The organism is Streptomyces sp. NPDC059247 (assembly GCF_042754005.1).
In the GTDB taxonomy this organism is placed as follows: Bacteria; Actinomycetota; Actinomycetes; order Streptomycetales; family Streptomycetaceae; genus Streptomyces.
Map to the genome: position 1 here is coordinate 229,218 of NZ_JBHYZW010000006.1, position 114,088 is coordinate 343,305.

A 114,088-nucleotide genomic window follows, 5' to 3' on the forward strand; every position below is an offset into this window, starting at 1 on the left:
AGGGACACCCGGTGGACAACCTGATCGTGTACGCCAAGCTCTGACCGGGGGCCGTCCGGTCACCACGTGACCGCCGCCCCGGCACATCCCGTCCCGTCCGCCACCTGGAAGGGACGTCGGACGCCCCCGGAACGACGAAGATCCCGCCCGATCTTGCGATCGGACGGGATCTCGTCACGTTCCCGAGAGCTACTCGCGAACTGTCGTTTGTGGACCTGTGGGGATTTGAACCCCAGACCCCCTCGATGCGAACGAGGTGCGCTACCAGACTGCGCCACAGGCCCTTGCGACGTGTGAAACATTAGCACCCCGACCGGCCGAGACAGAAATCAGTGCCTCCGCAGGTCAGCCGGGGGCTCACTCGTTGGCCGCGCGGGGCCTCTCGTCGTCGTCCGCGTACTGGTCGAAGAGCGGGGTCCGGCCGTGGTCGTGGCCCCGGGGGGCGCGGCGGCGGGGGGCCGGGGGCGCGGCGGGGGCCGGGTCGGCCACCGCGGAGGAGCGGGCGGCGCTCCAGGTCTCCGGGTCCGTGATGTCGATGCCGCCGGAGGCGCGGGGCGCGACCGGGGCGGTGACGTAGGTGGGCAGCGGGACGGGGACGGGGTCCCAGCTGTCGCCGCGGGCCGGGCGGCGTTCGCGCTGCTGGTCGACCCACTCGGCGTGGTCGGTCTGCTCGACGAGGGCCCGCCGGTCCGCCTCCTGCGGGGAGGGCCCGGCGGAGGGTTCGGGGGTCGGTTCGGGGGTGGGCGCCGGGCGCCTGCTCTCCCGCAGCCGGGCGGCGGCGGCCTCGGCGCGCCGCCGGTCCATGACGTACACGAAGCGGCGGCGTTCCTGGACGCGCAGATGCACGATGTACGCGCTGAGGAGCAGCGCGGGCACGGCCGGCGCCCACAGGAAGGCGACGCCGCCGACGACGGTGACGACCGCGCCGAGGGTGAAGGCCGCGAAGAGCAGCGTGGTGGTGCGCCGTCGGCGGGCGAGGACCTCGCCCCGGCGGGCGCGCTCGGCGGCGCCCGGGGCGGGGCGGCCGGGGGCGGGCTGCGGTGCCGGTGCGGGTTCGGGCTCCGGGAGTTCCAGGCGCGCTTCCGTTCTGGCCGCGGGCGCGGAGAACGCCCGGACGTCGGCCGAGCCGAGGGGCTCGGTCGCCGCGTCCGGGTCCACGTCGGGCGCCGGGCCTTCCACCGTACGGTCCCGCTGCTTCAGCTCCTTGGCGTAACGGCGCTCCATGCCCGCCCGTCCGGAAAGCAGCCGGATGGCGGTGCTGAAGCGTTCGGTGGGACGGGCTTCGTTCAGCTCGTCCTGCCTGCGGAGCCACATCGGCACCAAGTAGGCGGCCCAGGCCCCGACGATGACTGCGTAGATGAGGCCGCTGCTGCTCACGCCTCACACGGTAGAGGGGTTCGCGGGGGGGCATCGGCCAATTGGGCCGGTGTGTCGCACGATCTCGCTGATATCACTGAAGTTTTTTGTGATTTTTCGGATCGGCTGCCCCTCAACTACCGATTGAATTCGAACACTTATTTTATTCTTGCGCGGTGCCAGCGCCGGAGCAGTCCGTCCGGCACCTCTTCCGCCGTGAGCGCGAAGACCAGATGGTCCCGCCAGGCCCCGTCGATGTGCAGGTAGCGGGGCCGCAGCCCCTCCTCGCGGAAGCCCAGTTTCTCCACGACCCGGCGCGAAGGCCCGTTCTCCGGGCGGATGCACACCTCCATGCGGTGCAGACCGACCGTGCGGAAGCAGTGGTCGACCGCGAGGGCGACCGCCGTCGGCATCACCCCGCGCCCGGCGACCTCACCGTCCACCCAGTAGCCCACGTGCCCCGAGCACATCGAACCCCAGGTGATCCCGGCGACCGTCAACTGGCCGACGAGCCGTCCCCGGTACTCGATGACGAACGGCAGCATCCGGCCCGCGTTCGCCTCCGACCGCAGATGGCGCACCATCTGGCGGTACGTGGGCCGCTGCGCGGCCGGTCCGTCCGGCGGGGGCGGCGGAACCGTCGCCTCCCAGGGCCGCAGCCAGTCGCGGTTGCGCCGGTTCACCTCGCGCCAGGCCGTGTGGTCGCGCAGCCTGATCGGGCGGAGCAGGACCTCCCCGTCGACGAGGACGACCGGCCAGGACGGGATCACGACGGTCCCGGGTGGTCGCCGCCGCGGATCTGGTCGACGGCGTGCCGCAGCAGCGGCTCCAGGACGGCGAGCCCGTCCCGCACCCCGCCCGGCGAACCCGGCAGGTTCACGACCAGGGTGCCGCCCGCGACCCCCGCCAGCCCCCGGGAGAGCGCCGCCGTGGGCACCTTCTCCCGGCCGTACGCGCGGATCGCCTCGGGGATGCCCGGGATCTCCCGGTCCAGGACCCGGCGGGTCGCCTCGGGCGTCCCGTCGGTGGGCGAGATGCCCGTACCGCCGGTGGTGACGATCACGTCGTACCCGGCGGCGACGCCCGCCCGCAGCGCCGTCTCGACCGGCGCCCCGTCCGGGACGACCTCGGGGCCGTCCACGGCGAAACCGGCCCGGACCAGGCCCTCGGCGACCAGCGGGCCGCCCCGGTCCTCGTAGACCCCGGCCGCCGCCCGGTTCGAGGCGGTGACGACCAGCGCGGAGTACGGAGCGGGCGGGGCCCCTCCGGATGCCGCGGACACGGGCTCCCCGCCACCCGTACCCGCGCCCCGTTCGTGTGCGTGGTCGTGGGTGCCCGACACCCGGCCCGCGCGGGTCACGACGCGCCCCGGGTCCAGTGGCCCGACGCGCCGCCGGTCTTCTCCTCCACCCGCACGTCGGAGATGACCGCGCCCTTGTCGACCGCCTTCACCATGTCGACGACCGTGAGCGCCGCCACCGTCACCGCCGTCAGGGCCTCCATCTCGACCCCGGTGCGGTCCGTGGTCCGCACCGTCGCCAGGATCTCCACGGCCTCGTCGGTGACCGCCAGGTCCAGCGTCACGCCCGACAGGGCCAGCGGGTGGCAGAGCGGAATGAGGTCCGGGGTCTTCTTGGCGCCCATGATCCCGGCGATCCGGGCCGTCGCCAGCGCGTCGCCCTTCGGGACGCCCTCGCCGCGCAGCAGCCCGACCACGCGCGGCGAGACGAGGACCCGCCCGCTGGCACGCGCGGTGCGGGACGTGACGTCCTTCGCCGATACGTCGACCATGCGGGCCGCGCCCGCCTCGTCGATGTGGGTGAGACCTTGCTGCGTGCTCATGCCCGTGACACTCCCGGTCGCTGTGTGGGACGACACCGTACCCCCACCCTCGCCCCGTCAGCCGAGGAGGACCACCTCCAGCTCGGTGCCCGGTTCCACGCTCCGCGTCTCCTCCGGGACCACCAGCAGGCAGTCCGCGTGCGCGAGGGCCGCGACCAGATGGGAACCCGCACCGCCCACCGGAGTGACGGTGCCCGCCTCCGGGTCGTACGTCCCCCGGAGGAACTGGCGGCGCCCGGCCGGTGACGACAGCGGCCCGTCGGCGACGAGCCTCGCCCGCTCCCGGGGCCGGTGCAGCTCCGCCAGGCCCATCATGGCGCGGATCGCGGGCCGCACGAACAGCTCGAAGGACACGTACGAGGAGACCGGATTGCCCGGCAGCGCCAGCAGCGGGATCTGCTCGGCGCCGATCGCGCCGAAGCCCTGCGGTTTGCCCGGCTGCATGGCCAGCCTGCGGAAGTCGACCTGCCCGTCGGCGCTCAGCGCCTCCTTCACCACGTCGTACGCGCCGACGCTCACCCCGCCCGTGGTCACGATCAGATCGGCCCGGATCAGCTGGTCCTCGACGGTGGCCCGCAGCGACTCGGCGTCGTCGGCGACGGCCCCCACCCGGTAGGCGAGGGCTCCCGCGTCCCGCGCGGCGGCGGCCAGCGCGAAGCTGTTGGAGTCGTGGATCTGGCCCTCGCCCAGCGCCTCCCCCGGCTGGACCAGTTCGCTGCCGGTGGACATGACGACCACCCGGGGGCGGGGCCGCACCCGGACGGCGCCGCGCCCGATCGCGGCCAGCAGCCCGATCTGCGGCGGCCCCAGGACGGTGCCCGCCGCCAGGGCCAGCTCCCCGGCCCGGACGTCGCTGCCGCGCGCCCGGACATGGGCCCGGTCCTCGACCGGACGGTGCACCCGGACCTCGCCCGCCGCACCCCCCGGCGAGGTGCTGGCGGCGCTCATCCCGGTGGCGGCGCCCCCGCCCGTACCGCCGTCGGTCCACTCGACGGGGACGACGGCCCCGGCGCCGGGCGGCAGCGGGGCACCGGTCATGATCCGGGCGGCCTGCCCCGGGCCGACCTCCGGCAGGCCCCCGGCGCCCGCGGCGACGTCCCCGACGACCGTGAGGACCGCGGGGAACTCCTCGGTGGCCCCCGCGACATCGGCGACCCGGACCGCGTACCCGTCCATGGAGCTGTTGTCGAAGGGCGGCAGCGCGACCGGCACCGTCACGTCCTCGACGAGGACACAGCCCTGCGCGTCGAGGAGCTGGAGCTCGATGGGTTCGAGCGGGCCGACGGCCGCGAGGATGTCCGCCAGGTGCTCGTCCACCGTCCACAGACCGCGCTCCGGACCCGCGCAGACGTCCGCGGGGCCCGTCTCGTGCCCGAGGTCGTGCCCGCCCCCACCACCGTCCCCGGACCTTCCGGGACCGTCGTGGCCGGGCCGCTCCCCGTGCTCGCCGTGGGACTCCGACGGTGCCGTGCTGCTGCTCAAGGCGCTACATCTCCTCGTTGACGTATCTCCGGAGCCAGCTCCGGAAGTCCGGTCCCAGATCTTCACGTTCACACGCGAGTCTGACAATGGCACGCAGATAGTCGCCCCGGTCGCCGGTGTCGTAGCGGCGCCCCTTGAACACCACCCCGTGCACCGGCCCGCCGATCTTCTCGTCGGAGGCCAGTTTCTGCAGGGCGTCCGTCAGCTGGATCTCCCCGCCGCGCCCCGGCTCGGTCTCCCGCAGCGTCCGGAAGACGGCCGGATCGAGCACATAGCGGCCGATGATCGCGTAGTTGCTGGGCGCCTCGCCCGCGTCCGGCTTCTCGACCAGATCGGTCACCTTCACGACGTCCCCGTCGACGGTCCCCTCGACCGCCGCGCAGCCGTACAGATGGATCTGCGAGGGATCGACCTCCATGAGGGCGATCACACTGCCGCCCTCCCGCTCCTGCACCTCGACCATCCGCGCGAGCAGCGGATCGCGCGGATCGATCAGGTCGTCGCCGAGGAGGACCGCGAACGGCTGGTCGCCGACGTGCGGCGCGGCGCACAGCACGGCGTGCCCGAGGCCGCGCGGGGCGCCCTGGCGCACGTAGTGCATGGTGGCGAGGTCGCTGGACTCCTGGACCTTGGAGAGCCGTTCGCCGTCGCCCTTCCGGCTCAGGGCCTCTTCCAGCTCGTAGTTCCGGTCGAAGTGGTCCTCCAGGGGACGCTTGTTCCGGCCGGTGATCATCAGTACGTCGGAGAGCCCGGCGGCGACCGCCTCCTCGACGACGTACTGGATGGCCGGCTTGTCGACGACCGGCAGCATCTCCTTCGGCGTCGCCTTGGTCGCCGGGAGGAAGCGGGTGCCGAGACCGGCGGCCGGGATGACAGCCTTGCTGATCCGGCCGAGCCTGGGGAGCGACAGATTCATGCGGAGCACCTTAGCCGTTCGGAATGAGAGAAAGATGTGGCTCCGATTAACTTCCTCCGCATAAAGACCCTTACAAGACTTTCGAGAATGCGCAAGGGACCGCCATGACAGCAGAATTCTCCGAAAAGGCCGTGCTGCGCCGTCGACTTCTGGCCGCCCGCGCCGAGCGGGACACCGGGTCCCTGGCGGACGCGGCCGAGGCCCTCGCCCGCCGGGGGGTCGAACTGGCCGAATTCTCCGGGGCGTCCACGGTCGCCGCCTATGTGTCGGTGGGCCGCGAACCGGGCACGCGCGCGCTGCTCGACGCGCTCCGCGCGCGCGGGGCGCGGGTCCTGCTCCCCGTCCTGCTCCCCGACAACGACCTGGACTGGGCCGCGTACGAGGGTCCCGAGGGGCTGGTGAGGGCGGGCCGGGGACTGCTCGAACCGGCCGGTCCCCGGCTCGGCCCCGACGCGGTGTGCGCCGCCGACGCGGTCCTGCTGCCGGGTCTCGCGGTCGACGGGCGGGGGATGCGGCTCGGCCGGGGCGGCGGCTCGTACGACCGGGTGCTCGCCCGGCTGGCGCGCGCGGGCGCGGACCCGGCCCTGGTGGTGCTCCTGTACGCGGACGAGGTGGTCGCCCGGGTCCCGGAGGAACCGCACGACCACCCCGTGCACGCGGTGGTGACCCCGGCGGGGGTCACCCGTTTCCGTGGGCCCGCTACGGCTTGAGCAGCAGCGTGTCCCTGGTCGTCGCCTCGACAGCCGCCTTCCCGAACGCCCAGTCGTACAGCTCGCCGCGCGCCCAGGCGTCCGTCTGGTCGGTGTAGTGGGAGCTGAAGGCGTGGCCCGAGGCGCCGGTCAGGTTGATCCACCGGGACTTGTCCCAGTCGCCGACGTTGACGACCATCCGCATCGACGGCACCCAGATGACCTCGTAGCCTCCGGCCGCGTTCCAGCCGGTGGCGTCGACGGCCGCCTCGCCGCCGCCCAGGTTCCACGGGCCGCGGTTGAGGAGCCGCTGCACCACGTCGGGTCCCGCGGTGCCGAGGGTCTGGTTCCGCAGGGTCAGCTGGTGCAGCCGGCCCCAGCTCCAGGTGGAGATGTCCTTGCCGAGCTTGGCGGTCAGCTCCCAGCGCGCGTCCTTCATGGCGCGGGCGAGAAGCTGGTCACGGGTCTCGGTGGCCTGGTCGGTGCGGTTGCCGGGGGTGACCCACCACTCGCTCTTCTCCTGCTTGAGGAGCGGGCGGACCACCTCGTACCAGCGGTCGCCGCCGTCGGGCTGGGCCGAGTCCGGGTCGCGCTGGCCGCATTCCCGTACGAGCTTGTTCTGCTCGTCGACCGGGCCGGTGGCGTCGGCCGGGCGGACGTTGATGCAGTCGCCCTCGGGGCGCAGTTCCTTGGGCAGCTTCTCGCCGAAGGCGAGCTTCAGGACGTTGCGCCAGACCGCGTTGAAGTAGGCGGCGGCGGCCGAGTCGGGTTCCTGGGTGTAGTCCCAGCCCTCCAGGAGCTTCTGCGCCTCGCGGACGTACGGGTCGGAGATGTCGACCTTCAGCAGGAGCGGGTTCAGCAGGGTCGCGATCTCGCTGCGGTTGTCGGTCTGCATGGTCCGCATGTCGTCCGGCGAGATCTTCCCGCCGTCCTTGGTCTTCGACTCGATGAGGTCGTTGATCCGCTGGCTGCGCGAGCCGTAGCCCCAGTCCTTGGTGAGCAGCTCGGGGTAGGTCCTGTGGTCGATCACGGCCTGGTTGGCGGTGACGATGTAGCCGCGCGGCGGGTTGTACTCGTAGGGCAGCCGGTCGAAGGGGACGTAGCCCTTCCAGCGGTACGAGGAGTCCCAGCCGGGTGCCGGGAGGGTGCCGTCGCCCTTGCCGCGCTGCGGGATCTTGCCGGGCGACTGGTAGCCGATGTTGCCCTCGGTGTCGGCGTAGATCAGGTTCTGGGACGGGACCTCGAAGTTCTTGGCGGCGGCCCGGAACTCGTCGAAGTCCTTCGCGCGGTCGAGGGCGAAGATCGCGTCCATCGACTTCCCGGGCTGGAGCGCGGTCCACTGGAGGGAGACGCCGTAGCCGGTGCCCCGGTCGGGGGCGGCGTTGCCGACGGGGGCCTTCTGGCCGACCTTCTCCAGTTCGGCGGAGCGGTCGGAGACGAGCGGGCCGTGGCCGGTGGAGCGGACGGTGATCCTGCGGTCGGCGCCGCCCGCGACCTTGATGACCTCTTCGCGGGTGGTGAAGGGCTTGACCTTGCCGTCGACGAGGTAGCCGTCGGGGCCGATCCGCTCCAGGTAGAGGTCGGTGACGTCGGCGCCGAGGTTGGTGAGGCCCCAGGCGATCTTGTCGTTGTGGCCGATGATCACACCGGGCATTCCGGAGAAGGTGTACCCGGCGACGTCGTAGCGGCAGGTGGCCGAGACCGAGCGGCAGTGCAGGCCCATCTGGTACCAGAGGGACGGGAGCTGCGGAGCGAGGTGCGGGTCGTTGGCGAGCAGCGGCTTGCCGGAGGTCGTGTACTTGCCGCCGACGACCCAGGAGTTCGAGCCGATGCCGTTGCCGTTCGGGCCGAGCAGGGCGGGGACCCCGTCGAGGACCTCGGAGAGCGCGCTGAGCTGGGTCTGCGGGCCGGAGCTGTCGGAGCTGCCGTTCGCACTGTCCGAACCGTCGGGGCCGGTGCCCGGGGTGTCGCCGGTGGTCGTCCCGTCGCCCTCGTCCGCCTTGCCCTTCGGGTCGAACTTCCCGGTCTCCCCGTCGACCGCTCCCCCGCCGACGATCGGCTGGTGCAGCGCGTACGGGTACTCCGGGTACAGCTGCTTGATCTGGCTCGCGCTCAGCCTGCTCGTCATCAGCGAGCGGTCGATCTCGTCCTGCATGTTGCCGCGCAGGTCCCAGGCCATCGCCTTGAGCCAGGCCACCGAGTCCACCGGCGTCCACGGCTCGATCGCGTAGTCGTTGGTGAGGGCCAGGGCCGCGTACTCCATCGAGATCGCGGCCGGGTCCCGGTCCTTCAGATAGGCGTTGACGCCCTCCGCGTACGCCTGGAGGTACTTCTTCGTCTCCTGCGACAGGACCGTGTCGTACTCCTGCTGCGCGACCCGGCGCCAGCCGAGCGTGCGCAGGAAGGAGTCCGTCTCGACCTGGCTCTCGCCGAACATCTCCGAGAGGCGGCCCGCGGTCACGTGCCGCCGGACGTCCATCTCGTAGAAACGGTCCTGCGCCTGGACGTAGCCCTGGGCGCGGAACAGGTCCGTCTCGGTGTCCGCGTAGATCTGCGGGACGCCGTTCGCGTCCCTCTTGACCTCGACCTCGCCCGCGAGCCCGTCGAGCCGGATCTCGCCCGTGGTCTGCGGGAACGAGGCCCGGACGGTGCTCACTCCCCAGTACCCGCCCCATCCGACGCCCGCGACCAGGGCGAGGACCAGGACGAGGAGGATCAGGCGGGCGCGCCGCCCTTTCTTCTTGGCGGGGGGCGCGGTCGTGTTGGAGGGCATCGCTGTCCTTCGAGGGGCAGGGTGGTCCTGGAGTACGGGAGCCACCTTAGGCGCAGCGTCCGGGCCGCCCGGACGCGGAGTCGGCAAGAAGACCGCACGGATGAGCGAGGAGCCGCGAAGAAGGCGTCAAGAAAACGTTAAAGATTAGGTAAGGTAACGAAGTACCTGCCGCTGGAGGAACGATCCAGCTGCGTGTGAGGGGAAGGAACGGCCACTGACTGTCCACCAGCTCAACGAACTCCTGCTCATCAGCTCCCTCGTGCTGCTGATCGCGGTCGCGGCCGTACGGATCTCGTCCCGGAGCGGGCTCCCCAGCCTGCTGCTCTACCTCGGCATCGGCATCGCCATGGGCCAGGACGGCATCGGCAACGTCGCCTTCGACAACGCCGAGCTCACGCAGGTCATCGGTTACGCGGCCCTCGTCGTGATCCTCGCCGAGGGCGGCCTCGGCACGAAGTGGAAGGAGATCCGGCCGGCGCTGCCCGCCGCGGTCGTCCTCTCCACCGTCGGCGTCGCCGTGAGCGTGGGCATCACGGCCGCCGCCGCCCACTACCTCGTCGGTCTCGACTGGCGGCAGGCCCTCATCATCGGCGCCGTCGTCTCCTCCACCGACGCCGCCGCCGTCTTCTCCGTGCTCCGCAGGGTGCCCCTGCCGTCCCGGGTCACCGGCGTCCTGGAGGCCGAGTCCGGCTTCAACGACGCCCCCGTCGTCATCCTCGTCGTCGCCTTCTGCACCGCGGGACCCGTCGACCACTGGTACGTCCTGGTCGGGACGATAGCCCTGGAGCTCGCGATCGGTGTCGCCGTCGGCCTCGCCGTCGGCTTCCTCGGCGCCTACGGGCTCCGCCACGTCGCCCTGCCCGCCTCCGGCCTCTACCCGATCGCCGTCATGGCCATCGCCGTCGTCGCGTACGCCGCCGGTGCCATGGCCCACGGCTCCGGCTTCCTCGCCGTCTACCTCGCCTCGATGGTCCTCGGCAACGCCAAACTGCCCCACGCGCCCGCCAACCGGGGCTTCGCCGAGGGACTGGGCTGGATCGCCCAGATCGGCATGTTCGTCCTGCTCGGCCTGCTCGTCACCCCGCACGAACTGGTCCACGACTTCTGGCCCGCCGTCGTCATCGGCCTGGTCCTGACCGTCGTCGCCCGGCCCATGGAAGTCCTGGTCAGCCTGCTGCCCTTCCGCATCCCCTGGCAGGAGCAGGCCCTCATGTCCTGGGCCGGTCTGCGCGGAGCCGTGCCCATCATCCTCGCCACCATCCCGATGGTCTCCGGCATCGAGGGCAGCGAACGCATCTTCAACATCGTCTTCGTCCTCGTCGTCGTCTACACCCTCGTCCAGGGCCCGACCCTGCCCTGGCTCGCCAAGGCCCTCAAGCTCGGCGACTCCGGCGAGGCGGCCGACCTCGGCGTCGAATCCGCGCCCCTGGAACGGCTCCGCGGCCACCTGCTGTCCGTCGCCGTCCCCGAGCACTCCCGGATGCACGGCGTCGAGGTCGCCGAACTCCGCCTCCCGGCCGGAGCCGCCGTCACCCTCGTCGTACGCGAGGACGCCAGCTTCGTCCCCGGGCCCGACACCGTCCTGCGGCACGGCGACGAACTCCTCGTCGTCGCGACCGACCCCGTACGGGACGCCACCGAACGGCGGCTCCGCGCGGTCGGCCAGGGCGGCAAGCTCGCCGGATGGCTCGGCACCGGCGGCGCCACCGCCGCCTCCACCCCCACCGGCACCGCCCTCCGCTTCCAGCGCTCCGGACGGCATCACGGAGGAACATCCGATTAGGCCGCCCCTCCCGGATCCCGCCGAGCGTCACGCACCGGGAGGGGTCCTGGAGGGACGGCCGGTCCGGACCGGAAAGCGACGGCCCCGTCACAGGCGGGAAGACGGCCCCATCACAGGCGTGAATCCGGGGCAGGGAGCGTTTCCCAGGCAGGGAACGCTCCCTCCCTGTATCATGAAGGCACACTTGATCGAACCAACTCTGCCTGACGCAGAGCTGGCGCGACCGTATGGCGGCCGTGACGCCCCTCCCCACCGGAGGCCGGCCCGGTATCTACCGCAGTTCCGCGCATGAGGACAGCTCTCGGCGACACCCGCACCACCGTGCACGGGACGCGCTACCAGGCGGCAGAAAGGCAAGGACCGTGGCGTCCACGGTCGACACGGAGAAGCGTCCCGGTTACGGGCAGTTGCTGCGCACCCCCGGAGCACTCTCCTTCCTCCTGCCCGGCTTCGCCGCCCGGCAGCCCTTCGCGATGCTGACCATCGGCATCGTCCTGCTCGTCCAGCACACCACCGGCTCCTTCGGCAGCGCGGGCGCCGTCGCCGCCGCCACCGGTGTCTCGATGGCCCTCTTCGCCCCGCAGAGCGGCAAGCTCGCCGACCGCTTCGGCCAGCGCGCCGTCCTGCTCCCCGGCGTCCTCGTCCACACCGCGTCCGTCTCCCTGCTGGTGGTCCTCGCCCTCAACGGCGCCCCCCTGTGGGCCCTGTTCCTCGCGGCCGTCCCCGCCGGTGCCTCCGTGCCCCAGGTCGGCCCCATGGTCCGGGCCCGCTGGGCCGCCAAGCTCGACGGCACCCCGCTGATGCCGACGGCCGCCGCCTTCGAATCCGTCACCGACGAGTTCACCTTCGTGGTCGGCCCCGTCCTCGCCACCGCCCTGTGCACCGGGATCCACCCCGCCGCCGGACTGATCGCCGAAGCGGGCCTCACCCTCGTCGGCGGACTCTTCTTCGCCGCCCAGCGCGCCACCCAGCCCCCCTTCGGCGCCGCGGCGGCCGCCAGCACCGAACCCCACCGCTCGGCGCTCTCCGTCCCCGGCGTCCGCGTCCTGATCGTCGCCTTCCTCGGCATCGGCGCCGTCTTCGGCGGGATGCAGGTCTCCCTCACCGCCTTCACCGAGGAGATCGGCAACCCCGGCGCCAACGGCCTCCTCTACGGGGTCTTCGCCGCAGGCAACATGCTCGCGGGCATCGCCATGGGCGCCGTCGCCTGGAAGTCCGGCCCCCTCCGCCGCCTCCTCGTCGGCTACACGGGCCTCACCGTCGCCGCCTCCCTGCTGTGGACCGCCCACTCGGTGCTGCTCCTGGGCGCCCTGGGCCTGGTCGTGGGCCTCTTCATCGCCCCCGCCCTGATCACCGGCTACACCATCGTCGAGACCCTCATCCCCGCGTCCGCCCGCACCGAGGCCTTCACCTGGCTCACCGGCGCCGTCGCACTCGGTCAGGCCGCCGCCGTCACCGTCGCCGGACGCCTCGCCGACACCCAGGGCGCCAGCACCGGATTCCTGGTCCCGCTGGCGGGCACCGCACTGGCCCTGATCACCCTGCTCGCCCTGCGGTCCCGGCTCAAGCCGCGCGAGACGAGCCGGGTCACGGCACGTGGTGTCGGTCACCGCGTGCCGGTGGCGGTGGACTGATCCCGCGGAATACGTCACTATGGAACGTCGTTAGCACTCGATGAGTGTGAGTGCCAGGAGGAAGACAAGTGCCGACCTACCAGTACCAGTGCACCGAGTGCGGCGAGGGCCTCGAGGCGGTGCAGAAGTTCACCGATGACGCGCTGACCGAGTGCCCCCGGTGCGAGGGACGCCTGAAGAAGGTGTTCTCGGCCGTCGGCATCGTCTTCAAGGGATCCGGCTTCTACCGGAACGACAGCCGAGGCTCGTCGTCCAGCAGCTCCCCCGGCGCGTCGAAGTCCTCGACCTCGTCGACGTCCAACGGGTCCACCGCGTCCTCGGGGTCCTCCGGATCCGGCTCGGACGCGAAGCCCGCCGCATCGGCTGCCTCGACGTCGTCGTCGTCATCCTCGGCGTCCTCGTCGTCGTCGAGCACCGGAAGCTCCACCTCGGCCGCCTGACGCCCGTACGCATCACCCGGAGGCCCCGTCGACACCCGACGGGGCCTCCGGCATGTGCGGGAGAGGGGAACGGGGCCTCGACGGGGTCTCCGGCATGTGCGGCGGGGGACGCGGACGGCCCCGCCCCGAAACCCCGTAAGGCACTGGACCCCACCGGAGAGTGACCGGGTTGTCCACAGCCACGGGGTGATCCACAGGCCCCGGCACGACACCGCCCCGAACGGGACAGTGGGAACCGACTCACCCCCGACCAGGACGGCACCCCCGATGACGAACCCGAACCACACCCCCGGACACCCCGGACACCTCGGACACCTCGGACACCCGACGTACGAGAACGGGACCCGACCGCCCCAGCACCGGATGTACGAAGACGGGACCCGGGACCCCGAGCGGCAGACCCACGAGCGCCCCCGGAGCGGCCCGTACTGTACGGACAGCGGGACCCGGCACCCCTGGGACGAGACGCCCGGCCCCTCACCCGTCCCCGAGCCGTACGCGGTCCCCGCCTTCGAACCCGTCCACGTACGAAACGCACGGCACCGGCTGCGCAGGGCCCTGCGACGGGCCCGCCACGCCCCCGCCGCCCTCCTCGCCCTGACCGCCGCCGCCCTCCTCGTCACCGACGGCCGCACCGCGCCCCCGCCCCACGAGACCCCGACGGCCACCGTGGCCGCCCGCGCCCGACCACCCGCCGCCGCGCCCCCCGTGTCCGTCCCCGTACGGATCGCCGACGCCGCGACCGCACGACTGCTGCGCCCCGGCGACCGGATCGACGTCATCGCCGCGCCCCACCCGGCACTCGGCGGCGGAACACCGGCACGGATGGTCGCCCGGGGCGTCCGCGTGGCCGAGGTGCCGCCCCCGGATGCGACCGGCCCGGACGCGGGGGCCCTCGTCGTCCTGTCCGTGCCCCGGCCGACGGCGGCGGAACTCGCGGGCGCCGGTACCGCCTCCCAACTGGCGGTGATCCTGTGGTGATTCACACCGATCGGCCGTCAAGTCACCCTTCCGTGTGTACGGATTGGACGCCTCTACGCCGTTCGCGGCCTAATGGCTCCGCACACAGCACACGCGACGAAAGGCACCTCGGTGGCCCAGAAGAAGGAAAGTCTCATGGGAGGCTTCAAGGCGTTCCTGATGCGGGGCAACGTGATCGACCTGGCCGTGGCCGTCGTCATCGGCGCCGCGTTCACCAACGTCGTGAACTCGGTGGTCAAGGGCCTCATCAACCCGGTCGTCGGCGCCTTCGGCACCAAGGACCTGGAAAGCTACGCGAGCTGCATCAAGGACCCCTGCACCGTGGGGGCCAACGGCGAGATGGAGGGCATCCAGCTCCAGTGGGGCCTGGTGCTCAGCGCCGTCCTCAGCTTCCTGATCACCGCGGCCGTCGTCTACTTCCTGATGGTCCTGCCGATGGCGAAGGTCCTCGCGAAGCGCGCGGCGGCCGACAGGGCGAAGGAGGGCGTCGCGGAGACCATGGAGATCAGCGAGCTGGAGGTGCTCAAGGAGATCCGCGACCACCTGGTCGCCCAGCGCGGCCCCGTCACGGGCGGCGGCGCCGGCACCGGTACGGGCTCCGGCGGCGGTACGGGCTCGGGGACGCACCCCGCCTCCTGACCGGCGGCACCCGCCGGGATCAGAGGTGGTGCGGCGGCTTCTCGTCGAGGAAGCGCGCGAGGTCGGCGGCACTGTCGCCGCCGGCCGGAGGCCGCTCGCCCCAGCCACGGTCCGTGTCGTCCGCGGACTGCTGGTCCAGCGGATCGTCGAAGACGAACGCCGGCTTCGGGCCGGTCCCGGGACGGGAGGCCTCGCCGGACCGCTTCGGGTCTCGCGGTCCGTGGGCGGGGGCGGTACTCATGCCTTCAGGGTACGCCCGAGGGGCCGCGCCCCGGCCGACGCGTCGGGCCCGGCCGTCCCCCGCCCCGACCCGCACCACCTCCGGCCGCCGCGCCCGCGCCCGGCCCCCGCGCACCGCTCAGCGGTCCTCGGGGTCGAGGAGCCAGAGGACCAGCACCACCACGAACGACAGGACGAGGAAACCCGCGCCCCACCACGCGGTGCCGGTGTCGCCGGTCATCCACTCGTCCACCACGATCGTCAGGCCCCAGAGCTGGCCGACGACCACCGTCAGAGCCAGCGCCAGCCGGGCCGACAGCTTCGACGACCGCTCCGGCTCCTGCTCCGTACCGGCCCCCGGCCCCGGTCCGGTGCGGGTGATCCGGGGATCGCCGTACCCACTGGTGGGCCGGATCTGCGGATACCGCTCGCGCACGGGCCGGTTCAACCGCGGCTGAACGCTGCCGGGGGTGTAGGCGGGGAGGGGAGGGAGGGGGGCGGGAGGGGAGGGGGAGGGGGGAGCCCCCCAGGCACCTGCTCCAGCCGCCCCGGGGGCCCCAGACGTCCCAGCCGCCCCGCTCCCGCCCGGCACCCCTCCCCCGCCGCCGTCCTCCCCGCCTCCGCCGCCTCCGTCGACCCTGCCGACCCCGCCGCCCCCGCCGTCCGCGGTTCCGGGCACGGCCCCGGCCCCGGCCCCGGCGGGTGGTGGTTGTGGGGCTTCCGGGTCTCGGGGGAACGGGCTGTCGGTCATGTGCGCTCGTTCCTCTCGGGGTCCGGGGAGGTGCGGCAGAGGCGGAGGGCGTCGCCCTGTTCGCGGCAGAGGCCCTCTCGGGCGGTCTCGCCGGAGCGGGCGGTGCCGATCGCCCAGACGCTGCCGTCGGCCTGTTCCACGAGGAGCACCTTGGGGAGGGCGCGGGGCGGTGGGCCCGCGGTGACCCCTCCCGTACGGGCGTCGAAGACTCCTTCGTGGCAGGGGCAGTACAGCTCGCCCTCGCTGCCGCGTTCCTTGCGCCACAGGACGGCGCAGGCGAGGTGGGTGCAGACGGCGGAGTAGCCGGCGAGGGTGCCGTCGTCCAGGCGGACGGCGACGGCGCGGTCCTCGGCTCCGGGGTAGCGGAAGGCGAGGGATTCGCCGGGGAGGATGCGGTCGGCGATCCGCCGGGGTTCGGGGGCGCCTTCGCTGTCGCCGTGGCGGTGGAGGATGCCGGAGGCGACGGCGACGCCGCCGACGGCGAGGCCGCCGGAGACGGTGGCGACGATCCGCAGGTAGTCGCGGCGGGTGGTGAGGGAGTCGGCGGCGATCCGGTCGCGGAGTGCTTCCCTGGCGGCGTCGGAGTGGGGGTCGGTGTGGGGGCCGGTGTGGGGGCCGGGGGCGGGTGGCTGGGGGTCGGTGACGCTCATCGGGGGCCCTCCGGTCGTGCGGTGCCGCCCTGGCGCGAGGTGCCGTCGCTCACGTCCACTCCGTTGATCTCGACGACGGGCAGGCCGCCGGGGACGGGCCACCGGACCTTGTCGGCGGGGACGACCATGGCCACGCCGGTGGTGACGGTGCTGGTGCCGAAGGTGAAGGAGTCGGCGACCTGGACGCCGGGGCGTTCGTTGCGGAGTTCGTCGAGGGTGCCGTAGAAGAGGGCGCCGGTGGGGCAGACGGTGGCGCACATGGGGGCCAGTCCGTAGGCGGTGCGGTCGTAGCAGAGGTTGCACTTCATCTGGAGCTTGGCCTTGAGGTCGATCTTGGGTACGCCGAAGGGGCAGGCGTTGACGCAGTTGGCGCAGCCGATGCAGCGGGTGGTGTCGGCCTGCTGCACGACGCCGTCGGCGGTGACGAGGATGGCGTCGGCGGGGCAGACCTCGGCGCAGGGGGCGACGGGGTCCTCGCAGTGCATACAGACGGTGGGGAGGGAGGCGACGGAGTGGCCTTCGTCGGGGTAGTCGAGGTGGATCATGGATTTGCCGCGGTGGGAGTCGCATTCGCGGCAGGCGGAGACACACGCCTGGCAGCCGATGCAACGGCCGGGGTCGATGAAGATCGTGCGGCCCATCATGGGCGGTCAGCTCCTCTCCCCGGTGCCGCGGCCCTGGGGTGCGGTGGGGGGCAGCGGGTCGGCGCGGGAGACCTGGGTCTCGGGGTAGGCGTGGTGGCCGGGCGCGGTGGGTGGGGCGGGGACTTCGTCGATCGCCGGGGCGGCTTCGATGCGGGCGGCGCAGACCTTGTACTCGGGGATCTTGGAGCGGGGGTCGAGGGCGTCGATGGTGAGGGCGTTGGCCGAGGTGGGGACGGGCCAGTGGTAGGGGATGAAGACGGTGTCGGGGCGGATGGCCTCGGTGACGAGGGCGGGGAAGACCTCGCTGCCCCGGCGGGTGACGACGCGGACGGGGTCGCCGTTGCGGAAGCCGTGGGAGGGGTGGACCTCGACCCAGGGGCGGGGGGTCTGTTCGACGAGGGCGCCGAGGCGGCGGGTCTGGTTGCCGGAGAGGAAGTGGGCGACGGTGCGGCCGGTGGTGAGGGAGAGGGGGAACTCCTCGCTGTACGGGTCCATCGGCGGGTGCCATTCGACGACCTGGAGGTGGATCTTGCCGTCGGGGTGGTAGCTGCGGCCGTCCTCGAAGAGGCGGGGGGTGCCGGGGTGTTCGGTGGTGGGGCAGGGCCAGGCGATGCCGCCGGTCTCGTCGAGGCGTTCGTAGGTGATGCCGTAGTAGTCGTTGACGGTTCCGGCGGAGGCGATGCGGAGTTCCTCGAAGACGGAGCGTGAGTCGGGGAACCGGAATTTGTCGCCCGCGCCGAGCCGTCGGGCGAGTTCGACCATGACCCAGGTGTCGGTGCGGACGCCCGCGGGGGGTTCCTGGGCCTTGTTGTGTTTGACGACGCGGGCTTCGGCGTTGGCCATGACGCCTTCGTCCTCGGCCCAGACGGTGACGGGGAAGACGACGTGGGCGTTGGCGGCGGTCTCGGAGAGGAAGAAGTCGAACTGGGCGTGGAATTCGAGGGTGTCGTAGCCGCTCTTGACGGTGGCGTAGTGGGGGAGGGAGACGAAGGGGTTGTTGCAGATGCCGACGAGGCCTCGGATCTCCTTGCGTTGCATCTGCCAGACCATTTCCATCATGGAGGTTCCGGCAGGGGGGAGTTCGGTTTCGTCGATGCCCCAGATCTCGCAGATCTGACGGCGGTGTTCGGGGTCGGTGATGGATCGTCCGCCGGGGAGGAGGTCGGATTTCTGGCCGTGTTCGCGGCCTCCCTGGCCGTTTCCCTGGCCGGTGATGGTGCCGTATCCGGCGCCGGGTCTGCCGATGTTCCCGGTGGCGACGCACAGGTTGATGATGCTGAGGCAGTTCTCGACGCCCTGGGAGTGGTGTTCGACGCCCCGGGCGTGCCAGGCCATGGCGTTGTCGGCGCCCGCGAACATGCGGGCGACCTGGACGATCTGGGCTTCGGGGACTCCGCAGATCCGGGCGGCGCGGGCGGGCGGGTAGTCGGCGACGGTGTTCTTGACGTCGTCCCAGCCGGTGGTGTGGGCGGCGAGGTAGGTCTCGTCGGTGAGTCCTTCGGCGACGACGACGTGGAGGACGGCGTTGAAGAAGGCGGAGTCGGTGCCGGGTTTGAGGGCGACGTGGACGTCGGCGGTGCGGGCGACGGCGGTTTCGCGGGGGTCGATGACGATGAGGGTGGCGCCCCGGTCGCGGGCTCCCCAGAGGTACTGGGTCATGACGGGGAAGCATTCGCCGACGTTGGACCCGGCGATGAGGAGGCAGTCGGTGAGGAGGATGTCGGAGAAGGGGTTGCCCGCGCGGTCGATGCCGAAGGCGAGTTTGTTGGCGCCCGCGGCGGAGACCATGCAGAGGCGTCCGTTGTAGTCGACGTGCCGGGATTTCAGGGCGACGCGGGCGAATTTGCCGACGAGGTAGGTCTTCTCGGTGAAGAGGCTGGCGCCGCCGAGGAGGCCGAAGGCGTCGTTTCCGTGGGCGGATTGGATGCGGCGGATCTCGGCGGCGGTGTGGTCGAGGGCCTCGTCCCAGCTGACTTCGCGGAATTCCTCGTCGCGGTCGCGGCGCATGAGGGGGGCGGTGAGCCGGTCGGGGTGGTTGACCTGCTGGTAGGCGTTGATGCCTTTGGGACAGAGGCGCATACGGTTGATGTCGTGGTTGCGGGGTTCGACGCCGAAGACCTTGCCGTGGCGGTCGACGCGGAGGTACATGCCGCATTGGACGCCGCAGAAGCAGCAGTGGGTGGGGACGAGGGTCTCGCCGTTCTGGTCGGCGTGCCAGCGGTCGGCGGGGATGCCTCCGGCGTCGCGGAAGTCGCGGGTGCCGGGTGGGGCGAGGGAGGGGTCGAGGGGGATCTTCGGTGCGGGGCGGGTCGCCGGACTCCCGGGGGGCGGGGACGCCGGGTCGGCGGGTGCGGGGGACGCCGGGTCGGTCGCGGTCACTGGAAGCCCTTCTTCACGTGGTCGAGGTAGGCGTTGCCGCGCAGGACCCGCTTGCAGCGGGGGCAGTACTCGGTCCACTGGTCGAAGCCGAGGTCGAGGTCGCGCATGGTGCCCCGGAGGTTCTCGACGTAGGGGGCGGTGTCGATGGGCTCGTGGCAGCGGCGGCAGGCGAGGACGTCCTCGTCCCGGCGGGAGGTGTACTTGAAGAGCTGCATACCGACGGCGGCGGGCCGCTGGACGATGTGGAAGAACTTCCCGAAGGGGATGTAGATGAGGGTGAAGACGACCGAGACCATGTGGAGGACGGCCAGGAACTCGTAGCCGCCGCCGTGCAGGAAGACCGACGAGAAGGTCAGCAGGAGCCCGGTGACGGAGACGACGATCAGGGCGATGAGCGGGACGAGGTCGTAGGCGAAGCGCTGGCCGGTGATGGCCCCGCGGTCCTTCATGCGGCGCCGGAGGAAGTAGGCGGTGCCCGCGATGACGAGGACGGCGGCGATGTCGAGGCCGTGGAACATGAGCCAGCCGACGGGGCTGAGGGCGTCGAAGCCGAGGATCTTGAAGCCCCAGATCCGCATCTCGTAGCCGGGGCCCGAGCCGGTGGCGGAGGTGAAGGTGAACCAGCCCCAGGTGAGCGGGAAGGTGATGGCGGCGGCGAGCAGACAGCCCCAGAAGATGAGTTGGTGGGCGGCCCAGCGGGCGTGTGAGCGGGCGCCGAGGAATTTCTGGAAGCCGAGGTAGGTGGCGATCATCCGGGGCAGGGCGGTGGGTGCCTTGCGGAAGTTCGCGGTGGAGAAGAAGGAGCGCCAGCCCTGCCGGAAGAGGCGCCGGGCGCCGGGGGCGGAGATCCAGACGGTGTAGCGGTGGGCGATGCCGAAGGCGAGGAAGACGGTGGCGACGGCGTAGGGCAGGAGGGCCGAGTCGAAGTCGCGGAGCAGACGGCTGCCGAGGACGATCGCGATGATCAGCAGGACGGAGACGGCGGTTCCGGCGAGGGTGGCGCGGCGGCGTACGGCGGCGGGGCTCCGTGGCGGGGGTCCGGCGGGGTCCGGGTGGCCGGGCTGCCCGGGGTGTCCCGGGTGGGCGGGGGCTCCGGGACCGGGGTCGCCCGGTGGGGGTGTCGGCTCGGCGGTCTGCGGGGGCTCGGTCACGCGGCCACGGTAAGACCGCTTATTGCGTTCTGCCCTGTTTTGCGGGGTGGTGGGGTGAGGGCTTCGCCCGGACGGCGTTCGAGCCGCGTTCGGGCGGGGCGGGCGCGGAGGCGGGACGGCGGGAATGCCGGGGGGCGGGCGGGCGCGGGGCGGCCGGGACACCGGGGTACGTCACGCCGGGCGGCGGCACGGGCACCGGGGCACGTCACCCGGGCGGGCGGGACGGTGGCACGGACACCGGGGTACGTCACCCGGGCGGGCGGGGCGGCGGCACGGACGCCGGAGTAGGTCACGCCGGGCGGGCCGGGCAGCGGGCCCCGGTGCTCCCGGGCGGTTGCTCCGGCCGGGCCCGGAGTCGGCGGCGCCCCGGCGGGCCCGACCGTGGCAGCCGCCCGTGACGGGCCCGGCGGGGCAGGCGCGGCGGGGCGGCTCGCCCGGCGCGGGCCCGGTCCTCGGCGGGTCAGATCGCGTTCAGGCCGTGGGCGAGGAAGATCTCGCGGACCTCGGCGACCCGCTCGGGGGTCGGGGACGGGGTGTCGTGCAGGGTGAACGGCTTGGCGAGTGCTTGCCACTTCGCTTCGCCGAGCTTGTGGAAGGGCAGGATGTCGACGCGGGAGACGTTGCCGAGCCCCCCGGCGAAGGCGGCGACTCCCTCGACGTTGGCGGGGTCGTCGGTGAGTCCGGGGACCAGCACGAAGCGGACGTGGACCTCCTGGCCGAGGTCGGCGAGCCGCCTGGCGAAGTCCAGGGTGGGGCGCAGCGGCCTGCCGGTGACCTTCTTGTAGGTGTCCGGGTCCCAGGACTTGATGTCGAGCAGGACCAGGTCGGTGTCGCGCAGCAGGGCGTCGGTGGCGCGGACTCCCAGGAAGCCCGAGGTGTCGAGCGCGGTGTGCAGACCGAGCTCGTGCTTGAGGCGGTGGAGGAGTTCGCCGGTGAAGACGGGCTGGAGGAGGGGTTCTCCTCCGGAGACGGTGGCGCCGCCGCCCGAGGCGGAGATGAAGCGGACGTACTTGCCCGCTTCGGCGATCACGGCGTCGGCGGAGGTGCGCTTGCCGTTGCGCATCTTCCAGGTATCGGGGTTGTGGCAGTAGAGGCAGGTGAGGGGGCAGCCCGAGAGGAAGGTGACGAAGCGGGTGCCGGGGCCGTCGACGCCGGTGGAGAGGTCCCAGGAGTGGACCGAGCCTTCGGAGGGCCGCTGGGTGGCCGCGGCGGCCGGGGTGGCGGGCAGGACCGGGACGTCGGGTCCGAGGAGTACGGCCATGGCAGGGCCTCCGGAAGGAAGGGGCGCGGGATGCGGGGATCGTGGGGACGGTGGGGATGCGCGCGGCTCCGGGGCCCGGGTGAGGGGTGAGGGACCGGGCCCCGGGGCCGCGCGGGTCAGTGGCTCAGAGCGAGCCGTGGAAGGTGCGGTTCAGGACGTCGAGCTGCTGCTCACGGGTGAGCCGGACGAAGTTGACCGCGTATCCGGAGACCCGGATGGTCAGCTGCGGGTAGTTCTCGGGGTGCTCCATGGCGTCCATGAGGACGTCGCGGTTCAGGACGTTGACGTTCATGTGGAAGCCGTCGCTGGCCATGTAGCCGTCGAGGACGCCCGCGAGGTTCTTGATCCGCTCCTCGGGGGTGCGGCCGAGACCGTCGGGGGTGACGGTGTTGGTCAGTGAGATGCCGTCCTCGGCGTCCTCGTAGGGGAGCTTGGCGACGGAGAGGGCCGAGGCCACGTAGCCGTGGGTGTCGCGGCCGTTCATCGGGTTGGCGCCCGGCGAGAAGGGCTCTCCGGCGCGGCGCCCGTCGGGGGTGTTGCCGGTCTTCTTGCCGTAGACGACGTTGGAGGTGATGGTCAGGACGGACTGGGTGTGCTCGGCCTGGCGGTAGGTGGGGTGCTTGCGGATCTTCCGCATGAACTCCTCGACGAGCGAGACCGCGATCTCGTCGACGCGCTCGTCGTTGTTGCCGTAGGCGGGGTAGTCGCCCTCGATGACGTAGTCGGTGGCGAGACCGGTCTCGTCGCGGACCGGGACGACCTTGGCGTACTTGATGGCGGCGAGGGAGTCGGCGGCGACCGAGAGGCCGGCGATGCCGCAGGCCATGGTGCGGCGCACGTCGCGGTCGTGGAGCGCCATCTCGATGCGCTCGTACGCGTACTTGTCGTGCATGTAGTGGATGACGTTCAGGGCGTGGACGTAGACGCTCGCGAGCCATTCCATCTGCTCGTCGAACTTCGCCATGACCTCGTCGTAGTCGAGGACCTCGGAGGTCAGGGCTCCGGTGGAGGGGCCGACCTGGTCGCCGGACTTCTCGTCGCGACCGCCGTTGATCGCGTAGAGGAGGGTCTTGGCGAGGTTGACGCGGGCGCCGAAGAACTGCATCTGCTTGCCGACGGGCATCGCGGAGACGCAGCAGGCGATGGCGGTGTCGTCGCCGAAGCGGGGGCGCATCAGCTCGTCCGACTCGTACTGGACGGAGGAGGTGTCGATGGAGACCTTGGCGCAGAACTCCTTGAAGCCCTGGGGCAGCTGCGGCGACCAGAAGACGGTCATGTTCGGCTCGGGGGCCGGGCCGAGGTTGTAGAGGGTCTGGAGGTAGCGGAAGGAGGTCTTGGTGACCAGGGGGCGGCCGTCCTCGCCCATGCCCGCGATGGACTCGGTGACCCAGGTGGGGTCGCCGGAGAACAGCTCGTCGTACTCGGGGGTGCGCAGGAAGCGGACGATGCGGAGCTTGATGATGAAGTCGTCGATGATCTCCTGGGCCTGCTCCTCGGTGAGGAGACCGGCTTCGAGGTCGCGCTGGAGGTAGACGTCGACGAAGGTGGAGGTGCGGCCGAGGGACATCGCGGCGCCGTTCTGCTCCTTCACGGCGGCGAGGTAGGCGAAGTAGAGCCACTGGACGGCTTCGCGGCCGGTGGTGGCGGGGCCGGAGATGTCGTGACCGTAGGAGGCGGCCATGGCCTTGAGTTCGCCGAGGGCGCGGATCTGCTCGGAGAGTTCCTCGCGGAGCCGGATGGTCTCCTCGAGGCTGCGGTTCCCGGCGGGGAGGGCGTTGAGCTCCTCCTTCTCCTCCTTCTTCACCGCGATGAGGTGGTCGACGCCGTAGAGGGCGACACGGCGGTAGTCGCCGATGATGCGGCCTCGGCCGTAGGCGTCGGGGAGCCCGGTGACGATGCCCGCCTTGCGGGCGGCGCGGATCTCGGGGGTGTACGCGTCGAAGACTCCGGCGTTGTGGGTCTTGCGGTACTCGGTGAAGACCTTCTCCAGGTCCTCGGAGACCGGGTAGCCGTAGGTCTCCAGGGCACCGGCGACCATGCGCCAGCCGCCGTAGGGCATGATCGCGCGCTTGAGCGGGGCGTCGGTCTGGAGGCCGACGATGAGGTCCTTGTCGCGGTCGATCCAGCCGGGGGCGTGGGCGGTGATGGTGGCGGGGACGTCGTATGAGACGTCGTAGACGCCCTTGGCGCGTTCCTCGGGGAACTTGTCGGTGATGGCCTTCCACACGGCGGTGGTCCGCTCGGTGGGTCCGGCGAGGAAGGAGTCGTCGCCCTCGTACGGCGTGTAGTTCTGCTGGATGAAGTCCCGGACGTCGATGGCGTCGCGCCACAGTCCGCCCTTGAAGCCCTTCCAGGCCCGCTCGTTCACCGTTGCCTCAGCAGGAGTCGCAGTCACTGCCCGCACCGCCTTCTTCGATTCATTCGATCGCGTCGTTGCTTGCTTCCATTGCACTCCTTTTGATCGATCATCGCGGTCGGCAATGGTCATCTCCCGGTGGCCTTAGGTCCCTTTCCCGGGATGCGGAAAGACCCCGCCGGAGCGGGGTCTTTCGCGGGGTCCCGACGGGCCGGACGCGGCCGGGGGTCGGTCGGGATCAGCCCCGGTCAGCCGGGGTCGGTCGGGATCAGCGCCGGTCGGCCGGGGTCGACTGTGGTCAGCCCGGTCAGCTCGGCGCCTCGGCGTTCTTACGGGCGTAGAACCACCAGGTCACGCCCACGCAGCTGAGGTAGAAGGCGACGAAGCCCCACATCGCGCTGGTCACGGCCATCGAGCCGAACAGGGCGGGGATGAAGAAGAAGCCGTAGGCGGCGATGGCGGAGGTGAATCCGGTGACGGCGCCGGACTCCATCTCGGCCCGCTTCAGCGCCGCAGTGTACTCCGGGGTGCCTTCGGTGAGGCCCTTGAGGTGGGTGCCCCGGAAGATGACGGGGATCTGCCGGAAGGTGGAGCCGTTGCCGATGCCGGAGAAGAAGAACGCGGCGAGGAAGCAGAGGAAGAAGCCGTAGAAGGAGCCGCCGTCCCCGCCGGAGGGCAGGAAGCGGATCACGCCGATGATCGACAGGGCCATGCCCACGAAGGACAGGACGGTGACGCGGGCGCCGCCCAGACGGTCGGCGACCCAGCCGCCGCCCCAGCGGGCCAGCGCGCCCACGGCGGGGCCCATCCAGGCGTAGGTGGCGACGGAGTAGTCGGGGAACGTGGTCTTGATCAGCATCGGCAGGGCGGCGGCGAACCCGATGAAGGAGCCGAAGGTGCCGACGTACAGCCAGGTCATCAGCCAGTTGTGCTTGCGCTTGAAGATGACCTTCTGGCGGCTGAAGGGGGTGGAGGCCACCTTGAGGTCGTTCTGCCCGAACCAGGCGACGGCGGCGAGGACGATCAGGACCGGCACCCAGAGGAAGGCGGCGTTCTGCAGGTGGACGGGGGTGCCGTCGGCCCTGTGCTGGGCGGAGCCGATCGCGATGGCCGACCAGGTGATGACGATCGGGGTGAGGAGCTGGACGACGGAGACGCCGAGATTGCCGAGTCCGCCGTTGACTCCGGTCGCGCCGCCCTTCTTCTCCTTGGGGAAGAAGAAGCCGATGTTGGCGAGGGAGGAGGCGAAGTTGGCGCCGCCGATGCCGCAGAGGGCGGCGATGCCGACCATCACGCCGTACGGGGTCGCCGGGTCCTGGATGGCGATCCCGAGCCAGATCAGCGGCACGATCAGGACGATCGTCGACAGGGCCGTGAACCGGCGCTGGCCGACCATCGGGCCGAGGAACGTGTAGAAGATCCGGGCCGTGCCGCCGGTCAGCCCCGGAACGGCCGTCAGCCAGAACAGCTGGGAGGTCGAGAAGCCGAAGCCGACGTCCTTCAGGTTGGTCGCCGTGACCGACCACACCTGCCAGACGACGAAGGCCACCAGGAGGGCCGGGACGGCGATCCACAGGTTGCGGGTGGCGACCCGGCGGCCGGTCGACTTCCAGAAGAGCTCGTTCTCGGGCTCCCATTCGGTGATCGTCCGGCCGGGCCGGTACTGCTCCGGGTCGTACGAGGCGGGCGGCCCGCCCGTCGTTCTGCTGTCCTGGACTACGGACCCCATGGCGCTTCCCTGACTTCCCTGACGTTTCGAGAGCTGACGTGCCCTTCCAGGCTGCGCCGCGCGTCGGGAGCTCCGTGAGTGCCGATGGTCGCGGTCCGGGCGGCCCTAGGTCCCGCCTCGGACGGGCCGTCCGCACCCGGCAGGACCGGCCCTCCCCGTGCAGGCCCCACTCGCCCCGCCGGACCTCCCCGTTCAGACCCCACTCGCCCCACCCGCCCCGCCAGACCTCCCCGTTCACCCCGTCCGGACCGCTCCCTGCGGGTCCAGCGGCAGTACCGGGAGCGACACCTCCGGGTCGTCGAGGCAGGCACCGGTCCGCAGGTCGAACTCCTGCTTGTACAGCGGGGACGCCACCACCGGCACCCCGTCCCGGCTGCCCATGATCCCGTCCGCGATGACGTCGGCGCCCGAGAACGGGTCCCGGTTGCCCACCGCGTACACCGTGCCGTCGCCGTCCCGGAACAGCGCCGCCTCCGTGCCGTCCGCGAGGACCGCGGCCCGGCCCCGGCCCGGCTCCAGGAACTCCACCCCGCCCGTGTGCGGCTCGAAGCGGGCCAGCGCCGCCGGGTCGTCGAGGACGGCCCGCCACTCGTCGCGGTAGGCGGCGACGTGCCGCTCCATCTGCGCCTCCAGCTCGGCGTGGATCCCCAGCGAGTCCTCGATCAGGACCTCCCTGAGGTGCGCGGTGCCGCCGATCCGCTCCAGCCACGCCGAGGTCCGCTCCAGGCGCTCCCCGGTCCGGATGTAGTACATGAGGAAGCGGTCGACCAGGGCGAGGAGTCCGGCGGCCGTCAGGTCGGAGGCGAGCAGGTCGGCGTGGCGGGGCTCGGTGCCGCCGTTGCCGCCGACGTACAGGTTCCAGCCGCTCGCGGTGGCGATGACGCCGATGTCCTTGCCCCGGGCCTCGGCGCACTCGCGCAGACAGCCCGAGACCCCGCCCTTGAACTTGTGCGGGGCGCGCAGGCCCCGGTAGCGCAGCTCCAGGTCGATGGCCAGCCGCACCGAGTCGCCCTGGCCGAAGCGGCAGAAGCGGGAGCCGACGCAGGACTTGACCGTGCGCAGCGACTTCCCGTACGCCTGGCCCGATTCGAGTCCGGCGGCGATGAGCCTGCGCCAGATGGTGGGGAGTTCCTCCTTGCGGGCGCCGAACAGGTCGATCCGCTGACCGCCGGTGATCTTGGTGTAGAGGCCGTGGTCGCGGGCGACCTCGCCGATGGCGATGAGCTGGTCGGCGGTGATCTCGCCGCCGGGGACGCGCGGGACGACCGAGTAGGTGCCGTCCTTCTGGAGGTTGGCGAGGAAGAGGTCGTTGGAGTCCTGGAGGGCGGCCTGTTCGCCGTCCAGGACGTGGCCGAGGCCGAGTTCGGGGGCGAGGGTGCCCAGGACGTTGGCGACGACCGGCTTGCAGACGGCGCAGCCCGCGCCGCCGGAGCCGTACCGCTCCATGAGCGCGGTGAAGGACCGGACGCGTCCGGTGCGGACCTTCTCGTACAGCTCGGGGCGGGACAGTCCGGGGAAGTGCTCGCACAGGCCCGCGCGGCGGGCGACCCCGGCGGCGTCGAGGACGGCCTGGAGGGTGTTGACGCAGCCGCCGCAGCCCGTGCCCGCCTTGGTGGAGCGCTTGACGCCGCCGATGTCGGTCAGGCCGTGTTCGGCGACCGCCCCGGCCACCGCGCCCTTGGTGACGTTGTGGCAGGAGCAGACGACGGCGTCGTCGGGGAGGGCGTCCGCGCCGGGCGGGCGGGCCCCGGCGGCGGAGGCGGGCAGCAGGAACGCCTCGGGCGGGCCGGGCAGCGGCCGTCCGGCGTGCGGCTTGAGGGAGCCGTACGCGTCGGCGTCGCCGACCAGGATGCCGCCGAGGAGCTGTCCGTCGGGGCCGAGGAGCAGCTTCTTGTAGACGCCCTCGCGGCCGTCGGAGAAGACGATCTCGGTGGCTTGCGGGCCGTCCGCGAACGGGTCTCCGAACGAGGCGACGTCCGCGCCGAGCAGCTTCAGCTTGGTGGAGGTGTCGGCGCCGGTGAAGACGGTGGTGCCGGGGCCCGCGAGCTGGTCGGCGACCGTCTCGGCCATCTGGTAGCCGGGGGCGACCAGTCCGTAGACGCGTCCGTCGGTGGTCTGGGCGCACTCGCCGATCGCGTACACGCGGGGGTCGGTGGTGCGGCAGTGTTCGTCGACGGCGACCCCGCCCCGGTCCCCGACCGCGAGTCCGGCCTCGCGGGCGAGCCGGTCGCGGGGCCGGACCCCGGCGGAGAAGACGACGACGTCGGCGGGGAGCCGTTCGCCGTTCGACAGTTTCAGCCTGCGGGCCGTGCCGTCGGCGTCCAGCTCGACCTCGGCGGCGCCGACGCCGGTGTGCACGGCGACGCCCATCGACTCGATGGTGGCGCGCAGGGCTGCCGCGCCGCCGTCGTCGACCTGGAGCGGCATCAGCCGGGGCGCGAACTCGACGACGTGGGTGGCGAGGCCGAGGGTGCGGAGCGCTCCGGCGGCCTCCAGGCCGAGGAGTCCGCCGCCGATGACGACTCCGGTGCGGGCCTGTTCGGCGTAGGAGGTGAGGGCGTCGACGTCGTAGAGGGTGCGGTAGGTGAAGCAGCCGGGGGCGTCGGCGCCGGGGATGGGCGGGACGAAGGGGTACGAGCCGGTGGCCAGTACCAGGGTGTCGTACGGGACGACCGTGCCGGAGGTGGCGGTGACCGTGCGGGCGGTGGTGTCGATGTGCTCGGCGGGGTCGCCGAGCCGGAGGTCGATGCCGTGCCCGGCGAGGAACTCGGGTGTGGAGAGGCCGAGTTGGTTGGGGTCGGTGCCGGTGAAGACGGAGGAGAGGTGGACCCGGTCGTAGGCGGGGACGTCTTCCTCGGCGAGCACCGTGACCCGCCAGCCGGGGCCCTCGGGGTCGTCCGGGTCGGCGAGCGCCCCGCGTTCGGCGAGCGCTTCCAGGAGCCGGTGGCCGACCATGCCGTGGCCGATGAGGACGAGGTTCTGGGTCCGCTGCGTGGCCATGGCGGTCTCCGTGGGGGTCGCGTACGAGTACCGGGGTGCTTCCGGCACTTCCCTTCCGACCGTAGGGGCGCGGGGTGGCCGGGTCGGGGGCGTGAAGGGCCCGAGGATCAGGGACTTGTGGCCCTGGGGGCGGGGCCGAACGGCGCGGGTGGGGGGCGGGCGGCCGGGTCTAGCGTGAGCGGGTGGGGGCCGTGGCGGCGTACGACACCGCCGCGCGGCCCCCGGACGGTGGTGTCGTACGCCGTCGTACGGTCCTGGACAGCCCGTACGACGGCGACGGACGACCCGTACGGGGTCCCCCGGAGTCCCTGGCCGCCCCTGGACCGGCCTGGACCGGCCTGGACCGGCCACGCCCTGGACGTCCCTGGACACCCGTGGACGCCCCGGACGGGACCCTCGAAGGACCGCCCGTACGGGTTCCCCCCGAAGGGACCGCCCGTACGGGACCCCGGCAGGGGCCCCGGTGGTCCGTGCGGCTGTGCGGCCCGCACGGGCCCGTAGGGGCCCCCTTCGGGGTGTACGGGAACGGGCCCCGCCCCCGAGGGGTCGCCCCCGACCGGTCTCCCCCGGACGAAGCCCGGCCGGGCCCCACGGGGAACCGGCCGGCCTCGGCCAGGGCCGCTCCGGGGGCTCGGCGGGACGCGGGACCGGACCCCGTGGGGGGTCCGGGGATCGACGGGTGCCGACAGGTCCCCGGGCAATCGGCAGGGGCGGGCTGGAGGTTGGGATGAAGCGGAACCTGGTTCTGGCCGTGCACGGCAGCGCGGTCCCCGAGGCGGCCACGACCGTCGGGCGGCTCGCCGACGCGGTCCGCCCGCTGACCGGCGCGCCGGTCACCGTCGGGTACCTCGACCACCGGAAGCCGTCGCTGCCGTACGTCCTCGCGGACCGGCCCGGCGCGGTCGTCGTCCCGCTGCTCCTCGGCGACGGCTACCACCGGACGGTCGACATCCCCTCCGTGGCCCGGTACTTCGACTGCGCGGTGACCCGGGGGCTGGCCGGGGAGCACGGGGTGGCCCTCGCGCTGTACGACCGGCTGCGGGCCGCCGAGCGGGCGGCGGGCGGCCCGGCGGACGCGGTCGTGGTCGCCGGGGCGGGCTCGTCCCGGCCGGGCGGCGACGACGGGACCCTGGCGGCGGTACGGCAGTTGCGGCGGCTGCTGCCGGTGCCGGTGACCGTCGCGTACTGCTCGGCGAGCGCGCCGGACCCCGTGGAGGAGGTGGCCCGGCTGCACGCGGCCGGTTTCCGGCGGGTCGCGTTCGCGGCCCATCTGCTCGCCCCGGGCCGCTTCACCCGCGCGCTGGCCGGGGTCCCGGGCGCCTGGGCGGTGTCGGAACCCCTCGCGGACCACGCGCGCGTGGCGGGGCTGGTGGCGGCGAGGTACGCGGAGGCGGACGGGCGCGCGGAGGCGGCCGTCGCTCCCGCACCGGGAGCGACGCGAACGACGACGAGCGGACGCCCGGGAGCGCGGGCCGCCTGAGACCGCCCGGGCGGGGCGGGCGCCGGGAGCCCCGTCCGACGCGCGACGCCACGGACCGGACCGACGGGCGGGAGCCCGTACGGGATCGGTGAGCGCCCCCGGAGACCGCACGGAACCGGCGCGGGCTGGGACCCGTACGGGATCGGCGGACACCGGAGGCCCCGCGGAATCGCCCGGCGGCGGGAGCCCGTACGGGACCGGCAAGCGTCTGGAGGCCGTACCGGATCGGCTCCTCCCCTCCCCCGGCCCCTACGGGATCACCCGGCCCCGGGACCCCCTACGGGTCTCCGGGCCCGGGCCTCGCCCCGCCCCGGGGCCTCCCCTCCCCGCCCGTCCGGAAGCACCCGGTGGGCGGGCGCGTGGCACGGGGAGGGGAGGGGGTGGCTCTGCTGTGCTGGGGCGATGACACAACCGTTCCTGCCGCTGACCGCGCGTTCCCGCGCGGAGTCGCACCGGGCCTCCACCCCGCTCGAACTCTTCTTCGACCTGTGTTTCGTGGTCGCCGTCTCCCAGGCGGGCTCCGAACTCGTGCACGCGGTCGCCGGGGGGCACGCCGGACAGGGCGTCCTCAACTACGCGATGATCTTCTTCGCGGTGTGGTGGGCCTGGATGAACTTCACCTGGTTCGCCTCGGCGTACGACAACGACGACGTGCTGTACCGCGTCGTCACCCTGCTCCAGATCGCCGGGGTGCTCGTCCTCGCCGCCGGGGTGCCGCGCGCCTTCGAGGACCACGACTTCCTCGTCGTCTACCTCGGCTACGTCGTCATGCGGCTCGCGCTCGCCTCGCAGTGGCTGCGGGCCGCCCACCACGCGGTGGACCCGGCCGAGCGGACGATGTGCCTGCGGTACGCGGCCGGGGTCGCCCTCGTCCAGACGGGCTGGATCGGCCTGCTCCTGGTGCCGGAGCAGGCCCGGGGGTGGGTCTTCCTCGTCATGGCGGTGGCCGAGATGTCGGTGCCGCCGTTCGCGGAGAGGGCCGCGCCGAGCACCTGGCACCCGCACCACATCGCCGAGCGGTACGGCCTGTTCACCATCATCGTGCTCGGCGAGACGGTCGCCGCGGCGACGGTCGCGGTGCAGACCGGGGTCGTCGAGCACGACGCCCTCGGCGAGGTCCTGCCGATCGCGCTGGGCGGTCTGCTGCTCGTCTTCGCGGCCTGGTGGATCTACTTCGTGGTGCCCGCGCACACCCGGCTGACCTCCAGCCGGGAGGGCTTCCTGTGGGGGTACGGCCACTACGTGATCTTCGCGTCGGCCGCCGCCGTGGGCGCGGGCCTGGAGATCGCCGTCGAGCACGTCGTGGGCAAGGCGCACCTGTCCCCGACGGCCGCCGCGGCCTCGGTGACGGTCCCCGCGGCCCTGTACCTGCTGTCCGTGTGGCTGCTCCACGCGCGCCACTTCAAGGTGGGGACCGCCCAGCGGCTCGTGCTGCCGGTGGCCGCGCTCGCGGTGCTGCTGTGCTCCTTCGCGGGCCGCTGGGCGGTGCTCGCGGCCGGTCTCGTCGCGGCGGCCACGGTCGCGGTCGGCACGACGCTCGCGGCGCGCGGCCCGGCGGGGACCGGACCGGCGGCGCGCGGTCCGGCGGGGAGCGGGGCCGCGGGGACCGGGCCCGCGGGGTCCGGCTGACGCCCCGGCGACGGGCGGGCGGGCGTGGTAGGCAGGGGACATGACACCACCCGAGCGGACGTGGGAGCAGGACGGGATCACCGATGTGGCCGGGGTGCGCGTGGGGCACGCGCGCGTGGCCGGGCCGGGCGCGCTCAGCGGCACCACGGTGGTGCTGGCGCCGGTGGGCGGGGCGGTGGCCGCCGTGGACGTGCGGGGCGGCGGTCCGGGGACGCGGGAGACGGACGCGCTCGACCCGAGGAACGTCGTCCAGCGGATCGACGCGGTCGTCCTGACCGGCGGCAGCGCGTACGGACTGGAGGCCGCCGCCGGGGTGATGGCCTGGCTGGAGGAGCGGCACCGGGGCGTCCGGGTGGGGCCCGATCCGGCCCATGTGGTGCCGGTGGTGCCCGCCGCCTGCGTCTTCGACCTGGGCCGGGGCGGCGACTTCCGGGCCCGGCCGGACGCCGCCACCGGTCGTGCGGCGGTGGCGGCGGCCGACGCGAGCGGTGACCGCGCGCGCGTGGAGACGGGCGCGGTCGGCGCGGGCACCGGCGCGGTGGTGGGCGGGCTGCGCGGCGGGGTGGGCTCCGCGAGCGCCGTCCTGGAGTCGGGGATCACGGTCGGCGCGCTGGTCGTGGTGAACGCGGTGGGTTCCGCCGTGGACCCGGCCACCGGTGTCCTGTACGGGAGTCATCACACGGGCGGGCGGCCGGTCTTCCCGGACGCGCGGGTGCACGGGGCGGCCGTGCGGCGGCTCGCCGAGGCGCGGGCGGCGTCCGTGCCGCCGCCGCTGAACACCACGCTCGCGGTCGTCGCGACGGACGCGGTCCTCACCCGCGCGCAGGCGCAGAAGCTCGCGGGGACGGCGCACGACGGCATCGCGCGCGCCCTGCGTCCGGTGCATCTGATGAACGACGGGGACACCGTCTTCACGCTCGCCACCGGGGTGCGGGAACTCCCGGTGGAGCCGGGGCCGCTGGCGCTGAACGAGATCCTCGCGGCGGGCGCCGATCTGGTGACCCGGGCGATCGTCCGTGCGGTGCTCGCGGCCCCCGGCGGCAGGCGGGGACCGGGGGGCGACTTCCCCTCGTACAGCGAGCTGTACGGGTCGGAAGTTGCCATGGATTCGCCTGAAAACAAAGGAAGTTGAAAGAAAGGGAAAGGAAGAAGAAAAGGAACGGACGGGACAGGGCGGGAACTTCTGCCGCACGCCCTTCGTTTTCCGGAACCCCGGACATGATGTCAGAACCAGGGACTACGTTTAGCAAGCACCGAGTGACATGCGGCGACGGCCTGGAGACCCTCTTGAACGATCCGCAGGATCCTCACGATCCGTACGAGACGACCGAGACGCACCTTGAGCGACTTCTCGGCCGGGCGCTCAACTCCTTCGATCTGCCCGACTCGACCGTCGAGCGCCTCAGCACGGCGCTCGCGCACTCCAGCGCGCTGCACTCCTCGCACCACAGCGCGTCGCTGCACCGTTCCACCTACCGTCACACCTATCTGCTCGGCGACGGCAGCGCCCTCACCCTCTGGGAGCTCACGCACAACGCCGGGCGGGACGGCACCGAGCACTACGAGCTGTACGCGGAGGAGGCCGAGGCGCGGCTCGCGGCCTCGCGCCTGCCGACCGGGCCGCTGCCCGGCTGGAGCGCGGAGCGTGCCGACGGCCGCGCCCCCGAGGAGGACGAGGACCTGGAGCTGCTGAGCGGTCTGCTCACCCGGCCGATACCGGCCCAGCCCAGGATGTACGTGCCGGACAACTCCGCCGACCACGCCCGGCGCGTCCTGCGCCGCGCGGAGAACACGGACCGGCCGGGCGAGCGGACGGCCCGTCGGCTCCGCTCCGCCTTCGCCCACCACATCACCCAGGCCTTCGGGCGGCACTGCCCGCTGGAGGGCGGCCGGGCCGCCGGATTCACCCTCTACGAGCACCAGTTCCTGCTGCTCGACGGCAGCGAGGTCAGCCTCTGGGAGGTCGAGCACACGGCGACACCGGACGGCCGCCACATGTGCGAGGTGTACGAGGACGAGCGCGCGGCCCGGGAGGCGATGGAGTCCCGCTCCCGCGTCGTCTGACCGACGCGCGAGGCACCGGCTCGTCGGACCGGCGCACGAGGGACCGGCGCGTGCCCCCGGGCACGCCACCGGTCCGGCCGACGCGCGAGGGGCGGTGCGCCCACGGCTTCCGCCGGGTGCGCACCGCCCCTCGCGCCGGGGTGCCGGGCTCAGTGGGCGAGCGCCGGTTCCTTCTCCACCGGGGCGGGGACGGCGGTGTCCTGGTCCTCCCCGCCGCCCTCCAGGTGCTGCTTGGGCTTCGCCGGGAGGGCGAACATCACCAGGAAGATCACCGCGAGGACGCCGGCCGCCCAGCCCAGCGAGTTCTGGAAGGCGTCGGTGAAGGCGGCGCCGACCTCACCGGGGACCCGGGCGAGGCGCTCGTCGTCGATGGTGCCGAAGAAGACCACGGAGACCAGGCCGAGGCCCAGCGCGTTGCCCATCTGGCCGGTCGTGTTGATCAGGCCCGAGGCCGAACCCGCGTGCTCCTTCGGGACCTCCGAGAGGACCGCGTCGGTCAGCGGCGCCACGATCAGACCCATGCCGAGACCCATGACGATCAGCGGCACGAGCATCTGCCAGGGGTGGATCTCCGTCCCGTACCGGCCGGCCACGAAGAAGTAGCAGAGGACGCCCGCGATCATCGTCAGGGCGCCCGCCTGGAGCACCTTCCGGCCGAAGCGCGGCACCAGCTTCTGCACCGAGATCCCGGCCGCCACCGACACGGCGATCGAGAACGGCACGCCCGTCAGACCCGCCCGCAGCGCGCTCCAGCCGAGGCCGATCTGCATGTAGAGCGTCCACACCAGGAAGAAGATGCCGAGGACCACACCGAAGGTCAGCTGCACGGCGATGCCCGCGGCGAAGCTCTTCACCCGGAACAGCGACAGCTCCACCAGCGGCGACCCGTCCTTGCGGGTCTTGTACCGCTCGTACGAGACGAGGGCGCCGAACACCACCAGGCTGCCCGCCATCATCAGATGGCCCCACAGCGGCCAGTCCAGCTCACGGCCGCGCGTCAGCGGGTAGACCAGCATCAGCAGCGCGGCGGTCACCAGGACCACGCCCACCAGGTCGAGCTTGAGGGCCTTCGGCGCCTTCGACTCGGTGATGTACTTCCAGCCCAGGAGCAGACCGGCGATGCCGACCGGCAGGTTGATCAGGAAGATCGGACGCCACTCCAGGCCCGCGATGTTCCACTGGGTGAGCAGCGCGCCCAGCAGCGGTCCGGAGACCGCGCCCAGACCGACGATCGCGCCGAACATGCCGAAGACCTTGCCGCGCTCGTGCGCGGGGAAGGTGACGTGGACGATCGACAGGACCTGCGGCACCATCATCGCCGCCGCCACGCCCTGGAGGAGACGGGAGGCGACCAGCATCTCCGGGTTCGAGGCGAAGCCGCAGAGCGCGGAGGCGAGCGTGAAGCCCGCCGTGCCGAGGAGGAAGAGACGCTTGCGGCCGTAGATGTCGCCGAGCCTGCCGCCGGTGATCAGCCCGGCGGCGAACGCGAGCGCGTACCCGGCGGTGATCCACTGGATGGCCCCGAAGTCGGCCCCGAGGTCCCGCTCGATGCTGGGGATCGCGATGTTGACGATCGTGGCGTCGACCAGGTCCATGAAGGCGGCCGTCATGACGATGGCCAGGGCGATCCAGCGCCGCTTGTCGCCCTGGTCGGTGTGCGCGGGCACCGCTTCGGTGTCCGTGGGGGGCGCGTCCAGGACGGCGTCGTGTGAACTCATATGAAGAAGATAAGACCCATCTAGGTCAGTACATGTCCTAGATGGGCCGCATCCTGGGGAGCATGACGGACACTCCGGCACGACTCCTGAATCTGCTCTCGCTCCTCCAGACCCCGCGCGAGTGGCCCGGAAGCGAACTCGCCGAACGGCTCGCGGTCTCCCCCCGCACCATCCGCCGTGACGTCGACCGGCTCCGTGACCTGGGCTATCCCGTGGAGGCGACGCTGGGCGCGGTCGGCGGCTACCGGCTCGTCGCCGGTACGGCCATGCCCCCGCTGCTGCTCGACGACGAGGAGGCGGTCGCCATCGCGGTCGGCCTGCGCGCCGGGGCCGGACACGCGATCGAGGGCGTCGAGGAGGCCTCCGTACGAGCCCTGGCCAAGCTGGAACAGGTCCTTCCGGCACGGCTGAGGCACCGGGTCTCCACCCTCCAGAACGCCACGATCCCGCTCACCCGGGGCGACGGGGCGACGGTCGCGCCCGCCACCCTCACGACGCTCGCGGCGGCGGTCACGGGCCGCGAGAAGCTGCGGTTCGGCTACCGGGCGGGGGACGGCGCGGAGACGAAACGCCTGGTCGAGCCGTACCGGCTGGTGTCCACCGGGCACCGCTGGTACCTCGTCGCCTACGACCTGGGGCGGGACGACTGGCGCACCTTCCGGGTGGACCGGGTGAGCGATCCGCTGGCCACCGGCGCCCGGTTCAGCCCGCGCGAGCTTCCGGCGGGCGACGCGGCGCAGCTCCTGGCCCGCTCGATGTCCCGGGCGCAGCCCGAGCTGGAGCTGGACATCGCCTTCGAGGCTCCGGCCGGGTCCGTGGCGGCCCGGCTGCCCTCGCACCTGGCGCCGGAGCCGACGGGCCCGTCGTCCTGCCGGCTGCGCGCCCGGTCGGCGGACTCGGTGGAGTGGCTGGCGCTCCGGCTGGCCCTCGTGGACGCCGCCTTCACGGTCCACGGCCCGCCCGCGCTGCACGCCCACATGGCGGACCTCGCGGGACGCCTGACGGCGGCGACCCGGGGCTAGGGGCGCGTCCGTCCGGTGCCGGGCCCGTCCGTCCGGTGCCGGTCGGCGGCCCGGGAAAGCACGTAGGGGCCCCGTCCTCCCTGGGGAGGGCCGGGGCCCCTACGGGCCGTGCGGGTCACGCCACCGCGTCGAAGCCGGTGTCGTGGGCCATCTTCTTGAGCTCCAGCAGGGCGTGCTTCTCGATCTGGCGGATGCGCTCGCGGGTCAGTCCGTGCTGCTTGCCGACCTCGGTCAGCGTCCGCTCGCGCCCGTCCTCGATCCCGTACCGCATCCGGATGATGGACGCCGTCCGGTGGTCGAGCTTGTCGATGAGGTCGTCGAGCTCCTCGCTGCGCAGCAGCGTGAGCACCGACTGCTCCGGCGAGACCGCCGAGGTGTCCTCCAGGAGGTCACCGAACTGCGTCTCGCCCTGGTCGTCCACCGCCATGTTCAGCGAGACCGGGTCCCGCGCCCAGTCCAGGACGTCGACGACCCGCTCGGGCGTCGAGTCCAGTTCGGCGGCGACCTCGGCGGGCTCCGGCTCCCGGCCGTTCTCCCGGTTGAACTCGCGCTGCACCCGGCGGATGCGGCCCAGCTCCTCCACCAGGTGGACGGGGAGCCGGATCGTGCGGGACTGGTCGGCGATGGAACGGGTGATGGCCTGGCGGATCCACCACGTGGCGTACGTGGAGAACTTGAAGCCCTTCGCGTAGTCGAACTTCTCGACCGCGCGCACCAGGCCCGCGTTCCCCTCCTGGATCAGGTCGAGCAGCGGCAGCCCGCTGCGCGGGTATCGCCGGGCGACCGCGACCACGAGCCGCAGGTTCGACTTGATGAAGAGTTCCTTGGCACGCTCGCCCTCGGCCACCAGGGCTTCGAGCTCCTCGCGGCTCGCGCCACCCGCCTCGCTCTCGATCTCGCCCTCGAGTATCCGCCGGGCGTACACCCCGGCCTCGATGGCCTGGGAGAGCTCGACCTCCTTGGCGGCGTCGAGCAGGGGGGTGCGCGCGATCTCGTCGAGGTACATGCCGACCAGGTCGCGGTCGGCGATCTCCCCGCCCACGGCGCGAACGCTGCTGGCCCGTGCGGCTCCGCTCGTGGCGGAGGTCTGACGACGGGCGACGGCACGGGTTGCCATGCGTGCTCCCTTGCTGAGTAGGTCGCGACACCCTTTCGGGTGCCCTGCATCCGACGGAAACAACGACTGGAATCAGGACAGAATTCCCACCCGGCACATGGATTTTCGCGATCATGCAGTATCCTGCGCGGCCGGACGACCCCATGGACATGCTGCGGGAACCCGCTGAGGCGCAGGTCAGACCCGGCACGGAGGGCGATCCGGCGCCGCTCGCGGGGCACTCGACCACACCGTCGGTGAGACCGCGATCACATGCGGCGCCACCCTTCAAGACGCGGGGACGCCCCACCGGGTTGCCCACGGACCGACCCGGACCTTTCCGGGCCTTCCCGGACCGCCCCGAGCCCCTCACTGGACCTCGCCCGGCCTCGCCTCCGGCCCTCCCCGGCCCTCCCCGGCCGCCTCCGACCGCCTCAGGGCCGAGGCGGCTCGGCCTCGCGGACTAGGTCCCGCGACCGTTCCGCCCGCCCCCTCCCCGGCCTTAGCGTCCTCGGCATGAGCGACCGCACCGGAACCCTCGACGAAGCCCTCGAACGCCTCCACACCACCGGCCCGGAGCGGGACGGCTGGCTCAGCAACCACGCCCCGATGGCCGTCGAGGCGCTGGTGCGCCACGGTCAGGCGGCGACCGTGCACCGCTGGCTGGACCACTACACCGACAGGCTGGAGGAGTCGCCCCCGCCGACCCGTACCCTCACCGCCGCCGACACGGCCGGGGCGCTCGGCGACCCGGCCCGGATCACCGACTGGACCCTCTTCTTCGGCCGGGAGCTCGAAGCCCGCCCCTGGCGGGAGGTCCTCGCCGAGTGGTGGCCCCGGCTGCTGCCCGGGATCGCGGCCGGGGCGACCCACCCGGTGATCCGTACGGGGCACGCCGTGCGCACCCTCCTGGAGTCCGGCGAGACGGGGACGACCGCGCCGCGCCTGGCCGAGCTGGCGCACGCCCTCGGCTACTGGGCGGCCCGCCACCAGCCGCTGCCCGCGCTGGCCCCCCTGCCGGTGGCGCCGTCGGCGGCGGCGGCGCTGGACGCCGTACCCCTGGTCCCGGAGCAGGACGGGGGGATCAGGGCGCGGCTGGCGCAGCTGACGGCGTTCCCGGTCTGGGGCACGGCCCCGGACCCGGACACGGCGAAGGAGCGGCTGGTGGAGCTGGTGACGGCGGCCACCCACCGGTACGCGACCCATGGACACGGCGAGCCGGTGATGCTGGTGCACGCGGCGACCGCGCCGAACGCGGTCCTGCGCGCCCTGCCCGCGCTCCCCCGCGAGCTGTGGGCGCCGAGCCTGGCGGCGGCGTGGACGGCGGCGGCGGCGGTGACCGCCGCGTACGGCCCGGCGGAGGGCGTGGCGTGCGCACCGGTCTCCCTGGCCCCGGAGGAGGTCTTCGCGCGGGCGGCGGCGCACGGCGACGACCACACGATCAAGTTCACCGACACGGCCCTCGACGTGGGCGGTCCGCCGGCGCTCGCCGCCGCCGTCCGCTCGATCGAGCTGAACCCGCCGGTCCTCTGACCCGCGCCGGGGCCCGGAGCCGCACCGAAGCCCGCACCGGGCGGGGGCCGTCGCTGGGGCCGTACGGATCCCCCGGCGGGGCTCAGCCGAACTGCACCGAGCGCTTGGCCAGGCCCATCCAGAAGCCGTCGATCACCGACCGCCCGGCGTCGAGGTCACCGGCGGCGTCGGCCGCGCCCATCGTGACGAAGAGCGGGGCGAAGTGCTCCGTGCGCGGATGGGCGAGGCGTCCGGCGGGCGCCTTGTGCTCGAAGTCGAGGAGCGCGTCGACGTCCCGGGCGGCGAGGGCCTCGTGGCCCCAGGCGTCGAACTCGGCGGACCAGCCGGGGACGCCGCCGCCGGTGTGCCGGAGGGCGGCGAGGTTGTGGGTGAAGAAGCCGCTGCCGACGATCAGGACGCCCTCGTCGCGGAGCGGGGCGAGCCTGCGCCCGATCTCCAGGAGGCGGCGCGGGTCGAGGGTGGGCAGGGAGATCTGGAGCACGGGGACGTCGGCGTCCGGGAACATCTCGACGAGCGGTACGTACGCGCCGTGGTCGAGGCCCCGGTCGGGGATGTCCTGGACAGGGGTGCCGGGGCCCCGGAGCAGCCTCCGGACGGACTCGGCCAGCTCCGGCGCGCCGGGGGCTCCGTAGCGGACGCGGTAGTAGTGCTCGGGGAAGCCCCAGAAGTCGTACACCAGGGGCACGGTCTCGGTCGCGCCGAGCGCGAGCGGGGCCTCCTCCCAGTGGGCGGAGACCATGAGGATCGCGCGGGGGCGCGGGAGGTTCCCGGCCCAGGCGGCGAGTTCGCCGGGCCAGACGGGGTCGTCGGCGAGCGGTGGGGCGCCGTGGGACAGGTAGAGCGCGGGCATCCGGTCGGTCGTGGTGTCCATGGCGGCGACCCCCTTCAGGGTTCTTGAAACTTCAAGTGTCACGAGGAGCGTAGACCCAAATAGTTCAACTTTCAAGGATGAGTCGTACGATGGGACCCATGGGAGACACCACCGAACCACGCTGGCTCACCGCCGAGGAGCAGCACGTCTGGCGCGCCTATCTGCACGCCACCACGCTCTTCGAGGACCACCTCGACCGCCAGTTGCAGCGCGACGCCGGAATGCCGCACGTCTACTACGGGCTGCTCGTCCAGCTCTCCCAGGCACCCCGGCGGCGGATGCGGATGACCGAGCTGGCCAGGGGCGCCAAGATCACCCGCTCCCGGCTCTCCCACGCGGTCGCCCGCCTGGAGAGGAACGGCTGGGTGCGGCGGGAGAGCTGCCCCTCCGACAAGCGCGGGCAGTTCGCCCGGCTGACGGACGAGGGGACGGAGGTCCTGCGCAGGACCGCGCCCGGCCATGTGACCGCCGTCCGCCAGGCCCTCTTCGACCGGCTCTCCGCCGAACAGGTGACGCAGCTCGGCACGATCATGAGGGTGATGGCCGAGGGCCTGGAACCCCAGGACCCGGACGCGGACCTGCCCTGGCTCCGCTGACGCCGGAACCAGGGCAGGCTTTCGAGAGGAACGGGGCAGGAGCCCCGGGGGCCGTTCAGTGCGCGATGACCGGGACCCTCACCTCGGCGTCCGCGTCCGTGCCCGAACCGGCGACCGCTCCGGCGCCCGTGCCCGGCTTCCCCGTGGTGATCAGGGCGAAGGCGATGGCCGCCGCCGCGACCAGGATGCCGACGGCCCACCAGATGGCGGCCGTGTAGCCCTCGACCATGCCCTGGAGCTGGAGCAGCTTCTGCCCCGCCGGGGTGGTCGCGCCCGCCGCGTGGTCCGTGAGGTACGCGGTGGTCGCCGAGGCGGCGATCGTGTTCAGCAGGGCCGTACCGATGGCGCCGCCGACCTGCTGCGAGGTGTTGACCATCGCGGAGGCCACTCCGGCGTCCCTGGGGTCCACGCCCAGCGTCGCAAGCGACATCGCGGGCATGAACGCCGTACCCATGCCCAGACCGAGGAGCAGCTGCGCGGGCAGGATCAGACCGGCGTACGAGGTCCCGGTCTCCAGCTGCGTCAGGAGCAGCATCCCGACGGCGGCGGTCAGGAAGCCGGGGGCCATCAGCAGACGCGGCGGGACGCGGGTCATCAGACGCGTGCCGATCTGCGTGGAGCCGACGATCATGCCCGCGATCATCGGGAGGAACGCGAAGCCCGTCCGGACCGGCGAGTACCCCTTCACGATCTGGAGGTAGTACGTCAGGAAGAGGAACAGGCCGAACATGCCGATGACCGCGAGGCCCAGCGACAGGTAGACACCGCCCCGGTTGCGGTCGGTGAGGACGCGCAGCGGCAGCAGCGGGGACTTCACCTTCGCCTCGGTGAGCACGAAGGCGAGGAGCAGCACGGCGGAGCCGACGAACAGGCCGACCGTGCCCGCGTCGCTCCAGCCCTCGGACTCGGCGCGGGTGAAGCCGTAGACGAGCGCGACCAGGCCCAGGGTGGACAGGATGACGCCGGGGACGTCGAGCGCGGCGCGGTTGCGGGCGCCCGTGGGCTCACGGACGACGAGGTACGCGCCGACGGCGGCGACGATCGCGAACGGGATGTTGACGAAGAAGGTCCAGCGCCAGTTCAGGTACTCGGTGAGGAAGCCGCCGAGGATCAGGCCCACGGCGCCGCCGCCGCCCGCGATCGCGCCGTAGATGCCGAAGGCCTTGGCGCGCTCCTTGGCGTCGGTGAAGGTCACGGCGAGCAGCGAGAGCGCGGCGGGCGCGAGGAGCGCGCCGAAGGCGCCCTGGAGCGCGCGGGCGCCGAGCATCGCGGCTTCGCCGGTCGCGGCTCCGCCGAGGGCGGAGGCGACGGCGAAGCCGATCAGGCCGACGACGAAGGTGCGCTTGCGGCCCCAGATGTCGGCGATGCGTCCGCCGAAGAGGAGGAGGCCGCCGAAGGCGAGGGCGTAGGCGGTGATGACCCACTGCCGGTTGCCGTCCGATATCCCCAGGTCCTGCTGGGCGGAGGGCAGGGCGATGTTCACGATCGTCGCGTCGAGGACGACCATCAGCTGGGCGAGGGCGATGAAGACGAGGGCTTTCCAGCGCCCGGGGTCGGGGCGGGTCCCGGCGCTCTCGCTCCCGGGTATCTCGCTCTCCGGGTTCTTCGCGGTGTTCTCGGGGATTTTCGGCATGGGTGGAGCCACCTCTTGGCGCGTACTGGCAGAAAAGGGACGTGAAGGGTGTCGGGTGTGGGGGCCTCTCGAAGCGTCAGGCCCCGGCGGTCACGGTGTGCGCGGCGGGCAGGAGTCGCGTCTCAGGTCCTCCAGGGTCGCGGCCGTTCCGGGCAGTTCGGAGCGCGCGGGCGCCTCCAGACCGTCGAGGAACAGCTGGAGGTGACGGTGGACGTACTGCTGGAAGTGGGTGGTGCAGGCGGTTCCGGGCAGGGGGCGGGTCAGCTGGGACACCGCCACCATCAGGTCGCCGACACCGACGTCGGCGCGGAGGCGGCCCGCTCGGCGCGCCCGGTCGACGAGGCCCTGGACGGCCTCCTCCAGCCGTTCGCGCTCCTCGGTGAGTTCGGGGTGGTCGCGGTCGAAGGCGCCGTCGAGCATCGGGCACAGGGCCCCGACGCGCTCCTCGGCGGCGGCGTGGGTGAAGCGGCGGAGGGCGGCGAAGGTGTCGGTCTCCTCCTCGGCGGCCCGTTCGGCGAGTTCGGTGACCCGCGCGAGGAGCGAGAGGACGACCTCGCGGATCAGGTCGGAGCGCTCGGGGAAGTTCCGGTAGAGCGTGGCGTTGCCGACCCCGGCCCGGCGCGCGACCTCGTCGTACGGCACCTGGGGCCCGAACTCGACGAACATCTCGCGGGCCGCCGTCACGAGCCGCTCACGGTTGCGCAGCGCGTCGGCGCGGGGGCGGGGGGCGCGGCGGGCGGACGGGGCGCCGCCGGACCCGGCGGGCGCGGGCGCGGTGTCCACGGACCCGGCCCTCACGGGCCCGGCGTCTGCGAGTCCGGCGTCCGCGGGCACGGTGCCTACGGGCGCGGCGGCCTCGGGCCCGGCACCTGCGGGCGCGATATCGGCGGGGCTGGTCACGCCACGACCTCCTGGGATCACTGAGGGACGCCCGCTCACGGCGGACCTCCCGTCACGGGGGGGGCGTCCGGCCGTCGGGAGACGACGGCAGGGCGCCGGGGTCGTCCGGCCACGAGGAGGGCGACCGGACATCGGGGCATCCGGCCACCGGAAGGGCGACCGGACATCGAGGACGACCGGCCACCACGGGCGACCGGACTTCGGGCATCCGGCCACCGGGAGGGCGACCGGACTTCGAGGGGCTCCCGCCCCCGGGCCCCTCGCGGGAGCATCCGGGGAAGGACTCCCCACTTCGTTCGACACAGGGCTAAACGGGGAAGAGGTCCCCGCTTATTTCCCGTACGGAAAGTGATCCGGGTCACTTTCACCCCTCCGCCCGGAATACCCACGATCGGCCCTTCCGGCGCGCGCTCCGGAACCACCCGTCACAGGCTGATCGCACAGCGCGGCCCCGGACGCACCGGCCGGGACCGTGCCGCCGACCTGCCCCGACCGGAGAGGCGCCCGTATGCAGCACCCCCGCCGACGGATACGCAGACCCGTCGCCCTGGCCGCGACCACGGCGCTCTCCCTCACCCTGCTCGTCTCCGCGAGCACCACCCTCCCCGGGCCCGCCCCCGCCTCGGCGGGCCCCGTGGCCGCCGCCCCGGACGGCGCCCAGCTGGGACCGTGCCGGATCGCCACCACGATGGGCGTGCAGATGTCGGAGGGGCTGCCCACCGCCCCCGGATACGTCCGCTCCACCGGCCAGGTCAGGGCCCTCAACCTGATGGTCGACTTCCCCGACGCCCCCGGCGACGGCACCGCGATGGGCCGCTACCGCGAGTTCTTCCCGCAGACCGCGGACTGGTTCCGCACCAGCTCCTACGGACGGCTGCACTACCGCGCCGAGGCGCCGATACCCGACTGGCTGCGGATGCCGAAGGCGTTCTCCGCGTACGGGATCGAGCGCGGCTCACCGTACGAACCGGGCTACCGCGCCCTCGTCGAGGACCTCGTGAAGGCGGCCGACCCCCGGGTCGACTTCAGCGCGTACGACCTGGTCAACGTCCTGGTCACGCCGAACGCCGGGCCCTCCGCCCTGGACACCGTCCTGTCCGTGACCTTCTCCGGGAACGACGACGCCCCCTACGCGGACGGCGTACCGCTCGCCAACACGTCCTTCGTCTACAGCCGCCAGGACGACGGCTCCGGCAGCTTCGCCGAGACCGGCTACCGGGTCCTGCCGCACGAGAACGGGCACGTCTTCGGACTGCCCGACCTCTACACCTCGGACGGCGGCGGCACCGTTGGGCACTGGGACATCATGTCCGAGGACTGGGGGGCCAACAACGACCTGCTCGGCTGGCACAAGTGGAAGCTGGGCTGGCTCGACAACGACCAGGTCGGCTGCGCCTCCCGCCCCGGCTCCACCGAGTGGACCCTCACCCCGCTGCCCGTCACCGGCGGCCCCAAGCTGGTGTTCGTCCCCCTCTCCGGCACCTCGGGGTACGCGGTCGAGGTCCGCGCCAAGGGCGGCAACGACGAGGCGGTCTGCAAGGACGGAGTCCTCGTCTACCGGGTCGAGTCCGACGTCGACACCGGCCACGGCCCGGTGTCCGTCGCCGACAGCGAGCACGCCAGCGGCGGCTGCACCCGCCGGGCCAACGTCCACGCCGAACTCTCCGACGCCCCGTACCACCCGGGAGAGACGTTCACGGACCGCGCGAACGGCGTCCGGATCACCGTCCTCGACACGGACACGACCGGCGGATACCGGGTCCGGGTGACCCGCGACTGAGGAGTGCCCCTGCGGCTGGAGGGTGCCTTGTGGCTGGAAGGGTGCCTTGTGGCTCAGGCACCGGCCCAGGAACGGCCCTGTGGCTCCGGCCCTGGCCCAGGCCCCGGCCCCGGAACGGCCCTGTGGCTCAGGCACCGGCCGCGGCCCCGGCCCCGGAACGGCCCTGCGGCTCCGGCCCAGGCCCAGGCCCAGGAACGGCCCTACGGCTCAGACACCGACCCCCGGGTCGGCCAGCCCCTCCCGCAGCCGCCTCTTCAGGACCTTGCCGGCCGGGTTGCGGGGCAGTTCGGCGTCCCGTACGACCACCCGGGCGGGCACCTTGAAGGAGGCCAGGCGCGCGCCCACGTGGGCGCGCAGCTCCTCGGGGCCGGAGGCGGCGCCGGGCCGCAGCCGGACGACGGCGGCGACCTCCTCGCCCAGGAGGGGGTGCGGGACGCCGAGGACGGCGGCGTCGAGGACGTCGGGATGCTCCTGGAGGACCCGCTCGACCTCGACGCAGTACACGTTCTCGCCGCCCCGGACCACCATGTCGGTGAGCCGGTCGACGATCCGGACCCGCCCCTCCGGGTCCACCCGGGCGAGGTCCCCCGTACGGAACCAGCCGTCCCCGGTGAACGCGGCGCGGGTCGCCGCCTCGTCGCCCCAGTACCCCCGGACCAGCGACTGGCCGCGCAGCAGCAGCTCCCCCACGCCCTCCGCGTCGGGCCGGTCGATCCGGGCCTCGGTGGCGGGCGAGGGGCGGCCGACGCTGTCCGGGTGGGCGCGGTACTCGGCGCCGACGTTCGACAGGACGCCGCCGCAGGTCTCGGTGAGCCCGTAGCCGTTGCGGGGCTCGACGCGCTCCCCGTATCCGGCGACGAGTCCGGCGACGATCCCCGGCGGGGCGGTGGCGCCACCGGTGCTGAGCAGGGTGAGGCTCGCCAGGTCGTCCCCGGCGGCGCGGGCCGCCGCGAGCAGTTGGAGCGCGGTCGTCGGCACGCCCGCGTAGTGGGTGACGCGGTGCTCGCGGATCAGCTCCAGGGCCCGCTCCGCGTCCCAGCCGCGCATCGTGACGAGGGTTCCCCCGGCCGCCATCACCCCGTAGAAGGAGGTGAACGCGGCCACGTGGAAGAAGGGGAAGGTGGTCAGCGACACCGGCGCGGGCCCGGTCCCCGGCACGTCCCCCCGGGCGAGGGCCGCGGCGGCGGCGAAGTAACGGGAGTTCACGGCCGCCCCCGCTTGCGCGAGATGGGTGGCGACGGCGCCCTTGGGCCGCCCGGTGGTGCCGGAGGTGTAGACGAGGGTGGCGTCCCACTCGGGCAGCACCTCGACGGCGGGCGGCCCGAGGAAGGGGTCGAGATCGGGGACGTACGCCGTGAAGCCGTCCACCGCCGGGCCGCCGAAGACGATCCCCGGCACCCCGCGCGGCCCCGCCCAGCCCCGCAGCCGCCCGGCCCGCTCCGCGTCGGCGAGGAGCAGCCGGGGCGCGCAGTCGTCGAGGGCGTACGCGCACTCGTCCTCGGTCCACCAGGTGTTGAGGGGTACGGCGACGAGCCCGGCGAGCTGTGCGGCCCAGAAGGCGGTCTGCCAGTCGGCCCCGTTCCGCAGGGCGACGACGACCCGGTCCCCGGGCCGCAGCCCGTACTCCCCGACGAACCGCCGGGCGAGCCCACAGGCCCCGTCGAAGAACTCCCGGTAGGTCACGCCCCCGCCCTCGGACACGAGGAACACCCGCTCGCCGTACCCCCAGGTGGCCTCCACGAACTCCCGCAACGTCCGAGGCCCGGAGACGTACCGCCCCTCGCCGACGGCGAAGGGCGCACCGGGGACGACGAGCCGGGGATCGGCCACGGGACCGGCCGGGTGACCGGCCCGGGGATCGGCCAGGGCATCGGCCAGGGCATCGGCCCCATGATCGGCCAGGGAGCCGCCCGGGTGATCGCCCCCGGGGCCACCCCGCCGGTCACCGGCCCCGGCCCCGGCCGCGCCCCCCGCCCCGGAACCAGGCCCGGTCCCCGCCCCTGCCCCGCGCGTGTCCACCGCTGAACCTCCTGAGCGTCCGAGTGACGACGGGCGGGAAGCACGACCCGCCACGGCCACGGGCCCGGAGCATAACGCGATGCCCGGCCGCTGCCACCGTCGGCGGAACACCCGGCTCGGCTGTACGCGAAGAACGTCTTCCGGCCTCGGACCCCCGGCCCCTCAAGGTTCCGCCGCTTCCTTCACGACCATGACGGCCCCATGGCCGATCACCAGGTACGGCGCTATGGTCACCCCGATCCGGACCGATCGCAGGGGAGACGATGACGAGACCGTGGGAAGCCGATCCGACTACGACATTCAAACGGCGTCTGGGCAAGTCGCCACAGGAACTCGGCATCACGACCGACACCCCTGACTGCCCCGACCTCTGGGAACTGGAGAACGGAGACGTGGCCGTCATCGGCCGTGACCTCACGAAGGCCTTGGGCGGACGGTTGCCGACAGGAGTCTCCATCGGACCGGGCGAACGGCTCGTGGTCATCCCGAGGAACATGCTGATCGCGGCGAAACAGGACATCCCGAACACCTGATCCCGCCCGCAAAACCCGTCCGAGCCCCTGGGGTGCCCCCGACCCCACAGGCCTCCCCGCATCCGATGAAGCGTCCTCCATCGCTGGACAGCGCGAGCGGGGAAGGACTCTGCCGCCGCTGCCCCCGGCTCCACCGCCAGACGCTTCGACCGACGAAGGCACCAGCTCAGACCGGATACCCGCCACCCCAGCACACCCACCCCGAACCGAGGCGACCTCGGCAACCCCCATCCGCTAGGCTGTCAGCGGTCAGTCCCGCCTTCGTAGCTCAGGGGATAGAGCACCGCTCTCCTAAAGCGGGTGTCGCAGGTTCGAATCCTGCCGGGGGCACAGCAAAGCAGCAGGTCAGAGGCCTTTCTGCCCATCGGGCAGAAGGGCCTCGTGTGTGCAGCACGGCGCCGGGGCAGGCCGGACCCGCGTCTCAAGGCATCCACGACGCGCGTCGGCTCATGTCGACAATGCCCTCGACGTACCGGGCGGGCTCGTTTTCAGGCGGCGTGCGGAGTGAAGGTGACACGGGAGCCACCCTCGTCGATGGCCAGGTTCAGGGTGCCGTCCAGTGCCTTGGCCAGGCGTCGCAGCAGCGGGAGGGTAGGCACGGTGTCGCCGCCCTCCATCCGGGACACCTGAGGCTGCGTCATCCCGGCCCGCTCGGCCAGTTCGGCCTGAGACAGCCCGAGCTCGATCCGACGGTCGTAGACCGCCTGCCCGAGATCGCCGGCCAGCCGCGCGTCGACGTACTCCTGGTCGTACTCCACCGCCTCACCCGCAAGCTGCCGGGCCCGGCGTGTCCTCCACGTGCTGTGGTTCATCAGCTCTCCTTGCGGCGATCGTAGATGTGCTCAGCATGGCCGTGCTCGGTCTCGCAGACCTTCTGGGCCTGATGCGCACGCTCGACTTCCGCCACCTCACGCATCCTCGTCTTACGGAACACCGTCAGCAGAACGATCCGCTGCCCGGGGGCGAGCCAGTAGGGGATGCGCACGGCCTCACCGTCCAGCTCGAACCGCAGCTCACGTAGCTTGCCACCCAGGTGACGCGAGTACGGCTCGCCAAGCGTGGTCGGCTCGTCCAAGAGGCGGTCCGTCTTGTCCTCCACTCGCCAGTAGAGGCGGAAGGGAAGTAACTCCAGCCAATCCCGCACCTCGGGTTCGATCTCGATCTCCCACCGCCCCGTCATGCAATCAACGGTATATACCTCCAATTGCATGGCGCAAGTCTCTGGCGACGACCCACGCCTGTGGCAAGAGGTGCTCCTCAGCGGTCGGCCCGGAACGGATTCAGCACGCATGAGGCCGGGAAACCCTGGGAACACGCGAGGACCTCCGAGACACGTTTCACCAGGTCAACCGCAGTCATGGCAGTGTTTCCGCAGGTCACAAACGTGATCAGGGAGAACTCCTCAAGCGGGTGGCGCAGGTTCGAATCCTGCCGGGGGCACAGGAAGTAAGGGCCGGTCTCAGGAGGGTGCTCCTGGGGCCGGCCCTTACTTGTGGGCGTGGTCCGGGTCTCGCATGTTGCGTGAAAGCTGTTCGGTGGTGAGGGTCTCGGCGTGGACCCCCAGCGGACGCGGTATCTGATCAGGGTGTTGCTCGACGCCGGAGTGGATATCGGCGGCCGGGACGACGCTGCCATGGATCTGTATGAAAGCGATGACCCGCAGGCCCGTGAGGCTCTTCTCGTGGTGGCGAGCGATGTCCTGACCCCGTGCATGGTTCTCGCCAGTGCGGGGGAATCCCTCGGGCAGATCGCCATGAGGACCGGGCTCTTCCTGTCCGGACAGGAACGCGCGGGGCTCGTGGGCGACGCCCGGCACGGGTACGACGCCGCTTCGGGGTCCGTACCGGACGGCCACGGCGTCCGGTGACCGAGGTCGGTGACCGAGGCCGGTGACAAAGGTCGACCCGACAGGCGGGCGGGCCGCCGGGCGGGTGCCCGGGAGTCCCCGCCCGCTGAGCCCCGCCCGCTGAGCCCCGCCTGCCGGGCACCCGCACGCAGGGCATCCGCCCGCCGAGCCCCCGCACGCAGGGCACCCGCCCACGTCCTGCTCGACCGTCCCCGGTGAGCGTGGGCTCAGCGGAGTTCCTCCGGGCAGGCTGTGCCTCGGGAGAGTTTGTACGGGGCCGCCAGGCGGTACGTGCCTGCCTTCGGGGCGATCAGTTCGGTCCATTCGTCGCCCTCGGCGTCCGGTTCCGCCTTGAAGAGGCAGCCGTTCTCGTTGGCGAAGGTCTTGGGGAGTTCCGTGTCGGACTCCTCGCGGGCGAGCTTCGACGCCTCCGTCTCCTGCGGGGGCTCGATCTTGCCGCCGTTCTCGTCCATCAGCGCCAGCCACGGCGAGTGCGGGACCCGGATGAGGATGCGGCCGGGGCGCTCGACGCGGATCACGACCTCGTTCTCCTCCGCGCTCACCACCTCGGCCGGCGGGTCCGCGAGGGGCGTCGGGTCCTCGACCTCGTACAGGCGCCAGTTCTCGTCCGACCACACCCGCTTCAGATACGGCAGCCCCGCGCCGACCAGTTCCGCCTCCTGCTCGGCGCCCGAGTCCGGCGCGCCCGTCGGCAGCACCACGTAGTGCACGGCCCAGCGGGCGAGCCACTCCTCGTAGTTCACCGCGTTCAGGGTGTCGTCGTAGAAGAGCGGGTTGCGCTCCATGTCCGCCTGCCGGTTCCAGCCGCGCGCCAGGTTGATGTACGGGCTCAGCGCCGAGGACTCGCGGTGGCTGGACGCCGGGACGACCTCGACCCGCGCCCTGCCCGCGTCCCGTACCTGGAGCTGGTTGACCAGCGGCGCCAGCTCCCTCGCCCAGGAGGCGTCCGGGGCGGTGCGGATCACGTCGTCGACGCCCTTGAAGCCGATCCAGAAGTTCAGCCCCGCGAACGCCAGGATCAGCGCGTACCAGCGACGGGAGCGCGGCACCGTGTACGGCAGCGCGGCGAGCAGCAGCACCCCCGCGAACAGCATCGGGAGCCGCGAGATGTTGGAGCCGATCTGCGAGTCGATCAGCCAGGTCAGCAGCGTTCCGACGGTGTAGACGGCCGCCCCGGTGCGGACCGTCCGCCAGTCCTTCGGGACCAGGACGAACACCAGCACCCCGAAGAGCAGCGGCAGCGCCGTCGATCCGAAGGCCATCGGCTGCGTGCCGGAGAAGGGGAACAGCCAGGACGACAGGGCGACGACCACGACCGGGGCGAGACCGAGGGCGTACGCCCCCGGGCGCCGCCCGTTGAGGAACAGCGCCGCCGCCGCCACCCCGAGGAACAGGCCCGCGACCGGGCTGCACGCCGTCGCCAGGGCCGCGAGCGGCGCCGCGACCGCCGCCTTCGCCCAGCGCCTGCGGCGCCAGCGGTGCGGCCAGCAGAAGACCGCCGCCACCGCGCCCAGCGCGAACATCATGCCGAGGCCGAACGTCACCCGGCCCGACAGCGCGTTGCAGAGGAACGCGAACACCGCCGCCACCGAGCAGGCCAGCGGATTGCGGACCGCCCTCACCCGCACCAGGATCAGCGCGGTGAGCGCCGCCGACAGCGTCCCGGCGATCATCATCGTGCTGCGCACGCCGAGCACCGACATCAGATACGGCGACACCACGCTGTACGAGACCGGGTGCATCCCCCCGTACCAGGCCAGGTTGTACGCCGAGTCCGGGTGCCGGCCGACGAACTCGGCCCACGCGTCCTGGGCGGCCAGGTCGCCGCCGCTGTTCGCGCAGAAGAAGAACCACAGGAGGTGGGCGACGGCCGCGAGCGCGGTGGCCGCCAGGACCGTGTAGCGGCGCTTGCGCTGGGGGGCCTGCCGCTCCAGGGTCGCCGGAGGGGCCTCGGGAGCGGGCCGCTGCGCCGGAAGCACTATTCGCGGGAGCGAATCATCGGACACGTCGGTTCCTTCGGACGCCCCCGGGACACCGGACCCGGCGGCCCCGGACCGGCCCGTTCCACCGGGTCCGCCGGACCCTTCGCCTGCGGACGCCGGAGCGTCGGGATCGACGGTGGAAGCCACGCGGTCGGCGCGTGTCGGCTCGGCGGTGGTCAACTGCGGCCCTTTCCCGTGCTGCCCGTCTCGCTGCGCGCGGGAAGTACCACGCGTCCCTCTCGTCCCCCGCACGACGCTAACAGCTGGGCGCCCCGGGGACCCGGGGCGCCCGGCCAAGCGGGTGGGGCCGGGGTCGCGCCCCGGCCGGGTCCCCTCAGCCCACGCGCGTGAGCTTCTTGTCGAAGCCCGGCTCCACCAGGTCCGTGCGGAGGGCCACCGGGGAGCTGACCCGGCCCGCGCCGGTGCCGATCGACACCTGACCGACGATGTCGCCCGCCTTGCCCGCGTGGGGCACCGCACGGCCGCCGTCGGTCAGCTCCAGCTCGACCTTCAGGCCCGGCCAGCCGACCGCCTTCAGTTCCTTGGTCGCCACCACGGGCGTCCGGCCGCCGAGTCCGTCGTCGACGTACCCCAGGACCTGGTCCTCGCGGATCACGACGGCCGAGGTGACGTCCTTCTGCGCCCGCTTGATCAGCTTGAGGCTGTTGTCGATGGCGAGCTGGAGCTTGTCGTTCAGGACCTTGGCGTCCTTCGCTCCCATCACGATGCCGAGGATCCGCCGGTTCTTGCCGTCGACGACGGTGTTCGCCGACCACAGCAGATTGCCGCCGGCCGGGGTGGAGGAGCCGGTCTTGATGCCGCTCACCCCCGGCTCCAGAAGGATGTTGTTGTTGTTCTCGATCCGGCCCGGGATGCCGTCGACCGTCACGTTCGGCATGTTCACGATCTCCCGGAACACGTCGTACTGCATGACCGCCCTGGCCAGCTTCAGCTGGTCCTCCGGCGTCGACACCGTGCTGTCGAGGAGACCCGAGGGGTCCGTGTACGTCGACCGGGTCATCCCCAGGTCCTTCGCGGCGGCGTTCATCTTCGCCACGAACGCGGCCTCCGAACCGGCGTCCCAGCGCGCGAGCAGCCGGGCCACGTTGTTCGCGGAGGGGATCATCAGGAGCTCCAGCAGCTCCCGCTCCGTGTACTTCTGGCCCTCCTGGACCGCCGCCGTCGACTCGTGCTCGGCGTTCGCCTGATCGGCGGCCTTCTTGTCGATCGGGATCTCGGGGCCCTTCTGCTTCCCCTTGATCGGGTGGTCGCGGAGGATCACGTACGCCGTCATCGTCTTCGTGACGCTGGCGATCGGGGCGGGCTTCTGCGGCCCCCACGTGCCCATCGAGCCGACGCCCTCGACCTCGACGGCGCCCTGTCCCTCATCGGGCCACGGCATCTTCAGCTCGCCGCCCGCGAAGGTGAACGTCGGGTCCGCCGTGAGCTTCAGAGCGGGGTCGGGCAGCGGGCGGACCATCTGTGCGATCGCGAAGACGATCAGGAGCAGCAGGACGAGCGGGGTCCAGATCCGCAGTCGGCGGATCGTCGTCCGCATCGGGGTCGGCGGCGGGGGCGGGGTGTTCGTCAGCTCGGCGAGCAGGTCGAGCGGGGGCAGCGGGGGCAAGGGCTGCTGCCGCGTCCGCTCCGGCTCGGTGAGCCCGGCGGCACCCGCCACCGGCGGACGACCGGCCGCCGGAGCCTGACCCGGGGCCGGGGTCTCGCCCGGGGTCCGCGCCGGGTCCTCCGTACGGCCCGGCGCGGCCTGGTCCGGGGACGGCTGCGGTCGGGCCGGGGCGGGCGCGGTGGCCGCCGCGCGGGACTCCCGCTCCTTCGCGGCCTCCTTCTCCGCCTTCTGCTCGGCCGGGATGTCGGCGCGCAGCGGCAGGAAGGTGCTGGTGCGCTCGTTGTCCGAGTCCCCGGCCAGGGACGGCGGGAGCTTCAGCGCGGTCGTCGGCTGGTCCAGGGGCGGGCGGACGGCCTTGAACATGGTCGTGGGCTGGTCGACGGGGTCGTCGTCCCGGGAGGTCCCGGAGCCGGGCCGGGAGGCCTCGGTGCTCGAACCGGGGGCCGGAGCACCGGTGTCAGGGCCGGAAGCGTCCGGGGTCGACCGGGAGGTCCCGGTGTCCCCGTCGGTGTCCCCGTCGGCACGGGAAGCGTCGCCGCCTGTCCCGGGGCCCTCGGTGTCGGCCCCGGCGTCGGTGTCGGACTCGGCCGCCCCGGTCTCGGTCCCGGCCACGACCGCCCCGGGCTTCCTCTTGAGCGTGGTCGTCGGCTGGTCCACCGGATCGCCGCCGGTCGCCCGGTCCCGCGCGCCCTCGGCGCCGCTCGCGGCCGTACCCGAGTCGGAGCCGAAGTCGGAGTCGGCATCGGCGTCGGGCCGTCCCTCCGTCGTCGACTTCCGCGCGGCGAACCAGGACTCCGTGGCGGACTTCGCCTCCACGGGCTCCTCGTCCCCCTCGTCGTCGCCCGTCTCGTCGTCGGGGTCGGACCCGGCGTCGGACTCGTCGCCGTCCTCGGACGCGGACTCCTCCTCCGGCTCGTCGTCACCGTCCCGCCCGGCCACGGGGACGGAGTCCGGCTCGGACTCGTCGGCCCCGTCCCGCTCGGCCCCGTCGCTCTCAGCCCCGTCGCTCTCGGTCACGGCCTCCGGGCCCGAGTCGTTCCCCGCCCGCGAGTCGGCCCCGGGGCCGGAGCCGGCGTCCGGGGCGCCCTCCGACGCGGAAGGCCCTTCCTGGTCCTCCTCCGTGGCGACCCACGCCGCCACGGCCGCCTTCAGCCGCCCGCCCTCCGGCTCGGCGTCCGCAGACCCGTCGGTGTCCCATCCGGCGCTCTGCGGCCCGGTGGTGGCCTCCGGCCCGACGACGGTCTCCGGTCCGGTGGTGGTCTCCCGTTCCGTCGTCTCCGGTCCGGCCGCCGTGTCGTCCTCCGGCGCGCGCGGCGCCAGCTTCTTGAGCACGGCCGTCCGCTCGTCCACCCGGACCGCGCCCGAGGACGCCGACGACGGCGTGGAGTCCGGATCGGCGGGCGCCGCAACCGAAGCCGACGACGAGGCGTCTGACTCCCGGAGCGCGGAGAGCCGGGGATCCCGGCCGCCGCCCCCCGAGGTCGTCGTCTCCTGCGACGACCGCTGCTGCTCCGCCATGTCGGGGGACTCGCCCGCCACCGTGCCTCCTTCAGCGTCATGCATACGTTCGAACCATGTACCGGTCCGTGTACCAGTGTCCTGTGTGGACCCCTTGGCCCCCGCGCTAGACGAGAACGACATACCTACTGGTTCCCGGATGAAGCACCCAGGCGCTCTCGACAGATGAATGTGAGAGGGGTCACCCTGTCATTCATCCACGCGGGGAGGCATGGATGGGCAGGAGCCGCAGAACCATTCCGGAGGAGCTTCTGCTGCTCGCTCTGGACCCGGCCACGGGTACCACAGCGCAGCCGCAGTCGCTCGACCTGGGCCTGGCCGGCGCACAGCTAGTGGAGCTGGCGCTGGCAGGCCGGATAGCCCCAGACGGGGATCGTATCGCCGTGGTGATGCCACGGCCGACCGGAGATCCGACCTTGGACTCCGCACTGGAACTGCTGCGCAGACGCGGCAGTCCGGTTCGGGCCGTCCACTGGATCGGCGGACCCCGACTGGGGCTCCGTCAGACGTATCTCTCGCATCTGGAGCGATGCGGCATGGTTCATGCCGTGGAGGGCCAGATGTGCGGGGTGTTGCCGACGACTCGCTACCAGGCGACGGAGACGGCGATCAGTCGGGAGATCCGTTCCCGGCTGGACAGTGCGATCCGCACCGGCGTACCGCCGGACCCGCGGACCGCGGCGCTCGCCGCGCTGGCCCATGCGGTCGGTCTCGGCAAGCACCTCTACCCCGGCAACGAAGGCAGGTCGTCGCGGTCCCGGCTGCGCGATCTGATCCGGCACGACCCGATGGGCGGCCTCGTGGCGCACGCCGTGATGGACGTCCAGAACGGCGCGGCGGCACAGCCGCGCCGGAGCGCCCCGGGTGTCCCGGCGCAGCCGCACGGCGGCATGGTCCGCGCGGCGGCGCTCTAGCACTCGGCGGTACTCGGCGGTATCCAGCAGTACCCGGCGAGCGGGCACACGCTCGCCCAGGCACCCCACCGGGAGCCGCACGAGGTGCGGGGCGGTCACGACGACCGCCCCGCACACGCGCGTTCCCGGGCCCGCGTTGTGCTCGTTTTCCAGCGCGCACCGGGACTTTGGTGGCAGTCTGCCAAGCGGTAGATACTCACAGCTACGCAGCAGACAGCCGGAGGTGCAGTTTCCGTGGCGTCCAATGTCAACCCCACCGTCAGGCGACGCCGATTGGGCCAGGAGCTGCGACGGCTCCGGGAAGCGAAGAACATGACGGCCGAGCAGGTCGCCGAGCGTCTCCTCGTCTCCCAGTCGAAGATCAGCAGGCTGGAGAACGGCCGCCGTTCCATCAGCCAGCGCGATGTGCGCGACCTCTGCGGGGTGTACGAGGTCGAGGACGAGCGCATGGTCGACTCGCTGATGCAGATGGCCAAGGACTCGCGCCAGCAGGGCTGGTGGCACGCCTTCGGCGACATCCCGTACAGCGTCTACATCGGTCTGGAGACGGACGCGGAGAGCCTGCGGATGTACGAGCCGCAGATCATTCCGGGGCTGTTGCAGACCCACGCGTACGCGGAGGCGGTGATCTCCGGGGCGCTGCCTGAGTCGACGCCCGCGGAGATCGAGAAGCGCGTCACGGTCCGCACCCGGCGGCAGGAGCGCGTCCGGGACGCGGAGCGGCCGTTGCGGCTCTGGGCGGTCATCGACGAGGGCGCGCTGCACCGGATCGTCGGTAACAGACAGTTGATGGTGGAGCAGTTGGAGCATCTGCTCGAACAGTCGCAGCTGCCGCACGTGACCGTGCAGGTGCTGCCTTTCGAGATGGGCGCGCACCCGGGCATCAGCGGGCAGTACTCGATCCTGGAGTTCCCGGACACCTCCGATTCGAGCGTGGTCTACATCGAGGGGGTGACGAGCGACCTGTATCTGGAGAAGACGCAGGACGTCGGCAAGTACAGCGTCATGTACGAGCATCTGCGGGCGCAGGCGCTGAACGTCGAGCAGACCCGGGAGTTCATCTCGGAGATGGCCAAGAAGCACGCCAGGGGCTGAGGCCGGGGCGTGGTCCGGGAGGGCCCGGGGAGGGGGCTGAGGAGGGGTCCGGGGAGGGGCCCGGGGAGATCCCTGGGAGGGCCTCGGAAGGCCGTCGGGAGGACCGTCGGGCGGGCCTGAACACCCTTTCCCGCACGCCGGGCAGGGGAGCGTACACCCTTTGATCGTTGCCGGGGAAGCCTGGTTGGAATATGCCACTCGGACGTGTGAACGCCGGTCACGCCGGACGGGGCCGGCGAGTAGCTTCGATCACGCCGGCAAGAACGTTGGCGCGACACCTCACTGGCAGAACCGGAGCTGAGCAGCATGGCGATTATTCAGGGTGGTACGGACGCCTGGACGAAGTCCTCCTACTCCGGGGGGAACGGGGCCTGCGTCGAAGTGAAGTCCCCGGTCATGGCCGCGATCGCGGTGCGGGACTCGAAGGCCCCCGAGGGTCCGTCCCTCTCCTTCGGGCCCGGATCGTGGAACTCCTTCGTCGGCGAGGTGAGCAACGGGGCCCTCTGAGCCCCGCGCCGCCTCCGCCGCACCAGCGGTACGCAAGAGCCCTCTCGTCCGGTCCGCCGTCCTGGCCGAGGGGGCTTCGGCCTTTTCCGGGGCCGCGCGGCCCCGGGCGCGGCGCGGACCGTACCGGGGACCGGGCCCGTCCGCGTACCGCCGGGGACTCACCTCAGCTCGTCCACGTACCGGTCCGTGCCCGGGACCGTGGGGACGAAGGGGGCCACCAGTTCCACCCGGGCGGTGGGGGTGCCCAGGGTCTCCAGGTCCGTGAAGTGGGGCCGCCAGCAGGTGCGGGGGTCCTCCTCCAGGAACCACAGCAGGGTGAGGCGGGTGTCGACGGCCTCGACCTGCTTCACGTACGTCATGCGGTCGCCGGGCAGCGGGGTCGGGCGGAAGACGGTGACCATCGCCGCCGGTGAGCCCGCGAGGCGGCGGGGCAGTTCGTGGTGGCGCAGGTGGTCGAGGAGGGCCGCCCGTTCCCCGGGGCCCTCGGCGTCGACGACCTGGAGGATCAGCCCCGCGTACGGGTGGTCGAGGGCGTGGAGGTCGCGCGGACCCGCCGCGCCGTCGCGGTAGACGGTCGCCTCGTGGTCCTGGAACGCGGTGAAGACATGGGTCCTTTCCCGGTGGACGCGGGCGTCCCGGTTGAGCCGCTTGTTGATGCCGACGGTCCACTTCATGTGGTCGTCGTAGCGGCCCTCGGTGATCCAGTACGTGGAGAGGTAGCAGCCCGCGGTGACCGGCCGGGCGACGGCGGAGTCCGCCGGGACCCGCAGTTCCTGGAGCGCCCGGGTGGCGACCCAGCGGCGGCCCGCGTACATCCAGGGCATGGCCATGGCGCCCGCGTAGTAGTGGTCGTCCTCGTACCAGCGGTTGTACGCGTACTCGTGGCCCGGATGCGGCTCGACCATGGTGATCAGCGCGTGCCCCGGCCGCACCCCGTACGGGCCCACGGCGGCCAGTTCCGCGTACGTCTCGCTGCGGGTCTCCTCGCTCACGCTCGTATCCCTTCCCAAGTCGGTGACGGAGACCTACTCTGACGGACCGTCAGATCAATGGCCAGGGGCGAGAGGGGTCGGGATGCTGCTCCGGGGGAAGACGGTCGTCGTGTCGGGGGTCGGCGCGGGACTCGGCCACCGCGTCGCCGAGACGGTCGTCGGGGACGGCGGGAACGCGGTCCTCGGCGCCCGCACCGGCGCCAACCTCGTCAGGTCCGCCGCCGCGATCGACCCGGCGGGGCACCGGACCGCGCACCGGGTCACCGACATCACCGACGAGAAGCAGTGCGAGGCGCTGGCCGCCCTCGCCGTCGAGCGCTTCGGCGGGATCGACGCGGTCGTCCACGTCGCCGCCTGGGACTCGTACTTCGGCGGCCTGGAGGACGCCGACTTCGCCACCTGGCAGGGCGTCCTGGACGTCAACCTCCTCGGCACCCTGCGGATGACCCGGGCCTGCCTCCCGGCGCTGAAGGAGCGCGGCGGCTCGGTCGTCCTGATCGGCACCCAGTCGGCCGTGGCCGCGCCCACCCAGGTGCGGCAGGCGGCGTACGCGGCCTCCAAGGGCGCGCTGACCTCGGCCATGTACTCGCTCGCTCACGAGCTGGGGCCGCACCGCGTCCGGGTCAACACCGTGCTCCCGGGGTGGATGTGGGGGCCGCCGGTCGAGGCGTACGTACGGTTCACCGCGCACACCGAGGGGGTGCCGGAGGAGGAGGTCCTCGGACGCCTCACCGAACGGATGGCCCTGCCCGAGCTCGCGACCGACGCGGACGTGGCCGACACCGTCGCCTTCCTCGCCTCGGACCGCTCCCGCTCTATCACCGGCCAGTCCCTGCTGGTCAACGCGGGAGAGCTGATGCGGTGATCCCTCCCGGGACCGGGGCCGGGAGCAGGGGCCGGGGCCTTCCGGGCCTTCACGGTCCGGCCGGACCGCTTCCCCGTCAGGCTCTCGGGTAGCGGGCCAGCCAGCCCGGGGAGGCGTCCGTCGGGCCGTGGAGGGCCGGGCCCTGGGTCATCTCCATCGCGAAGTCGTCCGCGAGTTCCAGGACCGTCGGGCGGCCCTCCAGCTCCGCGAGCCAGGCCGGGGGGAGGGCCGTCTCGCCGTGCAGGGCGCCGAGCAGCGCACCCGTGAGCGCCCCGGTGGCCGCCGACGGGCCGTCGTGGTTCACCGCGAGCCGCAGCCCGTGCCGTACGTCCTCGCCGACCAGCGCGCAGTACACGGCCGCCGCCAGCTGTCCCTCCGCCCGGTCCTCGGCCGCGCCGAGCGCGGTCACCCGGTCCGGGTCCGGCGCCCCCTCCCGTACGGCCGCCAGGGCGCGGTCGAGCGCCTCGCCGACCGGCTCGCGGCCGGGGCGGGCCGCCAGCTGTTCCAGGGCCCGTCCGACGGACGCCTCGACGGTGCCGCCCCGGGCGAGCCCGTGCACGATGACGGCGAAGGCGCCCGCGGCCAGTCCGGCGGCGGGGGCGCCGTGGCTCTGCGCCGCGCACTCCACGGCGAGCTGGCAGACGAGCTGCGGTTCCCAGCCGACGAGCAGGCCGAAGGGGGCGGAGCGGACCAGGGCGCCGGAGTCGGCGGCGGCCGGGTTCTTGGGCTTGTCGAGGGTGCCGAGGACCTCGTCGCCGAAGCCGGTCAGGCAGGCGCGGGGCGGGTTGCGGCGGGTGTAGAGCCACTCCTCGCGGGCCAGCCAGCCGTTGTCCTCCCGCCGTTCGTCGGGGCCCCAGTCGCGCTGGGTGGCGGCCCAGCGCAGATGGGCCCGGTGGACGTCGGTGGGCGGATGCCAGGCGCCGGTGTCGCGGCGGACCTGGGCGCGGATGAGGCCGTCGACGGTGAACAGGCCCATCTGGGTGGCGGCGGTGACCGCGCCCCGGCGGCCGTGCGCGGGGGCGGGCTCGGTGAGCCCCTCGGGGCCGTGGGCCTCGCGGAGTTCGGCGAGCGTACGGCCCTCGGCGCCCGCGCCCAGGGCGTCGCCGAGGGCGCCGCCGAGCAGACAGCCCCGGACGCGGGCGCGGAAGTCCTGTTGTTCGGCGCGGCCCCACACGGCCGCGGCTGTCGTGGCCACGACGCGCCCCCTCCCCCGTAGACCGGTCTGCGCAGCACTGTAATGGACCGGGTACGTCCGCTCGGGGGCCGGAACGTTATGTGATCCGACGCCCTTCCAGCCGCTTTTGACCGTAGTTGGCCGGGGGAAGGCGAAAGGCCGGGGCACCCGTGTGGGGGTGCCCCGGCCGTCCTTCAGCGGTCCTCCGCCGTCCCTCAGCGGTCCTCCGGAGGTTCTTCCCTGGTCCTCAGGGAATCCCGGGGGATCCCCGGGGATCCTTCGGCGGACCGTCAGCGGCGGACCTGGTAGGCCCTCGTCACCGTCTGGTCGACGGAGTTGCCGTCGGCGTCGGTGGCGGTGACCCGCAGCGAGACGAAGCCCGCGGCGGACGGGTTGTCGATCCGGCCGTTCAGCGCGCCGTCCAGGCGGACCTGGCGCCAGGAGGCGCCGTCGTCGTACGAGGCCCACAGCTTCACCCCGGTGATCTTCGGGCCGGTCAGGCCCTTGGGGTGCCGCACGCCGAGGCCCACGGACGTCCGGGACTTCGTCCGGGCGCTGTTGGCCAGATCGGTGCCCAGGCGGTAGTCGACCGACAGGACGGGCAGCACCGTCCGGCCCGCACCGGCCTCGGAGCGGAAGCGCCAGTCGGTGCGGACCCCGGTGGAGGTCGTCCAGCCCGGCTCGGCGCGCCGCACGTCGGTGACCACGCGGTACTCGGCGCGCTGCGGGACCACCGGGAAGGCGACGGAGGCGGAGGGGGCGGTGCCGAGGAGGGTGCCGTCCCGGTAGACCGTGGTCAGCTCCTTGTCGGCGCCGCCGCGCAGGGCGGTCCACCGGCCGGAGCCGCTGTCGAGGAGACCGACGGCCCCGACCCCGGCGAGAGCGCCGTCACGGACGGCCGCGTTGTCCAGTCCGTCCGGCAGCGCGGTGCGGACCACGGCCTTGTTCCAGTCGCGGCGCACCTTCTGGCCGGGGGCCAGCGTGGTGGCGGTCGTGACCTGCCAGGCGCTGCCCGCCTCCCACACGGGGCCGAGCTTGACGGCTTCGGCGGTGCTCACGCCCGGGGTGACGTACTCGGTCAGGGTCCGCTGGAGCGTCACCCGGCCGTAGAGGTAGTTCGCCACCGGCTGCATCGGGGAGCGGGTCAGCCTGCTGTACCCGGCCTCGGCCCCGGCGGTCGCGCCGTGGAACCGGGTGTCGACCGTGGCGAGTTCCCCGGCCCGGACGCGGTAGCGCTGGTCGGCGGGGACCCTGCCGTCGGTGTACTTGACGAGGTCGTAGGCGTACGGGCTGACCGCCGTGCCGGAGAACGCGATCCGGGCGCCGGACAGGGACATCAGCCGGTCGCCCTCGGCGCCGGAGACCGTCATCGCGGGGATGCGGGTCTCCTGCTGGCGCCAGTGGCTCGCCAGCCAGTTGCCGGGGGTGTCGTTGGCGACGATCACGGCGACCGCTCCGGCGTCGGCGGCGGCGTCGATCTGCGCGTTCGTCGTGGTCTTCGCGTCGTCCCGCCGCACCAGCGCGACCTTGCCCCGGACGTCCTCGCCGGGCCGGGCGACCCGCAGGACCCGGGTGCCGTCGAAGCGGGCGGAGCCGACCCAGCCCTGGAAGTAGGAGGCGTCGAGGGCGCGACCGCCGTGGCCGAGGAGCCGGGCCGAGAGCGCGGGGGCGGAGAGCGTCCAGCCGACGCGCGACTCGAAGAGGTGGTCCCCGGTGGACTCCGACGGCACGGAGTACACCGCCGTCTCACCGCCCAGCCAGGTCTCGCGGTCGTGGACCACGCCCGTGGTGGCGCGGGCGAAGACGCCGACCCTGACCCGGTTGGCCTCGGACGGCAGCGGGGTGGTCATGGTGACCCGGCCCGCCTTGGAGCCGTCGAAGACGAGGGTCCGGTCGGAGTCGATCAGGGCGCCGGGCCGGGCCGCGTAGGTGTACTCGTGGAGCCTGCTCCAGTCGGGGCTGTAGTGGAACACCTCCGCGGTGAAGGAGTGCTCGCCGCGCGGGACCCGGATCACGACGGTCCCGTCCTCGCCGACCGGATACGTCTCCGGGAGCTGCACCTTGTCCAGGGTGGTGTCGGTGACCGCCGCGACGCCCTTGGTGGGCTTGCCGTCGCGGTCGAGGACCTTCAGCGTGACGTCGAAGCGCCGCACGTCCCGGCCGAAGCCGACCGCGGTGACGGCCGTGGTCCCGTCGGCGGCGCGGGCGGTGACGTGGGCGCCGTGCGAACCGGTCGTGACGCCCGCGCTGTCGAGGGTGACGGCGACCTCGGCGGTGCCGTGCGCCGGTACGGTCACCGAGTCGGCGCCGAGGGCGAGGACCCCGGCGGGGAGCCGCTCGCCCGCGTCGCCGAGGGTGAGCGCCAGCGTGACGGGGGCGTCGCCGTCGTTGACGTACTGGATCTTCTTCTCGACCGGGGCGGATTCGTCCCAGCCGCGCAGGCCGAAGTCGACGGTGCCGCTGGCGGAGACCGGCTGGCGGACCGCGCGCGCCACGTCGACGCGTCCGGCGCCCTGGGCGTACACGGAGGTGTCGGCGGTGGTCTTCGCGGTGCTGACGAGCTGGTTCTTCAGCTGTGCGGGCGACCAGTCGGGGTGGCGCTGGGCGAGGATCGCGGCGGCGCCCGCCACGTGCGGGGTGGCCATGGAGGTGCCGCTGGCGCTGGTGTAGAGGTCGCCGGCGGGGGTGCCCATCGTGGTGCCGGCCGCGCGGGCCGCGACGATCCGGACGCCGGGGGCGGTGATCTCCGGCTTGAGGCCGCCGTCACCGCGCGGGCCCCGGCTGGAGAAGCTCGCGACGGCGTCGGCGGAGTCGACCGCGCCGACGGTCAGGGCCGCGGCGGCGGCGCCGGGCGAGCCGACCGTCTTCGCGCCGGGGCCGCTGTTGCCCGCGGCGACGGTGAACAGGACGCCGGTGCTGGCGGTGAGCTGGTTGACCGCGAGCGACATGGGGTCGGTGCCGTCGGCGCCCTCCTGGCCGCCGAGGCTCATGGACACGACCTTGGCGCCGGAGTGCGCGGCCCAGTCCATGCCCTCGATGATGCCGGACTCCGAGCCGGAGCCGGTGTCGCTGAGGACCTTGCCCACCAGCAGCTTCGCGCCGGGGGCCACGCCCTTGTAGGCGCCTCCGGAGCCCGCGCCGCTGCCGAGGATCGTGGAGGCGACGTGGGTGCCGTGGCCGTGGCCGTCGCGGGCGGTCTCGCCGGGGACGAAGCTGCGGCTCTCGACGAGGCGGTCGGCGAGGTCGGGGTGGGTGGCGTCGACGCCGGTGTCGAGCACGGCGACCTTGACGCCGGTGCCGTCGTATCCGGCGGCCCACGCCTCGGGGGCGCCGGTCTGCGGGACGCTCCTGTCGAGGAGGGCGCTGACCTTGCCGTCGAGCCAGAGGCGCTGGATGCCGCCGGAGAGCCGGGCCCGGGGGGTGCCCGCGCGGGCGCTGTCGTCGTCGACGGCCTCCCAGAACGTGTCGCCCTTCGCCTTGTCGGCGCTGACGGCCGCGCCGCGCACACCGGGGAGCTGGCGGGTGAGGCGGGCGCCGCCGGGGGTGGGGGCGGTGGTGGAGTCGTAGCGCACGATCAGCGGGGTGGCCGTGCGGTGGGCGTCGTCGAAGCCCTGGGCGACGAGCTGGGTGACGTTGAACAGGCGCTTGTCGACCCGGCCGTTGTGGATCAGCGGCTCGACGTCCCGGGGTATCACGTAGACGTCGGTGCCGACGGTGTAGGTGCGCATCCCGGTGGCGCCGGACCGGTACGGGGTGACGTTGACGGCCACGGTCTTCCCGGCCCGGGTGGCGACGGTCACCTTGTCGCCTGTCACCAGGGTGACTGTCGCGGTGCGGACAGCGTCCCGGGGCGCGGCGGTCACCGCGTCCTCCCCGGCCGCCGGGAGGGGGGCGGCACCGTACGCGAAGCCTCCGGCGGCCATGGTGGCCGCCAGGGCGAAGCTGAGCAGTGCGGTTCTCCGTCTGCGTCGCATGGTGGGGCGCTCCTTCCGCCGGCGGGGGGTCCGTGTCCGGCGGAACCAAGAGTCAACAGAAAGGATCACCTCCGCTACGGTCCGCGACTGACGAAGAGGCGACATGTCCACCCGCCGCCACTTTGCGCCGATCACCGCCCGGGGATGGGGCCCGTGTGGTAATGCGGACTCTCGTTTCCTATGGGGTTGGTGTGGTTTGATCACGCCCTGTGCGGGAGCGGTCGCGTCGGCCGGGGTGGGGGAAGACGTCGTGGGAGAAGGGCACATGCTGGAGGCGGCGGGGGTCGGCGCCACGGAGGAACGCGTCTACCGCTTCCTCGTCGGGGCGCGGGAGTCCGACGCCGCCGGGATCGCCGCGCGGCTCGGCCTCGACGTGGCGCGGGTCCACTGGCTGCTGGCGTCGCTCCATGACAAGGGTCTGGTGGGGCGGGTCGCCGACTCTCCCGAGGGCGGCCCCGAGCGGTACGTGCCGGTGGCGCCCGACGCGGCGCTGCGCCCGCTGCTGCTGCGCGGGCACGAGGCCCTGGAGTGGGCGCGGCGGGGCGTGGAGCAGCTCGCCGAGGAGTACCGGGCGGGGGGCCGTCGGCACGACGCCGGGCAGCTCGTCGAGGTGATCACCGGGGCGGGGGTGATCCGGCAGCGGCTGCGGCACATGGCGTACGGGGCGAGCGAGATGCGCTGGCTCTGCAAGGCGCGGCCGGTGGCGCTGGCGGCGGCGGAGAACGACGAGGAGTGGGAGCTGCTCGCCCGGGGGGTGCGGTACAAGACGATCTACGAGCGCGAACTGCTCGAAGTGCCCGGCATGGTGGACAACGTCGCCCGGAGCATCCGCGCGGGCGAGCAGGCGCGGGCGGCCGTCGGATCGTTGCCGGTCCGGCTGGTGATAGCGGACAGCTCGATGGCCATCTGCCCCCTGGTGTACGAGAGCCGGGGCGAGGGGGACGGTGCGGAGGGGGCCGGGGGCCCGGCCGGGCGGGGAGGCGAGCCGACCGCCGCCGTGGTCCACAGCAGCAGTCTGCTGGACGCGCTGATCGCCCTGTTCGAGAGCCAGTGGGCGGCGGCGTCCCCGCTGCACGTCACGGACTCCGGCGAGCTGGCCGACCTCGGCGACAGCCCGCGCCCTGCGGTCCAGCTCGCCGACGACGAGCGGTATCTGCTGTCGCTGATCGTCGCCGGGGTCGCGGACAAGGCCATCGCCTCCCAGCTGTGGGTCAGCCAGCGCACGGTCCAGCGCCGCGTCCAGGCCCTGATGCACCGCGCCGGGGCCCTGACCAGGACCCAGCTGGTGTGGCAGGCGGCGCAGCGGGGCTGGCTGGGCTGAGCCTTCCCGGCGGGGCGGCGGGGCGGGAGGCGGCCCGGTCCTCTGCGGCCGACCCGGTCCGCGCCGGGCGGTACGGCGGCGGGCGGTACGGGTCCGCGCCGGGCCGCCCGGCCGGGCCTCCGCGCGTCGGCCGCCCGGCCGGTTCCGTCAGGCCGCGCCCTCCGGCGGGAGGACCGGGAGGAGTTCGGGAAGGTGGCCGTCGGAGGCCCGGGCGGCGCGCTGCCGTTCCTCCGGCACCTCGCCGTACAGGGTCGTACGGGGCTTCGCCGGGCGGCCGGCCGCCTCCGCGATGGCCTCCAGGTCACGGATCGAGCGGTACGAGCCGTAACTCGATCCGGCCATCCGGGAGATGGTCTCCTCCATCAGGGTGCCGCCGAGGTCGTTCGCACCCGAGCGGAGCATCTCGGCGGCGCCCTCCGCGCCCAGTTTCACCCAGCTGGTCTGGATGTTGGGGATGTGCGGGTGGAGGAGGAGGCGGGCCATCGCGGTGACCGCGCGGTTGTCGCGGACGGTCGGGCCGGGGCGGGCGATGCCCGCGAGGTAGACGGGGGCGTTGGTGTGGATGAAGGGGAGGGTCACGAACTCGGTGAAGCCGCCGGTCTCCTGCTGGACGCGGGAGAGGGTGCGGAAGTGGCCGAGCCAGTGCCGGGGCTGGTCCACGTGCCCGTACATCATGGTCGAGCTCGACCGCAGGCCCAGTTCGTGGGCGGTGGTGACGACCTCGATCCAGGTGGCGGTGGGCAGTTTGCCCTTGGTGAGGACCCAGCGGACCTCGTCGTCGAGGATCTCGGCGGCGGTGCCGGGGATCGAGTCGAGTCCGGCCTCCTTGGCGGCGGTGAGCCATTCCCGGATCGAGAGGCCGGTGCGGGTGGCGCCGTTGACGACCTCCATCGGGGAGAAGGCGTGCACGTGCATCCCGGGGACGCGCTCCTTCACCGCGCGGGCGATGTCGAAGTAGGCGCTGCCTGGCAGGTCGGGGTGGATGCCGCCCTGCATACAGACCTCGACGGCGCCGACGTCCCACGCCTGCTGGGCGCGGTCCGCGAGCTGGTCGAGGGAGAGGGTGTACGCGTCGGCGTCGGTGCGGCGCTGGGCGAAGGCGCAGAACCGGCAGCCGGTGTAGCAGACGTTGGTGAAGTTGATGTTCCGGGTGACGACATAGGTGACCTCGTCGCCGGAGACGGACCTGCGGACGTCGTCGGCGATCCGGGTGAGCGCGTCGAGCGCGGGCCCGTCGGCGTGCAGCAGGGCCAGGGCCTGGGCGTCGGTGAGCCTCGTCGGGTCGTCGGCGGCGACGGCGAGGGCCTCGCGGACGTCGGCGTCGACGCGTTCGGGGACCATCCCGGGGGCGGCGGCCTCGCGGAGCGACTCCCAGTCTCCGTACACCTCGTCGAAGTCGTCGCGCCGGTCGTGGGTGCGGCCGGTGGTGTCGATGGTGCGGTGCAGATCGGTGCGGCCGGTGCCGGTGAAGGTCTCGTCGGGCTCCTGCCAGGGCAGGCCCCTGACGGGCGCGTCGGGGTTCGCGAGGCCGGTGGCGGGGTCGGCGAGGGCGCGGACGTGCGGGACGATCCTGGGGTCGAGCCAGGGTTCGCCCCGGGTGATGAACTCCGGGTAGACGCAGAGGCGTTCGCGCAGCTCGAACCCGGCCGCGCGGGAGCGGGCGGCCAGTTCGTCGATCCGGGGCCAGGGCCGCTCGGGGTTGACGTGGTCGATGGTGAGCGGGGAGACCCCGCCCCAGTCGTCGACGCCCGCCGCGATCAGCCGCTCGTACTCCGCGTCGACGAGGTTCGGCGGGGCCTGGAGGCAGGCGGCGGGGCCCATGATGTGCCGGGCCACGGCGACGGTGGCGACGAGGTCGTCGAGTGCGGCGTCCGGCATTCCGCGCATGGCCGTGTCCGGCTTGGCGCGGAAGTTCTGGATGATCAGTTCCTGGATCGAGTGGTAGGCGCGGGAGATCCGGCGGAGCGCGAACAGGGACTCGGCGCGCTCCTCCAGGGTCTCGCCGATGCCGAGCAGCAGCCCGGAGGTGAAGGGGACGGACGACCGTCCGGCGTCCTCCAGGACGCGGAGGCGGACGGCGGGTTCCTTGTCGGGGGACCCGTGGTGGGGGCCGCCGGGCTCGGACCAGAGGCGGGTGGCGGTGGTCTCCAGCATCATACCCATCGAGGGGGCGACGGGCTTGAGGCGCTGGAAGTCGGTCCAGGACAGGACCCCGGGGTTGAGGTGCGGGAGGAGACCGGTCTCCTCCAGGATGCGGATCGCCATGGCCCGTACGTACGCGACGGTGTCGTCGTAGCCGTGCGCGTCGAGCCATTCGCGGGCCTCGGGCCAGCGGTCCTCGGGCTTGTCGCCGAGGGTGATCAGGGCTTCCTTGCAGCCGAGTTCGGCACCGCGCCGGGCGATGTCGAGGACCTCGTCCGGGGACATGAACATGCCGTGCCCGGCCCGGCGGAGCTTGCCGGGGACGGTGACGAAGGTGCAGTAGTGGCACTTGTCGCGGCAGAGACGGGTGAGGGGTATGAAGACGCTCTTCGAGTACGTGATGATCCCGGGGCGTCCGGCCGCCGCGAGACCGGCGTCGCGGACCCGTCCCGCGGAGGCGACGAGATCGGCCAGGTCGTCACCGCGCGCCCGCAGCAGCACGGCGGCCTCGCCGACGTCGAGCGCGACCCCGTCCCTGGCCCTGCGCAGGGCACGTCGCATGGCGTTCGCGGTGGGCCGGACTTCCTGGTGATCCGTCATGAACCGAGCATACGAGCGCCCCGCACCCCGGCGCTCCGTCTCCCCACGGGGAGAGTCACTCCGTGTCCTCGGGGTGCCTGGGCGCGGCGTACACCAGGTGCACCGTACGGCGGGGACGGCGGGGAACGTCGACGAGGCGCCGGACCCGGCCTCCGACGGTCGCCTTCGGCCGGCGGGTGGTGCCCGGGCGGGTGTCAGAGGAAGGGGGTGTACGCGTCCAGCGTTCGCAGCACCTCCTCCTCCGGGGCCGACGGGAGCTGGAGGACGACCTCCTCGCAGCCGAGGTCCGTGTAGTGGGCGAGCTTGCCGGGGGTGGGCAGGACCGCGTACGGGACGATGTGGAGGGCCTCCGGGTCGCGGCCCGCCCGCTCCCAGGTCTCGCGGAGCGCCGGGAGCGCCTCCGTCAGCCCCCCGCCGCCGATCGGCAGCCAGCCGTCGGCCCAGTCGGCGGTCGCGGCGAACAGCTTGGGGCCGCCCGCCCCGCCCACGAGGACCCGGAGGGCGCCCCCGGCGGGCTTGGGCCAGGCCCCGGAGGCGCGTACGGAGTCCCCGTGCTTCCCCTCGTACGCGGTGGGCTCCGGCGCCCACAGGGCCCGCATCAGATGGACCCGGTCGGCGACCAGGTCCCGCCGGGTGGCCCAGTCCACCCCGTGGTCGGCGGCCTCCTCGCGGTTCCAGCCGAAGCCGACGCCGAGGGTGAAGCGCCCGCCGGAGAGGTGGTGGAGGGTGGCGGCCTGCTTGGCCAGGGCGATCGGGTCGTGCTGGGCGACCAGCGTGACGCCGGTGCCGAGGTGGAGGCGCTCGGTGACGGCGGCGGCCTGGGCGAGGGCCACGAAGGGGTCGAGGGTGCGGGCGTACTCCCGGGGCAGTTCCCCGCCCATCGGGTAGGGCGTGGTCCGTTCGACGGGGATGTGGGTGTGCTCGGGCAGGTAGAGCCCGCCGAAGCCGCGCTCCTCCAGCGCGCGGGCGAGCCGCAGGGGGGTGATGGTCTCGTCGGTCAGGAAGATCGTGGTCGAGATCCGCATGGGGGCACGGTAGGGCGTACGGGCCGGATTTCCGAGGGTCCGGACACCCTCGGACACCCCGGACATGACCAAGGAGCCAAGAGGTCGAGTGACCAGGAGGCCAAGGGGCTAGGAGGCTAGGGGGCCGAGGGGCCGAGGGGCCGAGGGGCCAGGGGCCAGGGGCCAGGGGGCCAAGGGGCCAGGGGGCCAAGGGGCCAGGGGGCCAAGGGGCCAAGAAGCCGAGAGACCGAAGGGGCCGAGGAGCCGAGGGTGTCCGGTCGTAACCGGAGCTGGTTCCTCCGCGTTGGTGCGGGCATGAAGAAGATCCTGACCGCCGTCGCCCTGACCTGTTTCGCCGCGAGTGGCGGCGCCCTCGCCGCCGGGACCGCCGCCGCCGCCGACACCGGGGGCGTGAACCTGCCCTCCGTGGTGCCGCTCAGCGGGGTCCTGAACCAGAAGGCCAAGCCCGCCGCCTCGCCCGACCTGCCGCCCGCGAACACGCTGGTGGAGAGCCTGCTCCCCCGCCGCTGACCTCCGCCGACCGACCACCCGACCGATCACCCGGCCGGAGAGACGGCCGGGAACGGGGACGAAAACGGGGACGAAGGTGACGGGACCCCCCACGGGCCCGCCACCTTCGTGTCCCCGGGACGGCCCGGGGGCCGTCAGGAAGCCGTCAGTCGGCGATCACCAGCGACGGCGTCTCCTTCGTCAGGACCTCGCCCCGGAAGAAGGCGGGACTCCTGCGCCGCATCACCAGCATGATCACCACGCCGAGCAGCAGCAGTCCGACGCCGATCACGAAGACCGAGCCGACGCCGAGGACGGCGGAGCCGGAGCCGTACGCCGGGTCCCACATGTCGTAGAGCGTCTTGCCGAAGACGGCGGTCAGCATCGTCCCGCCCAGCAGCGGCATCAGGCCCTTGAAGGCGAAGTCCCGGCCGGAGCGGAACAGCTCGCCGCGGAAGTACCAGACGCAGGCGAAGGCCGTCAGCGCGTAGTAGAAGCAGATCATCAGGCCGAGCGCGTAGATCGTGTCCACCAGGACGTGCTCGCTGACCAGGGTCATCACCGTGTAGAAGACGCCGGTGGCGACACCCGCGACGACGGTCGCCTTGCCGGGGGTCTTGAAGACCGGGTGGACCTTGGTGAAGGACTTCGGCAGGGCCTCGTACGTGGACATCGCGAGGACCGTGCGGGCGACCGGGATGAACGTGGTCTGGAGGCTGGCCGCCGCGGAGGCGAGGACCGCGACGAAGAGCAGGACGCCGAGCGTGGGGCCCATGATCGGGCCCGCGAGGGCGGCGAAGACGTTGTCGGAGGTCTCCGGGTTGGCGAGGCCGAGGCCGTTCTCGCCGGAGCCGACGACCATCTGGGCGGCGATGCCGGTGGCCAGGTAGGAGCCGACCAGGACGACCATCGCGATGAGCGCGGCGCGGCCGGGGGTCCTGGCGCTGCCGGTGGTCTCCTCGTTGGTCGCCATGCAGGCGTCCCAGCCCCAGTACATGAAGATCGAGAGCGAGAGGCCCGCGGTGAAGGCGGCGAAGGACTGGACCGCGAAGGGGTTCATCCAGGACCAGGAGAAGTCCACCGAGGTCTCGAAGGACCCGGCCTTCGACAGGGCCATGCCCACGAAGACGGCGAGGACGACGAGCTGGAGGCCGACGAGGGTGTACTGGACGCCCTTGGTGGCGGTCATGCCCCGGTAGCTGATCGCGGTGGCGGCGGCGATGAGCGCCAGACAGGTGAGGATGTGGACGGCCTTGTTGTCGTCCAGGGCGGCGACGGAGGCGTTGCCGCTGATCTCGCCCGCGAGGAGCCAGAAGTAGGAGGTCGCCACCCCGGCCAGGTTGGAGAGCACGATGATCGTCGCGATCACGAGGCCCCAGCCGCACATCCAGCCGATCTTGGGGCCGAAGGCCTTCACGGTCCAGGTGAAGGAGGTGCCGCAGTCGGGCATGACCCGGTTGAGCTCCCGGTACGCGAAGGCGACGAGGAGCATCGGGAGGAAGCCCGCGAGGAAGACCGCGGGCATCTGCAGTCCGACCTCGCCCGCGGTCGAGCCGAGGGTGGAGGTCAGGCAGTAGACGGGGGCGACGGTCGAGATGCCGATGACGGCACTGCCGAGGAGGCCGACGGAGTTTCCGCCGAGGCCCTTGGTGCGCACGCCGTTGGTGTCGCCAGGGGCATTGACGCCCCTTACCGTGTCTCCGGCCGGGGGCCGGGCTTCCACCTGAGTCATGAACAGGACGTTAAATGATGCGGTTTCCACATCCGGAAGATCTAAATCCGCTCATCTGATCGATCATCGCCTTGCAATGCGGGGGTCGAATCAGACACCCGCCAATGATTGAGAGATCAACAGCCATCACATACCGACCAACTGGTAGGTCGGTCGGCCCGTGTCCGATATGCGGGAACCGCAGCCCTGCCCGGAATGTCCGGTTTCAAAATTTCCCGAGGAATTTTCCGAAGGCTCCCCCGGAGGCCGCCCGTACCGGTCCGCGTCCGGGCCAGGGCCGGAGGTCCTCGGGGCCCGGGACCTCCGGCCCCGAGGACCTCGGGGCCGGGGAGCGCCGGGAGTGCCGGGGCTCCCCGGGGCTTCCGGGGCGCCGGGAGTACCGGGGCCGGGAAGCCCCCGGACCCGGGACCCGGGCCGTCCGGACCGCCCCGGCTCATCCCGGCCACACCACCGCCTGGAGTTCGCTGTACGCGTGCAGCGCGTACGAGCCCACGTCCCGGCCGACCCCGCTCTTCTTGAACCCGCCGAACGGCGCCTCCATGTTCCGGCCGATCGTGTTCACGCCCACCCCGCCCGCCCGCAGCCGGGCCGCGATCCGGAAGGCGCGGGCCACGTCGCCGGACCACACGTAGTCGATCAGGCCGTAGTCGCTGTCGTTGGCGAGGGCGATCCCCTCCTCCTCGTCGTCGAAGGGCACCACCACGACGACCGGCCCGAAGATCTCCTCCCGCACCACCCGCATCCCGGGGGTGCAGTCGGCCAGCAGCGTCGGCGCCACGTAGAAGCCCTTCGGGAGGTCCGGCCGCTCGCCGCCCGCGACGATCCGCGCCCCCTCCTTCCGGCCCAGCTCCACGTACGCCTCCACCCGGTCGCGGTGGGCCGCCGAGATGACCGGGCCGACGACCGTGCCCCGCTCCGCCGGGTCCCCCACCCGCAGGTGCCGGAGGTAGCCGGTGAGCTTCTCCACCAGCCGCTCGTAGATCCCGCGCTGGGCGAGGACCCGGGTGGGGGCGGTGCAGATCTGCCCGCTGTAGAAGGAGAACGTCGTCCCGATCCCCATGACCGCCGAGTCCAGGTCGGCGTCGTCGAGGACCAGCGCCGCGCCCTTGCCGCCCAGCTCCATCAGCTGCCGCTTCAGCTCCCGGCCGCAGACCTCGCCGATCGCCTGCCCGACCTCCGTGGAGCCGGTGAAGGACACCATGTCGACGTCCGGGGAGTCCACGGCCGCCCGCCCGGACTCCGCCGAGGAGCCGGTCACCACGTTGACGACACCCGGCGGGACCCCGGCCTCGTCGAGCGCGCGGGCCATCGCGTACACCGACAGCGGGTCCTGCGGGGCGGGCTTCACCAGGACCGTGTTGCCCATCGCCAGCGCCGGGGCGACCTTGCCCGCCGGATTGGCCCAGGGGTTGTTGTACGAGGTGATGCAGCTGACCACGCCGACCGGGCGGCGCACCGCGACCGCGCCGAACACCCCGGCCCGGCCCATCGGCCCCGCCTCGTTGATCTGCGGGGGCAGCGGCTGTTCCACGGGTTCCAGGGCGCCCCGCGCGTACCGCCGGAAGCGGGCCGCGCCCACCGCGACCTGCATCCCGCGCGCGGTGCCGGTCGTGGCGCCCGTCTCGGCGCGGGCCAGCAGGGTGTTCTCCTCCGCGTCCCTGGCCATCAGACCGGCGGCCCGGTCGAGGATCGCCGCCCGCTCCTCCGGCCTGGTGCGCGACCAGGAGGCGAAGGCCGCGCGGGCCGCGGCGGCGGCCTCGTGGACCTGGGCCCTGGACGCCTCGGGAGCGAGCCCGACGACCTCCTCGGTGGCCGGGTTCACCACCTCGTAGTGGCCGAGGGCGGGCTCGACCCACTCGCCGCCCACGAAGAGCCGCTCGGTACGGGTCATCGGGTGCTCACCGTCCTCGTGTCGCGGCCCGAGCGCAGCACCCTGCCGGGGATCGCGCCGGTCACCTCGTCGTCCCGTACCGTCTCCACGCCGTTGACCCGCACCGAGACGATGCCCACCGCGCGCGAGTCGAGGCGGGGGCTGTCCCCGGGCAGGTCGTGCACCAGGGTCGCCGGGCCCGCGTCGATCCGCTCCGGGTCGAAGAGGACCAGGTCGGCGTGGAAGCCCTCGGTGATCCGGCCCCGTTCGCGGAGTCCGAAGAGCCGGGCCGGGTCGTCGGTCAGCATCCGTACCGCGCTCTCCAGGGGGACGAGCTTCCGGCCGCGCAGGCAGTCGCCGAGGAAGCGGGTGGTGTAGGGGGCGCCGCACATCCGGTCCAGATGGGCGCCCGCGTCGGAGCCGCCGAGCAGGACGTCCTCGTGTTCCCAGGTCGCGCGGCGCAGCTCCCAGGAGGCCGGGTCGTTGTCCGGGGGCATCGGCCACAGGACGGTCCTGAGGTCGTCGTTGGCGCAGATCTCGACGAGGCACTGGAAGGGGTCCTGGCCGCGCGCGGCGGCGATGTCCTTCACGACCCGGCCGGTGAGCCCCTCGTTCTCCTTGCTGTACGTGTCCCCGACGACGTACCGGCCGAAGTCCGCGAGCCGCCGGAAGACGCCCGCCTCCCGGGAGTCGGCGCGCCGCAGCAGTTCGGCGCGGACGGCGGGGTCGCGGAGCCCGGCGATCCGTTCGGGGACGGGCAGGGCGAGGACCTCGCCCCAGCCGGGGATGAGGTTGAGCGCGCAGAAGGTGCCGAGGGACATGTTCATGGGGGTGAGGATCGGCATGGTGAGGGCGACGATCCGGCCGCCGGACTCCCGGGCCCGTCCGGAGGCGGTGAGCTGGCGCGGGACGCGTTCGGGGACGGCGGCGTCGATGGTGAGGACGTTCCAGTTGAGGGGGCGTCCGGCGGCGGCCGTCATGGCGACGAACAGGTCGATCTCGGCGTCGGAGAACTGGTCGAGGCAGCCCGCGAGGATGGCCTCCAGCTGGGTGCCCTCGTGTTCGCCGACCGCGCGGGAGAGGGCGATCAGCTCGTCGGGGGCCGCGTGCCGGGAGGCGACGGGGGCGCCGTCGCCGTCGGAGTGGGTGGCGGACTGGGTGGTGGAGAGCCCCCAGGCGCCCGCCGCCATGGCCTCCTTGAGGAGGGCGACCATCCGGTCGAGCTGTTCGGGGGTGGGGGTCCCGCCGACGGCGTCGGCGCCCATCACGTACCGGCGCAGCGCGCAGTGGCCGACCATGAAGCCCGCGTTGACGGCGATCCGGCCGTCCAGGGCGTCCAGGTACTCCGCGAAGGACGACCAGCTCCAGTCGACGCCCTCCTCCAGGGCCTTCAGGGCCATGCCCTCCACCTTGGACATCATCCGGCGGGTGTAGTCGGCGTCCTCGGGCCGGTCCGGGTGGAGCGGGGCGAGGGTGAAGCCGCAGTTGCCGCCCGCGACGGTGGTGACGCCGTGGTTCATGGAGGGGGTGGCGTAGGGGTCCCAGAACAGCTGGGCGTCGTAGTGGGTGTGCGGGTCGACGAAGCCGGGGGTGAGGACGAGTCCGGTGGCGTCCTCGGTGGTGCGGGCCTCCTCGCGGACGGCGCCGGGCTCGGCGACGACGGCGATCCGGCCGTCGCGCAGCCCGATGTCGGCGGCGAAGGCGGGGGCGCCGGTGCCGTCCACGACGGTGGCGCCCGTGATGAGGTGGTCGAGCATGTCGGTCCCTCTCCGCTCGGGGTCTCTCCCGGTCCCGGCGAGGGCGGGCCCCGCGCCGGGTGCGCGCGCCGGGCCGGGCGGGCCGGGACGCGGGCGTGCCCCGGCCGCGGGCCGCCGCGGTCGGGGCGCTGTGGGCGGCGGTCCGGGAAGACGCCGCCCACGCGTGGGTGCGTTACGCGCCCGCCGCCTGCCGGAAGCGGGTGGTGCGGTGGACCGGGTCGGTGTCGATCTCCGGGATGACGTGCTCGCCGATCAGCTTGATCGAGTTCATGGTGTCCTCGTACGAGATCCCGATGGGGAGCCCGAAGGAGAGCTGGTCGGCGCCGGCCCGTTCCCAGCGCCTGCACTGGGCGAGGACCTCCGAGGGGTCGCCGCAGATCATCAGTTCCTCCTGGATGAGGAGTTCGATGATCTCGGCGGAGTACTCGGGGAGCAGCTCGGGCCACTCGGGGACGCCCTCGGGGCGGGGGAAGGTGTCGTGGTAGCGGAAGAGCAGCGACTGGAGGTAGTTGAGTCCGCCGCCGACGGCGATCTCGACGGCCTTGTCGTGGGTCTCGGCGCAGATCGCGGTGGAGGTGACCATGACGTTGTCGTTGACGAAGTCGCCGACCGCCTTGGCCTCCTTGATGGCGGTCTTGTAGGAGTCGACGACCCACTCCATGTCGGAGACCTTCTGCACGCTGAAGCCGAGGACGCCGAGGCCCTTGTGTCCGGCCATGGCGTACGAGGAGGGGGACCCGGCCGCGTACCACATGGCGGGGTGGGACTTCCCGTACGGCTTGGGGAGGATCTTGCGGGGCGGCAGGGACCAGTGTTTGCCCTGGAAGCCCTGGTACTCGTCCTGGAGCCACATCTTGGGGAACTCGGCGATGGTCTCCTCCCAGAGTTCCTTGGTGTGGTTCATGTCGGTGATGCCCGGCATGAACCCGAGGATCTCGTGGGAGCCCGCGCCCCGGCCGGAGCCGAACTCGAACCGGCCGCCGGAGAGGTGGTCGAGCATGGCGACCTTCTCGGCGACCTTCACGGGGTGGTTGACGGGGGCGAGGGGGTTGAAGATGCCGGATCCGAGGTGGATGCGGTCGGTGGCGTGGGCGAGGTAGCCCAGGTAGACGTCGTTGGCGGAGAGGTGGGAGTACTCCTCCAGGAAGTGGTGCTCCGAGGCCCAGGCGTACTTGAAGCCGGACCGGTCCGCCTGGATGACGTACTCGGTCTCCTCCATGAGCGCCTTGTGCTCGGCTTCGGGATCGGTCTCGGCGCGCTTGCCCACGTATCCCTGTACGAAGATCCCGAATTCCAAGGGGGTTCACCGTCCTCGTCGTCTCCAATGATTCTGACGCTCCGTCAGATTCATGATGTGCCCGACTGTCGCACCACGGGGTGGGACCGTCAATACCTGACGACCCGTCAGAACAGACTGACCCCGGCCAGCCAGCCGCCGTCGATCACGAAGGGCTGGCCGGTGATGTAAGCGGAGTCCTCCCCGGTCAGGAAGAGCGCCAGGGCCGCGACCTCCTCCGGGCGCCCGATCCGCCCCAGCGGCACGAGCTTGCGGTACAGCTCCGCCGTGGCCGCCGGGTCCGCGCCCTCCGGGTTGCTCATGGCGGTGTCGATCGCCCCCGGGCAGACCGCGTTCACCCGGATGCCCTTCGGGGCCAGCTCCAGGGCCGCGACCCGGGTCAGCCCGAGGACGGCGTGCTTGGACGCCGCGTAGGCGCCGACCCCGGCCATGCCGGTGAGCCCCGTGTACGAGGCGGTGTTGACGATCGTGCCGCCGCCCGCCGCCGCGATCTCGGGGGCGACCGCGCGGATGCCCAGGAAGCAGCCCTTCTGGTTGACCGAGACGATCGCGTCGAACTCTTCGAGGGGGGTCGAGAGCAGTTCGTTGAAGCGGAGGATGCCCGCGTTGTTGACCAGCCCGTCGATCCCGCCGAACCGCTCCCTCGCCACGGCGACCGCCGCCGCCCAGTCCTCCTCGCGGGTCACGTCCAGCCGGACGTAGAGCGCCCGCTCCTTCCCCAGTTCCCCGGCCAGCGCCTCCCCCGGCCCGTCGAGGACGTCCGCGAGCACCACCCGCGCGCCCTCCGCCGCGAACAGCCGCGCCTCCTGCTCGCCCTGCCCGCGCGCCGCCCCGGTGACCAGGACGACCCGTCCGTCGAGCTTGCCCATGCCCGCCACGCTCCTCATCGGTTCAGTGCAGAAGGGGGGCGACCTCCGTGCCGAAGGCCGCCATCTGGTCGGTGAGTTCGGTACGGCTCCGGGACCGGAACCGGACCTGGATCTGGTCCACCCCCATCTCCCCGTACGCGCGCAGGGAGGCGGCCAGCTCCTCCGGCGGGCCGCTCAGGGTGCGGCGGCCGACCCGCCAGGCGGGCGTGCCGACGTAGAGGGGTTCCGTGATGGCGCCGACCGTCAGGGGTTCGGTGATCCCCGCGTCGGCGCGCAGCCGGAGCAGGGTGGTGATCTGTCCGGCGAGCCGGTCGCGCGGGTCGCCCTGCGGCAGCCAGCCGTCGCCCTTGAGCGCGGCGCGGCGCACGGCCGCCGGGGAGGAGCCGCCCACCCAGAGCGGGACCCGCTCCTGCGCGGGCCGGGGCCGCTGGCCCAGCTCCTTGAAGGAGAACAGCTCGCCCGTGTGCTCCGGGTACTCCTCGGGCCCGAGGGCGGCGCGCAGCGCGTCGACGGTCTCGTCGAGGACGGCGCCCCGGCGGGCGAAGTCCACGCCCAGGGCGTCGAACTCCTCCCGGACGTGCCCGGCGCCGACCCCGAGGACGAGCCGTCCGCCGGAGAGGTGGTCGAGGGTGGCGTACGCCTTGGCCGTGACGAGCGGGTGGCGCAGTCCGACGACGGCGACGTGCGAGAGCAGCCGGACCCGCTCGGTGGCGGCGGCGAGGAAGGAGAGCGTGGCGACCGGGTCGTACCAGACGGTGCTCATGGTGTCGGCGAGGCGGCGCGGGACGCCGACGTGGTCGCAGCTCGCGAGGTAGTCGAAGCCGTGGGCCTCGGCGGCGCGGGCGACGGCGAGCAGATCGGCGGGCCCGGCGACCGCCTCCCAGGGCTCGGCGTAGAGGGCGGACTGCGACTGTACGGGCAGCTGCATCCCGTAGACCACCATGGGAACCCCCTCGGAGCCGTGCGTGTCTGACGGCTCGTCATATGGACGAGCGGGACCATGCTTGTATCTGACGGTCCATCAGGCAAGGCTCGTGCGGGAGGAGTTCGGACGAGTTGGGGACGGGCGGGCCGGGGCGGGCCCCTCCCACCGGGGCGGGTGCGGCCACCCGGGGCCTGGTCCCGGCCCATCGGGGCGGGTGCGGCCCACCGGGACCGGGTGCGGGCCCACCGGGGCGGGTGCGGCCCACCGGGGCGGGTACGGTCAGCCGATCGGCTGGCCGGGGGCTGACACGTACGCCAGCCCCGCGACCTCTGCGGTCCTGAACGGGGCCTTCCCGTCGCCGGTGCTCCGGTAGGGCCGGTTGCCCCGCGGGCCGAACGCCAGCGGGTCGGGCCGTCCGTCGCGGTTCGCGTCGCCGACCGCCCCGACGCCGTCGTAGACGTTCCAGCCGGGGCCGATCAGCGCCCGCTTCTGGCCATCCTGGAGCCAGCCGTCCACGGCGAACGATTGTACGAAGAAGGGGCATCTGGCACCAAACTCGGTAGCTACCGTGCTAAACGGTCACTTTCGGGTTCCCCAGAGCACCGCCCCGGCCCCGGCCAGGGTGCGGTCCGGCCGTGACCGGGGGTCGGGAGGGGCGGCGAGACCTGGCGTCCGGGCCGGTGTCCGGGCCGGTGTCCCAGCCGGTGCCGGGCGTCCACCGGCACCCGTCCGGCGCCACGCGCCGGGTGCCGCGCGCCCCTTGCCACCGGCCCGGCGACGCGCGCCCGATGCCACCCGCCCGGTGCCGCGCGCCGACGCCCCGCCCCGCCCCGGGCGCGGGCCGCGGCCCCGCTCCCCCGGCCCCCCGGGCCTCACGCCCCCGGCCAGAGTCCCTCCGGGGTCAGACCGAGGAGGTCGATGGCGTTGCCCCGGACGATCCGCTCCACCACGTCCCCGGGCAGATGGCCCATCTGCGCCTCGCCGACCTCGCGCGACTTGGGCCAGGTGGAGTCCGAGTGCGGGTAGTCCGTCTCGTAGAGCACGTTCCCCGCGCCGATCGCGTCGAGGTTCCGCAGCCCGAAGGCGTCGTCGAAGAAGCAGCCGTAGACGTGCCCGGCGAACAGCTCGGACGGCGGGCGCAGCACCTTGTCGGCGACCCCGCCCCAGCCCCGGTTCTCCTCCCAGACGACGTCGGCGCGCTCCAGGATGTACGGGATCCAGCCGATCTGCCCCTCCGCGTACATGATCCGCAGGTTCGGGAAGCGCTCGAACTTGCCGCTCATCAGCCAGTCGACCATCGAGAAGCAGCAGTTGGCGAAGGTGATGGTGGAGCCGACGGCGGGCGGGGCGTCGGCGGAGGTGGACGGCATCCGGCTGGAGGAGCCGATGTGCATGGCGATGACCGTGCCGGTCTCGTCGCAGGCGCGGAGGAAGGGGTCCCAGTGGTCCGTGTGGACCGAGGGGAGTCCGAGGTGCGGGGGGATCTCGGAGAAGGCCACGGCCCGCACCCCGCGCGCGGCGTTGCGGCGCACCTCGGCGGCGGCCAGTTCGGGGTCCCAGAGCGGGATGAGGGTGAGCGGGATGAGCCGCCCCCGGGCCTCGGGCCCGCACCACTCCTCCACCATCCAGTCGTTGTAGGCGCGGACGCAGAGCAGCCCGAGGTCTCGGTCGGACGCCTCGGTGAAGGTCTGTCCGCAGAAACGGGGGAAGGTGGGGAAGCAGAGCGCGGACTGGACATGGTTGACGTCCATGTCGGCGAGGCGCTCGGGCACGGAGTGGGAGCCGGGCCGCATCTGCTCGTACGTGATGACTTCGAGGCGGATCTCGTCGCGGTCGTAGCCGACGGCGGTGTCGAGCCGGGTGAGGGGCCGGTGCAGGTCCTCGTAGACCCACCAGTCGCCGATCGGCCCGTCGTCCCCCCTGGCCCCCATGACCGGGGCGAACTTGCCGCCGAGGAAGGTCATCTCCTTCAGCGGGGCACGCACGATCCGGGGTCCGGTGTCGTGGTAGCGGGACGGGAGCCGGTCCCGCCAGACGTGCGGGGGCTCCACGGTGTGGTCGTCCACCGAGATGATCTTCGGGAAGGTCTCCATGCGCTTCACGGTAGCGCCGATCTGACGGGCCGTCAGCTAGTGTGCGGCAGATCGGGACGGACGGAGGGCGCCCCGGCGGCCCGCCGGCGAGCCCTCCGGAGGCCCGATCGAGGCCCCGGTGAGACCGACCCGATGCTGACGGACCCCCTCCGGACAAGGCAGACTGTGCGGGGCGAGACCAGCGGTTGCGGTACGGCAGGGGGAGCGATGGACCGTGAGAACGGGCCGCGGGTTCCGGTGCAGCGGGCTCCGAGGACGAGCGCGGCGGCCGACGCGGGTACGGCCACGGACACGGCCGGAACCACGGACGCGACGACGACCGGGGGTCCGATGACGGACCAGGACACCAGTACGGACATGACCATCGACGGGGACACGGTCTCCGGCGGCTCCGAGGCGAGCCCCGCGACCGGTGCGGACGGCGGCGCGGGCTCGGCCGGTGGGGACGGCGGGGCCGGTGCGGACCGCCGCACGGGCACGGACGGCGGGGCCCGGACCGGCGGCGACGCGCGTACGGAGCCCGGCGCCGGGGCGGACCCGGACACCCGGACCGACGCCGGAGCCGACGCGTCCACGGACACGGGGACCATGGGCACGGGAGCCGACGCGTCCACGGACCCCGGGACCACGGACACGGGGACCACGGACCCCGGGACCACCCGCACCGGGGCCGACGCGGCCACGGACACCGGGGCCGTCGCCGGAGCCCGGAGCCGTCCGGGGGGCGGGAGCGGCTCCCCCGGGGCCCTGAGGTTCGCCGTGCTCGGGCCCGTCCGCGCCCAGCGCGGGGACGAGCCCGTGCCCACCGGCTCCCCGCAGCAGCGCGCCCTGCTCGCCGCCCTGCTGCTGCGCGGCGGACGCACCGCCACCGCCGCCGAGCTGATCGACGCGCTCTGGGGCGAGGAGTCCCCCTCCCAGGCCCTCGCGGCCGTCCGGACGTACGCCTCCCGGCTCCGCAAGGCCCTCGGCCCCGAGGTCCTGGTCAGCGAGTCCGGCGGCTACGCCCTGCGCACCTCCGCCGACGCCCTCGACGTCACCACCGCCGAGGAACTCGCCGCCGAGGCCGAGAAGCTGCGCACCGCGGGGGACCGGGCGGGCGCCCGGGACCGGCTCGCCGCCGCCCTCGGCCTCTGGTACGGCGAAGCGCTGGCCTCCGTACCGGGGCCGTACGCCGAGACCCAGCGGGCCCGCCTGGAGGAGTGGCGGCTGAGCCTGCTTGAGACCCGGCTCGACGTCGACCTGGAGATCGGCGCGCACGCCGAGGCCGTGTCCGAGCTGACCGCGCTCACCGCCGGGCACCCGCTGCGCGAACGGCTCCGCGAACTGCTGATGCTGGCCCTGTACCGCAGCGGACGGCAGGCCGAGGCGCTCGCCGTCTACGCCGACACCCGGCGCCTCCTCGCCGACGAGCTCGGCGTCGACCCCACCCCCGAACTCTCCCGGCTCCAGCAGCGCATCCTCCAGGCCGACGCCGAACTGGCCCGCCCGGTCGAGGAGCCCGCCCCGGCGGCGGCGCCCGTCGCGCGGCCCGCGCAGCTCCCGGCGACCGTCCCCGACTTCACCGGCCGCGCCTCCTTCGTACGGGAACTCGGCGCCCGGCTCGCCACCGCCGAGGGCCACGTCATGGCCGTGTCGGCGCTCGCGGGCATCGGCGGCGTCGGCAAGACGACCCTGGCCGTGCACGTCGCGCACGAGGCCAGGCCGCACTTCCCGGACGGGCAGCTGTACGTGGACCTCCAGGGCGCGGGCTCGGGCGCGGCGGCGCCGGAGACCGTCCTCGGCTCGTTCCTGCGCGCGCTCGGCCTCCCCGACCAGGCCATCCCCGACTCGCTCGACGACCGGGCGGCGCTCTACCGCTCGACGCTGGACGGACGCCGGGTCCTGGTCCTCCTGGACAACGCCAGGGACGCGGCGCAGATCCGCCCGCTGCTGCCCGGCACGGCGGGCTGCGCGGCCCTGGTGACCAGCCGCATCCGGATGGTGGACCTGGCGGGCGCGCATCTGGTGGACCTGGACGTGATGTCGCCGGAGGAGGCCCTCCAGCTGTTCACCCGGATCGTCGGCGAGGAGCGGGTCCAGTCCGAGCGGGAGGCGGCCCTCGACGTGGTCGGCGCCTGCGGGTTCCTGCCGCTGGCCATCCGGATCGCGGCCTCGCGGCTCGCGGCCCGCCGGACGTGGACGGTGTCCGTGCTCGCGGCCAAGCTGGCGGACGAGCGGCGGCGGCTCGACGAACTCCAGGCGGGCGACCTGGCGGTGAAGGCCACCTTCGAGCTGGGGTACGGCCAGCTGGAGCCCGCCCAGGCCCGCGCGTTCCGGCTGCTCGGTCTCGCGGACGGCCCGGACATCTCGCTCCCGGCGGCGGCGGCCGTCCTCGACCTGCCGCTGTGGGACACCGAGGACCTCCTGGAGGCCCTCGTCGACACGTCCCTGGTGGAGTCGGCGGCGCCCGGCCGGTACCGGTACCACGACCTGGTCCGGCTCTACGCGCGCGCGTGCGCCGACCGCGACGAGCAGCCCCCGTCGGAGAAGGCGGCGGCGCTCTCCCGGCTGCTGGACTTCTACCTGTCGACGGCGGCCCGGGTGTACGCGATCGAGCGCCCCGGCGACCGGCTCGTCGACCACCTGGAGCCCGCCGTCCACGAGGGGCTCACCTTCACCGACCGGCACGCGGCGCAGGACTGGCTGTACGCGGAGGCCAACTGCCTGCTGGCCTGCGTCCGCCAGTCCGCGGCGGCGCCGGACACCGTGCGGCGGGCCGTGGACCTGCTGTGGGCGGCGCTCGACCTGGGCGAGTCGGGGGCGAACTCCCGGGAGTTCGAGGCGACGGGTGCCGTGGTGCGCGACGCAGCCCGCGCCCTCGGGGACGACCGGGCGGCGGGCCGCGCGTTCATGGTCCTGGCCGGGGTCCACCACACGGCGGGCCGCTTCAAGGAGGCCGACGCCGACGCCGAACTGGCCCTGCCGCACGCCGACCGGGCCGGGGACCCGGTGCCCGCCTGCTGGTCGGCGAACGCGCGCGGGATCATCGCGCTCTACCAGAGCCGCTTCGCGGAGGGCGAGCAGTACTTCACGGAGGCGATCGAACGGTTCCGGGGCATCGGGGACCAGCCGGGCGAGGCGAGCGCGCTGTGCAACCTCTCCCGCATCCACCTGGCCACAGGGCGCACGTCGAGCGCCATAGCGCTGGCCCGGCAGGGCACCGCGATCTACGACGCCATGGGGCACGCGCTGCGCGGGGCCAACGGGCGGTACGCGCTGGGGCTCGCCCTCACCCAGGACAACCAGCTGGCCGCCGCGGGCGAGCAGCTCCGGGAGGCGCTGGCCGTCTTCGCCGACAGCAGGCAGCGGCTGTGGGAGGGGATGACCCTCTTCCGGCTCTCGGAGGTGGACCTCGCCGCGCAGCGGCACGCCCCGGCGGCGGCCAACGCCGAGATGGCGCTCACGGTGCTGCGCGGCATCGGCGGCGAATGGCGGCGCGGGAACGTCCTCACGGTGCTCGGGCGCGCGCTCTTCGGCATCGGGCAGAGCGGCCGGGCGCTGGTCTGCTGGCGGGAGGCGCTCGGCATCTTCGACGAACTCGGCGCACCGGAGGCGGCGGAGGTCCGAACCCTCCTGTCCCCGGCGAACGCCGCGTAGCGCGCGGGGCGCGCGGGCGGACGGGACCGGGCCGGGTCGGACCCGACCCGGGTCGGGCCGCGCCGGGCCGACCGTCCGGACCGGGCCGGACTACCGGACGCCGGACGGTCCGGCCGGGTTCCAGACCAGCACCGGCGGGGGCGGCGGGAAGAGCAGGAGCGGGAGCGGCGGCCACTCCTCGGGAGGCGGCCACTCCTCGGACGACGACTCGGGCGGCGGCTGCTCCAGCGACGAGAAGAATAACGACGACTACGGGGGCTCCGGCCCGCGCACCACGGCGCCTACCCCCACCCCGTCCCGCGCGACGGCCGAGGTCGTGGACTGCGTGGACCCCGAGCGGAGGAAGGGCAAGGCTCCGGACCGACCGGGCACGGCTGGGCTGGGCTGGGCTGGGCTGGGCTGGGCCTAACCGAGTTGGGCCGACCGGCCGGACGCGGCTCGGACCGGACCGACTGGACGCCGGGCGGTCTGGGCGCCGGGCCGGAGCGTCCAGGCCAGGGTGACCGAGCCGGGGTGGGCCGCCCGCAGCCTCGGTCGTAGCCGGGCCGACCGGCACGGCGCTGGACAGTCAGGTCGGCGCTGGACGGCGGGTCGGCCCGGCGTCCGGTCGGTCCGGCCCGTGGCGGCCTGGTCACTCCGGTCCGGTCACCCGGCCCGGTCCGTCTGTCCGGTCCGTGGCGGGCCCGCACACGAGCCCGTTCTCGCCTTCCGGCGGGTCGGATCCGAGCCTCCCGTACGATCCCGTGGGTCGTTCCGGCGGGCCCCCGGAGGGGGCGTTCCCGTGGGTCCGGGGAGGGGCTCCCCGTACAGGCACGGGAAGGTCCGCGCACGGGCACCGGCGGCGCACGCTCGTGCGGGCACCGGGCCCGTCCGGGCGCCGGGCCGCCCGTCTCCGGGTGGCCTCCGTCCGCTTGGCCTGTGCGTTCATCGTTCGTTTATCGCCACCCGGCATGATTCTGCCCATGACGATCCGCCGCGTCGGGGGGCAGACGGGTCGCCGATGAGGGCCGGAGCACCCGCGTACTAGGGTGATCGGCTCCCGGAGATTCGTCCGGCCGTCCAACGGGGGAACAGCCGGACGAATCTCCTCATCTCTCGGACATCACAAGCAGGAGTTGACGAGCATGACCGACCCGATCACGCAGGACCCGATCATCGCCACCAAGGACATGCACGCCACCTCCGAGCCCGCGCTCGACGCGATCACCGAGAAGATCACCGGTTCGGACGAGCACGCGATCACCACCAAGGACATGCACGCGACCTCCGAGCCCGCGCTCGACGCGATAGCCGAGAAGGTGACCGGCCCGGGCGGCGACGACCACGCCGTCAAGCCGCTCAACTAGACCATTCCCGACGGGGAATGGCCCCGGCGGCGACTTCGGGGGAGCTGCCGGGGCCGACCATGGAGGTCCGGTCGACGGGGGAGCACACGGGCCCGGGGGACGCCCGGGACGGAACCAGGGGGGATCCGTCCGGGCAGGGCCCGTGCGCAACGCGATCGGACCACCGCACAGGAGGGGCCGGGCATCAGCCCGGCCCCTCCGGCGTGCGCCCCGGACTCCGGCCCGCCCCTTCCGCGCGCGCTCCCGGGTCCCGCCCGGTCCGTCAGGAACGGCCCCGGCCGCGCAGTTCGCCCTTGAGGACCTTGCCGCCGGCGTTCCTCGGGAGTTCGGGGAGGAACTCGACCTCCCTGGGGACCTTGTAGTTCGCCATCTCGCGGCGGGCCCAGGCGATCAGGTCGTCGGCGGTGACCCGGGCGCCGGGGCGGCGGACCGCGTAGGCCTTGCCGACCTCGCCGAGCCTCGGGTCGGGGACGCCGACGACGGCGACGTCCGCGATGTCCGGATGGAGGCCGAGGAGCTGTTCGATCTCGGCCGGATAGGCGTTGAACCCGCCGACGATGTACATGTCCTTGAGGCGGTCGGTGATCCGCAGGTTGCCCGCCTCGTCGAGGACCCCGACGTCCCCGGTCCGCAGCCAGCCCTCCGCGTCGACCGCCGCCGCCGTCGCCTCCTCGTCCTCGAAGTAGCCGCGCATCACGTGGTGGCCCCTGACGAGGATCTCGCCGGTCTCGGAGAGCCGCAGTTCGGTGCCGGGGATGGGACGGCCCGAGGTGGTGGCGACGGTCTCGTCGGGGTCGTCGCGGCGGCACATGGTGACGATGCCGCTGGCCTCGGAGAGGCCGTACGCGGTGAGGACCGTGGAGATGCCCAGCTCGGACCGGAGCCGTTCGACGAGGAGGAGCGGGACGACGGCGGCGCCGGTGACGACGAGCCGGAGCGACGACAGGTCGTGGGCGGCGCGGGCCGGGTGGTCCAGGAGGGACTGGTGCAGGGTGGGCGGGCCCGGCAGGACGGTGACGCGTTCGGTGGCGATGTGGGCGAGGACCGTGTCGACGGTGAAGACGGGCTGCGGGACGATCACCGCGCCCCGCATCAGACAGGCGAGGATGCCCGCCTTGTAGCCGAAGGTGTGAAAGAAGGGGTTGACCACGAGGTAGCGGTCGCCCTCGCGGAGTCCGGCGAGTTCGGACCAGATCGCGTAGCAGCGCAGGCTCTGGGCGTGGCTGATGACCGCGCCCTTGGGGCGGCCGGTGGTGCCGGAGGTGTAGATGATGTCGGAGGGGGCCTGCGGGTCGATCGCGGCGATCCGTTCGTGGACCCGGGCGGCCGGGACGGCGTCGCCCTCGGCGAGGAACTCCTTCCAGGTGGTCCACTCCTCGGGCGCGCTGTCGCCGAGGACGACGACCCGCTCCAGATCGGGCAGGTCGACGCCGGAGCGGCGCAGCGAGGCCACGTAGGAGGTGCCGAGGAAGGTGCCGGTGACGAAGAGCAGCCGGGCCCGCGAGCGCTGGAGGACGGAGGCGGCCTCGGCGCCCTTGAAGCGGGTGTTGAGGGGGACGAGGACGGCTCCGGCGGTGACCGCGCCGAGTGCGGAGACGATCCAGTCCAGGGTGTTGGGGGCCCAGACCGCGACCCGGTCCCCGGCGCGTATGCCGGTGGCGAGGCAGGCGGCGGCGGCCCGTTCGACGCGTTCGCCCAGCTCGGCGTAGCTGACGCGGACGCGTCCTTCGACGACGGCCTCCCGGGTCCCGTACCGCTCCGCCGCCGCCCGGACGAGTCCGGGGATCGTGCCCCACTCCAGATCTCCGCGCATCTCCACCTCCACCGTTCCCATGAGCACCGTTCCCGTCAGCGCTTCCCTGTGAGCTGACTGTTCGTCAGATTAGTTGTAACCTGACGCGCTGTCAGCAGCACTGCCACATGGGGAGGTTGCCTTGCTCAAGGACGCCACGGCCATCGTCGGGATCGGACAGACCGCCTTCGCGAAACAGCTTCCCGAGACGGAACGGGCCCTCGCCTGCCGGGCGATCCTCGCGGCCCTCGACGACGCCGGGATCGATCCCTCCGAGGTGGACGCCTTCGCCTCGTACACGATGGAGGAGACCGACGAGGTGGACGTCGCCAAGTCCATCGGCGCCGGGGACGTCACCTTCTTCTCCAAGGTCGGCTACGGCGGCGGCGGTTCCTGCGCCACCGTCGGCCACCTCGCCGCCGCCGTCGCCTCCGGGCAGGCGAGCGTCGGCGTGGCCTGGCGGTCCCGGAAGCGGGGCAGCGGACCCCGCCCCTGGAAGAACACCGCCGTCCAGCTCCCCACCCCCGGCCAGTGGACCCGCCCCTTCGGGCTGCTCCGCCCCGCCGACGAGATCGGGATGCTCGCCCGCCGCTACATGCACGAGTACGGCGCCACCCGCGACCACCTCTTCAACGTGGCCCTGGCCTGCCGCAACCGCGCCAACCAGAACCCCGACGCGATCATGTACGAACGGCCGCTCACCCGGGAGATGTACATGACCTCCCGCTGGATCAGCGAGCCCCTCTGTCTCTTCGACAACTGCCTGGAGACCGACGGCGCCCTCGCCTGCGTGGTCGTCAGCGCCGAACGGGCCCGCGACTGCCGCCAGAAGCCGGTGTACGTCCACTCCGCCGCGCAGGGCCTGCCCGCCCAGCACCACGGCATGGTCAACTACTGGAACGACGACCCGCTCTCCGGACCCGCCTGGACCGCCGCCCGGCACCTGTGGAAGAACGCCGACTTCGGCCCCCAGGACGTGGACGTCGCCCAGATCTACGACGCCTTCACCCCCCTCGTCCCGCTCTCCCTGGAGGGCTACGGCTTCTGCGGGCGCGGCGAGGGGGCGGCCTTCACCGAGGGCGGCGCCCTGGAGATCGGCGGCCGGCTCCCCGTGAACACCGGCGGCGGCGGCCTCTCCGAGGCGTACGTGCACGGCTTCAACCTCATCAACGAGGGCGTGAAGCAGCTCAGGGGCGTCTCCACCGCCCAGGTCCCGGACGCCGCCACCTGCCTGGTCACGGCGGGCGAGGGCGTCCCCACATCGGCGATCCTGCTGAGGAGCTGAGAGAAGATGCTGACACCTGTCGTCGACGAGGACGGCGCCCCCTTCTGGGAGTACGCCGCCCGGGGCGAACTGCGAATCCAGTCCTGCGCCGACTGCGGCGAGCTGCGCTTCCCGCCCCGCCCCTGCTGCCCGCACTGCCGGTCCTTCGCGAGCGAGTGGCGGCTGATGTCCGGACGCGGCCGGATCTGGTCGTACGTGCTGCCGCACCCGCCCCTGCTGCCCGAGTACGCGGCCCAGGCCCCGTACAACGCGGTCCTCGTGGAGCTGGCCGACGCCCCCCGCGTCCGGCTCGTCGGGAACGTGGTCGCCGCCCCCGACGCCCCGCTGAACTCGGTCGACCCGGCGCGGCTGCGCATCGGCGCGCCCGTCCGGGTGGCCTTCACCCCGCTCGACGGGCTCGCCGTCCCCCGCTGGCTCCTGGAGCGCGGATGAGCGTCCGCGTCGAGCGGGACGAGCGGACCGGGGTCGCGGTCGTCACCCTCGACCGGCCGGACCGGCACAACGCGATCACCCTGGGGATGGCCCGTGAACTCGCCGCCGTCTGGCGGGCGTTCCGGTACGAGGACGAGGTCCGCGCGATCGTCGTCACCGGGGCCGGCGGGCGGGCCTTCAGCACCGGCGTCGACCGTACGGACGCCGGGAACGTGCCCCAGCCCTCCTCCCCGTACACGATCGACGACCCCCTCCTCACGATCGGGCCCAAGGCGAACGACCTGTGGAAGCCGGTGGTCGCCGCCGTCGAGGGGATGGCCTGCGGCGGGGCCTTCTACCTGCTCGGCGAGGCGGAGTTCCTGATCGCCGGGGAGGACGCGTCCTTCTTCGACCCGCACACCACCTACGGGATGGTCAGCGCCTTCGAGACCGTCCACATGGCGCTGCGGATGCCGCACGGGGAAGCCGCCCGGATGGCCCTGATGGGCGGCGCGGAACGGATCTCGGCCCGGCGGGCGTACGAGACCGGGCTCGTCTCCGAACTGACCCCGCCCGGCGGGGCGCTCGACGCCGCCCGCCGGGCCGCCGCCGTCATCGCCGCCCATCCGACGGAGGCCGTCCAGGGCACGGTGCGGGCCCTGTGGTCCGTCCAGGAGGGCGCCAGGTCCCGGGCCCTGGCGCACGCCCCGCACCTGGTCTCCCTGGGGAACCTGCCCCCGCGACGGCAGGCGGAGCTGTTCGGCCGCAGGACGGAGGGACACCGGCTCCGGTGACGGGAGCGGGTCGGCCGCTGGTGGGGCGGTGAGCCGGGTGGGGCAGGTGGGGCCCGTGAGCCGGGTGGGCTCGGTCAGCCCTGTGAGCCGGGTGGGCCCGGTGGAGCCCGTGGGCCCGGTCCGGCCGGGTCCTCCGGCCCCGCCCCCGCCCCGGCGGGGGCCCGTTCCTAGCGCTCCACCCGTACGTCGTACACCCAGCAGTTCTCCACCCGGTCGACGGCCCCCGGGTTCCGCATCGGGACCTCGAAGCGCTTCTTCCGGCCGCCCTCCACCGTGACGAGCGTCTCCACCGAGTCCACCGCCGAGCCCGAGGCGCCCTTGAACTCCAGGGTCACCCGGAAGGTCTCGGTGTCCCCCTCCTTCGAGGTGATCTCCAGGGTCGCCGTGGTGTCAGCCCGCCGGGCGGGCTTCCCCTTGCCCTTCCTCCGCTCGGGGTCCACGCAGTCCACGACCACGACCTCGGCCGTCGCGCGGGACGGGGTGGGGGTCGGCGCCGTGGTGCGCGGGCCGGAGCCCCCGTAGTCGTCGTTGCTCTTCTCGTCGCTGGAGCAGCCGCCGCCCGAGTCGTCGTCCGAGGAGTGACCGCCTCCCGACGAGTGGCCGCCGCCCCCGCTCCTGCTCTTCCCGCCGCCCCCGCCGGTGCTGGTCTGGAACCCGGTCAGCGCGAGCACCACCACCGTGAGCGTCGCCGCGAGCTTCAGCCGTGTGCGTACCATTTCCCGCTCCCCCGTTGCCTGTCGTGTCCGCGCCACCCTAGGGGACGGGCCGCGTGGCGGGCCTCACCCACCCGGCGTAGCGTCGGGAGCGAGAGCCGTCCCCCCGAAGGAGGCCGCCACGATGATCCGCAACGTCATCGGCTCGGTCCTGGCTCTCGCCGGAGCGACGGCCGCCGTCTGGAGCCCCTTCCGTGCCTGGTACGACGGCCGTCACGGGCGTGACTACGCGATCGGCGACCTGTTCGGCGGCATCACCGACGGCAGGCCCGACGTGCTCGCCTCGATCCTGCTGCCGTTCCTCTTCGCCGCCCTGCTCACCCTGTTCGGCGTGGTCCTGCGCTCCCGGGCGCTGGTGGCCGTCGCCGGGCTCGTCGTCCTCGGCTTCACGGTCCTGTGGATGGTGCGGGTCGGACAGGCCGAGGGCAGCCTGGTGATCTCGGGCGACGGACGGGGACTCGGCGACGGCGTGGCGAACGCCCTCGGCGGCGGGGTCCTGCTGCTGCTGGGCGCGCTCGTGATGTCGGGCCGGTCCCGCCGCCGCACCGCCCCGCGCCGGAAGTCCCCGCCGGAGCGGCCCGCGCCGTCCGCCGGACCGCCGCCGGACGCCACCGCCGGGACGCCGGACGAGCACCCCACGGCCTCGACGCCGTACGCGGCGACCCGCACCTTCGACGTACCGCCGCCGGAGCCCGCGCGCGAGGACCCGCCCCCGAGGACCTGACCCCTGGGGGCCGCTCCCCGGACGGCGGGTCCGTGGATCTCTTCCTGCGGGCGGGTCCGCAGACCGCTCCGCCCCTACCGCGCGCCGGGTCCCCGGCCCGTGGCCGTTCCCTTGACCGCGTCGAGCGCGTACACGCAGCGGTCCTTGCTGCACGCGTAGACGACCCCGCCCCTGGCCACCGGCGAGCCGGTGATCTCGCCGCCGGTCGCCAGCTTCCAGCGCAACTGCCCGCCGCTCGCGTCCAGGGTGTAGAGGACGTGGTCGGCGGAGCCGAAGTGCACCCGGCCGTCGGCGACGACCGGCGAGCCGACCAGTTCGCCGCCCGCCGCGAACCGCCAGCGGGGCGTGCCGGTGACCGCGTCGAGCGTGTAGAGCGCGCTGCCGCTGCCGACGTGCACATTGCCGTCGGCGACGAGCACCGGTTCGGCCGACTGGCGCGGCTCGGTCGCGATCCGCCAGCGGTCCTGGCCGGTGGCGGCGTCGATCGCGTACACCGTGCCGAGGTGGTCGGAGAGGTACACCCCGCCGCCGGTGACCGCCGGTCCCGGCGCGAAGGCCGGTGGCGAGAGGAAGACGGCGGGCGCCTCGAAGTGCCAGCGGACGTGACCGGAGGCGATGTCGATCGCCAGGACCCGGGTCCCGGCGGCCACGTACACCCGGCCGTCCTCGGCCGGGGCGATCCTGACCGGCACGTTGGCGCAGGAGGCGGCGTCACCGACGGGGTACGACCAGCGCTCCGTGCCGGTCCGGGCGTCGAGGGCCTGGAGCCGGGCGTCCCGCCACACGTAGACGGTGTCGCCGTGCACGGCGGGCCCGGCCTCCGGGGTCTCGAAGTCGGTCTGCGCGCCGGTGATCTCCCACAGCTTGGCGCCGTTGGACGCCTCCCAGCCCTGCACCCCGCCGCCGCGCGTACCGGTGACGACGGTGCCCCGGTCCACCTGGAGCGAGTACACCCAGGCGTCCGTGCGCAGCCGCCAGCGCTCGCCGCCGTCGGTGGCGTCCAGCGCGTACAGGGTGGGCCCGTCGGAGGCGTGGATACGGCCTGCGGCCACCGCCATCGACCAGGCCACGTCCCGGGTCTTGAACTGGCGGCGTCCGCTCCCGGTGTCCAGCGCGTGCACCTCGAAGGAGGTCACGTACAGCAGGTCGCCGTCGACGACGGGCGTGCCCCACACGTCGTTCGACATGCGGAAGCGCCAGGGCCGCCAGTGGCCGGGCTCCGCCGGGGCGGGGTCGGCGCCCTGCGCGGGGACGCCGACCGGGCGGGCGCCGGGCGGCGGGCCGGGCTCCCCCGCGTACGAGCCGTGGTCCGCGCCGTGCGGGCCGCCGCCCGGCGGGCGGATCCAGCCGGTGGCCGGGCCCGCGTCGGCGCTCCGGCCGACGGCCAGCGCGGCCCGGGTGTCCGCGACCCGGGGGCCGGGTCCGATCGGCACGGTCGCGCCGCCCAGCCGTACCGGGCCCCCGGCGCTCTCGGCGCGTCCGGCGTGCCGTCCGCCGCCGACCGGCGCGGCCCCCGGGCGGCGGCCCGCGTCGGGCGCGGGCTCCGGGAAGCGGGGGTCGCCCGGCGGGCGGGGCGGCGGCGGGGGCGTGCGGCGCGGGACCGGCGGCGCGGCGGGGGCCTGGCGGCCACCGCCCCTGCGGGTCTCGATCATGGCGGTGGCGCTGTGCGGCAGCCAGGCCGAGGCGGTGCCGCTGTCGTCGCTGCCGGGGCCGAAGAGGTGCGGGGCCAGTTGGGCCTGGAGGTCGGCCGGGGTGGGCCTGCGGGTGACGTCCGTCTGCATACAGGACTCGATGAGGGGCCGCAGCTCCTCGGGCAGGCCCTCCAGGTCGGGGCCCTCGCGGAGCAGCATGAAGACGGTCTCGACCGGATTGGCGCCGTGGTAGGGCGCGTGGCCGGTGGCGGCGAAGACCAGCATCGAGCCCAGCGAGAAGACGTCGCTGGCGCCGGTGACGCTGCGCGAGTCGCGGGCCTGCTCGGGCGACATGTAGGCGGGGGTGCCCACGGCGACGTTGGTCATGGTCAGACGGGTGTTGGAGACCCCGGACGCGATGCCGAAGTCGATCACCCGGGGGCCGTCCTCGACGACGAGGACGTTGGAGGGCTTGAGGTCCCGGTGGACCAGTCCCGCGCCGTGGATGGACTGGAGGGCCTCGGCGACTCCCGCGGCCAGCCAGCGCACGGCCTGCGCCGGGAGGGGCCCGCACTCGTTCACTATCTCTTCGAGGGAGGGCGCGGGGACGTAGGCGGTCGCCAGCCAGGGCACGGCGGCCCTCGGGTCGGCGTCGACGACGGCGGCCGTGTAGAAGCCGGAGACCGCCCGCGCGGCCTCCACCTCACGGGTGAAGCGGACCCGGAACAGCTGGTCCTCCGCGAGCTCCGTGCGCACGGTCTTGATCGCCACGCGACGGCCCGAGGCCGAGCGCGCGAGATAGACCAGGCCCATTCCGCCCGCGCCGAGCCGGCCCAGCACCTCGAAGGGCCCGATGCGTCTCGGGTCGTGCTGCGTCAGCTGGTCCACTTGCCTGCCACCTCCCCGTACGGGCCATGAGGGTACGGCCCCGTGGCCCTGATTCTTCCTGTCCGAGGGCCCGGTGGCGAACCCGGGGGCGGATCGGGGTGTCACGTGTCGCGGCGGGTGTCACCGGCCGTGCGGCGGACCGGGTGGCCGGGGGCGGGCGGTGGGGGACGGAGCGGGACTTCAGGGGCGGAGCGCGGGGGGCGGAGCGGGTGGGATCAGGGCGTACCGGACGGCTCGCGCGGTGCGGCGAGGACCGCGAACCGGGCGCCCTGGTCGTCGTGGAGGACGGCGACGCGGCCGTGCGGGGTGTCGGAGGGCGGGACGGCGATCCGGCCGCCGAGCCGGACGGTGGTGGCGCAGGCCTCGTCGCAGTCGCGGACGGCGAAGTGGACGAGGACGTGGCCGGGGAGTTCGGCGGGGAAGTCGTCGGTGAGGACGGCCCGCCCGCCGAAGGCGCCGCCGTCGCCGGGGCGGGCTCCGGGCGGGGACCAGACGCGGTAGTCGAAGCCGGGTTCCCGGCCCTCCTCGCGGGCGTCGGCCTGGCGGCCGAGGTAGCCGAAGACACCGGCGTAGAAGGTGTCGACGGCGTCGGGGCGGCGGGTGTACACCTCCATCCAGCGGAAGGTGCCGGGGGCGCCGGTGGCCCAGGAGCCGTCGTCGTCGCCCTGCTGGCGGAGGCCGAAGACGGCGCCGCCGGGGTCGGCGGCCAGCGCGAGGACGCCGAAGGGGCCCACGGGGTAGGGCTCCATGACCATCCGTCCGCCCGCCGCCCTGATCCGGGTGGCGAGGGTCCCCGCGTCCGGGGTGGCGAGGTAGAGGGTCCAGGTGGTGGGCATCCGGCCGTCGCGCTTGGGCAGGAGCCCGGCGACCGGGCGCCCGTCGAGGAGGGCCTCGCCCGGTCCGGGGCCGAAGGTCCAGCCGAACAGCCCGCCGTAGAAGCGTTTGCCCGCTTCCAGGTCGGGGAGCTGTGCGTCCACCCAGCAGGGGGTGCCCTCGGTGCGTACGGCCATGGGGACACGCTAGGGCCGTGGGAGCGGTCCCGCACCCCTCAAAATCCGAACAAAATAGCGATTTTCCGGCGTACAACCCTTGGGGCGCTTGAGTTGTCCACCGAAGTTTTCCACAGGCTGTTCATAAGCCTGTTCGGGTACGGGGTTCCCGCGGGCGCCTCCTCCGGGCACCCGGGCCCTGGGCGGGCCCGCGACCGGAGCCGGGGGCCGGAGCCGGAGCAGGGGGCCGGAGCCGGGGGCCGGACTCCGCCCGCGCCTCACCCGTACGCCGCCCGCCCTCTGCCCGCACTCGGCCCGTACGCCGTCCGCACTCCACCCGTACTCCACCCGCTCTCCGCCCGTACGCCGTCCCGGACTGGCGAGATCCCGCCCCTCCCCGCTGTAGGGGCCCCGGCCCGGACACCCGCGCCGACCTCGTAGAACACGGACGCCGTAGGGGTCCACCCCATTTGCAGTCGGCCGAATCGCGCGCCGACACCCCCTCGGTAAGCTGACGGCATGACAGGACAAGTACGCACCGTCGACGGCCGCGTGGCCGGACGACGCGGCCAGGCGACGCGGCAGAAGCTGCTCGACTGCCTCGGCGAGATGCTCAGCTCCTCGCCGTACCGGGACGTCAAGGTCATCGATGTGGCCCGGAAGGCGGGCACTTCGCCCGCGACGTTCTACCAGTACTTCCCGGACGTCGAGGGCGCGGTCCTCGAGATCGCGGAGGAAATGGCCAAGGAGGGAGCCGGGTTGACCGAGCTGGTCTCCGGCCGCTCCTGGGTCGGCAAGGCCGCCTGGCAGACCTCGGAGGACCTGGTCGAGGGCTTCCTGGACTTCTGGCGCAGGCACGACGCGATCCTCCGGGTCGTCGACCTCGGTGCCGCTGAGGGCGACAAGCGGTTCTACAAGATCCGCATGAAGATCCTGAACTCGGTCACCAACTCCCTGACGGACTCGGTGAAGGAGCTCCAGGCCAAGGGCAAGGTCGACAAGGAAGTCAGTCCCGCCGCCATGGCGGGCTCCCTGGTCGCCATGCTCGCCGCGGTCGCGGGCCACCAGAAGGGCTTCACCACCTGGGGTGTGAAGCAGGCCGAACTCAAGCCGAACCTGGCCCTGTTGGTCCATCTGGGCATCACCGGCAAGAAGCCGACCAGATAACCCCGGCCCCTCCTCCCCCGTCCTGTCGTCGACGCCGACGGCGGCCCGCCCCCACGGACCGCCGTCGGCGTCGCCGTCTCCGGGCGGGGCCGGGCCGGGCACGCCTGACGCCTACAGGCTGCGGGCGGTGATGTCGCCGTAGGAGGTGGTGGCGCGGACCACGAGACCGGCGGCGGCGCCGTCGGCGTTGCGGAGCGCGTTGTGGACCCGGCCGTGGGCGGTACCGGCGTCCAGGACGGCGGAGACGCCCCGGGCCGTGCCGATCTCGATCTCGCCGTACGCGGTGTCCAGCACGACCGTGCCGCGCTCGGCGGCGGCGACCCGGAGGTCGCCCTTGCTCGTACGGATCTCGGCCGAGCCGCCGAGACGGCCGACCGTGATGTCACCGTCCTGGAGGACGAGCCGCGCGTCCCCGGCCTCGTCGAGCTTGACGGTGCCCCGCGCGCCCTCGAAGGTGACGTCCCCGAGCCGTCCCACGCCCCGGAGTTCGGCGGCGGCGGCCTTCGCCTCGACATGGGAGCCGGCCGGGAGCTGGACGGTCACCTCGACGGAGCCGGAGGCGCCGAGGACCCGGCGCCCGCCCTCCGGGACGACGATCCGCAGGACGCCGTCCGCGTAGCCGACCTCGGCCAGTTCGGCGGCCTTCACGTCGCGGCTCTCGGCGGCGTTCGCGGGGCGGACCTCGACCGTGGTGTCGGTCCGGTCGGCGGCGATGAGGCGGATGCGCCCGGCGGGGACGTGGAGGACGGCGGTGACGGCGGTGGGGGTGTTGAACTCCTGCATGACGCTCTCCCTTGGTGTTTGTTTCCGATGAGAGAAAGCTACGTTGCGTTCACTGATCCAGCAACACTCTTGTTGCACTCATTCATCATTCTCGCAGGTCAGATGCAATAAATCGTTGCAACGAACCAGAATCTAACGCAACAACCCTCCCCCACTCGTTGCAATGAAGTGAAGGTGAACGCTAGGCTGGGGGCATCACGCGGCACACAGCACGAAGGAGACAGGGATGCCGGGCGGCAGGCTCACCCAGCAAGAACGTCAACGGATCGCCCTCGGCCTCGCCGACGGCCTCCCCTACGCGGAGATCGCCCGGCGGCTCGACCGCCCCACCTCGACGGTCACCCGCGAGGTCATGCGCAACGGCGGACCCGCCGGATACCGCGCCGACCTCGCCCACCGCGCCACCGAGCAGCGCGCCCACCGGAGCGGGCGGACCGCGTCCCGGCCGACCGCCCCGGCGCCCCAGCCGCACGGGCGGGACGCCGGGGCGGTGCGCGCGTACGAGGAGGTGTTCACGACCGTCCTCATGCAGTCGGGAATGCCGCAGATGACCGCCCGGGTGATGGCCGCCATCTGCCTCGCCGACAGCGGCAGCCTCACCGCGGCCGAGCTGGTCCAGCACCTCGGGGTCAGCCCCGCGTCCGTCTCCAAGGCCATCGCGTTCCTGGACTCCCAGGGGTTTGTCACCCGGGAGCGCGACGAGCGCCGCCGCGAGCGGTACGTCGTGGACGACGACGTCTGGTACCGGTCGATGATGGCCAGCGCCCGCTCGACCGCGCACATCTCCGAGACCGCGCGGGAGGGTGCCGGGGTCTTCGGCCCCGGCACCCCGGCGGGCGCCCGGCTGGAGAACATCGCCCGGTTCCTCGACTTCGTCTCGGAGAGCATCGCCCGCGCGGCGGAACAGGCCCGCGCCGTCCTCCACGCGAAGCCGTCCCCGGGAGCAGCACCGGACGCCCCTCCGCCCCCGGGGGCCCCGGACGCCCCGGAGACCCCGGACGCCTCAGGGGACCCGGAGGTCCTGGAAGCCCCGGCGGCCTCAGGAACCTCAGGGCTCTCGGAAGCCCCGCCCGTCCCGGGCACGCCCGGCCCCCCGGACGGCTCAGGAGCCCGGCCCGCCTCCTGACACCTCGGAGGTCCCGGCAGCCCGGTCCTCGGCTCCCGGCTCCCCGCGCCCCCCGTCCCACGCCCGTCGTCAGACGTCCGTCGTCCTCCGGGCCAGCCGGAAGAGTCTGATCTCGCGTTCCACCCGGGCCTGGTAGGTGGCGTACGGCGGCCAGAAGTCCAGGGCCGCCCGCCAGGCGACCGCCCGTTCCTCCCCCGTCAGGAGTTCCGCGCGGACGGGCACGTCCTCGCCCCGCCAGTTCACCTCGACGTCCGGGTGGGCGAGCAGATTGGCCGTCCAGGACGGGTGCCCCGGGCGGCCGAAGTTGGAGCCGACGAGCAGCCAGCGCCCGTCCGGCTCGGGCACGCAGGCGAGCGGGGTGACCCGGGGCAGCCCGCTGCGGGCACCCCGCGCGGTGAGCACGACCCCGGGCAGCATCCGCGCGCTGAGCAGCACCTTCCCCCGGGTCAGCCGGTGCACGGCCTTGTCCATCGCGGGCACGACGTGCGGGCCGATCCGGGCGAAGGCCCGGGTCGACGACACCTTCTGCATGATGCTGCGCCCCATCGACATCTCGGGCATCTACACCGCCTCCCCGAACAGTCCGGTCCGTTCCGCCGCCCGCGCGCGCAGCCGCCGCACGGGCCCGAAGAGCAGTTCGTCGGAAGCGGCCCGTTTGAAGTAGAGGTGCGCCTCGTGCTCCCAGGTGAAGCCGATGCCGCCGTGCAGCTGGAGCGACTCCCCGGCGGTGGCCCGCAGCGCCTCCAGGGCGTGGGCGAGGGCGAGCGGTCCGCTCTCGGGCCCGGGTCCCGGCTCGCGGGCGGCGCAGTGGGTGAGCGAGCGGGCGGCCTCGATCCGCACGTACAGGTCGGCGAGGCGGTGCTTGACGGCCTGGAAGGAGCCGACGGGCCGCCCGAACTGCTCGCGCGCGCCGACATGGGCGACGGTCCGGTCGAGGGCCTCGCGGGCGGCGCCGACGGCTTCGGCGGCGATCATCACGGCGGCGGTCCTGCCGGTGGCGGCGAGGGCGCCGAGGACGTCGGCCGGTTCCTCGCCGAGGAGTTCGGCGGGGGTGTCCCGGAACTGCACGGTGGCCTGGGCGCGGGTGAGGTCCAGGGTGGGCGTCCGCGTCCTGACCAGCCCGGGGGCGGGTGCGCCGGGCTCGTCCCGTACGAGGAGGAGCAGGGTGCGGCTGCGGGCGAAGCCGCCGGTGTGGGCGGCGACGAGGAGCAGTCCCGCGCTGTGGCCGTCGACGACCTGGGCGGCCTCGCCGTACAGCCGCCAGCCGCGCCCGCCGCCGCCTCCGTCCCCGCCGCCCCCCGTGGCACCGTCGGCCTCGGCCTCGGCCTCGGCCGCGGTGACCGGCCGGGCCTGGACCCCGCCCGCGCGCCCGCCGCCGGACCAGCTCTCGGCGGTGTTGTCGCCGGTCAGGCCGAGGGCGAGCGCGAGGGCCGTACCGGGGACGGCGAGGGCGCAGGTCAGGCCGCCGTCGGCGAGGCGCGGAAGGAGCGCGGCGCGCTGGGCGGGGGTGCCCAGCGCGGTGAGCAGGGGGGCGGTGAGGACGCTGGTGGCGAGGAGCGGGGAAGGGGCGAGCGCCCGGCCGGTCTCCTCGCAGACGAGGGCGAGTTCGGCGGGGCCGCAGCCGACGCCGCCGTACTCCTCGGGGAGGGCGAGCCCGGCGAGGCCGAGGGTCCGGGCCATCCGGGCCCAGAGCCCGGGGTCGTACCCCTGGGGGGTGGCGGTGGCCGCGCGGTTCTCCCGTGGTCCGGCCCGTTCGGCGAGCAGGTCCCGCAGGGTGCGCCGGATCTCCCGCTGCTCCTCGGTGAGCGGGGCGGCGGGCGAGGTGGTTCCGGCGGCGGGCGGTGCGCTGTCGGCGGCGTCCATGGGGCTCCCTCCGTTTCTGACGGTGCGTCATGCTAGGCCGGTGGGGGGCCGGTTGCCAGAGATGCGCCGGTCCCGATCGAGAGAATCTGATGTACCGTCAGATCCATGTCCTCCCTCACGCACAGCGCCCGCCGCGTGGCCGTCGTCGGCGTCGCCCTCTCCGACGGGGGCCGGGTCGACGAGGCCACCCCGTACGCGCTGCACGCCCAGGCCGCCCGCCGGGCCCTCGCGGACAGCGGGCTCGACCGCTCGCTGATCGACGGCCTGGCCTCGGCGGGACTCGGCACCCTCGCGCCGGTCGAGGTCGCCGAGTACCTGGGGCTGCGGCCCCGCTGGGTGGACTCGACCTCCGTGGGCGGCGCCACCTGGGAGGTGATGGCCGCGCACGCCGCCGACGCCATCGCCGCCGGGCACGCCAACGCGGTGCTGCTCGTGTACGGCTCCACCGCGCGCGCCGACATCCGGGCCCGGCGGCGCACCTCGAACCTCTCGTTCGGGGCGCGCGGACCGCTCCAGTTCGAGGTCCCCTACGGACACACCCTGATCGCCAAGTACGCGATGGCCGCGCGCCGCCATATGCACCAGTACGGGACCACCCTGGAACAGCTGGCCGAGGTCGCCGTACGGACCAGGGCGAACGCGGTGCTCAACCCGGAGGCGATGTTCCGCGAGCCGATCACCGTCGACGACGTGCTGTCCGGGCCGATGATCGCGGACCCGTTCACCAAACTGCACTGCTGTCTGCGCAGCGACGGCGGCTGCGCGGTGCTGCTGGTCGCCGAGGAGTACGTACGGGACTGCCGCACCGCCCCGGTCTGGGTCCTGGGGACGGGCGAGCACGTCTCGCACACCACGATGTCGGAGTGGGAGGACTTCACGGTCTCCCCGGCGGCGGTCAGCGGGCGGCTCGCCTTCGAGCGGGCGGGCGTGACCCCGGCGGACATCGACCTCGCCGAGGTCTACGACGCCTTCACCTACATGACCCTGGTGACCCTGGAGGACCTGGGCTTCTGCGCGAAGGGCGAGGGCGGGCCATTCGTCCAGGAGAAGGACCGGCTGCCGGTGAACACGGACGGCGGCGGGCTCTCGGCCTGCCACCCGGGGATGCGCGGGCTGTTCCTGCTGGTGGAGGCGGTACGGCAGTTGCGCGGGGAGGCGCCGGGACTCCAGGTGCGGCGGCCGGACGGCTCCCTGCCGGAGCTGGCGGTGGCCTCGGGGACGGGCGGCTGGTTCTGCTCCTCGGGCACGGTGGTCCTGGGCCGCGACTGAGGCCCCGGGCGACGGGCGTACGGGCGCGCGAGGGCGTACGAGGGCGTACCGACCCCCCTACGGGCCACCCGTACGGCCAGGCGCGGCACACCGGTCGGGCACACCGGGCGGGGACACCGGGCGGGCACACCGGGCGCACCCGGCGGGAAAGCCCGCCGCGCGCCCTACCGTGGCCCCATGAACGACTTCCACGACGCGCTGCGCTCCCTGAGGGTCTGGGACACCGAACTGCCCGCCTTCGCACCCGAGGACGCCCCGCCCGAGCCGCTCGCCCTCTTCCACGACTGGTTCACGGCGGCGGTCGCGGCGGGCCAGAGCGAACCGCACACCCTCTCCCTGGCGACCGCGGACACCGAAGGCCGCCCCGACGTGCGGACGGTGATGCTGCACGACGCCGACGCGCGCGGCTGGCACTTCGCCTCGCACGCCACCAGCGCCAAGGGCCGCCAGCTCGCGGCGCGCCCCGAGGCCGCGCTCGGCTTCTACTGGCCGGTCCAGGGCCGCCAGGTCCGGGTCAGGGGCCGGGTCGTCACCGGCACCCCCGAGGAGGCGTACGAGGATCTGCACGCCCGCACCACCGGCGCCCTGGCGGCGGCCCTGGTGGGCAGGCAGAGCGAGGTCCTGGACTCCCCCGAGACCCTCGCGGAGGCGAGCGGGGCGGCCTGGCGACGGGCGGAGACGGACCCGTCCGCCGCCGTCCCGACCTGGACCCTCTACGTCGTCGAGCCGTCCGAGGTCGAGTTCTTCCAGGGCGACGCCGCCCGCCGCCACCTCCGGCTGCGCTACCACCGCACCCCCGACGGCTGGACCCGCGAACTCCTGTGGCCGTGAGCCCTCAGGGAAACCCGCGTGCCCCCCGCCCGGACAGGGGGCGGGGGGCACGCGGGTGCGGGGGCGGGACCGTACCGGGCCATGGGCCCGGCGGGACCGGGCCGGGTCAGGCGGCGGCCGGGACCGCGACCTTCTGCTCGGCCTCGCGGACGTCGACCAGCTCGTCGATCGGGGACGCCGAGGCGTTCTCGTACGCCGTGTGGTCGAGGATCTTCTCGCGGGCGGCGACGATCACCGGGACGAGCGCCTGGCCGGCGACGTTGGTGGCGGTGCGCATCATGTCGAGGATCGGGTCGATCGCCATGAGCAGGCCGACGCCCTCCAGCGGGAGGCCCAGGGTGGAGAGGGTCAGGGTCAGCATGACAGTGGCGCCGGTCAGACCGGCGGTGGCCGCCGAGCCGATCACGGAGACGAAGGCGATCAGCAGGTAGTCGCCGATGCCGAGCTGCACGTCGAAGATCTGCGCGATGAAGATCGCGGCGAGCGCCGGGTAGATCGCGGCGCAGCCGTCCATCTTGGTGGTGGCGCCGAACGGGACGGCGAAGGAGGCGTACTCCTTCGGGACGCCGAGGCGCTCGGTGACCTTCTGGGTGACCGGCATGGTGCCGACCGAGGAGCGGGAGACGAAGGCCAGCTGGATGGCGGGCCAGGCGCCCTTGAAGAAGTGCAGCGGGTTGACCTTGGCGACCGTCGCGAGCAGCAGCGGGTAGACGCCGAAGAGGACCAGGGCGCAGCCGATGTAGACGTCGGCGGTGAAGGTCGCGTACTTGCCGATCAGCTCCCAGCCGTAGTCGGCGATGGCGAAGCCGATGAGGCCGACGGTGCCGAGCGGGGCGAGCCGGATGACCCACCACAGGGCCTTCTGCAGCAGTTCGAGGATCGACTCGGAGAGGGTGAGGATCGGCTTGGCGCGGTCGCCCAGCTTGAGGGCGGCGATGCCCGCGACGGCGGCCATGAAGACGATCTGGAGCACGTTCAGCTCGGTGAACGGGGTGATGACGTCCGTCGGGATGATCCCGGTCAGGAAGTCGATCCAGGAGCCCTCGCGCTTGGGCAGCTTGCCGTCCTGCGGGGTGAGGCCGGTGCCCGCGCCCGGGTTGGTGATCAGACCGATGGCGAGGCCGATGGCCACCGCGATCAGCGAGGTGATCATGAACCAGAGCAGGGTGCGGGTGGCGAGCCTGGCGGCGTTGTTCACCTTCCGCAGGTTGGTGATCGAGACCAGGATCGCGAAGAAGACGAGCGGGGCGACGGCCAGCTTGAGCAGCTGGACGAAGATGTCGCCGATCTGGCCGAGGGTCTCCTTGAGCCAGGAGACGTCCTGGCTGCGGGCCAGCCAGCCGAGCAGGACGCCGAGGACCAGACCGGCGATGATCTGGGCCCAGAAGGGGACCTTCGGTATACGGGAGGAAGTCGGGGACTTCGTCTCGGGCGTGGTCGCGGACGCGGACACGGGCACACTCCACAGGTGCGTATGCGGGGCGATACGGGGACGGGGGTGCGGCACAGACGCTCTCGCGCGGGCCGCCGCATGATGCCGGGTCAGAGCTCGCGGCAACAGACCGCGGACATACAGCGGCACAGATCGACGTGCAGGCGCGCCACGAGCGGGATGCCCGGGGCATGGGGAAGTCGCACTGCTGTCGTCATGTCGAACACGTTAACACTTGAACTTTGAGAACCTCAAAGCCCTTCTTTGGGGGAATCCGAGCCTCCGTCCGCCTCGGAAACGCAGAACACCCCAGGCGGGAGCCTGCGAAGCTCCTGCCCGGGGTGTCCGGGGGTCGTACGTGTCTGTGACGAACCTTACGTGGCCTTTATGGGGCGGAACCCCGCTCGGGCGCGGGGCGGACCCCGTCCGAGCGCGCGCCCCGGCGGATCCTAGAGCGCGTCCTAGAGCGCGTCCTCCTGGGACCGGTTGGCCGCGAGCCGGCCCTTGGCGCGGTCCACCTTGGCGACGACCTCGACGCTGGCCTGGTCCCGCACCTTGCGCAGGAGGACGAAGCTCAGCGGGGCGGAGATGACGATGGAGAGCATGAGGACCCAGAGCAGGTTCGAGTCGCCGAGACCGCGCGGCAGCGCGCCGACCAGGACGAGACCCCACAGGGCGAGGAAGCATCCGGCGAAGATGCCGAGCCGCATCAGCGTGTAGCGGAGCATGTCAGTCCACTCATCCGTTCCGAGGTTTCCGGGTTTCCGAGAGGTGCCCGGGACCCCATTGATACGGGGACGAGCGCCCCTCCAGTGAAGCACGGGGAGGGGCGCTCGCCGGGAGGGGGTCCCGGGACCGGGCTCAGATCAGCCAGCGGTGCTCGCGGACCAGCGGGAGCCGCGCCCAGCGTCCGCCGAGGCCGTAGTAGCTCCCGGCGCCGGTGGCGGCGGTGATCAGGAGGACCAGGGCGATCATCCAGTGGTCGTCCAGGAAGGGGTTGGCGCCGGGCCAGAGGGTGACGAGCCACATGAAGCCCATCATGAGCGTGCCCGAGACGGCGGCGACGCGCATCCCGATGCCGAGGATCATGGCGAGGCCGACGCCGAGCAGACCGAGCATGAAGAGGGTGTCGAGCCACCAGGCACCCGCGACCGAGTCGAAGACGTGGGCGAAGGGGCCGCTGGTGCCGTGCAGCAGGAAGCCCTCGGTGGGGTGCCCGCCGTTGATCCACGCCCCGGCCGACGGGGTGGCCCTGCCGAAGCCGAAGGTCTTGTCCAGGAAGGGCCAGAGGAAGTAGAAGCCGACGAGGACCCGGGCCGCCGCGAGGACCCCGCGGGCGAGGACCGAACGGACCAGGACGTCGTCCTGGCTGCCCGGGAGGTGGGCGCGGCGGGTGGGGCGCTGCGGCGCGTGGACAGCCATGACGGACCTTCTTCCATTCACGTCTCATATGCTTGTGAATACATTCACAAGCTACCCCCGCCGCTCACCACCCCTCCACCGCCGAAGGTCCCGAACCGGACGGCCCAAGGTCGGGAGCCCTTGAGGAGTGGATCAAGTAATAGCTAAGATGCGCTCATGACCCTTACTTTCGAGGTGGACCCGGCCATCGACCCCACCCTGCGCGACGGCGTGCTCTCCCTCTGGGCCGACGTCTCCAACGCGGGCGGGGCCGTCGGCTTCGTGGCCCCCGTCACCCCCGACGAGATCCGCCCCGCCCTGATCAGGCACCTCGTCGCGCTGGCCGAGGGCGGCACCCGGCTGCTCGTCGGCCGCGACGAGGACGGCGAGATCGCCGCCACCGCCTTCTTCACCTTCAACACCCACCCCCTGATGACCCACTGGGTGTGGCTCTACACGGTGATGGTCCACCCCCGGCACCAGGGCAAGGGGTACGGCCGTGACCTCATGGCCGCCGTCGAGCACACCGCGGGGACCGCCGAGGGCTTCGAGGCGATAGAGGCGATCCGGCTGACCTGCCGGGGCGGCACCGGCGTCGACGGCTTCTACGCCAGGTGCGGCTACAAGGAGGTCGGCCGCGTCCCCGGCGCGATCCGGGTGGCCCCCGGCGACGACCGCGACGACATCGTCATGCTGCTCCCGCTGCACTGACCCGCGCCGGGCGCCGGACGCGCGGAAGGGCCGGCGGGATCACTCCCACCGGCCCTTCCCCGATCACTCGGCCCTTCCCGACCGCCCGGCCCTTCCCCGGTCGCCCGGCCCTTCCCCGGTCGCCCGGGGCGCCCCGGTCCCGCGCGGTCGGCCCTTCCCGGACTCCGCGCGTCGGCCCTTCCCGGGCCCCGCGCGCCGCCGGTCCCGCGCGCCGCGCCTCAGACCCGCATCGCCTGCGGCGACTCGCGCCGGTCCGCGTCCGGGCCCGGGTACTCGCGGATGATCTCGTACCGGGTGTTCCGCTCGACCGGCCGGAAGCCCGCGTCCCGGATCAGCTCCAGCAGGTCCTCGCGGCCCAGCTTGTTCGGCGTGCCGTAGTTGTCGGCATCGTGGGTGATCTTGTACTCGACGACCGAGCCGTCCATGTCGTCGGCGCCGTGCTGGAGCGCGAGCTGCGCCGTCTGCACGCCGTGCATCACCCAGAAGACCTTGACGTGCGGCACGTTGTCGAAGAGCAGCCGGGAGACCGCGAAGGTCTTCAGCGCCTCGGCGCCGGTCGCCATCGTGGTGCGCGCCTGGAGCCTGTTGCGGATCTTGCCGTCCTGCATGTCCACGAAGTCGTGCTGGTAGCGCAGCGGGATGAAGACCTGGAAGCCGCCGGTCTCGTCCTGGAGCTCGCGCAGCCGCAGCACGTGGTCCACCCGGTGGCGGGGCTCCTCGATGTGCCCGTACAGCATGGTCGAGGGGGTCTTGAGCCCCTTCTCGTGGGCGAGCCGGTGGATCCGGGACCAGTCCTCCCAGTGGGTGCGGTGGTCCACGATGTGCTGCCGGACCTCCCAGTCGAAGATCTCGGCGCCGCCGCCGGTCAGCGACTCCAGACCGGCCTCGATCAGCTCGTCGAGGATGTCGGAGGCGGACATCCCGGAGATCGTCTCGAAGTGGTGGATCTCGGTGGCGGTGAAGGCCTTGAGGGAGACGTGCGGCAGGGCCTTCTTCAGCTCGGAGAGGGAGCGCGGGTAGTACCGCCAGGGCAGGTTGGGGTGCAGCCCGTTGACGATGTGCAGCTCGGTGAGGTTCTCGTTCTCCATCGCCTTCGCGAGGCGCACGGCCTCCTCGATGCGCATGGTGTACGCGTCCTTCTCGCCCGGCTTGCGCTGGAAGGAGCAGTAGGCGCAGGAGGCGGTGCAGACGTTGGTCATGTTCAGATGCCGGTTGACATTGAAGTGGACCACGTCGCCGTTCTTGCGGGTCCGGACCTCGTGGGCCAGCCCCCCGAGCCAGGCGAGGTCGTCGGACTCGTACAGGGCGATGCCGTCCTCACGGCTCAGCCGCTCACCGTCCCGGACCTTCTGCTCCAGCTCGCGCTTGAGCCCAGCGTCCATCTGAGGCCGCCTCCCTCTTCTCCTGAAATCAGACTCGGTCGTTCACCGTACTCTCAGCCCTCTTCGGGCAGCTCTCCGACCCGGTTCTCCCACTTCGTGGAGAGCACGATGGTGGTGCGGGTGCGGGAGACGCCCTTGGTGCCGCTGAGCCTGCGGATCGTCTTCTCCAGGCCGTCGACGTCGCTGACGCGCACCTTGAGCATGAAGGAGTCGTCGCCCGCGATGAACCAGCAGTCCTCGATCTCGGCGAGGTCCTTCAGACGGCGGGCCACGTCCTCGTGGTCGGCGGCGTCGGAGAGGGAGATGCCGATGAGGGCGGTGACGCCGAGGCCGAGCGAGGCGGCGGCGACGGTGGCGCGGTAGCCGGTGATGACCCCGGCCGCTTCGAGGCGGTTGATGCGGTCGGTGACGGAGGGGCCGGAGAGCCCGACGAGCCGGCCGAGCTCGGCGTACGAGGCACGTCCGTTCTCGCGCAGAGCCTGGATGAGCTGCCTGTCCACGGCGTCCATAGGGAAGAACCTTCCATTGTCCAGCGATACCGCGAGTTTAGGTGTAGAATCTAAGGTACACAGAGCAGAAGCCCTGTGAATCTTTCAGTAGATCAAAGACGATCTTTCAGGAGTGTGTCACCGTGTACACGATCGAGATGGCCTACGCCCGTATGCGCGAGCTGCAGGAGATGGCCAACCGCTCGCGTGCCCACCAGCGGTCCGCCGCCCCGAAGCGCGCCGAGCGGAAGCCCGGCAAGAAGCGCTGATCAGCCCCGGGGGGTGGCGCCACCGAGCTCACCCTCCCAACGGCGGTACAGCCGGTGCGGCACCCCTGCCGCGTCCAGCACCCGCCCGGCGACGAAGTCCACCAGATCCTGGATGTGCGTCGCCCCCGCGTAGAACGCCGGAGAGGCGGGCAGCACGATCGCGCCCGCCTCGTCCAGCGTCACCATGTGCCTGAGCGTCTGCCCGTTCAGCGGGGTCTCCCGCACCGCGACGACCAACGGCCGCCGCTCCTTCAGCGTCACGCTCGCGACCCGCTGCAGCAGGTCCTTCGAGAGCCCCAGTGCCACTCCCGCCACCGCGGCGGTCGAGGCGGGCACCACCAGCATCCCCTTCGCCGGGTACGAACCCGAGGACGGTCCCGCCGCCAGGTCCCCGGCCGCCCAGTACCGCACGTCGTCCAGCGCGCCGGGGACACCGGCGGCACCGAACGCGTCCGGCCTCCCGTCGGCGCCCCGCGCCAGCCACGCCGCCAGGTCCTCGCGCCAGTGCGCGTCCCGGAAGGGCAGCCCCGTCTCGTCGAGCAGCGTGAGCCGCGAGGCCCGCGACACGACCAGGTCGACGCTCTCCCCCGCCGCGAGGAGCCCCCGCAGCACGGCGGCGGCGTACGGCGTGCCCGACGCCCCGGAAACCCCCACGACCCACGGTGTGCGCTTGCCGTCGTTCATGCCGTCGAGCCTATCCGCCATCGGACCGGGAGCTACGGCGTCAGGCCGCGGACCAGCAGGTCCAGCAGGGCGCACACGAACAGGGTGATCCCGATGAAGCCGTTGGTCGTGAAGAACGCCCGGTTCAGCCGGGACATGTCGTGCGGCTTCACGATCGAGTGCTCGTAGCAGAAGGCCGCCGCCACGATCACCAGACCGGTCCAGAAGAACAGCCCGGCGCCGGTCGCCAGCGCGTACCAGACGAGCAGACCGGTGGTGAGGACCGCCGAGACGCGGGCGCCCCACAGCGCCGCCGGGACGCCGAAGCGGGCGGGCACCGACATCACGCCGTGCGCCCGGTCCGCCTGCACGTCCTGACAGGCGAAGATCAGGTCGAAGCCGCCGATCCAGACGCCCACCGCGAGGCCCAGGATCACCGCGTCCCAGGACCATTCGCCGGTCACCGCGAGCCAGGCTCCGACCGGCCCCATGGCCTGCGCCAGGCCGAGGATCGCGTGCGGGAAGTTCGTGAACCGCTTCCCGTACGGATAGACGACCATCGGGACGACCGCGAGCGGCGCGAGCGCCAGACAGAGCGGGTTCAGCAGGGCGGCGGCGCCGAGGAAGACGACGACCGCGATCCCCGCCCCGGTCCACGCGGACCGCACGGACACCGCGCCGGTCACCAGCTCACGGCCCGCCGTGCGCGGATTGCGCGCGTCGATCTCGCGGTCGATGATCCGGTTGCAGGCCATGGCGAAGGTCCGCAGGCCCACCATGCAGACGGTGACCAGGAACAGCGTCCACCAGTGGATGCTGCGGTCCAGCCGGTACATCGCGGTGAGCGAGGCGATGTAGGCGAAGGGCAGCGCGAAGACCGAGTGCTCGATCATCACGAGACGCAGGAAGGACCGCGTACGGCCCGGCTGCGCTCCGGGTACGGCGGCGGTGGTCACGGCCCGCACCCCGGATCGCCCGCGCGCCGACGCGGCGACCGCGTCCCCGTACCGCCCGTTCCCCGTGCGTCGCGCCCGCTCACAGCCCGTACTCCTTCCACCTGCGGTCCACCAGGGCCGCCGTCGCCGGATCCGACTCCACCATGTCCGGCCAGCCGCCGTCCCGGGTGTAGCCCTCCTCGGGCAGCTTCTTCGTGGCGTCGATGCCCGCCTTGCCGCCCCAGAACTGCTGGTAGGAGGCGTGGTCGAGATGGTCGACCGGGCCCTCGACGACCGTGAGGTCCCGGGCGTAGTCGGTGTTGCCGAGGGCGCGCCAGGAGACCTCGTGCAGATCGTGGACGTCGCAGTCCTTGTCCACCACGATGATCAGCTTGGTCAGCGACATCATGTGCGCGCCCCAGATGGCGTGCATCACCTTCTGCGCGTGCTTCGGGTACTTCTTGTCGATCGAGACGATCGCGCAGTTGTGGAAGCCGCCCGACTCCGGCAGGTGGTAGTCGACGATGTCCGGCACGATGATCTTGAGGAGCGGCAGGAAGAACCGCTCGGTCGCGCGGCCCAGCGGACCGTCCTCGGTCGGCGGGCGGCCGACCACGATCGACTGGATCAGCGGGCGCCTGCGCATGGTGACGCAGTCGATCGTCAGCGCGGGGAAGGGCTCCTGCGGGGTGTAGAAGCCGGTGTGGTCGCCGAAGGGGCCCTCCGGGAGCATCTCGCCCGGCTCAAGCCAGCCCTCGATCACGACCTCGGCCTGCGCCGGGACCTGGAGCGGGACGGTCTTGCAGTCGACCATCTCGATCCGCTTGCCCTGGACGAAACCGGCGAACAGGTACTCGTCGATGTCGCCCGGCAGCGGAGCCGTCGAGGCGTACGTCACCGCCGGGGGGCAGCCGAAGGCGATGGCGACCGGCAGCCGCTCTCCCTTCGCCGCCGCGACCGCGTAGTGGTTCCGGCTGTCCTTGTGGATCTGCCAGTGCATCCCGATGGTGCGCTTGTCGTGGCGCTGGAGGCGGTAGAGGCCCAGGTTCCGCACGCCCGTCTCGGGGTGCTTGGTGTGGGTGAGACCCAGGTTGAAGAAGGAGCCGCCGTCCTTCGGCCAGGTGAAGAGCGCGGGCAGCCGGTCCAGGTCGACGTCGTCGCCGGTGAGCACGACCTCCTGCACGGGGGCCGCCTCGGACTTCACCTTCTTCGGCGGTACGTGGACCATCGAGCCCAGCTTGCCGAAGGCCTCGCGGACACCGACGAAGCCGTGCGGCAGCTCGGGCTTGAGCAGTCCGCCGATCTTCTCGCCGATCTCCGCGTACGACTTCAGGCCGAGGGCCTTGAGGAGCCGGCGGTCGGTGCCGAAGACGTTCATCGCCAGGGGCATGTCGGAGCCCTTGACGTTCTCGAAGAGGAGCGCCGGGCCTCCCGCCTTGTTCACCCGGTCGACGATCTCCCCGACCTCCAGGTACGGGTCGACTTCGGCCTTGATGCGCTTGAGGTCGCCTTCACGTTCCAGAGCCCTGAGCAGCGAGCGGAGATCGTCGTAAGCCATAGGGGCAAGTATCGGTCACCGGCTACCCTTGGCCTGTCACCGGGGCGCCGAATCGCGCCCCCGCCACCGCTTCCGGGGGGCTGTCCCACATGCTCAGAGCGCTGCTGTTCATCCTGCCGCTGGCTCTGATGATCTACGCCTTCATCGACTGCCTGAACACTCCGGAGGAAGAGGTCAAGCACCTCCCCAAGCCGGTCTGGGCCATCGTCGTGCTGCTGTTCTCCTTCGTCGGGGCGATCGGCTGGATCGTCGCGGGCAAGGAGCGCAAGCCGCGCGGCCGGGGCGCCTCGGGCGGCTGGGTGGCCCCCGACGACAACCCCGAGTTCCTGAAATCGCTGCGGGAGGAGAAGCCCGGGGACGAGGCCCCGGAGACGGCCGCCCCGCAGCGGGACGAGGACCGCCTGGAGGACTGGGAGGCCGACCTGCGCCGCCGCGAGGAAGAACTGAAGCGCCGCGAGCGCGACGGAGACCCGGAGAACTGACCCGCCCCCGGGCCGGAGCCAGGGGCCCCGTCGGGACCCGGACCCGGACCCGGCCTCTGGGCCGTACGCCGAACCGCCCGGGGCCTGGCGGGACGGGCCCGCAGGAGCGGGCAGGCCGGAACCTGGGCCTGACGGCACCCTGGCGGGACGGGTCGCCGGAGGCCCGGCACGTCGTACGCCCGCCGGGTCGCGGGCCCGGCGAAGGCCCGCGTGTCGGCCCGCCGGAGCGTCTGCGGGAGGAAAAGCCCCGTAGGACGGGACGTCGCAGCCTCGGGCAGAGCACGGTCCGCTGCGGACGCGGTGGGACACGTACCCGGAGAACCCGATGGGCCGCGAGGCCCGGCAAAGACCCGCTCGTCGTCCGGGCCAGCACGGCACCGGCCCGGCGGGACGGGCCCGGCGGGACGAGATGCCGCAGGTCCGGGCAGAGCACGGTCCCACCGAAGGTCCGGCGGGCCCCGGGCCGCACCGGAGCGGACCCGCCCGCCACGGGGGCCCGGCGCGGGCACCCGGCGAAGGCCCTCGCGCCGGAGCGTCGGCGGGGCGGAAGCCCAGCGGGCGTCACAAGCCCGGCGGGACGAGTCGCCGGAGGCCCGGCACGTCGTACGCTCGGCGGGTCGCGAGCCCGGCACGTCGCGGGCACGGCGGGTCGCGGGCCCGGCGGGTCGCGGGCCCGGCGGGACCGGGGCCGGAAGTCCGGGCCGGACAGTCGGGTCGGAAGGCCGGGCCGGAAGGCCGGGCGCGGGCCCGGTGGAGCAGGTCGCCGCAGGTCCGGTGGTCGCGTCGGAGTCGTGGAATACCTTTAGCAGAAGGCGAGTTGGCAACGGTTACCCCATGACACCGGAGCTGACATGACCTTCGACGCCGCCCCTGGCGCGGACCGCTCGTTCCTCTTCGTGCTCGGCAGTTCCCGGGCCGACGGCAACTCCGAGATCCTGGCCCGCGAGGCCGCCGCGCACCTGCCCGCCGGGACCCCCCGGCGCTGGGTGGACCTGAACCGGCTGACGCTGCCCGACTTCCAGGACGGCCGCCACGAGGTGTCCGGCCCGCCGACCGGCGAGGACGAGCGGCTGCTGCTGCGGGCCACCGAGGAGGCGACCGACGTCGTGATCGTCTCGCCGCTCTACTGGTACAGCTTCTCCGCGCAGACCAAGCGCTACCTCGACTACTGGTCGGGCTGGCTGAACGTGCCGGGCTCCGACTTCAAGGAGCGCATGGCGGGCGGCACCCTGTGGGGGGTGACGGCCATGGCCGACGACGACCATGTCGTCGCCGACGGCCTGACCACCTCCCTCAGCCACTCGGCGGCCTATCTGCGGATGCGGTTCGGCGGCGTCCTGACCGGGACGGCCTCCCGCCCCGGCCGCATCCGCGCCGACGAGCGGGCGCTGACCGCCGCCCGGACCTTCTTCGACCGCCCCGCGCCGCTCGCCCGCTTCCCCTACGAGGAGACGGCCGGGGCCGTCGCCTGACCCGGCACCCCGCCCCCGCCCGGCCCGGCCCGCCGGGCACGTGACACGGAAGGCTCCCCGGGGAAAGCTCTCCCCATGGACCGGGAACAGGACCGCGCGCGGCTCGCCGTCGCCCTCGACGAGGCCCGCGCCGGACGCGCCGAAGGAGGCGTCCCGATCGGCGCCGCCCTGTACGGGCCGGACGGGACGCTGCTCGGACGCGGCCACAACCGCCGGGTGCAGGACGGCGACCCGTCCGCGCACGCGGAGACCGCCGCGTTCCGGGCGGCCGGACGGCAGCGCTCGTACCGGGGGACGACGATGGTGACGACCCTCTCGCCCTGCTGGTACTGCTCCGGGCTCGTCCGGCAGTTCGGGATCTCCCGGGTGGTCGTCGGGGAGGCCGAGACCTTCCACGGCGGGCACGCGTGGCTGGCCCGGCACGGCGTCGAGGTCGTCCTGCTCGACGATCCCGAATGCGCCGCCCTGATGCGGGAGTTCATCGCCCGGCACCCCGCCCTGTGGAACGAGGACATCGGCGAGGCCTGAGGGACCGCCGAAACCTCCCGTACCGCCACAGCCGCACAACACCCCCGCAACGACTCGAAAGCAGAGTCGAAAAGGCCAAGGCTTTCCCAACACCGCGCCCATATCCTGAAGTTGACTGTGACGGGGGTAACGGGGGCACACGGGGGTGACGGATCGTGGCGAGAGATCTGTACGGCCGCGAGGCGGTCCTGGAGGACGGCGGGCTGGTGGCGCGCCTCAGCGGTCTGACCCGGGAAGGCGGCGCCCGGGTGCCGTTCGAGCACGGTGACGACCCACCGGTCACCGTCTTCACCGGCGGCCGGGGCACGGGCAAGACCGCCCTCCTGAAGGAGGTCCGCGACCGCTACAAGGGGTACACGCCGCTGGCCCTGTTCGACTGCGAGGACGTCGAGCCGCCCGCCGACCACGGCCCCGGCTGGACCCCGGTCACCGGGGCGCTCGCCGAACTCGCGGTGCAGCTGTCGCCGAAGGTCCTGGGCGCCCGGCCGGTGCGGTTCCCCCGGCTCTCCCTCGGCCTGGTCGCCGTCGCCTCCCTGGCCTGGTCCCGGGAGGACGACGAGCGGGCCCGCCGCGACCTGCTGCGGCTCGGACCGCTGCTCTCGACGGTCGACGCGACCCGGGGCGCCGCCGCCAACTGGGTCGGCAAGGTCCTCGCCAAACTCGCCTCCACCTTCGCCGAGGCCGCCGCGCCGCTCGCCGGAATGCTGGCCGAGGCGACCGTGGAGACCGTCCTGGAGGAGGTCTTCGGACGCCTCCAGCGGGCCTCCGAGAGCTGGTACGGCAGCTACCGCAACGCGGGCGGCAACGGCAAGGCCGGGCTCCAGCAGCTCGCGATCGACTTCGAGCAGGACGGCCGCCGGCGGCGCGAGGCCGAGGACTTCCTCGTCGGCGCGCTCGTCGAGGACCTGCGCCGCTCCTACACCGGGCTCGCGCGCGGCGCCCGCGTCGGCCGCCCGCTGCTCCTCCTCGACAACGCCCACGAACCCCTCGGGCGGCAGCTCGTCGAGCCGGTCCTGCGGGCCCGCTCCGGGGGCCGCCGCGACCGGACCGTCGTCCTCGCCACCTCCCGCGTCCGGGACCACGAGGGCCTGCGGCAGGCCACCCGCACCCGGCTGCCGGAGACCGCGCACCGGGCGCCCTGCCCGCGCGGGACGAGCATCGGCTCCGGCATCCTCGCCGTCGAGCTGACCCCGCTCTCGCCCGCCCAGACCCGCTCCGCCTTCGACCGCCAGGACCCGGCGGGCCGCACCCCCGCCGAACTCGCCCGCGCCGTCCACCGGCTGACCGGCGGACGGCCCCTCGGGGTGGCGCTGCTCAGCAGGGCGGCGGGCCAGG

At 73.1% G+C, this 114,088-nt stretch carries 93 protein-coding genes, 2 tRNA genes and 1 pseudogene (2 of these 96 only partly in view); 40 read left to right on the forward strand and 56 right to left on the reverse strand.

Annotated elements, in window-relative coordinates:
• On the forward strand, positions 1-44 hold the end of the coding sequence (locus ACFXGN_RS14580; protein ID WP_384858203.1) for a class F sortase. It extends 574 nt beyond the left edge of the window; the window shows 44 of its 618 coding nt (coding positions 575-618); the start codon falls outside the window, past its left edge; the stop codon is at positions 42-44.
• Between the two features lie 166 nt (positions 45-210).
• Here the strand turns inward: ACFXGN_RS14580 and ACFXGN_RS14585 are convergent.
• From ACFXGN_RS14585 to galU, 7 genes are all read right to left on the reverse strand, one after another.
• Positions 211-284, reverse strand: a tRNA-Ala gene (locus ACFXGN_RS14585).
• Positions 285-357: 73 nt separating this feature from the next.
• The gene (glpR, locus tag ACFXGN_RS14590; protein ID WP_384858205.1) at positions 358-1,377 is read right to left on the reverse strand and encodes a gephyrin-like molybdotransferase receptor GlpR; all 1,020 of its coding nucleotides are present in this window, start codon (positions 1,375-1,377) and stop codon (positions 358-360) included.
• A 137-nt stretch (positions 1,378-1,514) separates the two neighbouring features.
• Positions 1,515-2,126 carry a GNAT family N-acetyltransferase gene (locus tag ACFXGN_RS14595; protein ID WP_384858208.1) on the reverse strand — a complete coding sequence of 204 codons (612 nt, stop codon included), beginning with the start codon at positions 2,124-2,126 and terminating at the stop codon, positions 1,515-1,517.
• Positions 2,123-2,638, reverse strand: a complete 516-nt coding sequence (locus tag ACFXGN_RS14600) for a molybdenum cofactor biosynthesis protein B (RefSeq protein WP_384858211.1) — start codon at positions 2,636-2,638, stop codon at positions 2,123-2,125. The genes ACFXGN_RS14595 and ACFXGN_RS14600 overlap by 4 nt, the downstream gene beginning before the upstream one ends.
• Positions 2,639-2,712: 74 nt before the next feature.
• The gene (gene moaC / locus ACFXGN_RS14605; RefSeq protein ID WP_384858213.1) at positions 2,713-3,198 is read right to left on the reverse strand and encodes a cyclic pyranopterin monophosphate synthase MoaC; all 486 of its coding nucleotides are present in this window, start codon (positions 3,196-3,198) and stop codon (positions 2,713-2,715) included.
• 57 nt (positions 3,199-3,255) lie between these two features.
• Positions 3,256-4,524, reverse strand: a complete 1,269-nt coding sequence (glp, locus tag ACFXGN_RS14610) for a gephyrin-like molybdotransferase Glp (protein WP_384858557.1) — start codon at positions 4,522-4,524, stop codon at positions 3,256-3,258.
• A gap of 160 nt (positions 4,525-4,684) precedes the next feature.
• Positions 4,685-5,596 (reverse strand): UTP--glucose-1-phosphate uridylyltransferase GalU, encoded by a 912-nt coding sequence (gene galU / locus ACFXGN_RS14615; protein WP_384858215.1) that lies wholly within the window; start codon positions 5,594-5,596, stop codon positions 4,685-4,687.
• Between the two features lie 104 nt (positions 5,597-5,700).
• On the opposite strand from galU, the gene ACFXGN_RS14620 reads away from it, so the two are divergent.
• A complete protein-coding gene (locus tag ACFXGN_RS14620) occupies positions 5,701-6,306 on the forward strand; it encodes a 5-formyltetrahydrofolate cyclo-ligase (protein WP_384858218.1) in 606 nt (201 codons plus the stop codon).
• Here ACFXGN_RS14620 and ACFXGN_RS14625 read toward each other — a convergent pair.
• Entirely contained in the window at positions 6,296-9,058 is a 2,763-nt protein-coding gene (locus tag ACFXGN_RS14625; protein ID WP_384858221.1) for a penicillin acylase family protein, read from the reverse strand. The two genes, ACFXGN_RS14620 and ACFXGN_RS14625, sit on opposite strands and share 11 nt — an antisense overlap.
• Before the next feature lie 259 nt (positions 9,059-9,317).
• Between ACFXGN_RS14625 and ACFXGN_RS14630 the strand changes: the two genes are divergently transcribed.
• The 5 genes from ACFXGN_RS14630 to mscL all read left to right on the forward strand — a co-directional run bounded on the left by ACFXGN_RS14630 (position 9,318) and on the right by mscL (position 14,535).
• Positions 9,318-10,841, forward strand: coding sequence for a potassium/proton antiporter (locus ACFXGN_RS14630; RefSeq protein ID WP_384858224.1), 1,524 nt, complete (start codon positions 9,318-9,320; stop codon positions 10,839-10,841).
• Between the two features lie 362 nt (positions 10,842-11,203).
• Positions 11,204-12,475 carry an MFS transporter gene (locus tag ACFXGN_RS14635; RefSeq protein ID WP_384858227.1) on the forward strand — a complete coding sequence of 424 codons (1,272 nt, stop codon included), beginning with the start codon at positions 11,204-11,206 and terminating at the stop codon, positions 12,473-12,475.
• Positions 12,476-12,543: 68 nt separating this feature from the next.
• The gene (locus ACFXGN_RS14640; RefSeq protein ID WP_384858230.1) at positions 12,544-12,915 is read left to right on the forward strand and encodes an FmdB family zinc ribbon protein; all 372 of its coding nucleotides are present in this window, start codon (positions 12,544-12,546) and stop codon (positions 12,913-12,915) included.
• Positions 12,916-13,182: 267 nt separating this feature from the next.
• Positions 13,183-13,896: an RcpC/CpaB family pilus assembly protein gene (locus tag ACFXGN_RS14645; RefSeq protein WP_384858233.1), complete on the forward strand. Its 714-nt coding sequence runs from the start codon at positions 13,183-13,185 to the stop codon at positions 13,894-13,896.
• Between the two features lie 111 nt (positions 13,897-14,007).
• Positions 14,008-14,535 carry a large conductance mechanosensitive channel protein MscL gene (gene mscL, locus ACFXGN_RS14650; RefSeq protein ID WP_384858236.1) on the forward strand — a complete coding sequence of 176 codons (528 nt, stop codon included), beginning with the start codon at positions 14,008-14,010 and terminating at the stop codon, positions 14,533-14,535.
• 19 nt (positions 14,536-14,554) lie between these two features.
• Here the strand turns inward: mscL and ACFXGN_RS14655 are convergent, their stop codons facing one another.
• From ACFXGN_RS14655 to nirB, 10 genes are all read right to left on the reverse strand, one after another.
• Positions 14,555-14,776, reverse strand: a complete 222-nt coding sequence (locus ACFXGN_RS14655; RefSeq protein WP_384858239.1) for a hypothetical protein — start codon at positions 14,774-14,776, stop codon at positions 14,555-14,557.
• Between the two features lie 117 nt (positions 14,777-14,893).
• Positions 14,894-15,346 (reverse strand): hypothetical protein, encoded by a 453-nt coding sequence (locus ACFXGN_RS14660; protein ID WP_384858560.1) that lies wholly within the window; start codon positions 15,344-15,346, stop codon positions 14,894-14,896.
• A 155-nt stretch (positions 15,347-15,501) separates the two neighbouring features.
• Positions 15,502-16,155, reverse strand: coding sequence for a ubiquinol-cytochrome c reductase iron-sulfur subunit (locus ACFXGN_RS14665; protein WP_384858242.1), 654 nt, complete (start codon positions 16,153-16,155; stop codon positions 15,502-15,504).
• The gene (locus ACFXGN_RS14670; RefSeq protein WP_384858245.1) at positions 16,152-16,799 is read right to left on the reverse strand and encodes a 4Fe-4S dicluster domain-containing protein; all 648 of its coding nucleotides are present in this window, start codon (positions 16,797-16,799) and stop codon (positions 16,152-16,154) included. Before ACFXGN_RS14670 ends, ACFXGN_RS14665 begins: the two co-directional genes overlap by 4 nt.
• Before the next feature lie 6 nt (positions 16,800-16,805).
• The gene (locus tag ACFXGN_RS14675; RefSeq protein ID WP_384858562.1) at positions 16,806-19,091 is read right to left on the reverse strand and encodes a molybdopterin oxidoreductase family protein; all 2,286 of its coding nucleotides are present in this window, start codon (positions 19,089-19,091) and stop codon (positions 16,806-16,808) included.
• A gap of 83 nt (positions 19,092-19,174) precedes the next feature.
• On the reverse strand, positions 19,175-20,149 hold the full coding sequence (locus tag ACFXGN_RS14680) for an MFS transporter (protein ID WP_384858564.1): 975 nt from the start codon (positions 20,147-20,149) through the stop codon (positions 19,175-19,177).
• Positions 20,150-20,789: 640 nt separating this feature from the next.
• Positions 20,790-21,590: a pyruvate formate-lyase-activating protein gene (gene pflA / locus ACFXGN_RS14685; RefSeq protein WP_384858247.1), complete on the reverse strand. Its 801-nt coding sequence runs from the start codon at positions 21,588-21,590 to the stop codon at positions 20,790-20,792.
• Between the two features lie 124 nt (positions 21,591-21,714).
• Positions 21,715-23,994, reverse strand: a complete 2,280-nt coding sequence (gene pflB, locus ACFXGN_RS14690; RefSeq protein ID WP_384858250.1) for a formate C-acetyltransferase — start codon at positions 23,992-23,994, stop codon at positions 21,715-21,717.
• Positions 23,995-24,253: 259 nt separating this feature from the next.
• Positions 24,254-25,675 (reverse strand): MFS transporter, encoded by a 1,422-nt coding sequence (locus ACFXGN_RS14695; RefSeq protein WP_384858252.1) that lies wholly within the window; start codon positions 25,673-25,675, stop codon positions 24,254-24,256.
• A 234-nt stretch (positions 25,676-25,909) separates the two neighbouring features.
• Positions 25,910-28,675 (reverse strand): nitrite reductase large subunit NirB, encoded by a 2,766-nt coding sequence (gene nirB, locus ACFXGN_RS14700; protein WP_384858255.1) that lies wholly within the window; start codon positions 28,673-28,675, stop codon positions 25,910-25,912.
• 727 nt (positions 28,676-29,402) lie between these two features.
• Here nirB and ACFXGN_RS14705 point away from each other — a divergent pair.
• The 4 genes from ACFXGN_RS14705 to ACFXGN_RS14720 all read left to right on the forward strand — a co-directional run bounded on the left by ACFXGN_RS14705 (position 29,403) and on the right by ACFXGN_RS14720 (position 33,848).
• Positions 29,403-30,155 carry a sirohydrochlorin chelatase gene (locus ACFXGN_RS14705; protein ID WP_384858257.1) on the forward strand — a complete coding sequence of 251 codons (753 nt, stop codon included), beginning with the start codon at positions 29,403-29,405 and terminating at the stop codon, positions 30,153-30,155.
• A gap of 402 nt (positions 30,156-30,557) precedes the next feature.
• Entirely contained in the window at positions 30,558-31,784 is a 1,227-nt protein-coding gene (locus ACFXGN_RS14710; protein ID WP_384858260.1) for a low temperature requirement protein A, read from the forward strand.
• A 40-nt stretch (positions 31,785-31,824) separates the two neighbouring features.
• Complete coding sequence (locus tag ACFXGN_RS14715; protein ID WP_384858263.1) at positions 31,825-32,916, forward strand: P1 family peptidase; 1,092 nt, start codon at positions 31,825-31,827, stop codon at positions 32,914-32,916.
• Between the two features lie 89 nt (positions 32,917-33,005).
• Positions 33,006-33,848: a DUF6227 family protein gene (locus ACFXGN_RS14720; protein WP_384858567.1), complete on the forward strand. Its 843-nt coding sequence runs from the start codon at positions 33,006-33,008 to the stop codon at positions 33,846-33,848.
• A 149-nt stretch (positions 33,849-33,997) separates the two neighbouring features.
• Here ACFXGN_RS14720 and ACFXGN_RS14725 read toward each other — a convergent pair whose 3' ends face one another.
• Positions 33,998-35,566 (reverse strand): MFS transporter, encoded by a 1,569-nt coding sequence (locus ACFXGN_RS14725; protein ID WP_384858266.1) that lies wholly within the window; start codon positions 35,564-35,566, stop codon positions 33,998-34,000.
• A gap of 62 nt (positions 35,567-35,628) precedes the next feature.
• On the opposite strand from ACFXGN_RS14725, the gene ACFXGN_RS14730 reads away from it, so the two are divergent.
• Complete coding sequence (locus tag ACFXGN_RS14730; RefSeq protein WP_384858268.1) at positions 35,629-36,588, forward strand: helix-turn-helix transcriptional regulator; 960 nt, start codon at positions 35,629-35,631, stop codon at positions 36,586-36,588.
• A gap of 115 nt (positions 36,589-36,703) precedes the next feature.
• Here ACFXGN_RS14730 and ACFXGN_RS14735 read toward each other — a convergent pair whose 3' ends face one another.
• Positions 36,704-37,705, reverse strand: a complete 1,002-nt coding sequence (locus ACFXGN_RS14735) for an RNA polymerase sigma factor RpoD/SigA (RefSeq protein ID WP_384858271.1) — start codon at positions 37,703-37,705, stop codon at positions 36,704-36,706.
• Between the two features lie 495 nt (positions 37,706-38,200).
• On the opposite strand from ACFXGN_RS14735, the gene ACFXGN_RS14740 reads away from it, so the two are divergent.
• Positions 38,201-39,217: a questin oxidase family protein gene (locus ACFXGN_RS14740; protein ID WP_384858273.1), complete on the forward strand. Its 1,017-nt coding sequence runs from the start codon at positions 38,201-38,203 to the stop codon at positions 39,215-39,217.
• 82 nt (positions 39,218-39,299) lie between these two features.
• On the opposite strand, the gene ACFXGN_RS14745 is transcribed toward ACFXGN_RS14740, so the two are convergent.
• On the reverse strand, positions 39,300-40,088 hold the full coding sequence (locus ACFXGN_RS14745; RefSeq protein ID WP_384858276.1) for a dioxygenase: 789 nt from the start codon (positions 40,086-40,088) through the stop codon (positions 39,300-39,302).
• 89 nt (positions 40,089-40,177) lie between these two features.
• Here ACFXGN_RS14745 and ACFXGN_RS14750 point away from each other — a divergent pair, with 89 nt between their 5' ends.
• Positions 40,178-40,684, forward strand: coding sequence for a MarR family winged helix-turn-helix transcriptional regulator (locus ACFXGN_RS14750; RefSeq protein WP_384858278.1), 507 nt, complete (start codon positions 40,178-40,180; stop codon positions 40,682-40,684).
• Between the two features lie 55 nt (positions 40,685-40,739).
• Here ACFXGN_RS14750 and ACFXGN_RS14755 read toward each other — a convergent pair whose 3' ends face one another.
• Both ACFXGN_RS14755 and ACFXGN_RS14760 read right to left on the reverse strand, forming a co-directional pair.
• Positions 40,740-42,317: an MFS transporter gene (locus tag ACFXGN_RS14755; RefSeq protein WP_384858281.1), complete on the reverse strand. Its 1,578-nt coding sequence runs from the start codon at positions 42,315-42,317 to the stop codon at positions 40,740-40,742.
• Between the two features lie 90 nt (positions 42,318-42,407).
• Positions 42,408-43,115: a TetR/AcrR family transcriptional regulator gene (locus ACFXGN_RS14760; protein WP_384858569.1), complete on the reverse strand. Its 708-nt coding sequence runs from the start codon at positions 43,113-43,115 to the stop codon at positions 42,408-42,410.
• Between the two features lie 610 nt (positions 43,116-43,725).
• On the opposite strand from ACFXGN_RS14760, the gene ACFXGN_RS14765 reads away from it, so the two are divergent.
• Entirely contained in the window at positions 43,726-44,997 is a 1,272-nt protein-coding gene (locus ACFXGN_RS14765; RefSeq protein ID WP_384858284.1) for a M6 family metalloprotease domain-containing protein, read from the forward strand.
• 207 nt (positions 44,998-45,204) lie between these two features.
• On the opposite strand, the gene ACFXGN_RS14770 is transcribed toward ACFXGN_RS14765, so the two are convergent.
• Positions 45,205-46,827, reverse strand: a complete 1,623-nt coding sequence (locus ACFXGN_RS14770; protein WP_384858286.1) for a class I adenylate-forming enzyme family protein — start codon at positions 46,825-46,827, stop codon at positions 45,205-45,207.
• A gap of 452 nt (positions 46,828-47,279) precedes the next feature.
• Between ACFXGN_RS14770 and ACFXGN_RS14775 the strand changes: the two genes are divergently transcribed.
• Complete coding sequence (locus tag ACFXGN_RS14775) at positions 47,280-47,549, forward strand: hypothetical protein (protein WP_384858287.1); 270 nt, start codon at positions 47,280-47,282, stop codon at positions 47,547-47,549.
• A gap of 257 nt (positions 47,550-47,806) precedes the next feature.
• Positions 47,807-47,879 (forward strand) — tRNA-Arg (locus tag ACFXGN_RS14780).
• Between the two features lie 158 nt (positions 47,880-48,037).
• Here the strand turns inward: ACFXGN_RS14780 and ACFXGN_RS14785 are convergent.
• Together ACFXGN_RS14785 and ACFXGN_RS14790 are read right to left on the reverse strand one after the other, a co-directional pair.
• A complete protein-coding gene (locus ACFXGN_RS14785) occupies positions 48,038-48,361 on the reverse strand; it encodes a helix-turn-helix domain-containing protein (RefSeq protein ID WP_384858289.1) in 324 nt (107 codons plus the stop codon).
• Positions 48,361-48,729 (reverse strand): type II toxin-antitoxin system RelE/ParE family toxin, encoded by a 369-nt coding sequence (locus ACFXGN_RS14790; protein WP_384858572.1) that lies wholly within the window; start codon positions 48,727-48,729, stop codon positions 48,361-48,363. Before ACFXGN_RS14790 ends, ACFXGN_RS14785 begins: the two co-directional genes overlap by 1 nt.
• 372 nt (positions 48,730-49,101) lie before the next feature.
• Between ACFXGN_RS14790 and ACFXGN_RS14795 the strand changes: the two genes are divergently transcribed.
• Positions 49,102-49,416, forward strand: coding sequence for a hypothetical protein (locus ACFXGN_RS14795; RefSeq protein ID WP_384858292.1), 315 nt, complete (start codon positions 49,102-49,104; stop codon positions 49,414-49,416).
• Between the two features lie 206 nt (positions 49,417-49,622).
• Here ACFXGN_RS14795 and ACFXGN_RS14800 read toward each other — a convergent pair whose 3' ends face one another.
• The gene (locus ACFXGN_RS14800) at positions 49,623-51,350 is read right to left on the reverse strand and encodes an MFS transporter (RefSeq protein ID WP_384858574.1); all 1,728 of its coding nucleotides are present in this window, start codon (positions 51,348-51,350) and stop codon (positions 49,623-49,625) included.
• Between the two features lie 382 nt (positions 51,351-51,732).
• Positions 51,733-54,588 carry a D-alanyl-D-alanine carboxypeptidase gene (locus ACFXGN_RS14805; protein WP_384858295.1) on the reverse strand — a complete coding sequence of 952 codons (2,856 nt, stop codon included), beginning with the start codon at positions 54,586-54,588 and terminating at the stop codon, positions 51,733-51,735.
• 170 nt (positions 54,589-54,758) lie between these two features.
• Between ACFXGN_RS14805 and ACFXGN_RS14810 the strand changes: the two genes are divergently transcribed.
• The 3 genes from ACFXGN_RS14810 to ACFXGN_RS14820 all read left to right on the forward strand — a co-directional run bounded on the left by ACFXGN_RS14810 (position 54,759) and on the right by ACFXGN_RS14820 (position 57,059).
• A complete protein-coding gene (locus ACFXGN_RS14810; protein ID WP_351789632.1) occupies positions 54,759-55,457 on the forward strand; it encodes a GPP34 family phosphoprotein in 699 nt (232 codons plus the stop codon).
• Positions 55,458-55,691: 234 nt separating this feature from the next.
• Positions 55,692-56,552, forward strand: coding sequence for a helix-turn-helix domain-containing protein (locus tag ACFXGN_RS14815; RefSeq protein ID WP_384858298.1), 861 nt, complete (start codon positions 55,692-55,694; stop codon positions 56,550-56,552).
• A 306-nt stretch (positions 56,553-56,858) separates the two neighbouring features.
• Positions 56,859-57,059, forward strand: coding sequence for a DUF397 domain-containing protein (locus ACFXGN_RS14820; RefSeq protein ID WP_366443178.1), 201 nt, complete (start codon positions 56,859-56,861; stop codon positions 57,057-57,059).
• Positions 57,060-57,217: 158 nt separating this feature from the next.
• Here the strand turns inward: ACFXGN_RS14820 and ACFXGN_RS14825 are convergent, their stop codons facing one another.
• On the reverse strand, positions 57,218-58,051 hold the full coding sequence (locus tag ACFXGN_RS14825) for a hypothetical protein (RefSeq protein ID WP_384858301.1): 834 nt from the start codon (positions 58,049-58,051) through the stop codon (positions 57,218-57,220).
• Between the two features lie 82 nt (positions 58,052-58,133).
• On the opposite strand from ACFXGN_RS14825, the gene ACFXGN_RS14830 reads away from it, so the two are divergent.
• The gene (locus tag ACFXGN_RS14830) at positions 58,134-58,916 is read left to right on the forward strand and encodes an SDR family oxidoreductase (RefSeq protein ID WP_384858304.1); all 783 of its coding nucleotides are present in this window, start codon (positions 58,134-58,136) and stop codon (positions 58,914-58,916) included.
• Positions 58,917-58,992: 76 nt separating this feature from the next.
• Here the strand turns inward: ACFXGN_RS14830 and ACFXGN_RS14835 are convergent, their stop codons facing one another.
• Together ACFXGN_RS14835 and ACFXGN_RS14840 are read right to left on the reverse strand one after the other, a co-directional pair.
• Positions 58,993-60,111, reverse strand: coding sequence for an ADP-ribosylglycohydrolase family protein (locus ACFXGN_RS14835; RefSeq protein WP_384858306.1), 1,119 nt, complete (start codon positions 60,109-60,111; stop codon positions 58,993-58,995).
• Positions 60,112-60,380: 269 nt separating this feature from the next.
• On the reverse strand, positions 60,381-64,064 hold the full coding sequence (locus ACFXGN_RS14840; RefSeq protein WP_384858308.1) for a S8 family peptidase: 3,684 nt from the start codon (positions 64,062-64,064) through the stop codon (positions 60,381-60,383).
• A 265-nt stretch (positions 64,065-64,329) separates the two neighbouring features.
• Between ACFXGN_RS14840 and ACFXGN_RS14845 the strand changes: the two genes are divergently transcribed.
• Complete coding sequence (locus ACFXGN_RS14845) at positions 64,330-65,385, forward strand: helix-turn-helix domain-containing protein (protein WP_384858576.1); 1,056 nt, start codon at positions 64,330-64,332, stop codon at positions 65,383-65,385.
• 147 nt (positions 65,386-65,532) lie between these two features.
• Here the strand turns inward: ACFXGN_RS14845 and ACFXGN_RS14850 are convergent, their stop codons facing one another.
• Complete coding sequence (locus ACFXGN_RS14850; protein WP_384858311.1) at positions 65,533-68,127, reverse strand: bifunctional FO biosynthesis protein CofGH; 2,595 nt, start codon at positions 68,125-68,127, stop codon at positions 65,533-65,535.
• A gap of 194 nt (positions 68,128-68,321) precedes the next feature.
• Positions 68,322-69,152, reverse strand: coding sequence for an LLM class F420-dependent oxidoreductase (locus tag ACFXGN_RS14855; protein WP_384858314.1), 831 nt, complete (start codon positions 69,150-69,152; stop codon positions 68,322-68,324).
• Between the two features lie 249 nt (positions 69,153-69,401).
• Here ACFXGN_RS14855 and ACFXGN_RS14860 point away from each other — a divergent pair, with 249 nt between their 5' ends.
• On the forward strand, positions 69,402-69,662 hold the full coding sequence (locus ACFXGN_RS14860) for a hypothetical protein (protein WP_384858317.1): 261 nt from the start codon (positions 69,402-69,404) through the stop codon (positions 69,660-69,662).
• Positions 69,663-69,807: 145 nt separating this feature from the next.
• Here ACFXGN_RS14860 and ACFXGN_RS14865 read toward each other — a convergent pair whose 3' ends face one another.
• From ACFXGN_RS14865 to ACFXGN_RS14900, 8 genes and pseudogenes are all read right to left on the reverse strand, one after another.
• Positions 69,808-71,373, reverse strand: a complete 1,566-nt coding sequence (locus ACFXGN_RS14865) for an APC family permease (protein ID WP_384858321.1) — start codon at positions 71,371-71,373, stop codon at positions 69,808-69,810.
• 433 nt (positions 71,374-71,806) lie between these two features.
• Positions 71,807-73,264, reverse strand: coding sequence for an aldehyde dehydrogenase family protein (locus ACFXGN_RS14870; RefSeq protein ID WP_384858323.1), 1,458 nt, complete (start codon positions 73,262-73,264; stop codon positions 71,807-71,809).
• A pseudogene (locus tag ACFXGN_RS14875) lies at positions 73,261-75,024 on the reverse strand (amidohydrolase family protein); the annotation flags it as partial. The pseudogene ACFXGN_RS14875 and the gene ACFXGN_RS14870, both read right to left, overlap by 4 nt.
• Before the next feature lie 148 nt (positions 75,025-75,172).
• Positions 75,173-76,297, reverse strand: a complete 1,125-nt coding sequence (locus tag ACFXGN_RS14880) for an LLM class flavin-dependent oxidoreductase (RefSeq protein ID WP_384858326.1) — start codon at positions 76,295-76,297, stop codon at positions 75,173-75,175.
• A 107-nt stretch (positions 76,298-76,404) separates the two neighbouring features.
• The gene (locus tag ACFXGN_RS14885) at positions 76,405-77,166 is read right to left on the reverse strand and encodes an SDR family NAD(P)-dependent oxidoreductase (protein WP_384858579.1); all 762 of its coding nucleotides are present in this window, start codon (positions 77,164-77,166) and stop codon (positions 76,405-76,407) included.
• 22 nt (positions 77,167-77,188) lie between these two features.
• The gene (locus ACFXGN_RS14890) at positions 77,189-78,109 is read right to left on the reverse strand and encodes an LLM class F420-dependent oxidoreductase (RefSeq protein WP_384858328.1); all 921 of its coding nucleotides are present in this window, start codon (positions 78,107-78,109) and stop codon (positions 77,189-77,191) included.
• A 261-nt stretch (positions 78,110-78,370) separates the two neighbouring features.
• Complete coding sequence (locus tag ACFXGN_RS14895; RefSeq protein WP_384858330.1) at positions 78,371-78,607, reverse strand: hypothetical protein; 237 nt, start codon at positions 78,605-78,607, stop codon at positions 78,371-78,373.
• A 356-nt stretch (positions 78,608-78,963) separates the two neighbouring features.
• A complete protein-coding gene (locus ACFXGN_RS14900) occupies positions 78,964-80,184 on the reverse strand; it encodes an amidohydrolase family protein (protein WP_384858333.1) in 1,221 nt (406 codons plus the stop codon).
• 330 nt (positions 80,185-80,514) lie between these two features.
• Here ACFXGN_RS14900 and ACFXGN_RS14905 point away from each other — a divergent pair, with 330 nt between their 5' ends.
• Positions 80,515-83,820, forward strand: coding sequence for a BTAD domain-containing putative transcriptional regulator (locus ACFXGN_RS14905; RefSeq protein ID WP_384858335.1), 3,306 nt, complete (start codon positions 80,515-80,517; stop codon positions 83,818-83,820).
• A 1,124-nt stretch (positions 83,821-84,944) separates the two neighbouring features.
• Positions 84,945-85,166, forward strand: coding sequence for a hypothetical protein (locus ACFXGN_RS14910; RefSeq protein WP_384858338.1), 222 nt, complete (start codon positions 84,945-84,947; stop codon positions 85,164-85,166).
• A gap of 262 nt (positions 85,167-85,428) precedes the next feature.
• On the opposite strand, the gene ACFXGN_RS14915 is transcribed toward ACFXGN_RS14910, so the two are convergent.
• Positions 85,429-86,979: a FadD3 family acyl-CoA ligase gene (locus tag ACFXGN_RS14915; protein WP_384858581.1), complete on the reverse strand. Its 1,551-nt coding sequence runs from the start codon at positions 86,977-86,979 to the stop codon at positions 85,429-85,431.
• Between the two features lie 121 nt (positions 86,980-87,100).
• On the opposite strand from ACFXGN_RS14915, the gene ACFXGN_RS14920 reads away from it, so the two are divergent.
• From ACFXGN_RS14920 to ACFXGN_RS14930, 3 genes are read left to right on the forward strand one after another with little or no spacing between them, the layout of a single operon-like run.
• A complete protein-coding gene (locus ACFXGN_RS14920) occupies positions 87,101-88,243 on the forward strand; it encodes a lipid-transfer protein (RefSeq protein ID WP_384858341.1) in 1,143 nt (380 codons plus the stop codon).
• A gap of 6 nt (positions 88,244-88,249) precedes the next feature.
• Positions 88,250-88,675 carry an OB-fold domain-containing protein gene (locus ACFXGN_RS14925; protein WP_366443160.1) on the forward strand — a complete coding sequence of 142 codons (426 nt, stop codon included), beginning with the start codon at positions 88,250-88,252 and terminating at the stop codon, positions 88,673-88,675.
• Entirely contained in the window at positions 88,672-89,448 is a 777-nt protein-coding gene (locus ACFXGN_RS14930; RefSeq protein ID WP_384858343.1) for an enoyl-CoA hydratase/isomerase family protein, read from the forward strand. Before ACFXGN_RS14925 ends, ACFXGN_RS14930 begins: the two co-directional genes overlap by 4 nt.
• A gap of 167 nt (positions 89,449-89,615) precedes the next feature.
• Here ACFXGN_RS14930 and ACFXGN_RS14935 read toward each other — a convergent pair whose 3' ends face one another.
• Positions 89,616-90,164, reverse strand: coding sequence for a hypothetical protein (locus tag ACFXGN_RS14935; protein ID WP_384858346.1), 549 nt, complete (start codon positions 90,162-90,164; stop codon positions 89,616-89,618).
• Between the two features lie 121 nt (positions 90,165-90,285).
• Here ACFXGN_RS14935 and ACFXGN_RS14940 point away from each other — a divergent pair, with 121 nt between their 5' ends.
• Positions 90,286-90,885 (forward strand): hypothetical protein, encoded by a 600-nt coding sequence (locus ACFXGN_RS14940; RefSeq protein ID WP_384858349.1) that lies wholly within the window; start codon positions 90,286-90,288, stop codon positions 90,883-90,885.
• Positions 90,886-90,959: 74 nt separating this feature from the next.
• Here the strand turns inward: ACFXGN_RS14940 and ACFXGN_RS14945 are convergent, their stop codons facing one another.
• A complete protein-coding gene (locus tag ACFXGN_RS14945; RefSeq protein WP_384858351.1) occupies positions 90,960-93,404 on the reverse strand; it encodes a PQQ-binding-like beta-propeller repeat protein in 2,445 nt (814 codons plus the stop codon).
• Positions 93,405-93,619: 215 nt separating this feature from the next.
• The gene (locus ACFXGN_RS14950; protein WP_384858353.1) at positions 93,620-94,414 is read right to left on the reverse strand and encodes a VOC family protein; all 795 of its coding nucleotides are present in this window, start codon (positions 94,412-94,414) and stop codon (positions 93,620-93,622) included.
• A gap of 498 nt (positions 94,415-94,912) precedes the next feature.
• On the opposite strand from ACFXGN_RS14950, the gene ACFXGN_RS14955 reads away from it, so the two are divergent.
• Positions 94,913-95,560, forward strand: coding sequence for a TetR family transcriptional regulator (locus tag ACFXGN_RS14955; protein WP_351789525.1), 648 nt, complete (start codon positions 94,913-94,915; stop codon positions 95,558-95,560).
• 111 nt (positions 95,561-95,671) lie between these two features.
• On the opposite strand, the gene ACFXGN_RS14960 is transcribed toward ACFXGN_RS14955, so the two are convergent.
• Positions 95,672-96,343: a DUF4097 family beta strand repeat-containing protein gene (locus tag ACFXGN_RS14960; protein WP_384858356.1), complete on the reverse strand. Its 672-nt coding sequence runs from the start codon at positions 96,341-96,343 to the stop codon at positions 95,672-95,674.
• Positions 96,344-96,569: 226 nt separating this feature from the next.
• On the opposite strand from ACFXGN_RS14960, the gene ACFXGN_RS14965 reads away from it, so the two are divergent.
• The gene (locus ACFXGN_RS14965) at positions 96,570-97,469 is read left to right on the forward strand and encodes a helix-turn-helix domain-containing protein (RefSeq protein WP_384858359.1); all 900 of its coding nucleotides are present in this window, start codon (positions 96,570-96,572) and stop codon (positions 97,467-97,469) included.
• A gap of 69 nt (positions 97,470-97,538) precedes the next feature.
• On the opposite strand, the gene ACFXGN_RS14970 is transcribed toward ACFXGN_RS14965, so the two are convergent.
• Both ACFXGN_RS14970 and ACFXGN_RS14975 read right to left on the reverse strand, forming a co-directional pair.
• Positions 97,539-98,021 (reverse strand): nitroreductase family deazaflavin-dependent oxidoreductase, encoded by a 483-nt coding sequence (locus ACFXGN_RS14970; protein WP_384858584.1) that lies wholly within the window; start codon positions 98,019-98,021, stop codon positions 97,539-97,541.
• Positions 98,022-98,030: 9 nt separating this feature from the next.
• Positions 98,031-99,332, reverse strand: coding sequence for an acyl-CoA dehydrogenase family protein (locus ACFXGN_RS14975; RefSeq protein WP_384858361.1), 1,302 nt, complete (start codon positions 99,330-99,332; stop codon positions 98,031-98,033).
• A gap of 105 nt (positions 99,333-99,437) precedes the next feature.
• Here ACFXGN_RS14975 and ACFXGN_RS14980 point away from each other — a divergent pair, with 105 nt between their 5' ends.
• Together ACFXGN_RS14980 and ACFXGN_RS14985 are read left to right on the forward strand one after the other, a co-directional pair.
• Positions 99,438-100,601: an acetyl-CoA acetyltransferase gene (locus ACFXGN_RS14980; protein WP_384858363.1), complete on the forward strand. Its 1,164-nt coding sequence runs from the start codon at positions 99,438-99,440 to the stop codon at positions 100,599-100,601.
• 177 nt (positions 100,602-100,778) lie between these two features.
• On the forward strand, positions 100,779-101,432 hold the full coding sequence (locus tag ACFXGN_RS14985; protein WP_384858366.1) for a pyridoxal 5'-phosphate synthase: 654 nt from the start codon (positions 100,779-100,781) through the stop codon (positions 101,430-101,432).
• 106 nt (positions 101,433-101,538) lie between these two features.
• Here the strand turns inward: ACFXGN_RS14985 and ACFXGN_RS14990 are convergent, their stop codons facing one another.
• From ACFXGN_RS14990 to ACFXGN_RS15000, 3 genes are all read right to left on the reverse strand, one after another.
• Entirely contained in the window at positions 101,539-102,885 is a 1,347-nt protein-coding gene (locus ACFXGN_RS14990) for a dicarboxylate/amino acid:cation symporter (RefSeq protein WP_384858369.1), read from the reverse strand.
• Positions 102,886-103,325: 440 nt separating this feature from the next.
• Positions 103,326-103,592 carry a DUF4229 domain-containing protein gene (locus ACFXGN_RS14995; protein ID WP_384858372.1) on the reverse strand — a complete coding sequence of 89 codons (267 nt, stop codon included), beginning with the start codon at positions 103,590-103,592 and terminating at the stop codon, positions 103,326-103,328.
• A 133-nt stretch (positions 103,593-103,725) separates the two neighbouring features.
• Positions 103,726-104,286 (reverse strand): hypothetical protein, encoded by a 561-nt coding sequence (locus ACFXGN_RS15000; protein ID WP_384858375.1) that lies wholly within the window; start codon positions 104,284-104,286, stop codon positions 103,726-103,728.
• Between the two features lie 156 nt (positions 104,287-104,442).
• Between ACFXGN_RS15000 and ACFXGN_RS15005 the strand changes: the two genes are divergently transcribed.
• Positions 104,443-104,976 carry a GNAT family N-acetyltransferase gene (locus ACFXGN_RS15005; protein WP_384858378.1) on the forward strand — a complete coding sequence of 178 codons (534 nt, stop codon included), beginning with the start codon at positions 104,443-104,445 and terminating at the stop codon, positions 104,974-104,976.
• Positions 104,977-105,194: 218 nt separating this feature from the next.
• Here ACFXGN_RS15005 and mqnE read toward each other — a convergent pair whose 3' ends face one another.
• Positions 105,195-106,358: an aminofutalosine synthase MqnE gene (mqnE, locus tag ACFXGN_RS15010; protein ID WP_351789496.1), complete on the reverse strand. Its 1,164-nt coding sequence runs from the start codon at positions 106,356-106,358 to the stop codon at positions 105,195-105,197.
• A gap of 53 nt (positions 106,359-106,411) precedes the next feature.
• The gene (locus ACFXGN_RS15015; protein ID WP_351789492.1) at positions 106,412-106,867 is read right to left on the reverse strand and encodes an Lrp/AsnC family transcriptional regulator; all 456 of its coding nucleotides are present in this window, start codon (positions 106,865-106,867) and stop codon (positions 106,412-106,414) included.
• A 122-nt stretch (positions 106,868-106,989) separates the two neighbouring features.
• Here ACFXGN_RS15015 and ACFXGN_RS15020 point away from each other — a divergent pair, with 122 nt between their 5' ends.
• Positions 106,990-107,115 carry a hypothetical protein gene (locus ACFXGN_RS15020; protein WP_384858589.1) on the forward strand — a complete coding sequence of 42 codons (126 nt, stop codon included), beginning with the start codon at positions 106,990-106,992 and terminating at the stop codon, positions 107,113-107,115.
• On the opposite strand, the gene ACFXGN_RS15025 is transcribed toward ACFXGN_RS15020, so the two are convergent.
• The 3 genes from ACFXGN_RS15025 to ACFXGN_RS15035 form a co-directional block, all read right to left on the reverse strand.
• Positions 107,116-107,799, reverse strand: a complete 684-nt coding sequence (locus tag ACFXGN_RS15025; RefSeq protein ID WP_384858383.1) for a UbiX family flavin prenyltransferase — start codon at positions 107,797-107,799, stop codon at positions 107,116-107,118.
• 32 nt (positions 107,800-107,831) lie between these two features.
• Entirely contained in the window at positions 107,832-108,734 is a 903-nt protein-coding gene (mqnP, locus tag ACFXGN_RS15030; RefSeq protein WP_384858385.1) for a menaquinone biosynthesis prenyltransferase MqnP, read from the reverse strand.
• Between the two features lie 79 nt (positions 108,735-108,813).
• Positions 108,814-110,271, reverse strand: a complete 1,458-nt coding sequence (locus ACFXGN_RS15035; protein ID WP_351789485.1) for a menaquinone biosynthesis decarboxylase — start codon at positions 110,269-110,271, stop codon at positions 108,814-108,816.
• A gap of 89 nt (positions 110,272-110,360) precedes the next feature.
• On the opposite strand from ACFXGN_RS15035, the gene ACFXGN_RS15040 reads away from it, so the two are divergent.
• The 4 genes from ACFXGN_RS15040 to ACFXGN_RS15055 form a co-directional block, all read left to right on the forward strand.
• Positions 110,361-110,753, forward strand: coding sequence for a PLD nuclease N-terminal domain-containing protein (locus ACFXGN_RS15040; RefSeq protein WP_384858388.1), 393 nt, complete (start codon positions 110,361-110,363; stop codon positions 110,751-110,753).
• Between the two features lie 851 nt (positions 110,754-111,604).
• Entirely contained in the window at positions 111,605-112,225 is a 621-nt protein-coding gene (locus tag ACFXGN_RS15045) for a flavodoxin family protein (protein WP_384858391.1), read from the forward strand.
• Between the two features lie 75 nt (positions 112,226-112,300).
• A complete protein-coding gene (locus ACFXGN_RS15050) occupies positions 112,301-112,753 on the forward strand; it encodes a nucleoside deaminase (RefSeq protein ID WP_384858393.1) in 453 nt (150 codons plus the stop codon).
• Positions 112,754-112,908: 155 nt separating this feature from the next.
• A protein-coding gene (locus tag ACFXGN_RS15055; RefSeq protein WP_384858395.1) for a hypothetical protein crosses the window boundary here: on the forward strand, positions 112,909-114,088 show its 5' portion. 881 nt of this gene lie beyond the right edge of the window; only the first 1,180 of its 2,061 coding nucleotides appear in the window; the start codon lies at positions 112,909-112,911; its stop codon lies beyond the right edge, outside the window.

Excerpts from the sequence above, each read along its gene's own strand:
- moaC (WP_384858213.1), bottom strand. The coding sequence starts at position 3,198 with ATGAGCACGCAGCAAGGTCTCACCCACATCGACGAGGCGGGCGCGGCC.
- galU (WP_384858215.1), bottom strand. The coding sequence starts at position 5,596 with ATGAATCTGTCGCTCCCCAGGCTCGGCCGGATCAGCAAGGCTGTCATC.
- ACFXGN_RS14620 (WP_384858218.1), top strand. The coding sequence starts at position 5,701 with ATGACAGCAGAATTCTCCGAAAAGGCCGTGCTGCGCCGTCGACTTCTG.
- ACFXGN_RS14625 (WP_384858221.1), bottom strand. The coding sequence starts at position 9,058 with ATGCCCTCCAACACGACCGCGCCCCCCGCCAAGAAGAAAGGGCGGCGC.
- ACFXGN_RS14645 (WP_384858233.1), top strand. The coding sequence starts at position 13,183 with ATGACGAACCCGAACCACACCCCCGGACACCCCGGACACCTCGGACAC.
- ACFXGN_RS14655 (WP_384858239.1), bottom strand. The coding sequence starts at position 14,776 with ATGAGTACCGCCCCCGCCCACGGACCGCGAGACCCGAAGCGGTCCGGC.
- ACFXGN_RS14665 (WP_384858242.1), bottom strand. The coding sequence starts at position 16,155 with ATGAGCGTCACCGACCCCCAGCCACCCGCCCCCGGCCCCCACACCGGC.
- ACFXGN_RS14670 (WP_384858245.1), bottom strand. The coding sequence starts at position 16,799 with ATGATGGGCCGCACGATCTTCATCGACCCCGGCCGTTGCATCGGCTGC.
- pflA (WP_384858247.1), bottom strand. The coding sequence starts at position 21,590 with ATGGCCGTACTCCTCGGACCCGACGTCCCGGTCCTGCCCGCCACCCCG.
- ACFXGN_RS14695 (WP_384858252.1), bottom strand. The coding sequence starts at position 25,675 with ATGGGGTCCGTAGTCCAGGACAGCAGAACGACGGGCGGGCCGCCCGCC.
- nirB (WP_384858255.1), bottom strand. The coding sequence starts at position 28,675 with ATGGCCACGCAGCGGACCCAGAACCTCGTCCTCATCGGCCACGGCATG.
- ACFXGN_RS14705 (WP_384858257.1), top strand. The coding sequence starts at position 29,403 with ATGAAGCGGAACCTGGTTCTGGCCGTGCACGGCAGCGCGGTCCCCGAG.
- ACFXGN_RS14710 (WP_384858260.1), top strand. The coding sequence starts at position 30,558 with ATGACACAACCGTTCCTGCCGCTGACCGCGCGTTCCCGCGCGGAGTCG.
- ACFXGN_RS14715 (WP_384858263.1), top strand. The coding sequence starts at position 31,825 with ATGACACCACCCGAGCGGACGTGGGAGCAGGACGGGATCACCGATGTG.
- ACFXGN_RS14720 (WP_384858567.1), top strand. The coding sequence starts at position 33,006 with ATGTCAGAACCAGGGACTACGTTTAGCAAGCACCGAGTGACATGCGGC.
- ACFXGN_RS14725 (WP_384858266.1), bottom strand. The coding sequence starts at position 35,566 with ATGAGTTCACACGACGCCGTCCTGGACGCGCCCCCCACGGACACCGAA.
- ACFXGN_RS14730 (WP_384858268.1), top strand. The coding sequence starts at position 35,629 with ATGACGGACACTCCGGCACGACTCCTGAATCTGCTCTCGCTCCTCCAG.
- ACFXGN_RS14735 (WP_384858271.1), bottom strand. The coding sequence starts at position 37,705 with ATGGCAACCCGTGCCGTCGCCCGTCGTCAGACCTCCGCCACGAGCGGA.
- ACFXGN_RS14740 (WP_384858273.1), top strand. The coding sequence starts at position 38,201 with ATGAGCGACCGCACCGGAACCCTCGACGAAGCCCTCGAACGCCTCCAC.
- ACFXGN_RS14745 (WP_384858276.1), bottom strand. The coding sequence starts at position 40,088 with ATGGACACCACGACCGACCGGATGCCCGCGCTCTACCTGTCCCACGGC.
- ACFXGN_RS14750 (WP_384858278.1), top strand. The coding sequence starts at position 40,178 with ATGGGACCCATGGGAGACACCACCGAACCACGCTGGCTCACCGCCGAG.
- ACFXGN_RS14755 (WP_384858281.1), bottom strand. The coding sequence starts at position 42,317 with ATGCCGAAAATCCCCGAGAACACCGCGAAGAACCCGGAGAGCGAGATA.
- ACFXGN_RS14765 (WP_384858284.1), top strand. The coding sequence starts at position 43,726 with ATGCAGCACCCCCGCCGACGGATACGCAGACCCGTCGCCCTGGCCGCG.
- ACFXGN_RS14775 (WP_384858287.1), top strand. The coding sequence starts at position 47,280 with ATGACGAGACCGTGGGAAGCCGATCCGACTACGACATTCAAACGGCGT.
- ACFXGN_RS14785 (WP_384858289.1), bottom strand. The coding sequence starts at position 48,361 with ATGAACCACAGCACGTGGAGGACACGCCGGGCCCGGCAGCTTGCGGGT.
- ACFXGN_RS14790 (WP_384858572.1), bottom strand. The coding sequence starts at position 48,729 with ATGACGGGGCGGTGGGAGATCGAGATCGAACCCGAGGTGCGGGATTGG.
- ACFXGN_RS14805 (WP_384858295.1), bottom strand. The coding sequence starts at position 54,588 with ATGCATGACGCTGAAGGAGGCACGGTGGCGGGCGAGTCCCCCGACATG.
- ACFXGN_RS14810 (WP_351789632.1), top strand. The coding sequence starts at position 54,759 with ATGGGCAGGAGCCGCAGAACCATTCCGGAGGAGCTTCTGCTGCTCGCT.
- ACFXGN_RS14820 (WP_366443178.1), top strand. The coding sequence starts at position 56,859 with ATGGCGATTATTCAGGGTGGTACGGACGCCTGGACGAAGTCCTCCTAC.
- ACFXGN_RS14830 (WP_384858304.1), top strand. The coding sequence starts at position 58,134 with ATGCTGCTCCGGGGGAAGACGGTCGTCGTGTCGGGGGTCGGCGCGGGA.
- ACFXGN_RS14840 (WP_384858308.1), bottom strand. The coding sequence starts at position 64,064 with ATGCGACGCAGACGGAGAACCGCACTGCTCAGCTTCGCCCTGGCGGCC.
- ACFXGN_RS14845 (WP_384858576.1), top strand. The coding sequence starts at position 64,330 with ATGCTGGAGGCGGCGGGGGTCGGCGCCACGGAGGAACGCGTCTACCGC.
- ACFXGN_RS14850 (WP_384858311.1), bottom strand. The coding sequence starts at position 68,127 with ATGACGGATCACCAGGAAGTCCGGCCCACCGCGAACGCCATGCGACGT.
- ACFXGN_RS14855 (WP_384858314.1), bottom strand. The coding sequence starts at position 69,152 with ATGCGGATCTCGACCACGATCTTCCTGACCGACGAGACCATCACCCCC.
- ACFXGN_RS14865 (WP_384858321.1), bottom strand. The coding sequence starts at position 71,373 with ATGACTCAGGTGGAAGCCCGGCCCCCGGCCGGAGACACGGTAAGGGGC.
- ACFXGN_RS14870 (WP_384858323.1), bottom strand. The coding sequence starts at position 73,264 with ATGACCCGTACCGAGCGGCTCTTCGTGGGCGGCGAGTGGGTCGAGCCC.
- ACFXGN_RS14885 (WP_384858579.1), bottom strand. The coding sequence starts at position 77,166 with ATGGGCAAGCTCGACGGACGGGTCGTCCTGGTCACCGGGGCGGCGCGC.
- ACFXGN_RS14890 (WP_384858328.1), bottom strand. The coding sequence starts at position 78,109 with ATGGTGGTCTACGGGATGCAGCTGCCCGTACAGTCGCAGTCCGCCCTC.
- ACFXGN_RS14900 (WP_384858333.1), bottom strand. The coding sequence starts at position 80,184 with ATGGAGACCTTCCCGAAGATCATCTCGGTGGACGACCACACCGTGGAG.
- ACFXGN_RS14905 (WP_384858335.1), top strand. The coding sequence starts at position 80,515 with ATGACGGACCAGGACACCAGTACGGACATGACCATCGACGGGGACACG.
- ACFXGN_RS14910 (WP_384858338.1), top strand. The coding sequence starts at position 84,945 with ATGACCGACCCGATCACGCAGGACCCGATCATCGCCACCAAGGACATG.
- ACFXGN_RS14915 (WP_384858581.1), bottom strand. The coding sequence starts at position 86,979 with ATGCGCGGAGATCTGGAGTGGGGCACGATCCCCGGACTCGTCCGGGCG.
- ACFXGN_RS14925 (WP_366443160.1), top strand. The coding sequence starts at position 88,250 with ATGCTGACACCTGTCGTCGACGAGGACGGCGCCCCCTTCTGGGAGTAC.
- ACFXGN_RS14930 (WP_384858343.1), top strand. The coding sequence starts at position 88,672 with ATGAGCGTCCGCGTCGAGCGGGACGAGCGGACCGGGGTCGCGGTCGTC.
- ACFXGN_RS14935 (WP_384858346.1), bottom strand. The coding sequence starts at position 90,164 with ATGGTACGCACACGGCTGAAGCTCGCGGCGACGCTCACGGTGGTGGTG.
- ACFXGN_RS14940 (WP_384858349.1), top strand. The coding sequence starts at position 90,286 with ATGATCCGCAACGTCATCGGCTCGGTCCTGGCTCTCGCCGGAGCGACG.
- ACFXGN_RS14950 (WP_384858353.1), bottom strand. The coding sequence starts at position 94,414 with ATGGCCGTACGCACCGAGGGCACCCCCTGCTGGGTGGACGCACAGCTC.
- ACFXGN_RS14955 (WP_351789525.1), top strand. The coding sequence starts at position 94,913 with ATGACAGGACAAGTACGCACCGTCGACGGCCGCGTGGCCGGACGACGC.
- ACFXGN_RS14960 (WP_384858356.1), bottom strand. The coding sequence starts at position 96,343 with ATGCAGGAGTTCAACACCCCCACCGCCGTCACCGCCGTCCTCCACGTC.
- ACFXGN_RS14965 (WP_384858359.1), top strand. The coding sequence starts at position 96,570 with ATGCCGGGCGGCAGGCTCACCCAGCAAGAACGTCAACGGATCGCCCTC.
- ACFXGN_RS14970 (WP_384858584.1), bottom strand. The coding sequence starts at position 98,021 with ATGTCGATGGGGCGCAGCATCATGCAGAAGGTGTCGTCGACCCGGGCC.
- ACFXGN_RS14975 (WP_384858361.1), bottom strand. The coding sequence starts at position 99,332 with ATGGACGCCGCCGACAGCGCACCGCCCGCCGCCGGAACCACCTCGCCC.
- ACFXGN_RS14980 (WP_384858363.1), top strand. The coding sequence starts at position 99,438 with ATGTCCTCCCTCACGCACAGCGCCCGCCGCGTGGCCGTCGTCGGCGTC.
- ACFXGN_RS14985 (WP_384858366.1), top strand. The coding sequence starts at position 100,779 with ATGAACGACTTCCACGACGCGCTGCGCTCCCTGAGGGTCTGGGACACC.
- ACFXGN_RS14995 (WP_384858372.1), bottom strand. The coding sequence starts at position 103,592 with ATGCTCCGCTACACGCTGATGCGGCTCGGCATCTTCGCCGGATGCTTC.
- ACFXGN_RS15000 (WP_384858375.1), bottom strand. The coding sequence starts at position 104,286 with ATGGCTGTCCACGCGCCGCAGCGCCCCACCCGCCGCGCCCACCTCCCG.
- ACFXGN_RS15005 (WP_384858378.1), top strand. The coding sequence starts at position 104,443 with ATGACCCTTACTTTCGAGGTGGACCCGGCCATCGACCCCACCCTGCGC.
- mqnE (WP_351789496.1), bottom strand. The coding sequence starts at position 106,358 with ATGGACGCTGGGCTCAAGCGCGAGCTGGAGCAGAAGGTCCGGGACGGT.
- ACFXGN_RS15015 (WP_351789492.1), bottom strand. The coding sequence starts at position 106,867 with ATGGACGCCGTGGACAGGCAGCTCATCCAGGCTCTGCGCGAGAACGGA.
- ACFXGN_RS15025 (WP_384858383.1), bottom strand. The coding sequence starts at position 107,799 with ATGAACGACGGCAAGCGCACACCGTGGGTCGTGGGGGTTTCCGGGGCG.
- ACFXGN_RS15035 (WP_351789485.1), bottom strand. The coding sequence starts at position 110,271 with ATGGCTTACGACGATCTCCGCTCGCTGCTCAGGGCTCTGGAACGTGAA.
- ACFXGN_RS15040 (WP_384858388.1), top strand. The coding sequence starts at position 110,361 with ATGCTCAGAGCGCTGCTGTTCATCCTGCCGCTGGCTCTGATGATCTAC.
- ACFXGN_RS15045 (WP_384858391.1), top strand. The coding sequence starts at position 111,605 with ATGACCTTCGACGCCGCCCCTGGCGCGGACCGCTCGTTCCTCTTCGTG.
- ACFXGN_RS15050 (WP_384858393.1), top strand. The coding sequence starts at position 112,301 with ATGGACCGGGAACAGGACCGCGCGCGGCTCGCCGTCGCCCTCGACGAG.